Raw genomic sequence first — 115343 nt, forward strand, 5'->3', positions numbered from 1 at the left:
CGCAAATTTGCGACAAAAGTAGAAACTAATTTACAGGTGTGCAAATTATTCTTTTCAATTATTTATTTCGGGTCAAAAGATTGAATTTTCCCAGGCTCAGATACGTAAATTCACTGGCTTTTCGGCTAAAGTTTCTTTAGGATTTATCTCATCGGATGATTACTTGTGCCAATTGTTTGGTCTCTAAATGATAAGCGATGTCGATTGTATGAGGTTAGCAATGCCGTCAGGAAGTGAAGAACCGCAAAGGGATCCCGCGCTTAAGCGTAAAGCCTGGCTGGCGGTCTTTCTTGGCTCTGCCCTGTTCTGGGTGGTGGTTGCTCTTCTTGTCTGGAATTACTGGGGTTGATTATGGTCATGACGGTGCGTACAGAAGCGCGAAAAGAGATGTGTCAGCTTCGTGACAATGTTCACAAAGCCCGTAAGGCGCCAGCAACCAGCGTGCCAGCTTCCTGGAAACTGACGCCACAACAGCAGGCCTTTATTGATGTGTTCGCGGAAGACGAACCCAAAAAACAATAATTTTGATTTTTGCGTAATGATGCAAATAGTCTGAATAAAGACTGTGCACTTTTGTACTCCTTAATAAATACACATCAGCAATATAGAACGAGGGCAGACCTCGCAACCTTTAATAATTAAAGTCTGGTGTCCCTATGATGAATAACATGACAACCGTAAAATACTGGTCATGGCTCGGCGTATTCTCAGCGTCGATCCTCTTCTGGTGTCAGCTCCTCTGGCTGGCCTTGCACTAAATCGTAAAACCTCGCCACGGCGGGGTTTTTTGTTTTATCCCTCGCGTTGGACCATTCCTAAATTTATCAATTTGGGTTGTTATCAAAACGTTACGACATCTTTGTGTTATCTTTAATTACAGCCCTGATGATTGTCAGGACATCCCTGTTTTTAAGGAGGAGCTTATGTCGTTAACCCTACGCGAAGCCAGTAAGGACACATTACAGGCGGAAAATAAAACCTGGCGCTACTACAGCTTACCGCTGGCTGCCAGAACGCTTGGGGACATTTCGCGGTTACCCAAGTCGTTGAAAGTCTTACTGGAAAACCTCTTGCGCTGGCAGGATGGCGACTCGGTTACCGAGGAGGATATCCAGGCTCTGGCAGGGTGGCTGAAAAATGCTCATGCAGACAGAGAAATTGCCTATCGCCCGGCCAGGGTGCTAATGCAGGATTTCACCGGCGTGCCAGCGGTTGTGGATTTGGCTGCCATGCGTGAAGCCGTTAAGCGTCTCGGGGGCGATACTGCTAAGGTTAACCCCCTGTCCCCGGTAGACCTCGTCATCGACCACTCCGTCACCGTCGATCACTTTGGTGACGACGATGCTTTCGGCGAAAACGTCCGTCTGGAGATGGAACGTAACCATGAACGCTACGTATTTCTGAAATGGGGACAGCAAGCGTTCAACCGCTTCAGCGTTGTTCCACCGGGCACTGGCATTTGTCACCAGGTCAACCTGGAATATCTTGGCAAAGCCGTCTGGAGTGAATTGCAGGATAAAGAGTGGGTGGCTTACCCGGATACGCTGGTGGGTACCGATTCACACACCACTATGATTAATGGCCTTGGCGTTCTGGGCTGGGGCGTCGGTGGTATTGAAGCGGAAGCGGCCATGCTCGGCCAGCCGGTATCAATGCTCATTCCCGATGTGGTGGGCTTTAAGCTGACCGGTAAATTGTCCGAAGGCATTACCGCCACGGATCTGGTTCTGACGGTCACCCAGATGCTGCGTAAGCATGGCGTGGTCGGTAAATTCGTTGAATTTTATGGCGATGGTCTGGATTCACTGCCGCTGGCGGACCGGGCCACCATCGCCAACATGGCGCCGGAATATGGCGCGACCTGCGGCTTTTTCCCGATTGATAGCGTTACGCTGGAGTATATGCGCCTCAGTGGTCGCAGCGAGGAGCAGGTGGCTCTCGTTGAGGCCTACACCAAAGCGCAGGGCATGTGGCGTAACCCGGGTGACGAGCCGGTATTTACCAGTACGCTGGAGCTGGATATGGGCACCGTTGAGGCAAGCCTCGCAGGGCCAAAACGTCCGCAGGACCGCGTCGCCCTGAGTAACGTTCCGAATGCCTTTGCCGCCAGCAATGAGCTGGAGGTTAACGCCGCGCAAAAAGATCACCGTCCGGTGGACTATGTTCTGAACGGGCATCAGTATCAGCTCCCTGACGGCGCCGTGGTGATCGCCGCTATCACTTCCTGTACCAACACGTCCAACCCGAGTGTGTTAATGGCTGCCGGGCTGCTGGCAAAAAAAGCGGTAGAGCTGGGGCTCAAGCCACAGCCGTGGGTTAAAGCCTCCCTGGCGCCTGGTTCGAAAGTGGTATCCGATTACCTGGCGCAGGCCAGACTCACGCCTTACCTCGACGAGCTGGGCTTTAACCTGGTGGGCTACGGCTGTACGACCTGCATCGGTAACTCTGGTCCACTGCCTGAGCCCATTGAAATGGCGATCAAGCAGGGTGATTTGACCGTTGGCGCGGTACTTTCCGGTAACCGAAACTTTGAAGGACGTATTCATCCGCTGGTGAAAACCAACTGGCTGGCCTCGCCGCCGCTGGTTGTAGCCTATGCGCTGGCCGGAAACATGAACATTAACCTGGCGACCGATCCGATTGGTCACGACCGCAAAAATGAACCGGTCTATCTGAAAGACATCTGGCCATCATCGCGCGAAATTGCGCGCGCGGTAGAAAAAGTTTCCACCGAGATGTTCCGCAAAGAGTATGCGGAAGTGTTCGAAGGCACAGCGGAATGGAAAGCGATTGACGTGGTGGGTTCCGATACCTATGACTGGCAGGATGATTCCACCTATATTCGCCTGTCGCCATTCTTCGATGAAATGCTGGCGGAGCCTGCACCGCTGAAAGATATTCACGGCGCGCGCATCCTGGCGATGCTGGGCGATTCCGTCACCACCGACCATATCTCCCCGGCGGGGAGCATCAAGGCGGACAGTCCGGCAGGGCGGTATCTGCAAAGTCGTGGCGTGGAACGTCGCGATTTCAACTCCTACGGTTCGCGCCGCGGTAACCACGAAGTGATGATGCGCGGGACCTTTGCCAACATCCGCATTCGCAATGAAATGGTCCCGGGCGTGGAAGGGGGCATGACGCGCCACCTGCCGGGTACAGAGGTCATTTCAATTTATGACGCAGCCATGAAGTATCAGCAGGAGGGGACGCCGCTGGCCGTTATTGCCGGGAAAGAGTACGGCTCCGGTTCCAGTCGCGACTGGGCGGCAAAAGGTCCGCGTCTGCTCGGGGTTCGCGTGGTGATTGCCGAATCCTTTGAACGTATCCACCGCTCAAACCTGATCGGCATGGGGATCCTGCCGCTGGAGTTCCCGCAGGGCGTGACGCGTAAAACGCTGGGTCTGACCGGGGAAGAGCAGATTGATATCAGCGGTCTGCAAAATCTGCAACCGGGTAAAACCGTTCCGGTGAAGTTAACGCGCGCAGATGGAACGACAGAAGTGCTGGATTGCCGGTGTCGTATTGATACGGCAACAGAGCTGACCTATTACCAGAACGACGGCATTTTACATTATGTGATTCGTAAGATGCTGGACTGAAAATTCGCCCGGCACATGTGCCGGGCGTTTTGCGTTTACTCGCTCAGCAGGTGCCCCATTTTGGCGGCTTTAGTATCGAGGTAATGCGCGTTTTTCGGGTTGCGGCCGACAATCAGCGGCACGCGTTCCACGATATTGATGCCCGCTTCAGTGAGGATTTCCACTTTTTTCGGGTTATTGGTCAACAGACGCACTTCGTCCACGCCCAGCAGCTTGAACATATCTGCGCACAGGGTGAAATCGCGCTCGTCAGCAGCAAAGCCGAGCTGATGGTTCGCTTCGACGGTATCGTAGCCCTGATCCTGCAACGCGTAGGCGCGGATTTTATTCAGCAGGCCGATATTGCGACCTTCCTGACGGTGATACAGCAGAACGCCACGTCCTTCCTCTGCGATATGAGAAAGGGCGGCTTCAAGCTGGAAACCGCAGTCGCAGCGCAGGCTGAACAGCGCGTCACCGGTCAGACACTCTGAATGAACGCGGGACAGCACCGGCGTTTGCCCCGAAATGTCGCCGAATACCAGGGCGACGTGATCTTGCCCGGTTGCCAGTTCTTCAAAACCCACCATCAGGAAATCGCCCCATGGGGTTGGCAGTTTGGCTTCTGCCACACGTTTAAGCTGCATGTGATTCTCCAGACCAGGCTGACACGTTTCGTGCCTTTGCCCCATTATGCTTTCTGTATTGGACTATTTTGCCACAAGCCCGGCAACTTCACCTAATCACCACCACGCTTTACAAACGTTAAACGCACAATCCGACATATCCACCTGAATGATGAAATTCAGTTATGATTGTGGTGCTTAGTGAAAAAGGAGAGGACATGCTTTCAATTGCCAGACGAACGGCCGCAGGCGCCGCCGTATTGCTCGTTATCCCCCTGGTCGTTTGGTTCTCCGGCTGGATGTGGCAGCCCGGACAAAACGAGACGTGGCTGAAAGCCTTATACTGGATAACCGAGACGGTCACCCAGCCGTGGGGGATTATTACGCACGTGCTGCTCTGTGGCTGGTTCCTGTGGTGCCTGCGCTTTCGCCTTCGCGCGGCGCTGGTACTGTTTGCCATTCTCGGCGGGGCCATACTTATCGGGCAGGGGGTGAAGTCGTGGGTCAAAGATCGCGTGCAGGAACCCCGTCCTTTCGTCGTCTGGCTGGAAAAAACGCACCATGTTCCGGTGGATGAGTTCTACAATTTAAAGCGTAAAGATCGCGGTGCGCTGGTAAAGGAGCAGCTTGCGGAACAGCAGGATATCCCGACCTTTTTACGCAAACACTGGCAAAAAGAGACCGGCTTTGCGTTTCCTTCCGGGCATACGATGTTTGCTGCCAGCTGGGCGCTACTTGGCGTAGGACTGCTGTGGCCGCGTCGGCGTACCCTCACGATTGCGATTTTGCTGGTCTGGGCGACAGGCGTAATGGGCAGCCGGATGCTACTGGGGATGCACTGGCCGCGTGATTTGGTGGTGGCAACGCTGATCTCGTGGGTACTGGTGACGCTGGCGACCTGGCTTGCACAACGTTTTTGTGGACCCCTGACGCCGCCGCCGGAAGAGAAGGAAGAAATAGCCGAAAGGGAGTCTGGCGGAACCTGAAGGTTGATATTCCGCATTTTGACCATAAATCCATGTAGGGCGCGTTACTTTTTCCATTTCGCGCCCGCCACTAAAATGGTAGCTTATAAGGCTGATTGCAGTGAGTTGAACACGCTTTATACGCTCGAACCACATAACGGGAAGTCATGTGAAATATTTACTCATTTTCTTACTGGTGTTGGCGATTTTTGTCATTTCAGTCACATTGGGCGCGCAAAACGATCAACAGGTAAGTTTCAACTATCTGCTGGCGCAGGGCGAGTACCGGGTGTCGAGCCTGCTGGCTGTGTTATTCGCGGCGGGTTTTGTCATCGGCTGGCTTGTATGCGGCCTGTTCTGGCTTAAGGTTCGTGTTTCTCTTGTTCGCGCTGAACGTAAAATTAAACGACTTGAACATCAACTTACGCCTGCGTCTGACATTCCGGCGAGCTCTGGTGTGCCGGTAGTCAAGGAATAATCGAATATGCTGGAGTTGTTGTTTCTGCTTTTGCCTGTCGCCGCAGCCTATGGCTGGTATATGGGCCGCAGAAGCGCGCAACAAACAAAACAGGATGAAGCAAACCGACTCTCCCGTGACTACGTTGCGGGGGTGAACTTCCTGCTGAGCAATCAGCAGGATAAAGCGGTGGATCTGTTCCTCGACATGCTTAAAGAGGATACCGGCACCGTAGAGGCGCATCTCACCCTGGGAAACCTGTTCCGCTCGCGCGGAGAGGTTGACCGTGCCATTCGTATCCACCAGACCCTGATGGAAAGCGCTTCGTTGACCTATGAGCAACGGTTGCTGGCCGTGCAGCAGCTTGGGCGGGATTACATGGCCGCGGGGCTTTACGATCGCGCCGAGGATATGTTCTCTCAGCTGGTGGATGAGACGGACTTCCGTATCGGTGCGCTTCAGCAGCTTCTGCAAATCTATCAGGCCACCAGCGACTGGCAAAAAGCGATTGATACCGCTGAACGGCTGGTCAAACTCGGCAAAGACAAACAGCGCGTCGAAATTGCCCACTTCTATTGCGAGCTGGCTCTCCAGCAGATGGGTAGCGATGACATGGATAAAGCCATGGCATTGTTAAAGAAAGGCGCCGCGGCCGATCGCAACAGCGCGCGCATTTCGATCATGATGGGGCGGGTCTTTATGGCTAACGGTGATTACGCCAAAGCCGTGGAGAGCCTGCTTCGCGTTATCGATCAGGACAAAGAGCTGGTCAGCGAAACGCTGGAAATGCTGCAAACCTGCTATCAGCAGTTAGGTAAGCAGGACGAGTGGGTTGCGTTTCTGCGTCGCTGCGTTGAAGAAAACACCGGTGCCACAGCCGAGCTGATGCTGTCGGATGTCGTCGAAGAGCACGAAGGGAGTGATACCGCCCAGGTTTACATTACCCGTCAGTTGCAGCGTCATCCTACCATGCGCGTCTTCCATAAGCTGATGGATTACCACCTTAATGACGCAGAAGAAGGGCGCGCTAAAGAGAGCCTGATGGTGCTGCGAGACATGGTAGGTGAACAGGTACGCAGCAAACCGCGCTATCGCTGCCAGAAATGCGGCTTCACCGCCTATTCGCTCTACTGGCATTGCCCTTCCTGCCGGGCGTGGTCCACCATTAAGCCAATCCGAGGTTTGGACGGGCAGTGATTTTTTAAAACGCTGTAATTTAGTTACAACATACTAATGATTGCAGTAATTTCGTCAGCACCGTGCGGTCTGGGGTTCAGCAGGAAAAGCAAAAGCATTCGATTCTGTTCATTTACCCCGAGGGCAGGTAGAATGCACGCCGTTTATCTGTTCCGCGCCGCTGCGCGCCCATAGACGAAAAGGGCTGGTCATGACGTCTGTTACATCCTCCACTTCCCGCGTAGTTACCGATTCTCCCGTAGTTGTTGCTCTGGATTACAATAACCGTGACGCCGCACTGGCCTTTGTTGATGGCATAGATCCCCGTGATTGCCGTCTGAAAGTAGGCAAAGAGATGTTTACGCTGTTCGGCCCGTCAATCGTCCGCGATCTGCACCAGCGTGGCTTCGACGTTTTCCTCGACCTGAAATTCCACGATATTCCAAATACCACTGCGCACGCCGTTGCTGCGGCGGCTGACCTGGGTGTGTGGATGGTTAACGTTCATGCATCGGGCGGGGCACGCATGATGACGGCTGCGCGCGAAGCTCTGGTGCCGTTTGGCAATGACGCTCCGCTTCTGATCGCCGTCACTGTGCTGACCAGTATGGATGAATCCGACCTGCGCGACCTGGGTGTGACGTTGTCACCTGCCGAACACGCGGAGCGTCTGGCGCGCCTCACGCAACAGTGTGGTCTCGATGGCGTGGTCTGTTCGGCTCAGGAGGCGGTTCGCTTCAAATCTGTGCTAGGCCGCGACTTTAAACTGGTAACGCCAGGTATCCGTCCGGCAGGCACCGAGTCTGGGGATCAACGACGCATCATGACGCCAGAGCAGGCGCTGAGCGCGGGTGTAGACTATATGGTGATTGGTCGCCCGGTGACGCAATCCGCTCATCCGGCAGAGACCCTGAAAGCGATTAATGCATCACTGAAAAAGGGGGCATAATGCGTGACGCCAACAGTCGTCTGGTCTATTCAACGGATACCGGGCGCATTGAAGAGCCAAAAGAGAAAGCTGAACGTCCAAAAGGCGATGGTATCGTGCGAATTCAGCGCCAGACCAGCGGCAGAAAAGGGAAAGGCGTTTGCCTTGTCACCGGCATTGACCTGGATGATGCAGACCTGGTAAAGCTCGCCGCTGAGCTTAAAAAGAAGTGCGGCTGCGGTGGGGCAGTAAAAGACGGCATTATTGAGATTCAGGGCGATAAACGCGATTTAATTAAAACGCTGCTGGAAGCCAAAGGAATGAAAGTCAAACTGGCGGGCGGCTAAAATAAATGAGCCACGGACATTGCCGTGGCTCTTTTTTTTTAGTGCGTAAGTCAGACCTGAAAATACTTAATATATTATTATACCGGTGAGAGCCGTTATGGTGATTATTTGCCCACCTGGTGACCGATAATACCACCTACGGCAGCACCACCTAATGTACCCAGCGTACTACCATCCGTTAATACTGCACCACCAAGCGCACCAGCACCGGCACCAATCGCGGTGTTACGGTCACGTTTAGACCAGTTAGAGCAAGCGCTCAGGGACATTGCTACAGTGATTGCCAGAACAGCGGCGGCTAATTTTTTGCTGGTAAAGGTCATAATACTTTCTCCTGAATTATCGATTCACGGAAAGGAATGCACTTTAAGTATAGACAATATCCCTACTTAAATTCTGTTCCCGTGAAAGCTGGTCGCGCAGGCGTTTCATCATCACGCAGGTGATAGTCACTTCCTGTTATATCGCTAATATTAATTTTACGTGTTTAAAACGGTTTCAACAGGTAAAAACTCTTAAAGGCAGGGTCGGAATACTCTCAGAGAAAGGTTTAAGTGCGCCCATTATTCGGGCGCAGCAGGATAATCAGGCCGTTTTTTTCACAATATCGACAGTCAGGCCGTCTTGTTCTAATTGCTGGCGATATTCATCGCGCAAACGCTCATCCGTAATCACACGGCTAAAGCGCGAAGCCGGACCCATCGTATAAGGGTGTACGGCGCCAAACTTAGAGCTGTCGGTCAGCACAATCGCTTCACACTCTTTGGCGAGTACGGCGTTAACCACGTCTGAACGCATCATGTCGCGACCGGTAAAGCCGGTGTCGGGCTGCCAGCCATCAATACCAATGAATGCCTTACTGAAGTGAACCTGCTGAACATATTGGCGCGTTAATGGCCCGACCATGCTTTCACTTTTCTTCTGGTAAATGCCGCCCAGCAGAATCACCTCACAGCGAGTTTCCTTCAACAGATGGGCGATATAGCTGCTTACGGTGATTATGGTAACGTCTTTTTGATCGGCGAGCGTGCGTGCCAGAAGGGCGTTACTGCTGCCATTTTCAATAAAGACGGTCTCACCGTTATTCACTAAGGATGCAGCAAACTCCGCCAGCTCCCGCTTGAGCGCATAATTGTTCATCATGCGGGTTTCGACGTCGTCGCTGTCCAGTGGAACGGCATATCCGTGCGCACGCCGCAGGTAGCTCTGTTTTTCCAGAAGATTCAGATCCTGACGAATGGTGACTTCAGAAACGCCGGTGGCTTTAGCGAGATCGACCACGCTTACGCGTCCCTGATCGATCACCATCTGCAAAATGATTTGTTGTCGGGAATTCATAGCATCCATTTAAAAGGCAAGGGCGAAAACGACGTGGTTACACTTCCCACGGGGCTTTAGGTTGAGTGGATTCTGGAGCGTTATCAGCGCCGTTCTCAGCCAGCAGTTCAGACTTGAGGATCTCAAGATTACGGATAGCAGAGTGATAATCGCCTGCGACAAGAATATCCAGCACAGTATCAATACGCTGTGCCACGGCTGTTGCATCAATGTTAGACATAAGCTCACCCTGAAGCGAAAAGTTAATATTATCAATGATGCAGAAAATTGATTCAAAAGAGAAGGTAAAAAATGCAATAACCAAAGTTCATAAATGAAAGTGATAAATTTGGCCCCCGTATGCTGCGGGTTGTAGGGGTGGATTAGTCTAAAACTGCGCGCAACGCGCTTTTTTATAAGAGGAATTCGACTATGACAGTTATCAACCAGACAACCTGCACATTGTTTACTGATGCTGAACGATTCACTCAACTGGCGGCTTATTATGAAGCCGAACGGCGTACGGTGTGGATGATGTTACGTGCCACGCCACGGCCTTGCTTCAACCATGCGCTGATCGAGGAGATCATGAATCTCTCCTGGCTGGTTCGACAGTCCGGATTTGTCGTTGATTTTTGGGTCACCGGATCGCTGGTCCCGGACATCTACAATACCGGCGGTGATTTACAGTTCTTCGTTGAGTGCATCAAAAACAACCGACGCGAAGCGTTACGCGCCTATGCCCGGGCCTGTGTGGACTGCGTTCATGCCGCCTCAAGAGGGTTTGATACCGGCGCTGTCACGCTGGCTATGGTGGAAGGAAGCGCGTTAGGGGGCGGGTTTGAAGCCGCGCTGGCGCATCATTTCATTCTGGCACAGCGCGATGCCCGATTAGGCTTTCCGGAAATCGCGTTCAATCTGTTCCCGGGTATGGGCGGCTATTCACTGGTGGCGCGTCGTGCCGGCATGAAAATGGCGGAGGCGCTGATCTATAAAGGTGAGTCGCATACGGCGGAATGGTATGAGCAGCATGGTCTTGTGGATCTCTTATTCGAGCCGTTACAGAGCTATGTTTCGGTGCGGACGTTTATCGACACGCTACAGCCGAAGCTCAACGGTGTAAGGGCCATGCTGCGTGCGCGTACGCGCGTTCTGCCACTTCCGCGAAGCGAGCTGATGGACATTACCGAGGATTGGGTTGATGCCGCCTTCTGCCTTGAACCGAAGGATATCGCCTACATGGAGCGGCTGGTCATGCTGCAAAATCGCCATCAGGCGACGGGCTTACGTAAAGCCAGCTAACGGACATTCCTGGCCTGATAGCGCTTTAGCCATCGCTCGAATGCGGCAGCGGGCATGGGCTTAGCAAACAGATAACCCTGCCGTTCGTTGACGCCATTCTTTGTCAGAAAGGCGTCTTCTTTTGCACTCTCCACCCCTTCAGCAATGACCTGCAAATTTAACGCCTGCGCCACGGCGACTATCGCACGCACCAGCGACTGTGAAATGGACTGCTTATGGATATCCCGCACGAAAGACTGGTCAAGCTTAATGGCATCGATAGGGAAGCGCGCCAGCTGCGACAGGGAAGAGTACCCCGTACCAAAGTCATCCAGGTGAATTTGCGCTCCCAGGCGGCTAAATTGCTGGATCACTGACAGGGCCAGCTCTTCATTTTCAATGAGACAGCTTTCGGTCAGTTCCACGTCAATCGGGCAGTATTCAAAATTCAGGTCTTTCAGCGCCTGCTTCAGGTCACTGAAAATGGTCTGGTCCGCCAGTTGACGGGCGGAGACGTTGACCGCGACGCGCAGGTTGATCCCCTTGTCGCGCCATTTTGCTACCTGGCGCACCACATCAAGCATAACCCAGCGGCCCAGGGGCACAATCAGCCCTGACTCCTCGGCGTAGGAGATAAACTCCATCGGCGGGATCAGGCCGCGCTCTGGCGACTGCCAGCGCACCAGCGCTTCCAGACTTCTGACTTCGCCGCGCCAGGTCATTTTTGGCTGGTAGTGAATTAACAGCTGATCGTTATCCAGCGCTTTACGCAGGTTGGTATCCAGCCACAGGTATTCAAATACGCGCTGGTTCATCTCTGGCGAGAAGACGCAGAATTTACCCCGGCCATTTTCTTTGGCGGTGTACATGGCGGTGTCGGCATTGCGAATGACGCTTTCGCGATCGTTACCATGCTGGGGCGCAAGCGCGATGCCCAGCGAGCAGCCGGTGTAAACCTCAATCAGCCCGATGCGGAAAGGCTGACGCAGTCGGGTCAGAATGCGCGACGCCATCGCTTCCAGCGCGCCCTGCGAGGTATCGGTGGCCATCACGATAAACTCATCCCCGCCCAGGCGCGCCAGGGTTTGTCCTTCGTCCAGGCAGCTCAGGATCGCCAGCGCAACGGCCTGTAGCAGCTGGTCGCCAAACATATGCCCATAGGCATCGTTCACTTTTTTAAAGTTATCCAGATCGAGATAAACCACGCCTACCTGCGTGTCACCCCGAGCGGTGATGGCATCGGAGATCAGCTCATGGATGGCGTTTCGGTTAGGCAAACCGGTAATCGTATCCGTATTAGCGAGTACGCGCAGGCGCTCCTGGGCCCGACGCTCTTCGGTTATGTCGGTACCTGAACAGATGAGGAAAATTTCATTTTTCCCGCTGCCGCTGTGAACGAATTTATTTCTGAAGAGAAACAGGCGCTGCCCCTTGCGGGTCTTGATCCAGCGTTCAACCTCGTACGAGCTGCCGTTACGAAAAAAGCCGGTGATGTTTCGTTTGGAGGCCGCGGCTTCGCTGCGGCTCATAAACAGTTTGAACACGTTTTGCCCGATAACTTCCTGTTCCTTCAGGCCCGTATATTCTTCACTTAAACGGTTGAAGCGCTGAATATTCCCGTTCTGGTCGAGGATCACAATCACGGAGTTAGCTTCGGAAACCACCTGTTCGGCGAAGGAGAGCCCCTGCGCCAGGTCCCGCGCCACGGAAGGGGTATCGTTCCAGGCTGATGCCGTTCCTGCCCACTCATTTTTGTTAATTTTACGGCCGACAAGATGAACGGGAACGTCCACACCGTACAAGGGCAGGGTCATGGCAATACTGGAGGTGATCACGGTGAGCTGGCGGATCAGCGCGGCCTGCTCATCATCCAGCGCAACCACCTGAATGATGTCAGCGCTTTCACTGGCAGCAAGATGCAGAGCATTGCTGTCTGCTGTCAGTCGCCACCAGGGGCTATGCGTACCCATGTAACGAAACAGCAAATTCTGCTCCAGATCGTCCATCACGTTTTCTCCCGCGGCTGCTGAGTAGCGCACAAATTATTCATTTGCAGTCGACAATGACGGCTCTCTTTTACTGTAGATAATTCTGGCGAAATGTGGCGATGGGAAACAGAAAAGTGTGAGAAAAAACGATGATTTTGCGGGAGATAATTCAGGTGAGAACTCCCGGCCACCCCTTAACGGAACGGCCGGAAGTTTACGCGGTTATCAGGCGGCAGGGCGCGCGATAATACTGCGGGTTTCCATGCGCACTTCAGCGATGGTGACATCAATCACGTCAGTGACCTTGTAAACCGTTTCGCCTTTAATTTGCACGGTCCCGTTTTCCTGGCTACAAACCAGTTCGTCGCGAACAGCATGCAGGAACGGGGCAGGAATAAAGGCAACGGCGCCATTATCCACCAGACGAACGCGCATGCCGCCGCGGCTGATGTCAATGATTTCAGCCGGGAAACGGGTGTCAGTCCCTGCCTTATCATTCAGGAAGCGCGCATACAACCAGTCGCCGACATCACGCTCCGCCATACGGTTGAGACGGCGACGTTCTGCCATCTGCAATGTCGTATCATCCTGTGGGCGGGCAACTGATTCCCCTTTGATGATCGCTTTCAGCAGACGATGGTTAACCATGTCGCCGTACTTACGGATCGGGGAGGTCCAGGTCGCGTAAGCCTCAAGGCCAAGGCCGAAGTGCGGGCCTGGCTCGGTGCTGATTTCCGCAAAGGACTGGAAGCGGCGAATACGGCTGTCGAGGAACCCTGACGGCTGTGCGTCCAGCTCGCGGCGCAGTTTGCAGAAACCTTGCAGGGTCAGCACTTCCTCAGGATCGACGTGTACGTCATGGGTTTTCAGCAGGGCAGCCAGCGCTTCGGTGTTCGCCGGATCAAACCCGGTGTGCACGTTGTAAATGCCAAAGCCTAATTTGTCGCGCAGCACGCGTGCAGCACAAATGTTGGCGGAAATCATCGCTTCTTCAACGATGCGGTTGGCAATACGGCGCGGCTCAGCGACGATATTCAGCACTTCACCTTTTTCACCCAGCACAAAACGGTAGTCCGGACGATCTTTGAAGACCAGCGCGTGGGTTTGACGCCATTCGCTGCGGCTCAGGCAGACGCGGTGCAGGAGACGAATTTGTGCGGCAATGTTGTCGGACTCGGGTTTCCAGCTGCCCGTGTTCTCCAGCCAGTCGGACACGTCGTCATAGGCCAGCTTGGCTTTGGATTCGATGGTGGCGGCGAAGAATTCAATATCTTCTTCAATGGTACCGTCAGCCGCAATGGTCATCCGACAGGCCAGCACCGGACGTACTTCATGCGCACGCAGCGAGCAAAGATCGTCGGAGAGTTCACGCGGCAGCATCGGAATGTTAAAGCCCGGCAGGTAGTTGGTGAACGAACGCACTTTGGCCATCTCGTCCAGCTTGCTGCCTTCGACAATCCATGCGGTAGGGTCGGCGATGGCGACGGTCAGATGCAGTTTGCCATCGGCTGTCTCTTCGGCATACAGCGCATCGTCCATATCTTCGGTGCTGGCGCTGTCAATGGTGACAAAGTCCAGCGCCGTCAGATCGCGACGTTCCAGACCTTCGTCCTGCATTTCAGTCGCCACGCCATCAGGCGCTTCTTTTTCAAGGTTGTGGCGCGCCAGCGTCACCCACCATGGGACGAAATGGTCGTCGCCGAAGGTAATGTATTGGGTAAGCTCGGCGTAGAAACCGCGATCGCCTTTTAAAGGATGACGGCGCATCTCGGCCACCGCCCAGTCACCCTCAACAAAATCATGCTCAACGCCACGCGCGGCGCGGCACGGAATAGCATCTTTCAGGAGCGGATGATCCGGCACGACAGAAAGACGATCGTCTTTTTTATGCACTTTCCCGACAAAGCGGGTCAGGAAAGGTTCGATCAGTGCTTCCGGCTCGGCAGACTCTCGTTCCTTTTCGGTATGAATAACGGCCGAAATGCGGTCGCCATGCATCACTTTCTTCATCTGAGGAGGCGGAATGAAGTAGCTCTTCTGCCCGTCAACTTCAAGAAAGCCAAAGCCCTTTTCCGTGGCTTTTACGACCCCTTCTGCACGCGGCGTCTGGGAATGCAGTTGCTGTTTAAGCTGCGCTAGCAGCGGGTTGTCCTGAAACATAATGTTCTATTTTCGTAGCCATTGAGCGGCTGACAGTTTTACGCGAATCTCACTGCTACAGCAAGCGCTCTTTAGGTAAAGAGTATGGTTATTCCTCTTTGCCGAGCGCCACGCGCAGACGGTCCAGCCAGCCATAAAATGCATCGCGGGTTAGCAGGTTGATGGCCTTCTCTGGCGAGAGACCTGACCCGGTCAGGGGCGTTAACTGGGCGGCGCTAAAGCGATCCGGAGAGGCGACGAGCAGCGCACGAGCGGCTGAAATCATCGAAGACGCGGGGCCTTCACTTTGTGGATGGTGAAGCAGAATTTCGCCCGTCAGATTAAGCAGCATCGGCTCATGACACAGCACAGGGGTAAGCGCTTCAAGCGCCGGTTCCGCCTGCCAGCGTGAGAGCGCCTCAAGCTGAAGCGCACTGGCATATTTTAGCTCAACCGCGGGTAGCGTGGCGGTCCATCTGCTGAAGCTGACCGGCAGCGTATGGGGCTGAATGTGGTGCCCGGGCAGCCAGCGTACCGGATGGCCAAGCAATGCCTGAAATACCGCGACCACTCGCGCCTGAAAACCGACAAAACCGATGATCTGGTTGATAAGCACAATGTCATACGTTGTGAGTCCAACCTCATCAAGCTGGTTTTGGGCTTTATCATCGATGACATCGGGTGAGCTGGCTAACTGGCGGGCATACTGGGTAATTTCTGCAAGGCGTCGATTGCTTTCCCGGGAGGAGTCCGGCCCCGGAAGAGGGGCGAGCAGAGCAGCGTAGTGGTTACAGAGCCGCTGAACGCCACACGCCTGGGCAACCGTTAATGCCGTGCTCAGCCTGTCGTAGGCGCTGAGCGTATGCAGACGGTTTACGGGAGTATCAAGCGGGAACAAAAGATGACACAGGGTTCGGGCAGGCGTAAGCCAACCAGCACAGCTTGCGAGAATGTCATCGGGCAGGGCTAAATCGAGCAAAAAACGGTCGTCGACGTTAGCGGCTTCGGGCACCAGCGGCAGAACGTCCGTCTGCGAATGATTCGACTGGGTTTCATGATACCAGTGGCCTTTGCCGGAAAAACGGCGTTGTTCCATGGGCGTTCCTTGATCTCAAAATGGCGATCAATATCCTGGCGTAAGGCGGATGAGGGGAAAAATATTGTTAGGTGATAACAAATAGCAGAACGGAATAACGAGGGGCGGGCGGGGGGGAAACTCTCTTCCCTGGCGGGAAGAGAGTGACAAGCTTATTTGATTTCCAGCTCGTTCATTGCAGCGATGTTGAAGCCGCCGTCAACGTGAACCACTTCGCCGGAGATACCTGCGGAAAGGTCAGAGCACAGGAATGCCGCAGAGTTACCCACATCTTCGATGGTAACGGTACGACGAATCGGGGTAACCGCTTCGCAGTGTGCCAGCATTTTACGGAAATCTTTGATACCGGAAGCGGCCAGGGTACGGATTGGACCCGCAGAAATAGCGTTAACACGCACGCCTTCAGGACCCATCGCGTTCGCCATGTAGCGCACGTTGGCTTCCAGAGACGCTTTCGCCAGACCCATAACGTTGTAGTTAGGGATAGCACGTTCTGCGCCGAGGTAGGACAGGGTCAGCAGGGCTGCGCCCGGGTTCAGCATCGCGCGGCAGGATTTTGCCATTGCAACGAAGCTGTAGGAGCTGATGTCGTGGGCGATTTTGAAGCCATCACGGGTAACCGCGTTCACGTAGTCGCCGTCCAGCTGGTCGCCAGGAGCGAAGCCGATGGAGTGAACAAAACCGTCGAATTTCGGCCATGCTTTTGCCAGTTCAGCAAACATGCCATCAATGCTTTCGTCTTGTGCAACGTCACATTCCAGAACAATGCTGGAACCCAGCTGCGCGGCAAATTCTTCAACACGGCCTTTCAGCTTGTCGTTCTGGTAGGTGAACGCCAGCTCAGCGCCTTCGCGATGCATTGCCTGTGCGATGCCGTATGCGATGGACAGTTTGCTGGCAACGCCAGTCACCAGAATGCGCTTACCGGAAAGAAAACCCATAGCTTTAATCCTTATGTTCATTGCTTATTTTGCCTTGTAATTCATAGCGTTACAGGCAGTATTTCAAAATCATTCGAAATTAGCTCGAAATTATAGCCCACTCACAGACCCATGTGTCACGATATTTCTCGCTCCTGCGCCGTGAATGGGCTCACGGAAGAGGTAGAACTGACTCTTCACCAGGCTGTTTCGTGTGTATTTCAGCAGTATATCACCGCACGCGGGGTTCGCCTCATCCAACCAGCGGGCACCGTGACGCCGCCCTCATGCTGATGTGTCCAGCGCCTTTTGCGCAAAATGATCCGTTTAGCCCTTTAAACGCTTTAAAATTGCGCAAGGGTCGATAACGGCTATGCCATTTTGCGTCTTTATCTGTGTGCGGTAAGAAGGAAGATGAAAAATATAACGTTGGCCGAAAAACTGATCATGCTGTCAGGTGCGGTGCTTTTTGCGCTTATGATCGCGGTGAACTCCTTTTGCGTGAATGATAACCCTGGTTTCAGGGTGCCTATGACCACCTATTTGATTGTCATGATTGCGCTGTTCTTTCTGGATACCATTATCTTTATTTTTATCCAGATGCTGTATGCCTCCGACCGATCGCGCTTTTCATTATTCATTCTGAGCCTGGCATTTCTTAGCGGGCTAGTTTATTTCATCGAGACGATCATTGTTATTCAGCTTCCGGAGCACGCTGGTTTTACCCAGGCGGCAAAAACCAACGATACGGCGGTATTCTATTTTTTCCGGCAGCTGAGTTTTATCGTATTACTGGCGCTGGCGGTCCGTGTGGAGAAAATCACGAGACGATCCACGCTCAAATTCCGAAATAAGATCAGTATGACGTTAGCATTAATGATGTCATTGGTTATGTTTCCGATGCTGGCCCATTATCTCAGCAGCTACCATCCGGCCTGGACATTAACGATTGCAGCATACGAAGATGAACATCATTATCCTGTCTGGGATATCAGGTACGTAAATGTTCTGATCCTGCTCTGGTCGGCTTTACTTTGTTATATGATCTCTGTGACACGCCTGGCGTCAGGGATCTGGAACAGTATTATTGTGGTCTGCCTTTCCGCCATTGTTTACAATTTTTTCCTCTTACTGCTTGATACCTACAATCTGTCGCTCTGGTATATCAGCCGGGCAGTAGAGGTCCTCAGTAAATTATTTGTAATTTGTACCTTAATGTTCCATGTCTTTAACCTGTTGAAAATTTTTGGCGATCGGGTTGATCGCGATCCGCTTACTCAGATTTACAACCGTAAATATTTTTATGAGGCACTTCCGCGGGTCCGCTCGCTCAGGACAGAAAAGGGGGCCAGCATTATGATGCTGGACATCGACAACTTTAAGTCGATAAACGATAACTGGGGCCATCTTGTGGGGGATCGCGTGATTCTGGCTGTCGTGGATATTATCAAAGACAGCATTCGCGATAACGACATCTTTGCCCGACTGGGAGGTGAGGAATTTGGTCTACTTCTGCCGGATACCGACAGTAATCAGGCTATTGCCGTCGCGGAGCGTATTCGCCAGAACGTTCAACAGCGCACCGGGCCGGGGTATCATTATGCTCTCCCGGTACAGGTCACATTAAGTATCGGCGTGTGCTCAGCCATTCAGAATAACGTCAACAGCAATGATATTATGCGTGACGCGGACGAGGCGTTGTATGAGGCTAAGCACAACGGTAAAAACAGAATCGTTACCAGACAGGCTGAATGCAGCTGAGGTTACTGGATGGGGATGAACACATCAAAATCGACACGCTCATCGCTGTACGCATTAATTTTCATCAGGTAATTACCGTCGCGCAACGTCAGGCGTTTATTTACCATCGCCTTAACGAAGCCAATCTTGTTAAACGCGCTGTAGCTTTCCCAGCTTCCGCTAAAGGGCATTCTTGCGTATCTCCCCCGCACAATGCAGGATTTTTTATTTGTCACGGTGTCGCTTTGTAAAGCGTACGATATTAATACCTCTACCAGATACGATCGGCTTTTGCCTAACTCGGGGCGGCGGGGCGTCAGAATAATTTTATCGATATCATGGCGATTTTCTGTCAGGAGCTTTTTGATTTTTTTAGTAATATCATGTACCGAGGTATCAAAAAGATGATCGTGCTCGATAATTTCATGCGTATAGACAAACGTTTCATCCAGAAAGCAGACCTCAAGCTCAGGCGTTTCCAGTTCGCTTAATAAAAAAGAGGGCTGTAAGATGTCAAAATTCCACCCTCTGGCACATCTGTACTCAGAGGGTGTCAGCCCCATCATTTTTTTAAAGGCTCTGGAAAATCCCTGGCTGCTCTGGTAATGGAATAAATACGCAATATCCGTCACCGGAATCGACGTCATTCTCAGCATAATGGCGGCACGGCTTAACCTCCTTCGGAGAATATACTCACCTAAAGAGAGCCGATACTTCTCTTTAAACCATGTTTCGATGGTTCTTCTGCTGTATCCAATATCTGCAACCAAATCATCAATGTGTAAAATAGTAAAGTTATTTTCTTCTACCCAGGAGAGAATATAGTTACTGATGCTGTCTTTCATTTGTGCGTCAGTGATAGCTTAACGGTAAATCAGTTTGCTGCCAGATGTTAATTCGCGGGCGTAGGGATCCTGGCGATAACCTTAATTTCGAAATCAAAACCCGCAAGCCAGTTAACGCCTATTGCTGTCCAGTTTGGGTAAGGAGCGTGCGGAAATGCCAGTTTTTTCGCCTCCATGATGACGGGAAACTGGTTTTCAGGATCGGTATGAAACGTCGTGACATCGATCAGATCGTCAAAAGTACATCCTGCGGCTGCCAGAGTCGCCCGTAAATTATCGAACGCCAGCTGCACCTGAGCGGGGAAGTCGGGTTCAGGTGTGCCATCGCTGCGGCTGCCAACCTGACCGGAAACAAATAACAGATCGCCAGAGCGGATTGCAGCTGAATAGCCATGCTCTTCATAAAGGGCATGGCGATTAGCCGGGAAAACGGGGTCACGTGGATGCATGGCTTTTCCTTTTCTGTCAGGGGTATTGTTGTGGTTGCGCAGTAGAAGTAACATACGCGATGTATGTCAAAAATGTAATCCACATACGCCGCGTATGTCAAATTATAATTACCGCTTAATGAAGGAAGTCCCATGGCTACAAAACGTCGCGCTGAAACGGCCCAGGAAAATCGCGAGAAAATGATTCAGGCGGCGCGGAAGGCATTTGCTGAAAAAGGCTATGCCGCAGCGTCAATGGATGAACTCACGGCAAGCGTGGGGTTAACACGCGGCGCGCTATATCATAATTTTAACGACAAGAAGGGATTACTGGCGGCAGTGGTCGCTCAGATAGACAGCGAAATGGCAGCAAACGCAAAAGCGATTGCCGCCGCCGCCGAAGATGACTGGGAGCGACTGCTGGCGGAGGGCATCGCCTATATCAAAATGGCGCTCGTTCCGGAAGTTCAGCGTATCGTCCTCCTTGACGGCCCGGCTGTTCTGGGCGACCCGGCGCAATGGCCGAGTCAGAACAGCTGCCTTGAGTCGACCCGTCAGACCATCGAAAAAATGATGGAGTGCAACGTAATCAAAAAGATGGATGCCAGAGTCGCAGCCCATCTGCTGAATGGCGCCGCGCTGAATGCGGCTCTGCTCATTGCCGCGAGTGATGAACCGCAGAAGACTCTTCCGCATGCCATAGAGGTGTTTACTCTGCTGGCAAGCGGGTTACGCAACGGCTAACGATCTTTACGCCACGCGTCCGCCGTCAATGCTTCACCAAAGTGTCCTGCAATCAGGCGTTTTGTCAGATCGTGGAGCGGGGAGGCCAGCACGTCAGCGGTACTGCCGCGCTCGACAACTTCACCCTGGTGCATCACCAGCACCTGATCGCTGATGTGCTTCATCATGCCCAGGTGCTGAGTCACGTAGATATACGAGATACCCTGTTTTTCCTGTAACTCCAGCATCAAGTTAATGAGCTGCGAACGCATCGACATATCCAGCGATGCCAGCGCTTCGTCGGCGATGATGACCTTCGGGCGCAGGATCAGCGCACGGGCCAGACCGAGACGCTGTTTTTGGCCCGGGGCCAGCATGTGCGGGTAATAGCTGACATGGTCGGGCAGGAGGCCTACCAGACGCAGGGTTTCGACAATCCGTTTGCGACGCGCTTCCGGCTCCAGGTCGGTATTCAACCTCAGCGGGAAATCCAGGATCTGGGAAATACGCTGGCGCGGGTTTAGGGACGTCGACGGATCCTGAAAAATCATCCGGATGCGCTGACTGCGAAAAGAGTAGTCCCCAAATTCCAGAGGATGATCGTCAATCAGTATTTCACCGCCGCTCGGCTCGACCATACCCGCGAGCATTTTTGCCAGGGTCGATTTGCCCGAGCCGTTTTCACCGATAATCGCCAGCGTTTGCTTTTCGCGCAGCGTAAAGCTCAGGGGTTTAACCGCCTCGACGGTCTGACGGTGAAACAGGCCGGTGCGATAGCGAAAGGTCTTACTCAGGTTACGTACTTCCAGTAAGGTTTCGACCATTTCACTCTCTCTCCATGTTCAGCGGGAAATGACAGGCAAACAGATGGTTTTTCGGCCCTGTCAGGCGCGGTGTTTCGATACATTTACGCTGAGCATACGGGCAACGCGGACCCAGACGGCAGCCAATGGGCAGCGATTCCAGCAGCGGTATCGCGCCAGGCAGCGTATTCAGACGGCTTTTGTGCGGCATCGCGCTGCCAAAGTCCGGGATCGCCCGGATCAGCGCCTGCGTGTAGGGATGATGCGGCGTCGTCACCAGGTCTTCGCTTGGCGCGGTTTCTACCGTCTGGCCGCAATACATTACGTCAATTTTATCCGCCCACTTGCTCAGCATTTGCAGGTCATGGCTGATCAGCAAAATGGTGGTGTTGTTATTTTGATTCAGACGCGTGAGCAGGCGGAAAATCTGCGCCTGGGTGGTTGGCTCCATCGCGTTCGTCGGTTCGTCCGCAATCAGCAGACGCGGCTGATTCGCCAGGGCGATGGCAATCATCACTTTCTGGCATTCACCGTCCGTCAGTTCGTAGGGGAAACTGCGCATCGCGTCTTTATGGTCTTTGATCCCGACACGGTGCAACAGCTCAATGGCACGGCGTTTACGCCAGCCAAAACGCTGCCACCAGCGGCCTTTATAGGTCCAGCCGGGAATGTTCTGCATTAGCTGTTTCCCGACGCGCTCGGACGGATCGAGACAGGATTGCGGCTCCTGGAAAATCATCGAGACGTTATGGCCCACCAGTTTACGGCGTTCGCGCGGGGAGAGACGCAACAGATCGATGTCGTCGAAACGCATACGGTCGGCGGTCACCCGCCAGTTGTCCTTCGCCACGCCGCAAATGGCTTTGGCGATCAGACTTTTCCCTGAGCCCGATTCGCCCACCAGCCCGCGGATTTCGCCCTCAGCGAGCGTAATACTGATGCGATCCACGGCCTTGACCCAGCCTTCGCCCGTTTTAATTTCGATCGTGAGGTTGCGGATATCGAGTAACGGCATTATTGCACCCCCGCATTGATTGCGCGGCGGATCCCGTCGCCCAGCAGGTTAACGAGCAGCACGCTCACCATGATGGCCGCGCCCGGCAGCATGACCGTCCACGGCGCAACGTAAATCAGCTCCAGCGCATCGCCGAGCATGGCGCCCCATTCCGGTGAGGGGAGCTGTGCGCCCAGATCCAGGAAGCCCAGCGCTGCGATATCCAGAATCGCCATCGACAGGGCGCGGGTGATCTCCGTCACCAGCCCGGCGGCAATGTTAGGCAGCACGGCAAACCACAAAATATTAAACGTGGTGGCGCCATCCAGACGGGCGGCGACGACATACTCTTTCTCCAGTTCGTCGTGAACCAGGCTGTAAACCGAGCGCACCATGCGCGGCAGAATGGCCAGCCAGACGGCGAACATCGCATGGGTGAGGTGCGGCCCCGCAAAGGCCACGACGATAATCGCCAGCAGCAGCGAAGGAATAGAGAGCAAGGTATCCAGAATATGGTTAAGCACGGCCGACCGTAGTCCGTGGGTTGAGCCGGCAAAAATGCCCAGCGCCAGGCCGCAGATCGCGGCTGCCAGGGTGACCACGAACGCGCCGCCTACCGTCGGTGCGGCGCCGCTCAGCAAACGACTTAGCACGTCGCGTCCGAGATCGTCAGTCCCCAGGAAGAACGAAACCTCCCCGTAACGCGACCACGACGGCGGTAAAAGCTGATAACCCAGGAACTGTTGATCGATGCCATACGGCGCAAACCACGAACCCAAAACGCACAGCAACACGAGGCCAATGCAGCCGTAAAAGCCGATCATCGCCGTGGTGTCGCCGTAAAAATTACGCCACACGGTACGTAGCGCACCGGGCGTGCGCTTTTCGCTGTAGACGTTATCGTAAGGCATACCATTCCTTATGCTTCAATGGGTTGGCCATGGCACCCAAAATATCGGAAACAACGTTAACAATAATGACCAGGGAGCCAATCACCATCACGCCGGCAGAGATCGCCGCGTAATCCTGCTGGCGAATGGCGTTGATCATCCAGCGCCCAAGGCCCGGCCAGCTGAAAACCATCTCGGTGATCATCGCCAGCGTCAGCATGGTTGAGAATTGCAGCCCAAGACGTGGGATTACGGGTGGCAACGCATTATGCAGCACATGGCGACGTAGAATCGTCAGGCGAGACAGTCCGCGTGTGGCGGCGGCTTTCACATAGTTTTGATCGAAGACGTCGATAGTGCTGATGCGCATCAGGCGGATCACTTCGGTCGTCGGCGCGACAGCCAGCGTAAGCACCGGCAGCACCATGTGGCGCAGCGCGCTCACGATCATTTCGTCGCGCCAGACTGAATCAGAAAGCCAGGCGTCAACGATGGCGAAGCCGCTCACCGTTTGCACGTTATACAGCAGGTCAAAACGGCCAGATACCGGCAGCCAGCCTAACGTCAGTGAGAAGAAGAGGGTAAGCAGCAGCGCCAGCCAGAAAACAGGGATGGAAAAGCCAATTAAGGCAAGCGCGCTGATGAATTTATCCTGCCACTTATTACGATAAATGCCCGCCAGCATCCCCACCGGGATCCCCACCATGAGGGCAAAGCCAAAGGCGAGTATACATAGCTCCATGGTGGCCGGGAAAACCACTTTCAGCTGCTCGGAGATGAGCTGTCCGTTAATGCTGGACACGCCAAAATCCCAGTGCAGCAGGCCATTAAACCAGAACAGCCAGGCGTCCCAGAGGGATGAGCCCTGAAGCGGGGCGTGCGGCGTAAAGTAGCTCAGGCTAAAGCCGACAAAGGTCAGGAAGAACAGGGTGACCAGCAGTAACAGCAGCCGACGCAAGGTAAATATAATCATGGTTTCTTCACCTCTTGTTCTTTCTCACGGGTCACGCCCGCGAAGGAGGCGTTACCAAACGGGCTGAGTACCAGCCCTTTTATATCGTAACGGTAGGCCTGGAGGCGCAGGGAAGAGGCAAGCGGCAACACGGGAAGTTCTCTGGCCAGAATATTTTGCGCTTCATCGTAGGCCTCAATGCGTGAGGCAAGCTGTTGAGACGCCAGCGCTTTATGCAGCACGGCATCAAATTCCCGGTTACACCAGTGGGCGTAGTTGGTCTGGGAGTTGATTGCCGCACAGCTCAGCAGCGGACGGAAGAAGCTGTCCGGGTCGTTACTGTCGGTGGACCAGCCAGCCAGCGTTAAGTCGTGATTCATGTCCATCAGACGCGCCTCCTGGAAACGGCCTTCGACAGGCACGATGATCACCTTAACGCCCACCTGCGCCATATCAGCCTGCAACAGCTCCGCCGTTTTCAGCGGACTGGGGTTCCACGCCTGAGAGCTGGTGGGCACCCACAGCTGTAGCGTCAGGTTTTCTGCCCCCAGCACTTTAAGCTGTTCGCGCGCTTTCGCCGGATTATATTCCGTAATTTTCGCCTCGCCGTCATAGGCCCAGGAGGCGCGCGGCAGAATAGAGGCGGCGGTTTCCGCGGTCCCGTAGTAAATCGACTGCATCAGACGCTGGTTGTTGATCGCTAACGCCAGCGCATGGCGCACGGCCGGATTATTGAGCGGCGGCTTATCGGTGTTAAACGCCAGATAAGCGATGTTCATTCCCGGGCGCAGGGTCAGGCGAAGGCGTGGGTCGTCGCGCAAAATGGTCAACTGGCTGGCCGCAGGCCAGGCAAGCACGTCGCACTCGCCGGTCAGCAGTTTGGAGAGTCGGCCTGTGCCACCTGAACCCAGATCAACAATCACCTGCGGCATCAGCGGTTTGCCGCGCCAGAAACGATCGTGACGTTGCAGGCGAATGTATTGTCCGGCGCGGTACTCTGCTAACTGGAACGGACCGGTGCCCACAGGCTCACGATCGAGACGTTCCTGACGATCCTTTTTCGTCAGCTGATCCGCGTATTCGGCTGACATGACCGAGGCGTAGTGCGTCGCCAGATGCCAGAGGAAGGAAGCATCCGGGCGCGTCAGGCGAAACTCAACCGTGCGGTTATCCAGCTTACGAACGCTTTTGACCGTATCAGCAAACTGCAAACTGTCGAAATAGGGGAAGTTGTCGCCGTTGACGTTGTGCCATGGATGGTTGCGGTTAAAGATGCGCTGGAAGGTGAAAACCACGTCATCCGCGTTGAGTTTACGGGTTGGCGTAAACCACGGGGTGTGCTGAAAAGCGACGTCATCGCGCAGACGGAAGCGGTATGTTGCGCCGTTATCCATTACCTCCCAGCTTTCGGCAAGCTCCGGGACCAGCCGATAGGTGTAAGGATCGACGTCGAGCAGGCGATCGTAGAGCTGCGCGGCCAGCGTATCAACAATCAGGCCGCTCCCCGCTTTTTGTGGGTTAAAGGTATCAACTTGCCCGCTGACACAATAGACGAAACCACTCTCTCGGATATCAGGGGGCACAGCGCGATCGGGCGCAGCAAAGGCCAGATTGCTGAACAGACCGAGTGCAAACAGGGACGATAAAACCAGGCGCATAGTTTTTAAGGTTTTTAGATTCGATCTGCAAAGTGTATCGCACTTACGCCTGCTTCGTAAAAATGTCTGGGGGTAAGTGCTGATAATGTCAGCGCATTTGATGTTTTTTGAGCAATGCCCTTAACTGATGGTAGGTCAGACCCAGCAGTTCAGCCGCCCGTTTCTGATTATATTTCGCCTCTTTCAGGCTCTGCTCGAGCAAGTTTTGTTCCTGCTGATGCTGGAACTGGCGTAGATCGAGCGGCAACGCCGGATCCTGCTGGCGCGTCGCCGGAGCCGGGGGCTGTTTATCCTCGCGCCGAAACGGATCGAGAATAATGTTGTCCAGTTCGGTCTCGCTGCTGCCATGCCGGTAAACGGACCGTTCCACCACGTTTTTCAGTTCACGAATATTGCCCGGCCAGTGATAACCGAGCAGGGTCCCGGTGGCCCGTTCGCTGAAGCCCGGAAAGAGAGGCAGACCCAGTTCCCGGCACATCTGAATGGCAAATTGATCGGCCAGCAGCATGATATCGCTGCGCCGCTCCCGCAGCGGCGGCAGCAGTACAACATCGAAAGCCAGCCTGTCCAGCAGGTCGGCGCGGAATTTGTCCTCAGCCACCATCGCGGGCAGGTCGGTGTTGGTGGCGCATACCAGGCGAACGTTGACCTGGAGGGGCTGACTGCCGCCAACGCGTTCCAGTTCACCGTACTCAATGACGCGCAGCAGTTTTTCCTGCACCAGCATCGGCGCGGTCGCCAGCTCGTCGAGAAAGAGCGTTCCGCCATCGGCGCGCTCAAAGCGTCCGGGATGCCGTTTTTGTGCGCCGGTAAAGGCACCGGCTTCATGACCAAACAGCTCGGTGTCGAGCAGATTTTCATTCAACGCGGCGCAGTTAAGGGAAATAAAAGGACCGTCCCAGCGGCCAGACAGAAAGTGCAGGCGGTTAGCGATAAGTTCTTTACCCGTTCCGCGCTCACCGATAATCAGCACCGGTTTATTCAGCGGCGCGAGGCGCGATACCTGTTCAAGCACTTCCAGGAAGCTGTTAGCTTCGCCAAGCAAATTATCTTTATATTCAGCCATGATGAAATTAACCACTCCTTAGTGATATTCACCAGGTGAGAATAGCTGCTGGCTGGATAAATATCAATCACACTCAGTAAAATCAATAAGATAAAAAGTTGGCATGGGATTTGTATTAACTACTCAGCAGGGCATCGCCCGATAACAGAACTATGAGGATTGAATTATGGGTATTTTTTCTCGTTTTGCCGACATCGTGAACGCCAACATCAACTCGCTGCTGGAGAAAGCGGAAGATCCGCAGAAGCTGGTGCGCCTGATGATTCAGGAGATGGAAGACACGCTGGTTGAAGTACGCTCCACCTCCGCCCGCGCGCTGGCAGAGAAAAAGCAGTTAACACGTCGTATCGAGCAGGCGACTGCCCAGCTTAACGAATGGCAGGAAAAAGCGGAACTGGCGCTGCGTAAAGATAAAGAGGATCTGGCCCGCGCTGCGCTGATTGAGAAGCAGAAGCTGACCGACATGGTTGCCACGCTGGAACACGAAGTGACGCTGGTGGATGATACTCTGACGCGTATGAAGAAAGAGATTGGTGAGCTTGAAAACAAACTCAGCGAAACCCGGGCGCGTCAACAGGCGCTGGCGCTGCGCCACCAGGCTGCAAGCTCGTCCCGCGACGTGCGTCGCCAGCTGGACAGCGGCAAGTTGGATGAAGCGATGGCGCGTTTCGAATCGTTTGAACGCCGTATCGACCACATGGAAGCGGAAGCCGAAAGCCACAGCATCGGTAAACAAAAAACCCTCGATCAGCAGTTTGCTGACCTGAAGGCCGATGATGAAATTAGCGAGCAACTGGCTGCGCTGAAAGCCAAAATGAAACAAGACAACCAATAATAATTCCTGCGGCACCTGAGCGTGCCGCATCGTAAGACAAGGAGTACACATGAGCGCGCTTTTTCTGGCAATACCCCTGACCATTTTCGTGCTGTTTGTTCTGCCCATCTGGTTATGGCTGCACTACAGCAACCGCTCTTCACGCGGGGAGCTGTCGCAGAGTGAACAACAGCGGCTGGCGCAGCTCTCTGCCGAGGCAAATAAAATGCGCGAACGTATTCAGGCGCTGGAAGCGATCCTGGACGCGGAACACCCGAACTGGAGGGAACGGTAATGGCTGGATTGAATCTGAATAAAAAACTGTGGCGGATCCCACAGCAGGGCATGGTTCGGGGCGTTTGCGCCGGGCTGGCGCACTATCTGGATGTCCCGGTAAAACTGGTGCGTGTGGTCACGGTATTGTCGATTTTCTTCGGCCTGGCCTTTATTACCCTGGTGGCCTACATCATTCTGTCGTTTGTGCTCGATCCTATGCCGGAAGGTGAGCTGGATGCTGAGAACACGCCAACCAGCAGCGATCTCCTGAACGCGGTGGATGAACAGCTGAGCGCAGGGGAGAAGCGATTGCGCGAGATGGAACGTTATGTCACCTCCGATACCTTTACGCTGAGAAGTCGTTTTCGTCAGCTTTAAGAGAGAACTTACATGAAACAAAACTGGCAACAGGCCGGTCAGAAGGTAAAACCCGGCCTGAAAATCGCAGGTAAACTGGTACTGATGACGGCGTTACGTTATGGCCCGGCCGGTGTAGCGGGTTGGGCGATCAAGTCTGTTGCCCGAAAGCCGATCAGAATGATGCTGGCGGTCGCGCTGGAGCCGCTGCTACAGAAACTGGCAAAACGCGTTTCCCGGCGCTACCTGTCACGCTAGATCCTCCCGCATACGCCCTTTCTCGCCCAGAGAAGGGGCATGACTTTCCCTTCTGCGTTTCTTCTGCTTTTCTGCTTTCTTTGCGGCAGCTCACAATAATGCGTTGCGCTGCGCTGAGATTGCTGCTTTCTGCCCCCGGGTCCGTTGACAGATATTTTTCATGGGAGTAGATTGCCACTCCGTGGGACCGCTACCATGGAAAATAATGTGAACGCAAAAATTAAAAAACTCATCAATCATATCTACGGTGAATCATTTTCAGATGCACACCTTAACGTGTTATTAACTAAGCTTGAAAAAGCGGCGGTTAATATTACTGAAAAGCGTAAGTCAGGCTGGGATGAAAAAGATGTTGTGCTGATTACCTATGCCGATCAGTTCTCCGCGAAAGGGGAGAAAGCGTTGCCGGTATTTACCCGGTTCTATAATGAATGGCTTTCTCGCACGTTTTCCCATGTCCATCTGTTACCGTTTTATCCGTGGTCTTCGGATGATGGATTTTCCGTTATTGATTATCACGAGGTTGCACCTGAAACCGGAACCTGGCGAGATGTCGCGGAATTAAAACAGTCTGCCAGCTTAATGTTTGACTTCGTTTGCAACCATATGTCAGCGAAAAGCGAATGGTTTGCTAATTATCTGGCGCAGAAGCCGGGCTACGAAGATTTCTTTATTTCTGTCGACCCCGAAACCGATTTATCCGCGGTGACGCGTCCACGCGCTTTACCGCTGCTGACGCCGTTCACGCTTCATGATGGCAGCGTTCGTCATCTGTGGACCACATTCAGCGATGACCAGATCGATCTCAATTTCGCCTCGCCGCAGGTGCTGATTGCCATGGTTGACGTTCTGCTCCATTACCTCATGGAAGGGGCGCGTTATATCCGTCTGGATGCGGTCGGGTTTATGTGGAAGATCCCGGGAACCACCTGTATCCATCTGGAACAAACCCATTGCCTTATCCAGCTGTTCCGCGCCATTACGGACGCCGTGGCGCCTGGAACGGTGATCATCACTGAGACAAATGTTCCCCACAAAGACAATATCTCTTACTTCGGTGATGGTGAAAACGAAGCCCAGATGGTCTATCAGTTTTCCTTACCGCCGCTGGTGCTGCACGCTGTTCATCGTCAGGATGTTAAAGCCCTGTGCCAGTGGGCGGGGTCACTGGCGCTGCCTTCAACGCATACCACCTGGTTTAATTTCCTGGCCTCGCATGATGGTATCGGTTTGAACCCGTTACGCGGCATCCTTCCGGAATCAGAGATCCTCTCGCTGGTCGATAAGCTTCAGCAGGAAGGCGCACTGGTCAACTGGAAAAATAATCCTGACGGAACGCGAAGCCCCTATGAAATTAATGTCACCTATCTTGATGCGTTGAGTTTGCGAGACAGCTCAGATGATGAGCGCATTGCGCGGTTCATCCTGGCGCATGCTGTGTTGTTAAGTTTTCCTGGCGTACCGGCTGTATATATTCAAAGCATTCTTGGTTCGCGTAACGATTATGAGGGTGTCGAACGTCTCGGATATAACCGTGCGATAAACAGGAAAAAATACACCGCAGGTCAGGTTGATCTGGAGCTCAATAATAAGAAGAGTATTCGTTATCAAATTTATTCTCGTTTGAGTGAACTTATTGCTATTCGTCGCGGCGAACGTGCGTTCCATCCGGATAGTCAGGCTATTTTTGACGCAATCGGTGAACATATTCTTAAAATTGTTCGTGTTGCTGAAAATGGCGAGCGAATGACAGCATTATTTAATTTTAGCAATAAAATGCAGACCGTTTATGGACAAACGCTCTTTGGTACGGAATTACTCTCAGGACAAGATATTAGCGGTACGGAACTGACCCTCAATCCATGGCAGGTAATGTGGATTAAAGAAAACTAAAAAGGACCCTAAAATGAAAATGCCCAAAATTGTGCTGTTATCAGCACTGGTTTCGTGCGCCCTGTTATCAGGCTGTAAGGACGATAAAGCATCTCAGGTCACCATTGAGTTTATGCACTCGTCGGTAGAACAGGAGCGTCAGGCGGTTATTACGAAACTGATCGAAAAATTCGAGAAAGAGAACCCGACTATTACGGTGAAACAGGTACCCGTTGAGGAAGATGCCTATAACACCAAGGTCATTACGTTGGCCCGTACTGGCGCGCTACCGGAAGTGATTGAAGTCAGCCATGACTACGCCAAAGTCATGGATAAAGAGCAACTGCTGGACCGTGACGCGATTGGCAACGCGATTAAAGCCGTCGGTGAAGATACCTTTTACGACGGCATTTTACGCGTTGTTCGCACTGAAGACGGCAAGGCATGGACGGGGGTGCCGGTTAGCGCCTGGCTGTCCGGCGTCTGGTATCACAAAGACGCGCTCGCGGCAGCGGGAATCGAAGAACCGCACAACTGGGAGCAACTGCTGAAAGCCAGTCAGGCGCTCAACGATCCGGCGAAAAAACATTACGGTATCGCGCTTCCAACCGCAGAAAGCGTCATGACAGAGCAGGCCTTCTCGCAGTTTGCGTTGTCAGGCGGAGCCAACGTCTTTGATGCAAACGGCAACGTAAAAATCGATACCCCTGAAATGTCGAAAGCGCTGGCGTTTTATCGGGCACTGGCTGCGAACACCATGCCGGGCTCGAATGATGTCATGGAGATCAAAGACGCCTTCATGAACGGCTCTGCGCCGATGGCCGTTTACTCCACCTATATCCTGCCCGCGGTCTACAAAGATGGCAATCCGGCCAACCTGGGGTTCGTGGTCCCGACGGAAAAATCATCAGCCGTGTACGGCATGATCACCTCGTTGACGATCACGACCGGCCAGACCGAAGAGGAAACGCAGGCGGCAGAAAAATTTGTGACCTGGATGGAGCAGGCTCAAAACGCATCTGACTGGGTGATGATGTCCCCTGGTGCGGCGCTGCCGGTGAACAAACTCGTGGTGGGCACTGAAAGCTGGAAAAACAACGACGTGATCAAAGCCTTTGGCCAACTGCCTTACGAGCTGATTGCCCAGTTCCCGAACGTCCAGGTATTTGGCGCCGTAGGCGACAAAAACTTTACACGCATGGGAGACGTTACCGGCTCCGGCATTATCAGTTCCATGGTGCATAACGTGACGGTGGGACAAAAAGATCTCAATGCGACGTTAAGCAACAGCCAGAAGAAACTGACTGACCTGATATCACAACGATAGGAGCGCTTTGCGAAGGGAATTATGAAGACGTTGTTTTCTGGTCGTTCAGATATGCCTTTCGCCATGCTGCTGTTGGCCCCCAGCCTGATTTTGCTGGGGGGCCTGGTGGCCTGGCCAATGATTTCCAACATTGAAATCAGTTTTTTACGTTTACCGCTGAACCCGCGTATTGATGCGGTGTTTGTCGGCCTGGATAACTACATTCGCATTCTGGGCGATGCTGCGTTCTGGCACTCCCTGTGGATGACGTTCTGGTATACGGCGCTGGTCGTGCTCGGCAGCACCGGGTTGGGACTGGCCGTAGCAATCTTCTTTAACCGTGAATTCCGCATGCGGAAAACGGCACGTTCACTGGTGATCCTGTCCTACGTGACGCCGTCTATTTCACTGGTATTTGCCTGGAAATACATGTTCAACAACGGCTACGGGATTGTGAACTACCTGGGCGTTGATCTGCTGCATCTCTACGATCAGGCGCCGCTGTGGTTCGATAATCCTGGCAGCAGTTTTGTCCTGGTTGTGCTGTTCGCCATCTGGCGTTACTTCCCGTACGCCTTTATCTCGTTCCTCGCGATTTTGCAGACCATTGATAAATCGCTGTACGAAGCGGCAGAGATGGACGGAGCGAATGCCTGGCAGCGTTTTCGTATCGTGACGTTGCCCGCCATCATGCCGGTGCTGGCCACGGTGGTCACGCTGCGAACCATCTGGATGTTCTACATGTTTGCGGATGTGTATCTGCTCACCACCAAGGTCGACATTCTGGGTGTATATCTCTACAAAACCGCCTTTGCGTTCAATGACCTGGGTAAAGCAGCCGCCATTTCCGTTGTGCTGTTTGTGATCATCTTCGCTGTCATTCTGCTGACCAGAAAAAGGGTAAACCTCAATGGCAACAAATAAACGCGTTCTGGGCCGTATCGGTTTTTATCTGGGACTGGCGCTATTTCTGATTATCACGCTGTTTCCGTTTTTTGTGATGTTGATGACATCGTTCAAAAGCGCGAAAGAGGCGATCTCGCTGCACCCGACCATTCTGCCGCAGGAGTGGACGCTACATCACTACATCGACATCTTTAACCCGCTGATTTTCCCGTTTGTGGATTACTTCCGTAACAGCATGGTGGTGTCGCTGACCTCCTCGGTCATTGCGGTGTTTCTCGGCACGCTGGGCGCGTATGCGTTATCCAAACTGCGCTTTAAAGGGCGCACGACGATCAATGCGAGCTTCTACACCGTCTATATGTTCTCCGGGATCCTGCTGGTGGTGCCGCTGTTCAAAATCATCACCGCGCTCGGCATTTATGACACCGAACTGGCGCTGATCATCACCATGGTGACGCAGACGTTGCCTACCGCGGTCTTTATGCTGCGCAGCTATTTCGACACCATCCCGGACGAAATCGAAGAAGCCGCGATGATGGATGGCCTGAACCGCCTGCAAATCATCTTCCGCATCACCGTGCCGCTGGCGATCTCGGGTCTGGTGTCGGTCTTTGTCTACTGCTTCATGGTGGCGTGGAATGACTATCTGTTCGCCTCCATTTTCCTGTCCAGCGCCAGCAACTTTACGTTGCCGGTGGGGCTGAACACGCTCTTCAGTACGCCAGATTACATCTGGGGTCGCATGATGGCGGCATCGCTGGTCACGGCACTTCCGGTCGTCATTATGTATGCCCTGTCTGAACGTTTCATTAAAAGTGGTTTGACCGCCGGCGGCGTGAAGGGCTGAGGCGGCCGATTTTAACAAGGAGTCAGTCATGAAAAAATTAGTTGCGACAGCGCCTCGTGTAGCGGCGCTGGTGGAATACGAAGATCGTCCTGTTGCAGCACATGAGGTGAAGATTCGTGCCCGTTATGGCGCCCCGAAACACGGCACTGAAGTCGTGGATTTCCGCGCGGCAAGCCCGTTCATTGATGAAGAGTTCAACGCTGAGTGGCAGATGTTTACCCCGCGTGAAGAAGGTGCAGCGCGCGGCATCGAATTTGGTAAATTCCAGCTGGGGAACATGATCGTCGGCGACATCATCGAATGTGGTGCGGACGTGACGGAATACCAGATCGGCGACAGCGTCTGCTGCTACGGCCCGTTGCAGGAAACGGTCATCGTTAACGCGGTGAACAATTATAAGCTGCGCAAAATGCCGCAGGGCGCATCCTGGAAAAACGCCGTTTGTTACGATCCGGCGCAGTTCGCCATGAGCGGCGTGCGTGATGCTAACGTCCGCGTAGGGGATTTCGTCGTGGTTGTGGGGCTGGGCGCGATTGGCCAGATTGCGATTCAGCTGGCGAAAAAAGCCGGCGCGTCAGTGGTTATTGGTGTCGATCCTATTGAGCACCGCTGTGAGATCGCCCGCCGTCACGGTGCAGACCACTGTCTGAACCCAATCGGTACCGATGTCGGTCTGGAAATTAAGAAACTGACCGGCAAGCAGGGCGCAGATGTGATCATCGAAACCAGCGGATTTGCAGATGCACTGCAATCTGCGCTGCGCGGTCTCGCCTACGGCGGCACCATCTCCTACGTGGCTTTCGCCAAGCCGTTCGCGGCGGGCTTCAACCTTGGTCGCGAAGCACACTTTAACAACGCCAAAATTGTCTTCTCTCGCGCATGCAGTGAACCCAACCCGGATTATCCGCGCTGGAGCCGCAAGCGTATTGAAGAGACCTGCTGGGAATTGCTGATGAACGGTTATCTCAATTGTGAAGATCTGATCGACCCGGTCGTCACCTTCACCACCAGCCCGGAAAGCTATATGAAGTATGTCGATCAGCACCCGGAACTCAGTATCAAAATGGGCGTCACTTTTTAAGCTAAGGACAGCAAATCATGAAAATCGCAACACAAAACCAGGCCTTTTTCCCGACCGATATCATGGAAAAATTCGAATACATCAAAGCGATGGGATTTGATGGCTACGAAATCGATGGCCGACTGCTGGTGGAAAACCTCGACGAAGTAAAAGCGGCTATCAAAGCCACCGGCCTGCCGGTCACGACGGCCTGTGGCGGTTACGATGGATGGATCGGGGATTTCATCGAAGAACGCCGCCTGAACGGTCTGCAGCAGATTGAACGCATCCTTGAAGCGCTGGCAGAAGTGGGCGGTAAGGGGATTATCGTTCCGGCTGCCTGGGGAATGTTTACCTTCCGTCTGCCGCCAATGACTTCGCCACGTAGTCTGGACGGCGATCGCAAAGCGGTCAGCGCTTCCCTGCGCTGGCTGGATGAGGTGGCAGCGCGCACCGGTACGACCGTCTACCTGGAGCCGCTGAACCGCTATCAGGATCATATGATCAACACTCTGGCCGACGCGCGTCGTTATATCGAAGAGAATGGCCTGAAGCACGTGCAGATCATCGGTGATTTCTACCACATGAATATTGAAGAAGACTCCCTGACGGAAGCGCTGCATCAGAACCGCGACCTGCTGGGTCATGTGCACATTGCTGATAACCACCGCTATCAGCCGGGCAGCGGCAGCCTCGATTTCGCCAGCCTGTTCGATCAGCTGCGTGCCGATAACTATCAGGGTTATGTCGTGTACGAGTGCCGGGTGCGTGCCGACGATCCGGCTCAGGCCTATAAGGACTCTCTCACTTACTTGCGTGAATGCTAAGGATGACGAGCGTGATGAGTGCTTCTACACCTTTGCCTCTGCGCGTCGCCATCATTGGCGCCGGGCAGGTTGCAGACAAAGTGCATGCCTCGTATTACGCCACGCGCAGTGATGTTCAAATGGTGGCTGTCATGGACAGCCGCCTTGAGCAGGCACAGGCGTTCGCGGAACGTTATGCTATTCCATCGGCATGGCAGGACGCTCACGAGATGTTGCAGGAAGTAAAACCGGATGTGGTGAGCGTCTGTTCGCCTAACCGGTTCCATTTTGAACATGTGATGGCGGCGCTCGAAGCAGGCTGTCATGTGATGTGTGAAAAGCCGCCGGCGATGACGCCGCACCAGGCGGATGAGATGCGTCTCGCGGCGCGCAAGGCCGGAAAAGTCCTCGCGTACGATTTTCACCATCGCTTTGCGCTGGATACCCAGCTCCTGCGCGAGGCGGTAATGAACGGAACGCTCGGTGAAATTTACTTCACCTCCGCGCAGGCGCTGCGTCGCTGCGGTGTGCCGGGGTGGGGCGTTTTCACCAATAAATCGCTCCAGGGCGGCGGGCCGCTGATCGATATCGGCATTCATATGCTGGATGCCGCGATGTATGTGCTGGGCTTCCCGACCGTGAAACGGGTAACCGCGCACAGCTTCCAGAAACTGGGGAACCGGAAACACACCGGCCAGTTTGGCGAATGGGATCCTGCGCAGTCTACCGTGGAAGATGCCCTGTTTGGCACGATTGAGTTCTGCAACGGTGGCATTCTGCGTCTGGACACCTCTTTTGCGCTTAATATCCGCGAGCAGTCGATCATGAACGTCTCTTTCTGTGGTGAGAAGGCGGGTGCAACGCTGTTCCCGGCACACATTTATAACGACGAAGCCGGTGTTTTACAGACGCTGACCCAGCGTGAAGAGGCTGACGATCGGAGACATCAGCGCAGTATGGACGCGTTTGTTCGCCGCGTATTGGGCGAGCCGATCATGATTGCCGATGCGGAGCAGGGGCTGGTGATCCAGCAATTAGTCGCGGCGTTATATGAAGCCGCGGAAACAGGGGAAAGCGTGACGTTATGCTGAACCAGTCTGTATTAACCGATCCGGGCTTTTGCCCGCATAGCCTGAATAAATACGCGTCCATTATGGCCTGCGGCAATGGCTACATGGGCATTCGCGCCACGCATGAAGAAGATTACACCCAGCAGACCAGAGGCATGTATCTCGCGGGGCTGTATCATCGCGCGGGACGCAACGAAACCACAGAGCTGATCAATCTGCCGGATGTCACCGGGATTGAAGTTGAGCTGGACGGCGTCAACTTCACGCTCCTTTCAGGCGAAATTCTTGAGTGGCAACGCGAGCTGGCCTTTGCTAACGGCGAACTGCATCGTAACGTGGTCTGGCGTTCGCCGGACGGAAAACGCTATCGCCTCGAGAGCCGTCGTTTTGTTTCGCTGGAGCAGTTGCCCTTAGTGGCAATGCAGCTCTCGATCGCACCGCTTGATGGCGCCGCTCATGCCGTGCTGAAAACCGGCATAGATGCGACACAAACGAACAGCGGCAGGCAGCATCTGGATGAAATCTCGGTCAGGGTCTTCGACCAGCACTACATGCAGGGTGTGTATGAAACGCAGGACCGGGCGTCTGAAGTTGTTGTTTCGGCGTTTTGTCAGCTTTCCGCTAAGAGCGACAGCTGTTTCACCGCCAAAAATCGTCGCCTCAACGTTCATCATTCTCTGACTATCTCGCAAGGTGACACTGTCACGCTTGAGAAGATCGTCTGGCTGACACATCGCAGCGATAAAGCGCTCTCGCAGGAGTCTTTCGCCCGCAACGCGCTGGCCGATCTCAAAGTCTGCGCGGCAAGAGGCTACGATGCGTTGCTTGAAAGCTCAGCGTATGCCTGGAAAGCGGTATGGCGTGACGCTCGGGTGGAAGTGACTTGTGCAGAACAGCAGGATCAGCTGGCGCTGGATTATGCCGTCTGGCACCTGACGACAATGACGCCAGCCCATAGCGAAAGAAGCAGCATTGCCGCGAAAGGGCTGACGGGGGAAGGGTACAAAGGGCACGTCTTCTGGGATACTGAAATTTTCCTGCTGCCGTTCCATCTGTTTACCCGTCCACAGATTGCCCGCAGCCTGCTGCGCTATCGCTGGCTGAATCTTTCTGGCGCGCGCGAAAAAGCACGCCGTAACGGTTGGCCAGGCGCGTTGTTCCCGTGGGAAAGCGCCGCCAGCGGACAGGAAGAGACGCCAGAATTCGCAGCCATTAACATCCGTACCGGGGTTCGCCAGAAGGTCGCCTCCGCACTCGCTGAACACCACATCGTGGCTGATATTGCCTGGGCCGTTGTCGCTTACTGGCAGGCAACACACGACGATGCCTTTATGCGCAATGAGGGCCTGACGCTACTGATGGAAACCGCTTCGTTCTGGATGGGACGCGCGACGGAAATTAATGGTCGTCTTGAGATCCATGACGTGATCGGACCGGATGAATACACCGAGCATGTCAACAACAACGCCTACACCAACTATCTGGTCTGGCACAACGTTGCCTGCGCGCGTCAGTTTATGGCGATGTTTGGGCGTGAAGATGCGCGTTTTACGGAGAATGCCGGGAAGTTCCTGGCGCGCCTGTGGCTGCCAGAGGCCGACGCAGACGGTGTGATCCCGCAGGATGATACCTTCATGGCTAAACCTGCCATCGATCTGAGCCGCTATAAAGCCAAAGCGGGTAAGCAAACCATTCTGCTTGATTACTCTCGTGCGGAAGTGAACGAGATGCAGATCCTGAAGCAGGCTGACGTGGTAATGCTTAACTACCTGCTGCCGGAACGGTTTACGCCGCAGCAATGTGCCGCCAATCTGGCGTTCTACGAGCCACGCACGATCCATGATTCATCCCTGAGTAAAGCCATTCACGGCATTGTGCTCGCACGCTGCGGTGACACCGAGGGGGCGTATGCCTTCTGGCGCGATGGGATTGCCATCGACCTGGGGGATGACCCGCACAGCAGTGATGACGGTATTCATGCCGCCGCCACCGGTGCGATCTGGCTGGGCGCCATTCAGGGTTTTGCTGGCCTGCACATTAGCGAAGGGGAGCTGCATCTTGCGCCGAAGCTGCCTGCTCACTGGCAAAAACTCGCCTTCCCGCTGCGGTGGCGGGACGCAACGATGCACATTACCTGTGAAGATGACCAGTTAACCATTGAAACCACCGCACCTGTCACGTTGACGCTGTGGGGTAAAACGTTGCATGTATCAGGGCGAAAGGTCTGTGAGCGTAAGGACTTTCTTGCATCTGTTAATGGGACCGCTACCACGGAGGGGCGTCATGACGCTTAACGCTGTTGTATTCGATCTGGACGGGGTGATAACCGATACCGCGCATCTTCACTTTCTGGCCTGGCGCGCCGTGGCGGAGGAGATTGGTATCACCTTCGACGAAGTATTTAACGAACAGCTGAAGGGAATAAGCCGTATGGACTCCCTCCAGCGCATTCTGAAACATGGCGGGAAAGAGGGGATGTTCAGTGACGAGCAGCGCCTGGCGCTGGCGACGAAAAAAAACGCGCTTTACGTCCAGTCGCTGGCATCACTGACGCAGGACTCGCTGCTCCCGGGTATTCGCGACGTGCTGGCGGATATTCGCGCCGCGAAGGTCAAAATTGGCCTGGCATCCGTATCGCTTAATGCCCCTGGGATTTTGCACGCGTTGGGTATTCATCAGGCTTTCGATTTTTGCGCCGATGCGTCGCGCATTTGCCGCTCAAAGCCGGACCCGGAAATCTTCCTTGCGGCCTGTAAAGGACTGAACGTGCGTCCTGAAGAGGCCATTGGTATCGAAGATGCCGCCGCAGGGGTAGATGCGATCAACGCCGCAGGCATGCTGTCGGTCGGGATTGGGCCTGGCCTGAACCATGCGGGATTACAACTTCATTCAACGCAGGAACTGACCTGGGAACGCCTGACGGCGTTCTGGGCATCCCGGGCGTATTGATAAGGAATTAATAATGGCTCAACTGTCTCTGAAACACATTCAGAAAATCTATGATAACCAGGTCCACGTGGTTAAGGATTTCAACCTCGAAATCGAAGACAAAGAATTTATTGTCTTCGTCGGTCCATCGGGCTGTGGGAAATCCACGACGCTGCGAATGATTGCCGGCCTCGAGGAGATCAGCGCGGGTGAACTGATTATTGACGGGGTTTGCATGAATGATGTTCCCGCCAAGTCCCGTGATATCGCGATGGTCTTCCAGAACTATGCGCTCTATCCGCATATGACGGTCTACGACAACATGGCGTTTGGCCTGAAAATGCAAAAAATTGCGCCCTCCGTTATTGAAGAACGCGTTAGCTGGGCGGCACAGATCCTGGGCTTGCGCGACTATCTCCAGCGTAAACCTGGCGCGTTGTCCGGCGGTCAGCGCCAGCGCGTGGCGTTAGGCAGGGCGATAGTGCGCGAAGCGGGGGTCTTCCTGATGGATGAGCCTTTATCCAACCTCGATGCCAAGCTTCGTGTGCAGATGCGCGCTGAAATCAGCAAGCTGCACCAGAAGCTTAACACCACCATGATTTACGTGACGCACGATCAGACGGAAGCCATGACGATGGCGACCCGCATCGTGATTTTAAAGGACGGCATCATTCAGCAGGTGGGTGCGCCGAAGCAGGTCTACAACGAGCCGGCGAATATGTTCGTTGCAGGGTTTATTGGTTCGCCTGCGATGAACTTCATTCGTGGCGCGATCGACGACCGCTACTTTGTGACGGAAACGCTGCGCCTGGAGATCCCGGAGGACAAGCTGGCCGTACTGAATGCGCAAGGTTACCAGCGTAAAGCGGTTGTCTTTGGGATCCGTCCGGAAGACATTCTCACCGCACAGCGAAGCGGTGAAAACATCACGGCGAAGATCAGCGTTGCTGAGCTGACCGGGGCTGAATTTATGCTTTATGCCACCGTGGGTGGGCATGAACTGGTCGTCCGTGCGGGAGCGGCGGATGATTACGTCGCCGGAGATAATATCGGCATCCAGTTCGATATGAATAAGTGCCATTTCTTCGATGCTGATACTGAAACAGCTATTAGATAAGAAAGGTGTTCGCCGGAAATGAAAGTTTCCGGTTTTTTGTGTGTTAATTATAAAGGAATATTTTAATGAGTACTCTACTAAGAAGTGCTGCGCTCGTCCTGTGCGCAGGGATGAGCTGCGCGCAAGCAACAGAATCAGCCAAGCAGTGGGAATTTAATATTGGCGCCATGTATGAAATTGAAAACGTCGAAGGTCAGGCCGACGATAAAGATGGATTATATGAACCCTCCGTGTGGTTTAATGCCACATGGGATGCCTGGACCATTTCGATGGCTATGTATCAGGAAGGGCCGGTCGATTACAGTAGCATGACGCGCGGCACCTATTTTGATCGTCCAGAAGTAGAATTACGCTATCGTATTATTGGTACCGATGATTTCACGCTGGGACTGACGGGAGGTTTCCGTAATTACAGCTATCATTTCAAAGACGAGGATGGCGCGAAAGCGGGCAGCGCGAATATGCAGCGCTATAAAATTCAACCTGACTGGGATGTAAAATTAACCGATGACTGGCGTTTTGGCGGATGGTTTGCTATGTACCAGTTTGCGAATGACCTGGCAAAAACCGGTTATTCTGACAGCCGTGTTGAAACGGAAACCGGTTTTACCTGGACAATTAACGAAACCGTCTCTGCAAAAGTTAATTACTATTTAGAGCGGGGTTTCAATATGGACAGTTCACGTAATAACGGTGAATTCTCCACTCAGGAAATCCGTGCGTATCTGCCTGTTTCATTAGGACAGACAACCCTGACGCCGTATACCCGTCTTGGGCTTGACCGCTGGACAAACTGGGACTGGCAGGACGATCCGACACGTGAAGGGCATGATTTCAATCGTCTGGGGCTGCTCTACGCTTACGACTTTGCGAATGGCCTTTCCATGACGCTGGAATATGCCTACGAATGGGAAAACCATGACGAAGGCGAAAACGATCGCTTCCACTATGCGGGGATCGGCGTGAATTACGCGTTCTGACAGGACGTTACCAGGGGCGTTTGCCCCTGGTTTTTAGCGTAATGAAGCCGCATCTGAAAAATGCGTTTCAACCAATACCTTATGCGGGGCAGGTTTACCCGCAATGCACCTGAACAACAAATCGCAGCTCTCTTCGCCCAGCTTTCTCGTGGGGATATCAAAACCGCCTGGTGCAGGGGTTAAAATGAGAGATAGCATCGGGTCGCTGTATCCTGCCATTGCGACCTGTTCCGGGATCGTCAGATTTAACTCATCCGCGGCACGATAAAGACTCAGCAGTTTCATGCTGTCCGTCGCAAAAACCGCATCGGGCGGGTTGTCTGAAGAGAGTAGCTGACAGGCCGCCTGAAGCGCGCTTTCATGGGTATACCCGCCATCAATAACCCAGTCCGGGTTAATCGCTATACCCTGCTTCTCAAGGCTCGATTTATAGCCCGCCAGGCGATCGATAGAAACGTGATAATCGAGCGGGGCATGCAGGCAGGCAATTTTAGTGCGACCATGTTTGATAAATGAGTCGGTTAATATGGCGCTGTCGCGGAAATTATCCGTGTCGACAGAATAGATATTCTGGTAATTACCTTCTACTTTACCGATAACGACCACGGGCACACCGTATTCGTCCAGCGTCGCGAAAAAAGACTCGTTCGCTGGCGAGCTTAGCATGATGATCCCTTTGATCATCTTCTGCTTAATTTTACCCACGCATTTTTGCAGATCATCTTCGCTGCTTTTGGACGTTTGTAAAATAACATCAAAACCTTCTTCTTCTGCTTTTGCCGTTATGGCATGCAATACATCAGAGAAAAACGGATTTCCTGCGGTGGTTTTGGTTGAACGGGTCGAAATAACCATAATGGCGTCGAAGCCAGAAGAGGTGAGTGCGCGGGCAAGTTTATTCGGTTGATAATTTAATTCTTCTATCGCCTTCAACACCTTTTCGCGCGCTTCAGGAGAAATATTCGTTTGTTTATTCAGAACGCGCGACACGGTTGATTTCGAAACGCCAGCAACGCGGGCAATATCATAGATGGTGGGTGACATACACCTTACTCACTCCAGACGGACAGCAATTGCGCCCATCTTACTGGAGAGAAAACGGCAATAGCAATAATTAAGAATTGATAATCAACGCTCTGCCCCAATTTACTGTATTCTGAAGTGACTTTTTTCAGGGTTCCAGGCAATGAAGGACGGCGATGAAGCGACTTAAAAACGAATTCAATTCTCTGGTGAACCGTGGCGTTGATCGCCATCTGCGTCTTGCCGTGACGGGGCTGAGCCGCAGCGGTAAGACAGCATTCATTACGGCGATGGTCAATCAGCTGTTGAACCTGCATGCAGGGGCGCGCCTGCCACTGCTTAGCGCGGTTCGCGAGGAGCGGTTGCTGGGGGTAAAACGCGTACCGCAACGTGATTTTGGCATCCCCCGTTTCACCTATGATGAAGGTCTGGCGCAGTTATACGGGGAGCCTCCCGCCTGGCCCACCCCGACGCGTGGCGTGAGCGAAATCCGGCTTGCGCTTCGTTTCCGCTCGAATGAATCCCTGATGCGTCACTTCAAAGAAACGTCCACGCTCTATCTCGAAATTGTGGATTATCCGGGAGAATGGCTGCTCGATTTACCGATGCTGGCGCAGGATTACCTGAGCTGGTCCCGACAGATGACCGGTCTGTTGCAGGGGCAGCGGGCAGAGTGGTCGACCAAATGGCGCCAGCTTTGCGAAGGGCTGGATCCGCTGGCACCGGCGGATGAAAACCGTCTGGCCGTCATAGCTGAAGCCTGGACGGATTACCTGCATCAGTGCAAGCAGGAGGGGTTGCATTTTATTCAGCCGGGCCGTTTTGTTCTGCCGGGAGATTTAGCCGGTGCTCCCGCGCTACAGTTTTTCCCGTGGCCGGACGTCGACAGCATCGGTGAATCGAAACTGGCGCAGGCGGACAAGACCACCAACGCCGGTATGCTCCGCGAGCGATACAATTATTACTGTGAGAAGGTGGTTAAGGGCTTTTATAAAAATCACTTTTTACGCTTTGACCGCCAGATCGTGCTGGTGGACTGCCTGCAACCGCTCAACAGCGGGCCGCAGGCGTTCAATGATATGCGGCTGGCGCTGACGCAGCTGATGCAAAGCTTTCATTATGGCCAGCGTACGCTGTTTCGCCGTTTGTTCTCGCCGGTCATCGACAAGCTGCTGTTTGCCGCCACAAAAGCTGACCATGTGACGGTCGATCAGCACGCCAACATGGTATCCCTGCTGCAACAGCTGGTGCAGGATGCCTGGCAGAATGCGGCCTTCGAAGGGATCAGCATGGACTGTCTGGGGCTGGCGTCCGTACAGGCAACGCAGAGTGGGTTGATTGACCTGAATGGCGAGAAAATTCCGGCCCTGCGGGGCAACCGTCTCAGCGACGGCGAACCGCTCACGGTCTATCCGGGGGAAGTTCCGGCGCGTCTGCCGGGCCAGGCTTTCTGGCAAAGCCAGGGTTTTCAGTTCGAAGCCTTCCGTCCGCAGAGCATGAACGTTGACCAGCCATTGCCGCATATCCGTCTGGATGCCGCGCTGGAGTTTTTAATTGGAGATAAATTGCGATGACGGAACCGTTAAAACCACGCATTGATTTTACCGGCCAGCTTGAGCAGTCCCCGCATGAGGCGTTTAAAACGGCGCAAACCTTCAGCGGCCCGCAGGCCGACAACTTTGCTCCCGTGCTGGCAGACGAGCCGATGGCTGAAGAGGGGCAGGCGGAAGCGGCGGTTGATGCGGCACTGCGCCCGAAACGCAGCCTGTGGCGCAAGATGGTGACCGCCGGGTTAGCCCTTTTTGGTGTAAGCGTAATCGGCCAGGGCGTGCAGTGGGGCGTCAATGCCTGGCAAACGCAGGACTGGGTGGCGCTGGGGGGATGCGCCGCCGGGGCGTTGATTGTTGGTGCGGGCGTTGGCTCAGTCGTCACCGAGTGGCGTCGCCTCTGGCGTTTGCGTCAGCGTGCGCACGAACGCGATGAAGCGCGGGATCTGCTGCACAGTCACGGCACAGGAAAAGGGCGTGCTTTTTGTGAAAAGCTTGCGGCTCAGGCCGGGATAGATCACTCTCACCCGGCGCTTCAGCGCTGGTATGCGGCGATCCACGAAACCCAGAATGACCAGGAAGTGGTCACGCTCTATGCGCACATTGTTCAGCCGGTACTGGATGCGCAGGCTCGTCGTGAGATCAGCCGCTCGGCGGCGGAATCCACCCTGATGATCGCCGTCAGTCCGCTGGCAATGGTGGACATGGCCTTTATTGCCTGGCGCAACCTGCGCCTGATCAACCGCATCGCCAGACTTTATGGCATTGAGCTTGGCTATTACAGCCGACTGCGCCTGTTCAAACTGGTATTGCTGAATATCGCCTTCGCCGGGGCAAGCGAACTGGTGCGGGAGGTCGGGATGGACTGGATGTCGCAGGATCTTGCGGCGCGTCTCTCTGCCCGGGCGGCGCAGGGGATTGGTGCCGGTCTGCTGACGGCACGCCTGGGCATCAAAGCGATGGAGGTGTGTCGTCCACTCCCCTGGATCGATGGCGATAAGCCGCGGCTGGGAGATTTCCGTCGCGAATTAATTGGCCAGCTTAAAGAGACGCTCAATAAAAAACCTGCTCAGTGAGGTTTTGTTTACTAATCGTGCGGGCTGTCAATATTTGTTGACAGCCACCTTCCCGAACACCGTGATCTGACATATCATTTTACTGTTATTGGCTTAAACGGTGAATTTCCCATGCGTCTGGAAGTCTTTTGTGAGGACCGTCTCGGTCTGACCCGCGAGTTACTCGATCTTCTTGTTTTACGTAGCATTGATTTACGTGGCATAGAGATCGACCCTGTCGGGCGAATTTACCTCAATTTTGCCGAAATTGAATTTAATACCTTCAGTAGCCTGATGGCGGAAATCCGCCGTATTGCTGGCGTTACGGACGTACGCACCATCCCCTGGATGCCGTCCGAGCGGGAACACCTTGCACTGAGCGCGCTGCTGGAAGCAATGCCGGAGCCGTTTCTCTCTCTCGATCTGAAAAATAAAGTCGAGCGCGTTAACCAGGCCAGCTGCCAGCTGTTTGCGCAGACGCAGGAAAAACTTATCGGGCACCACGCCACGCAACTGATCACCGGGTTTAATTTCCAGCGCTGGCTGGACAGCAACCCGCAAAATACCCATAGCGAGCACGTCGTCATCAACGGACAGAATTTCCTGATGGAGATCACGCCGGTCTACCTGAAAGGGGAAAATGCCGCGCGGGTGCTCACCGGCGCGGTGATCATGCTGCGCTCCACGGTGCGCATGGGACGCCAGTTACAGAATATTTCCAGCCAGGACGTCGGCGCATTCAGCCAGATTATTGCGGTGAGCCCGAAAATGCGTCATGTGATCGACCAGGCGCGCAAGCTGGCAAATCTTACGGCGCCGCTGCTGATTACCGGGGATACCGGTACGGGGAAAGATCTGCTGGCGCATGCTGTGCACATGGCCAGCCCGCGTGCGGCAAAACCGTATCTGGCGCTGAACTGCGCCTCTATTCCTGAAGATGCCGTTGAAAGTGAGCTGTTCGGGCATGCGCCGGAAGGCAAAAAAGGCTTCTTTGAACAGGCGAATGGCGGCTCGGTGTTGCTGGACGAGATTGGCGAAATGTCGCCACGCATGCAGGCGAAACTGCTGCGTTTTCTCAATGACGGCACGTTCCGCCGCGTGGGGGAAGATCATGAAGTTCACGTGGACGTGCGCGTCATCTGCGCCACCCAGAAAAACCTGGTGGAGCTGGTGCAGAAAGGAGTATTCCGCGAAGATCTCTACTATCGTCTCAACGTTCTGACGCTCAATATTCCGCCGCTGCGCGATTGCCCGCAGGACATCATGCCGTTGACAGAACTGTTCGTGGCCCGTTTTGCCGATGAGCAGGGCGTGCCGCGTCCGAAGCTCTCTGCCGACCTGGGCACCGTACTGACGCGTTACGGCTGGCCGGGCAATATTCGTCAGCTTAAAAATGCGGTCTATCGCGCATTAACTCAGCTTGAAGGGTATGAACTGCGTCCTCAGGATATTCTGTTGCCGGATTACGATGCCGGGACGGTCTCGGTAGGCGAAGAGGCAATGGAAGGCTCGCTGGATGACATCACCAGCCGTTTCGAGCGTTCAGTGTTAACGCAGCTTTATCGCAGCTATCCGAGCACGCGCAAGCTGGCTAAACGTCTTGGAGTGTCTCATACCGCAATTGCGAATAAGCTGCGCGAGTATGGGTTAAATCAGAAGAAGGGTGACGAATAAATAAAAAAGCCTCTTTGCAGAGGCTTTTTTACGTTTAGGCTTTAAGCGCCTCAAGTGCAGCGGTGTAATCCGGTTCGGTAGTGATTTCGTTGACCAGCTCACTGAAAACAACGTTGTCGTTTTCATCGATCACCAGCACCGCACGAGCAGCCAGACCTTTCAGCGCGCCTTCGGAAATGGCAACACCGTATTTTTCCAGGAAATCCGGGCTGCGCAGAGTGGAAAGGGTGATAACGTTGCTCAGGCCTTCAGCGCCGCAGAAGCGGGACTGGGCAAACGGCAGGTCAGCAGAAATGCACAGCACCACGGTGTTATCCATTTCGGTCGCCAGCTGGTTGAATTTACGCACTGATGCAGCGCAAACGCCAGTATCGATGCTTGGGAAAATGTTCAGGACTTTACGCTTGCCAGCAAACTGGCTCAGCGTGACGTCAGACAGATCTTTAGCCACCAGAGTAAAAGGCTGTGCTTTGCTGCCAGACTGTGGGATGGAACCTGCAACAGCAACCGGGTTGCCCTGGAAATGAACGAGTTGTGACATAGATATCTTCCTGTTTACAAATAGTTAACGTCGTGGCTAGTGTATGTCATCCGCAGTTAGCACGGCAAACCAATTTTCTGCCTTTCCGGCCTGCAAGGAGTCAGTGATGAGAAGCGTTAAGGTCTATGAAGAAGCCTGGCCATTGCACACCCCGTTTGTGATCTCGCGCGGCAGCCGTAATGAGGCCTGCGTGGTCGTGGTTGAATGTGAAGAGGACGGCGTAAAAGGCGTCGGAGAATGTACCCCTTATCCTCGCTACGGAGAAAGCCTGGCGTCAGTCATGGCGCAAATTATGACGGTGGTGCCCGAGTTGCAGGCGGGCCTGACGCGCGAGTCTCTTCAGCTTCGGTTGCCGGCCGGCGCGGCACGCAACGCGATTGACTGCGCACTCTGGAGTCTGGAAGCGGCGAAACAACAAAAACCGCTGCCTGCGCTGCTGGACGTTACGCTGCCGCAATCGATCGTCACCGCGCAAACGGTGGTCATCGGTGAACCAGAGCAAATGGCCGCCAGCGCTCAGGCGTTGTATGCCACCGGTGCAACCTTATTAAAGGTGAAGCTCGACGATCGCCTGATTAGCGAACGCATGGTCGCCATTCGTGCGGCGGTGCCTGATGCCACTCTTATCGTCGATGCGAACGAATCATGGCACAGCGAAGGGCTGGCAGCCCGTTGTCAGCTGCTTGCCGATCTGGGCGTTGCCATGCTGGAGCAACCCCTCCCGGCAGAAGACGATGCCGCGCTGGCGAATTTTATTCATCCGCTTCCCGTCTGTGCAGACGAAAGCTGTCATACCCGTGAGAGCCTGTCAGCCCTCAAGGGACGTTACGAAATGGTGAACATTAAGCTGGATAAAACAGGTGGGTTGACCGAGGCCCTTGCTCTGGCACAAGCTGCGCAGGCGCAAGGCTTTGCTCTGATGCTGGGCTGTATGTTGTGTACGTCCAGAGCGATCGGCGCTGCACTCCCGCTGGTGAACAGCGTGCGCTTTGCCGATCTGGACGGCCCAACCTGGCTGGCGGTTGACGTCTCACCCGCGCTGAATTTTACCTCCGGCGTACTTCATCTTTGAGGCTGCCAGCGCAGGAGATCTGTCATCGCCCGCAGGTATTTCTCGCTCGCTTCATCCGAGGAGATGGGCGGAAACTCTGCGGTTATACAGTGAAGGCTGAGGTCCGCGCACCAGCTGCCAAACGACCCGGGTGTTTCATAGCCAACGCTGCTCACCAGAGGTAGAGCAAACGCATCCGCCAGCCACTGCCCGAGCGCCGTATGACGAGGATCTTCAATACAGGCGAGGGGATCGTGGAAAGAGACAACCCAGGCCGGGTGGATCTTATGAATAAGCTGGCACAGCGCCTGAGTCTCCGGTTCGGAACCGGGTTTGTCTCCCGTGAGCAGGACCACATCTCGCTCCTGCGCCGAACTGTTCCAGCGATACACCGTTTCACCGGCGCGCCAGTTTGCCGCCGGGAAGTTCCTGTTCAGGTCAACGCCGCGTGCATTCGCCCGTAATCCAAGCTGACAACCGTCCGGGTTGACGGACAAAATCACATGATGACGTCGTAAATCGGGGGCCAGCGTACGTAGCGCGCACGAGAGCGTCACGACAGACGAGTTTTCATCACCATGCGTGCCTGCAATGATTAAGCCGCTATTGCGATCGGCCTTGGGGGCCGGAAACCAGATTAGCGGCGCACCTAAAAATGAGCGTCCATAATGTTCAGTTCCGGGCGGGAAGGCGCCGCGTTCCGTTCTTGGTCGGGTAGTTGCCATAGTAAACCCTGATGATAAAGTCACTTCTGGCAGTGTTGTGCAAAAGCCGCGCTTAATCAAATAGTTTCCGTGTGTATGGAAAATTGCCTGACATCAACTTTCCGGAGGAAGCATTTGCATTTCTCCGTTTCGAAACAAATAATTACGCATCTGCCTGTTACCTGACATCATTAAGGGGATCGTATGAAGCATCCTGTTTCGCTTCTTTGTACTGCGCTGTGGCTGTGCGGGCTTTCTTCACTTTCATATGCCGCGGAGGTTCCCGAAGGAACGGTTCTGGCGCAAAAGCAGGAGCTGGTTCGACATATCAAAGATGAGCCCGCTTCGCTCGATCCGGCAAAAGCGGTGGGGTTGCCCGAGATACAGGTGATCCGCGACCTCTATGAAGGGCTGGTGAATCAGAACGAAAAAGGGGAGTTAGTTCCCGGCGTGGCGACGCGCTGGCAGAGCAATGACAACCGCGTCTGGACGTTCACGTTGCGGGATAACGCTAAGTGGTCTGACGGTACCCCGGTGACGGCACACGATTTTGTCTATAGCTGGCGTCGTCTGGTTGATCCTAAAACAACGTCACCTTTCGCCTGGTTCGCGGCGCTGGCGGGCATTAACAATGCCCAGGCCATTATCGACGGCAAAGCTGCTCCGGATACGCTCGGCGTGACGGCGGTGGATGCTAAAACGCTGCGCGTGCAGCTGGACAAACCGCTGCCCTGGTTCAGCAATCTGACGGCTAACTTCGCGTTTTATCCTGTTCAAAAGGCCAATGTGGAAAGCGGTAAGGAATGGACGCGGCCTGGCGCGCTCATTGGCAACGGTGCGTATGTGCTGAAAGATCGCGTGGTGAATGAAAAACTGGTGGTTGAGCCGAATTCACATTACTGGGATAACGCCAGGACGGTGCTTAAAAAAGTCACCTTTGTGCCGATCAACCAGGAGTCCTCGGCGACCAAACGCTATCTGGCGGGCGATATCGATATTACAGAATCGTTTCCGAAAAACATGTACCAGAAGCTGCTTAAAGATATTCCGGGACAAGTATATACACCGCCACAGCTTGGGACCTATTACTACGCGTTTAACACGCAAAAAGGCCCAACCGCGGATGCCCGCGTACGTCTCGCGCTCAGCATGACTATAGACAGACGTATTATGGCGGAAAAAGTCCTGGGGACCGGTGAGAAACCGGCCTGGCATTTTACTCCCGATGTCACTGCGGGCTTTACGCCGGAAACCTCGCCATTTGAGCAGATGTCGCAGCAAGAGCTGAATGCGCAGGCGAAAACGTTGTTGCAGGCGGCAGGCTATGGCCCTCAGCGTCCGCTAAAATTAACGCTGCTGTATAACACGTCTGAAAACCACCAGAAAATCGCGATTGCCGTTGCATCCATGTGGAAGAAAAATCTGGGTGTTGACGTTAAGTTGCAGAATCAGGAGTGGAAAACCTACATCGACAGCCGCAATACCGGGAATTTTGACGTCATCCGTGCATCGTGGGTAGGGGACTACAACGAGCCGTCGACATTCCTGTCGCTGCTGACCTCATCCCATAGCGGGAATATCTCACGATTCAACGATCCTGCTTACGATAAGATTATTCATCAGGCGACGCTCGAAACGACTGAAAAAGCGCGTAATGCCGACTACAACATGGCCGAGAAGATCCTCACCGAGAAAGCACCGATTGCCCCTATTTATCAGTACACCAATGGACGTCTCATCAAGCCATGGGTTAAAGGTTATCCGATAAATAACCCAGAGGATGTTGCGTACAGCCGTACAATGTATATTGAAAAGCATTAAAAAGAGGTCAGGGCGCTACGTGATTATGGTAAACATCCATTAACCGCATAAGCGCCCGCTTTCAGGGGGCATGATTTTACAGCCTGGTTAATACCGTATATCCCCTTCATATCAGCCCATCACTCATTGTCATGATGAATATCTTCAGAGAGATTCTTTCTCCCGTTTATCGAAAAACGCGTAGTCATTTATTCGCCATTCCTGTAGCAGTATAGTCATTACTGTTTTTAAGATTAAATTTGTCCGATACAGGATTTTTTCATATTCAGGCCATTTATTGAATTAAAACCTTATTTCTCTGCGCTGTTACGGGGCGTGTTAATAAATGCATTGATGTAAATCAATTATTCAACCTCATGGAACAATAAGTTCAATATTTCCAAACAAAGCAGTCATTCCTGCCAGATTAATGTGAATAAATGGTTAATTTTTACTGTATGTCATGTATCTATGGCATTTATGAGTACAATAATTTAGTGGAATATTCTTAAGAAAAGTCCAATGGTAGATCTTTGATCTGATAAGTTGATTTTAAATGGGCTTTTGCTCTAATATGGTTTTGTAAAGAAACGTCACTCACTTAACATTTATTTCTTTTAAATAAAGGGACTGCTATGGCCGATTCATTCCAGAATGAGGTGCCCAAGGCACGCATAAACTTAAAGCTGGCTCTGCATACAGGTGGCGCGCAGAAGAAAATCGAACTGCCGCTTAAACTCCTCACCGTCGGTGATTTCAGTAATGGAAAAGAGAATCGCCCATTATCGGAAAGGGAGAAAATTAACGTCAATAAAAATAACTTCAACAGCGTACTTTCGGAATTTAACCCGGAAGTGAATCTGACGGTTCCTAACACAATGGCCGGGGATGGTTCGGAAGAAAGCATAAAACTGAATTTCTCCGATATTAAGGATTTCGAACCTGAACAGGTTGCCCGCCAGATCCCCCAGCTCCGCGCCATGCTGGCCATGCGTAATTTATTACGCGACCTCAAATCCAATCTCCTTGATAACGCCACTTTCAGAAAAGAACTCGAGAAAATTCTTAAAGACCCGGCGCTGTCTCAGGAATTACGCGACGAAATGAGTGCACTGGCCCCGAAATAAGCGGCATGTGTAATTTAATGGATTAACCGGGAATATGCTGATGTCTGTGAATACTGAAACCGCCTCCGCGCAGGGGCAGACCACCGTACTGGAAAAAGAGGGCGTTTACGCCTCCCTGTTTGAAAAAATCAACCTGACCCCGGCCTCCAGCCTGGGGGATATCAATGCGTTTCTGGATGACGCCGCGCTTTCTGACGCTCCGGCGGGTGAACGCCTGACGGCGGCGATGCAGGTGTTTATGGACTGCATCCGCAAATCCGGTCAGCCGGTGGAGAAGCTCGATAAAACGCTGATTGACCACCATATCGCTGAGCTGGATTTCCAGATCAGCCGTCAGCTGGATGCCGTAATGCATCACCAGGAGTTCCAGAAGGTGGAATCCCTGTGGCGCGGCCTGAAGCAGCTGGTGGACAGCACCGATTACCGCCAGAATGTGAAAACCGAAATTCTGGATGTGTCGAAAGAAGATCTGCGTCAGGACTTTGAAGACGCGCCGGAACTTATCCAGAGCGGCCTCTACTGGCACACCTATACCGCCGAATACGACACCCCGGGCGGCGAGCCGATTGGTTCCGTGATTTCATCCTATGAATTTGACGCCAGCCCGCAGGATGTGGCGCTGCTGCGCAACATCTCTAAAGTGTCAGCTGCCGCACATATGCCGTTTATTGGCTCTGTCGGTCCGAAATTCTTCCTGAAAGACTCCATGGAAGAGGTGGCTGCAATTAAGGATATCGGCAACTACTTCGACCGCGCGGAATACATCAAGTGGAAATCCTTCCGCGACACCGACGACGCCCGCTACATCGGCCTCGTGATGCCGCGCGTGCTGGGGCGTCTGCCGTATGGCCCGGACACCGTACCTGTACGCAGCTTTAACTACGTTGAGCAGGTGAAAGGCCCGGATCACGAGAAATACCTGTGGACCAGCGCGTCGTTCTCCTTCGCGTCAAACATGGTGAAGAGCTTCATCAATAACGGCTGGTGCGTGCAGATCCGTGGCCCGCAGGCGGGCGGGGCGGTGAAAGACCTGCCTATTCATCTGTACGTTCTGGGCACCGGCAACCAGGTGAAAATCCCGTCTGAGGTGATGATCCCGGAGACCCGGGAGTTTGAGTTTGCCAACCTCGGCTTTATTCCGCTCTCGTATTACAAAAACCGCGACTATGCCTGCTTCTTCTCGGCGAACTCCGCGCAGAAACCGGCGCTGTACGACACCGCAGATGCCACGGCCAACAGCCGCATCAACGCCCGTCTGCCGTACATCTTCCTGCTGTCGCGTATTGCGCACTACCTGAAGCTCATCCAGCGCGAAAACATCGGCACCACCAAGGACCGCCGTCTGCTGGAGCTGGAGCTGAATACCTGGGTGCGTAGTCTGGTGACGGAAATGACCGATCCGGGCGATGAGTTGCAGGCTTCTCATCCGCTGCGTGACGCGAAGGTGGTGGTGGAAGATATCGAAGACAACCCGGGTTTCTTCCGCGTGAAGCTGTTTGCGGTGCCGCACTTCCAGGTGGAAGGCATGGATGTGAACCTGTCTCTGGTGAGCCAGATGCCTAAAGCGAAAGCGTAAGGCGGTAGCAGGGATGAAAATTTATCGTCCGTTATGGGAAGACGGGGCCTTCCTGGCCCCGCAGCAGTTCCAGCAGCAGGCCCGCTGGGATGCACATATGGCCGATACCGTGGCCCGGATGGCGCTGGCGCACCCGTGGGGTGTGCTGTGCGCGGAGTTCGACGAAGGCGCGCTGGCCCTTTCACGGCTGAATGCCACCCGGCTTTGCGTGCGCTTTGCGGATGGTACGCTGGTGGACACAGATCTGGCGGATAACCTGCCGCCGGTATGTGATTTATCAGCGGTGGGGAGTGATGCAGTTGAAGTGCTGCTGTGTCTGCCACTCCTCAGCGCCAATGGCGGTAATCTGGATGACGGGCAGGACAGTGCCCGTCCACGCCGCTGGCAATCTGAACGGGTGACGGTGCAGGAACTGGCCGGGCATGAGCGCAGTGAACTGACGGTACTTCGTCATGCCCTGACGCTGCGGCTTTCGACTCAGGAAAACAGCGCCTGGCTTACCTGCCCGGTGGCAAGACTGTTGCGAAACGCGCAAGGGCAGTGGGTACTGGAGCGGAGCTTTATTCCGCCGCTGCTCTCTTTGTCTGCCAGCCCGTTACTGCTCAGCGAACTGAGTGATTTGCTGCACCGCCTTGCGGCCCGGCGTAAGCGCCTGATGGCAATGCGCCGTGAAAGCAACGAACGGATGGCGGATTTCGCGGTGGCCGATGTATCGCTGTTCTGGTTGCTGAACGCCCTCAACAGCGTTGAGCCGGTACTGACGGAGCTGCACCAGGCGCCGTCTCGCCATCCGGAACTGCTGTACCGCGAGCTGGCCCGCCTTGCCGGCAGCCTGCTGACCTTTTCGCTTGAACATGATGTGGACGCCATTCCCCCCTATCGGCATGACGCGCCGGAAACGGTGTTCCCGCCGCTGTTTACCCTGCTTGATAGTCTTCTTGAAGCCAGCCTGCCGTCGCGCGTGATTGCTATTGAACTGAAACAGGGCGAAGACCGGGAAATCTGGCGCGGGAAGCTGCACGACGCGCGGTTGCGTGAAGGGGCCGATTTCTATCTCTCCGTGCGCTCCGCCATGCCAAACCACGAACTCCAGACGCGCTTCCCGCAACTGTGCAAGGCGGGCAGCCACGATGATGTCTCTGAGGTGGTGAATATCGCCCTGAGCGGGATGGTGATTAAACCGCTGAGTCACGTTCCGGCGGCCATCCCGCTGCGCCTGGAAAATCAGTATTTCGCGCTGGATCTGTCCACCGATGCTGCTCGAGCCATGCTGGAAGCCGGGAACTGTACCTTCTATACGCCGGGCTCCCTCGGTGAGGTGAAACTTGAACTGTTTGCGGTGCTGCGCTCATGAACGATGCCGACATTGACCTGATAAACAAAACGTTTTATCCGGGCTGGCTGATGGTCAGCCAGTTGCGCAGCGGCCAGGAGGTAAAGGACGGCGAAGCGCTGTACCGACGGGCCTGCCGGTGGGTGAACACCGCGCGTGAATCACTGACCGAAGCCGGGTTCAGCACCACATCCTGCGACCATATGCTGTATGCGTACTGCGCCCTGATGGATGAGAGCGTGCTGAACCGGGATAAACAGGATGACGGTTACCGCCAGTGGCGCAAGGACCCACTTCAGGCGCGGTTTTTCCGTACCCTGAATGCAGGGGAAGAGCTATGGGAGCGTATCCGTACGGCCCTGCGCGAACCTGCGCCGGATGTGGCAGTGCTGACCTGCCTGTACCGCACTCTGCAACTGGGCTTCACCGGCCAGTACCGCACGCAGGATGATGAGCGGCGTGAGGATGTGGTGCGCGCGCTCAGTGAGCGCGTACCGCCGTTTGCGCTGACCCAGGAAACGCCTGTGGTGGTCAGGGCATCCCGCCTGCGCAGCGGACGCCGGATGTACTGGCTGGGCTGGACGGCGGGCGTGGTGGTGCTGGCGGCGCTGTGGTTCACCTTCTCCTCTGTGCTGTCGCAGATGGTGGCGCAGATTGCGGGGCAGGGATAACGGATGCGTCAACTCACCCGAACGCTACTCACACTGTTTGCTGCTGTCCTTGCCCTGTGGCTGGTCGTGGGTTTCTGGCCGCTTTCCACCGTCAGCCGTTCTGTGCTCAGCGTCTGTATTCTGCTGGTCTGCGGCGCGGCGCTATGGCATCGGTGGCGGCGTCGCCAGTTCGTCATACCGGTAACGGAGCATGTCCTGCCCCCGGAAGATTTTCAGGGTGCGGTGGTGCTGGTCTGCGGCGATACGACCAGCCTGTTCCCTCCCGATACCGTTTATCGTGAAACCCGTCAGGGCTGGTACATACACGCGCAAAACGCAGAACAGCTGCCGCTGCTGGCGCAGCATCTGGCGGCCGTCCGTCCGGCGCTGGTGTCGCAGGTCTCGGTATTGCTGGCGCTGATACCGGAACAGCAGACGTCGGAAGAGGCACTGGCGCAGACGCTCCGTGGCTGGCGACGCAGTATTACGCAGTGCCGGAACTGGCTGAACGGTGTTCCGCCGGTATGGAGCGTGGCCTGGGTGTCGCCACCTGACCTTCACTCTAAAGAAGAGGCGCAGTGGTTTACCGTCACACCGGAGTTACCGGGCGTGCGGGTGCGGCAGAACGGACATGTCGCCCTGCCGGTGACGGACTGGCAGTGGGAGAGCGGCAGCCGCGCCTCACGCCTTTATGACACGCTGTGGCTGGACAGCATACTGGCGCTGATGGCGCACCACCTCACCCGGCCACTCAGCGCCAGACAGGGTGAGCTTCCGCAGCTGAATCTCTGCGCGGCAGGTATCTGTCTGACACCGATCGCCGCAACAGAGGATAACCTCTGGCAGCAGCAGATAGCCGGTATCACCACGCTTTGCCCGAAACCTGTCTTTGCAGCGGATTTACTGCCGCTGCCGGAGGTATTGCTGCCGTACCTGCCACGTCGTCACGGCATCAGCCGCCGGATGCAGAATATGCGGCTGGCCGGGGGGATCAGCTTTGTCTTCCTTGCGCTGGCGATGCTGGCTTCCTTTATCAACAACCAGCGGCTGGTGCGCAGCGTGGGCGACCACCTTGCCGTATACCACCGTCTCAGCGGCACGCCACCTGAGCCGAAGCAGCAGGCGCAGCAGCGTTTGCGGGCAGACAGCCGCCTGCTGGACGACTGGCTGCGGCGTGGCGAGCCACTGCGTTATGGGCTCGGCCTGTATCAGGGCATGCGTCTGATCCCGCCGGTAGAAGCCGCCATTAATAGCTGGACGCCACCGCCGCCACCTCGTCCGGTGATTAAGAAAATTGTACAGGGGCCGCAGACTGTCCGCCTCGACAGCATGTCGCTGTTCGATTCCGGCAAATTTGAGCTCAAAGCGGGCTCCACCCGAATGCTGGTGAATTCACTGGTCGGCATTAAAGCGAAGCCCGGCTGGCTGATTGTGGTGGCGGGCCATACCGACAGCACCGGGGATGACCAGTCCAACCAGGTGCTGTCGCTTAAGCGCGCGGAGTCGGTGCGCGACTGGATGCGGGATACCGGCGACGTGCCGGAAAGCTGTTTTGCGGTGCAGGGCTATGGCGAAAGCCGTCCTGTCGCCACCAACGACACCCCGGAAGGGCGTGCGCTCAACCGCCGTGTCGAAATCAGTCTGGTACCGCAGGCGAATGCCTGTCAGGCGCCGGGCAAGACCCATGCGTCATCGCAGGATGATGGCGCTGATAACAATGTAACGGAGTAATTAACATGGCAATTCCAGTCTATCTGTGGCTGAAGGACGACGGCGGCGCGGACATCAAAGGGTCCGTGGACGTGAAAGACCGTGAAGGCAGTATCGAAGTGGTGGCCCAGGAGCACAACCTGTACATCCCGACCGATAACAATACCGGCAAGCTGACCGGCACCCGTATCCACACCCCGTTCCTGTTCACCAAGGAAATCGACTCCTCCAGCCCGTACCTGTACAAGGCGGTGACGACCGGCCAGACCCTGAAATCGGCTGAGTTCAAATGGTACAGAATCAATGACGCAGGCCAGGAAGTGGAGTACTTCAACACGAAGCTTGAGAACGTGAAGCTGGTGAAAGTGAATCCGAAGATGCATGACATCAAGGATCCTGCTTTCGAGAAGCACAACCACCTCGAGCAGATTGAACTGCGCTACGAAAAAATCACCTGGACCTACAAGGACGGCAACATCATTCATTCCGATTCCTGGAACGAACGCGCCACTGCGTAAGAGCCCTGAGCAGACGGTCAGCCGTCTGCTTTTTTTGCTGAGCGCCTGCACTGACGGGTGGTCAGCAAAGAAAAACACAATCTGCCTGCCCGACCTGATGCGCTTTGGGTTCCTGAATAACAGGGAACAGCGACGGGCGGTAGCGTGTCCGGAACTGATAAAGAGAGAGTCTCATGGAAAATCCAGCCATTCTGTTACGCCGTCTTAACCCTTACTGTGCCCGCGCGATGGAAGGGGCCGCTTCCCTGTGCCAGACCCGCGCTCATGCGGAAATCCTGCCTGAGCACTGGCTGCTGAAACTGCTGGAGCAGGGTGAGGGCGACCTGACGGTGCTGGCGCGGCGCTACGAATGGGATATGGATACGATATGGCAGGATATGCTGGGTTTTCTGGACAGCCTGCCACGGTCGGTGCGCAGCCGTCCGCAGCTTTCGGAGGGCGTGCAGTCCCTTATGCAGGACGCCTGGCTGCACGCCTCGCTGGCGGGGGAAGAGCATATCCGCAGCATTCACCTTCTGATGGCTCTGGTGGAAAAACCGAAACTGCTGCGCTGTGACGGCCTGTGGCCGCTGCTGACGCTGGCGCAGAGCCAGCTTGAGCGCCTGCGTGGACTTCTGGATGCGCAGTCGGATGAACGCCCGGAGGTGCAGCAGGAAGCGGAGCTTACGCAGGGGGATGAGGTGGAGTTTGTCGGCCGTCCGGTGAACGCGGATATAAAAGGAGAGCTGAACCCGGCGTTGCAGAATGCGCTGGACAGGTTCACCCTCGACGTCACCGCCCGCGCCCGTGAGGGCAGAATCGACCCGGTCTATGGCCGCGACAATGAAATCCGCCAGATGGTGGACATTCTTTCCCGGCGCCGCAAGAACAACCCGATTCTGGTCGGCGAACCGGGAGTCGGCAAGACCGCGCTCGTGGAGGGACTGGCGCTGCGCATTCATGAGGGCAATGTGCCGGACGCGCTGAAGCCGGTCTCGGTACGCACCCTTGACCTCGGCCTGTTACAGGCCGGGGCGGGTGTGAAGGGGGAATTCGAGCAGCGCCTGAAAAACATCATCGACGCGGTGCAGCAGTCACCCCAGCCGGTTCTGCTCTTTATAGACGAGGCGCACACCATTATCGGCGCGGGCAACCAGGCGGGCGGCGCCGATGCGGCCAACCTGCTGAAACCGGCGCTCGCCCGCGGTGAGCTCAGAACCATCGCCGCCACCACCTGGAGTGAGTACAAACAGTACTTTGAGCGCGACGCCGCGCTGGAGCGTCGTTTCCAGATGGTTAAAGTTGATGAGCCGGACGACGACACCGCCTGCCTGATGCTGCGCGGACTCAAGTCACGCTACGCGGAGCACCATGGCGTACACATTACGGATGAGGCGGTTAAAGCTGCCGTCACGTTGTCCAGACGCTATCTGACCGGACGCCAGCTTCCTGACAAGGCGGTGGATTTGCTGGATACCGCCTCTGCCCGTGTCCGTATGAGCCTGGACACTATTCCGGAGCCGCTGACCCGCATGAAGGCGCAGCTCACGGCCCTGGCTATGGAGAAACAGGCGCTGCTGGAGGATATCGCGGTGGGTAATACCGCCCACGGCGAACGTCTGGTGGCCATTGAACAGGACGAAATCCGCATCATCCTGCAACTCGACGAACGGGAAAACCAGTACGGCCAGGAGCTGAAACTCACGGAAGAACTGCTGGCCTGCCGGGCTGATATCTCCCGTCAGGGGGAGATTGCGGACCTGCAACAGCAACTGAGCGATATACAAAAGCATACCCCGCTGCTGGAGCTGGATGTGGACGCGCGTACCGTCGCCACCGTTATCGCCGACTGGACGGGCGTACCGCTCTCTTCCCTGATGAAGGACGAGCAGACGGAACTGCTGAGCCTTGAGCACAGTCTGGCGAAACGCGTTGTCGGTCAGGACAGTGCACTGAATGCCATTGCGCAGCGCCTGCGCGCCAGCAAAACCGGTCTGGCGCCGGAGAACGGCCCGCAGGGCGTGTTCCTGCTTGTGGGGCCGAGCGGCACCGGCAAGACGGAAACCGCCCTGGCGCTGGCCGATGAACTGTTCGGCGGCGAGAAGTCCCTTATCACCATCAACCTCTCGGAATACCAGGAGCCACACACCGTCTCGCAGCTCAAGGGCTCACCTCCGGGCTACGTGGGTTACGGTCAGGGCGGCATTCTGACCGAAGCCGTCCGTAAACGCCCGTACAGCGTGGTGCTGCTGGATGAAGTGGAAAAGGCGCACCGGGACGTGATGAACCTGTTCTACCAGGTCTTTGACCGGGGCGTCATGCGCGACGGCGAGGGGCGGGAAATTGACTTCCGCAACACGGTGATTCTGATGACCTCCAATCTCGGCAGCGACCTCATCATGCAGATGCTGGAGGAACAGCCGGAGGCGACAGAGCCGGACCTGCATGAACTGCTGCGTCCTGTCCTGCGGGACCACTTCCAGCCCGCGCTGCTGGCGCGCTTCCAGACGGTGATTTACCGTCCGCTGGCGCAGGCAGCGATGCGCACCATCGTGGAAATGAAGCTGGCGCAGGTCAGTAAACGCCTCAACCGTCACTACGGTATGAAGACCGATATCCACGAAAGCCTGTACGACGCGCTGACCGATGCCTGCCTGCTGCCGGACACCGGGGCTCGCAATGTTGACAGCCTGCTGAACCAGCAGATTCTGCCGGTACTGAGTCAGCAACTGCTGAGCCATATGGCGGCGGGGCAGAAGCCGCAGGATCTTACGCTTGGCTGGGATGAGGAAGAGGGTGTAGGGATCGTGTTTAATGAGGCGCACGGAGGCTGAAATGCAGATTTGCATGATGGATTACGGTAACCTGTCGGCGGATGGCAAAACGGCGTACCTGAAATGTTACGGCATCGGGACGTTTGAAGTGCTGTCGGGCATTGATCGCTATATCAATAACCCTGACTGCGCCGACCATGAGAAGGCGGCTATTCCACCCGGTACATACTGGGTGACCGACAGGCCTGCCGGCAGCCTGTATAACCGTGTCAGGGCAGAGGCGATTGATGCCTGGCATGGTTACCGAAATCATCATTCTGAATGGTTTGCCCTGTTCAGCGATAAAACCAAAAAAGACAGTCTGAATGTGAATGGTCTCAACCGCACAGGCTTTCGTCTTCACCCCCTGAACAGCGATGGCACTGGCGTCTCCTGGGGCTGTATCACCCTGAGACGTTACAGCGATTTTCAGCATCTGCGCCGCCTGTTGTTGAAGCGGGGGGCCTTTCCGGTGCCTGGCGGGAATGGCCTGATGGCCTGGGCTCGTATCGATGTACGCGGTACGCCCGATTTCAGCCAGTGCGAGAAAGAGATCAGGGAAAAGGAAGACGCTGATAAGCGTCGGGCACAACAGTCCATGAAGAAACGCACGGAGAGCGCAGAATGAAAATCCTGCTCGTACTGGTCCTGGCGTTGCTTGGGTCGTTCTTCCTTCCCGATGGCAACCTTACCTATTTTGTGAACAACCACCTTCCGGTGCCTGGAGACGGTGAGGAGGGGATGGATAACCTTGCGATGACGGTCATCCTGATAAAAGCCCTGCTGAGCGGTGCCGGGGCATACCTCCTGCTGACGCTGATTCACTGGCTGCGCAACCGTCCGAATAAATAGTCCGTTTTTTTTCTTCTCTGACCGATGCTGGCCCGCGCCAGCCCTGACGGAATAACCGAATACACAATGGAGTCAACGCCATGAGCCTGACGGATACCCTGAACACGATGGTGACCACCGTCACCGGAAAAGCCCTGAACCGCTACCGTCTCGATATTCCTTCCTGTACGGCCGATATCGACGTGGAGGACTTCAGTGGCTCAGAAGCGATGAGCGAGCTTTACTGCTATACCATCAACTTCACCAGTCCCGACAAGAACATTGATGCCCGGCAGATGCTGAGCAAGCCCGCGACCCTGACAATGGGTGCGGGCAACCTGCTTTCCCTGACGGATCGCAAGGTGGTTCACGGGGTGGTGACCCGTTTCGAGCGTACCGGTGGCTCCGCTGATGAAGCGCACTACTGCATCGTGCTGGAGCCTTTTCTGGCATTGCTGGGGAATCAGTTCCGCACCCATCGCTTTTTCGTCAATAAGTCGGTGCCGGAAGTGGTTGCAGAGGTGCTGCAGGAACATGGTCTGAAAGGCTGGGAATATGAGTTTACCCTCAAAGCCGACTATCCAAAGCGTGAGCAGATTAACCAGTATCAGGAAAACGACCTCGCGTTCATTGAACGCCTGCTGGCGGAGGTGGGTATTTTTTACTTCTTCACCCTGCAGCCTGACACTCAGACCGAAGTGGTACATTTCGCAGACAAGCAGAGTGCCTGGACGTTTGGTAAGAAACTGCGGCTGAACAGCCCGTCAGGGATGAATGACAATGCGGCCGACTCGGTGTGGGGCGTACACGTCTGGCATAACGTGGTGGAGCGTTCGGTCACCGCCTGTGACTACAACCACCGCGAAGCTCAGAATGTCCTGATGTCCGTACCGGCGGACATGACACGCGGCGACGGGGAGGGGAACACCTACGGCGATGTGTATCATTATCGCCCGCGTCACCTTGAACGTGGCGACAAAATTACACCGTCGGCAGAAACAGGTAACTTCTGGGCACGTCTGGAGCATGAGCGCTTCCTGTCCACCCAGACCACAGTAACTGGCAGCAGTACCGACCATACCCTGGGCCCGGCTCAGGTGCTGACTATCACCGAAACGGCTATTCCGCCGACGCTGCCGCGTGAAACCGAAAACGGTCTCGTCATCATTAGTGCCGGCTACTCCGCCAGTCGCCAGAGCGCGCTGAAGGTGGAATGGGCTGCCATGCCGTACTACGATAACCGATGCTGGCGTCCGGCTTCTAAAAAACGCCCGGTGGTCAGCGGTACCCTGATGGCGCGCGTGACCAGCGCCAAAGATAACGATATCTACGCCTGGCAGGATGCATCGGGTATGTACCGGGTGAAGTTTGATGCTGACCGTGATGATAAGCGTCAGGGCCAGGAAAGTATGCCGGTGCGTTTTGCCAAACCTTACGGTGGCGACAAGTACGGCTTCCATTTCCCGCTGATACAGGGTACTGAAGTCGCCATTGCGTTCCATGAGGGTGATCCGGATCGTCCGTATATTGCCCATGCCCTTCACGACTCCCGCCACGTTGACCATGTCACTGTGGCCAACAGTACGCGCAACGTGATTCGAACAGCTGGCCTGAACAAGCTGCGGATGGAAGATAAGCGGGGGGAAGAGCACGTTAAGCTCAGTACGGAGTATGGCGGAAAGACCCAACTCAATTTAGGGCACAACGTAGACGCTTCAAGGAAGCTTCGCGGCGAAGGTGCAGAGCTGCGTACTGACCGACATGTTTCCATTCGGGGTGGTGCCGGGGTGTTTATCACTGCAGATAAACAACCATTTGCCGGGGACAAGATGCTTTCCATGCAGGAGGCGATAGCCCAGCTTGAGAATGCACTGAGTATTGCCAGAAGTTTGTCTGATGCTGCTGAAACGGCACAAGCACTTCCTGCTGATATACAGAGCCAGGTGAAGTTGACTGATGCTCTTAAAGACCTTGCCCAGCCAGGAATGGTGCTAAATGCGCCTGAAGGAGTAAGCATCACCAGCCCGCAGGCGATTCGTATGGCGTCGGGTAGTGCCAGCGTTGGGATCATGTCGCAACAGAATACAGACATTAGCGCACTTAAACGATTTACCGTAGCAGCAGGTGAAGCCGTGAGTATGCTGGCCCGTAAGGCCGGAATGAAACTCTTTGCGGCTAAGGGAAAAGTAGAAATTCAGGCTCAGGATGATGCGCTTGATGCGATAGCCAAAAAAGATGTGACCGTAACCAGTACAGAAGGACGAATTGAGATCACGGCGGCGAAAGATGTTGTGCTGAAAAATCTGGATGGGTCGTTCATCCAGTTGCAGGGTAAGAATATTATTCTGGGCTGTGAAGGTAATATCCTGTGGAAATGTGCCAATGCGCAGAAAATGGGTAGTGTAAGCATGAGTAGTGTTATGCCCCAGTTTCCATCTGGATATAGTGGGAAATTTACTGCATCGTCTGATGCAGGAGTTCCAGTTGCCGCTGCGGCATACATGTTGACATCGAGTAATGGGCAGAAGTTATTTGGAAGAACAGATGAGAACGGTGAAACAGTTCCAGTTTATTCATCAAGCCCGAATGAGAGTTTTGAACTTGAAATGATTCAAAGTGATTATTGGTACGATAGTGAAAATATTGTGGACAGAGTACATTGTACATCATTTTCAGATATGTCATTCCAGGACGATGGTTGCCAATGCAGAGTTTGTGAGGAAAATAAAAGTGCGTAATATTACTTTTAAGTTTAAATTTTTGTTATGCATGTTTCTTACTCCATTTTTTTCATTTGCAAGTAACGCATGGAATGCAAAATCAGCACAAATGCAATGTGGCTCAGCTTTGGTAAAGGTAAGTGCTGAATGCCAGATGAATCAAAAAAGCCCAACGGAGGATATATGCAAAAATTACCATTTGGAAATAAAGAACGGTACAAATAAAAAAGAGTTTTCTTTGCCATACATCCCGAACAGCCAAAAAGCTCTCCTGGAAAAACAGGGTTACTCCTTCAATAATGTAGTTAAGCCTGGTGATTGGGCTCCCTCCACAATGAAATGTTATGACAATGAAAATATTGTGATCGGATATCATCTTGGGCTGGATGAAGAGGAGAGCGTAAAGGGTTCATTATTGTCCTATATTGATGCCCCATTTATTGATCTTTCAGGGAACTTTATTACAGGCAACAAACTTTCTGAGCTTAGATCTCGAGAAATGAAAAACCCCTACGACAATACAAACATAGACTTTATTAGCAACCGCTGAGGTATGATATGTCTGATTTATATGAGTATTTAAATTCTAAAAAGGGAAAGGCATATTTTGATGACCAGATTAAACCATTTTCTTTAATCTCACTCTATCCGGATATAGATACATCCCGAAAGCTAAGAGGTAACAGTCGTACAATAGGAGATGCTGATAAAGATGTCCAGGATGCAATTATAGATATGATAATTACCATAGCTGTCCGCTATGGATTAAGTTATAAAGAGATATCATATATATTATTAACCACTAAGGTTGAGTCGGGATTTAACCCCGATGCGGCAGCGGCGACTACTAGTGCAGCTGGTTTAGCACAAGGAACGGTTGGTTTTATCGAAGATGCATTGACACAGTCTGAAGACATTCTTGGTTTTCAGCTAGATCTTCGTAATGAAGAAGTTTTTGACGCTGAAAAAGGATGCTATGCGGTTATTTATTCCTTTTTACTTAACAAATCAAAGGTGATGGAGAGTTACACATCAGATCAAAGTGAATACTGGGACTGGCTTTATTTGTTACATCATGATGGTGCCTATAGTTTAGGAAAATATCTCAATGGTACACGTGAGAAAAGTGCTGACGGCAAGAAGTGGGCGCTTTATATAAATAAGCATTTATCAGTTGTGGAAGGGTTGCTAAAAAACACTGAAGTTAATACTAAATTTAAACTATCTACGGGAAATGATACAGCATACAAAAACAAAAATTATATTGCTGCGATCTCTCCATTTCCAAGTTTAACATGCCCAAACTTAGTGTCAGACTATGAGAAAGCTCTAGTTTTTATCAAAGGCGTGACTGATGCAAACGGGATGACTGAATCAGTCAATGCTATCGCAGGTTCAGAAATTGTGTTTACTATTCTTGCTGATAATTACAAAGAATTAGCTAAAGCACCTGTTGAAAAAAATAATAATGGAACACATAAGACTCTAACTTATACCGTTAAGAAAGGTGACACCTTATCAGCAATAGCGAAGAAATATAGTGTGTCAGTAGAGAAATTGGCAAGAATTAATAAGATCCATAACGTAAACATGTTGCGTATTGGTGCGAAATTAAAAAGGGTATACGGATTTAATGGTTGATGGGGCACCTTCACCCCATCAATCTGATACCACCCTCAGATGGTTGATAGATCGACTCCGTAGTTGAGTTCCTCTGCGAAGTCCGGCAGTCCGTAACCGATGGTTTTCTTGTAGAAAGGAGAGACCTTCGCAGTCGGTGCCTTCTTCTTGTGCTTCGTGGTGTAGAGCATTCGTGCCCGCATCACCTCGAAGGAGTAACCGCGCCCTTCACGGTTCTTGTCCTTGGCCAGTCGGTTGATGGACTCCGTGTAAGCGTTGGTGACGGGCATGTCCGTCTCGAAGTAGGTCATGGTCTCTTCGCGCCAGTTTCCCACTGCCCTGACCAGATCGCTCCAGACTTCCTTTTGGCCCTTCGGGATGGTGGCTATCCACTCGTCCAGGGCGGCTTCTGCCTGGAGCCGTGTGGTGGCGTCCCAGATGCCGTAGAAGCGCTCCTTGTGCTCGTAGGCGGCCAGCAGTTGCGGGAACGCGCCTGTCCAGGTCTCCATGATGAGGCGCTCCCGGTCTGAGACTTCGTGAGCGCGTTTCAGCAGGATTTTCCGGTCTCCCTTGAGAGTCCGGCTCTGGGACGGTTTCAGCTCCTTTCTGAGGCCCTTGCGCACTCTCTCTAGGGCATCGTTGGCCATGCGCACCACATGGAACTTATCGACCACGATACGGGCCTGGGGCAGCACAGCCTTGACCGCTGCCCGGTAGGGGTTCCACATGTCCATGCTGACGATCTCGACCTTCTGCCGGTCTTTCAGCTTCATCAGGTAGTTGGTCACCACGTCCTGGCGGCGGGTGGCCAGCAGGTCGAGCAGGGTTCGCTCCTCAATGTTGGTCAGAATGCAGCGGTAGCGCTTGTTCAGGTATAGCTCGTCAATGCCCAGGATGCGGGGCGTCTCGAAGCGGTGCCAGCGCCCCAGGAACTCGGCGCGGGCGTTGAAGATGTCGCGCACCGTCTTCTCGTCCAGGCCGGTCTGTGCCGCCACAAAGGTGTAGGGGTGGTTGAAGGATTCCTTCTCCACGTACTCATGCAGCCGCAGTGTCATACGGAATCCGTCCACCATCTCCGGTAGCTGGGGCCTGAATGTTGTCTTGCAGGCCCGGCAGGTGTATCGGCGGCGGACCACCCAGAGAGTGACCCGCTTGCCGTGGATGGGCAGATCACGATAGGGAACGTCACGCTTGCCGAACCGTACGAACTCACCCTGCACGCCGCATTCCTCGCAGGCGATGGGATCGGGCACGTCCACCTGGAAGTGCATTTCGTCGTCGGTTGATTTGCAGCCCAGTACTTGGTATTGCGGCAGGTGAAGGATGTTGTCGGGAAGTTCGGTCATGGTGTTGTATAGGCGTAGGTGTCAGTCAGATCCATCCGGCTCGGCATTGGTGTTTGCTTTTTTACCCAACAAGCTGCTGGAAACGAAAAGTAAGGCACCGAGGACAATTGCAATATCAGCCAGGTTGAAGGCCGGCCAATGCCAGTCTCGCCAATAGAAATCAAAGGAATCCACAACATAGCCGCGAAAGACCCGGTCAATCAGGTTGCCCATGGCGCCACCGAGGATAAGACTGTAAGCGATGGCTTCTCCTTTATGACGATTTTCAAGGATCAGCTTGATCAGAAAAATCGAGACCACTACCGCGATTCCGATAAAAAAGTAGCGCTGCCAGCCTCCACCATTCGCAAAAAGACTGAATGCGGCACCGGTGTTCCATAGGTGCACCCAGTTAAAGAACGGGGTCACCGAAACATACTCGCCATAGGCCATTGATTGCTGCACCAGCCACTTTACAGCCTGATCAGACGCTGCCAGCAGGCCCGATATGGACAATAGGGCATACGGCGAGAGCTTTTTGCCAATAATGAGCATTATTTAACCCTTCAACGCCAAAATGCGTCTGGCACCGTTAAGTACAATGCCCCCCGCGATGGTGCCGATAATCAGATCCGGATAATTGGAACCGGTCCACGCGACCAGGGCGCCGGCGGTGATGACCCCCAGGTTGATCACCACGTCGTTGGCCGAGAATATCCAGCTTGCCTTCATGTGCGCCCCGCCTTCCCGATGTTTGGATATGAGCAGCAGACAACTGGTATTGGCAATCAATGCGACGAATGCGATAGCCATCATCACCAGCGATTCAGGCTCACTACCGAATACAAAGCGTCTCACCACCTCTACGAGCACGCCCACAGCCAAGATCAGTTGCAGTACACCAGCAAGATGCGCGGCACGTACCTGCATTTTCACGCTATGTCCAACCGCATAAAGGGCAAGCCCGTACACCGCCGCATCGGCAAAATTGTCCAGGGATTCTCCAATCAGGCCGGTGGACTGGGCGATCAGACCGGCAGTCATTTCCACCACGAACAGAAGTGCATTGATGCCGAGCAACCAGCGCAGGGTCCCGGATTCTTGCTTAGCAGAAGCTGCCGAAAACTCGGCGGCCTTGATGGTCTCCGGATTTGCAGCGACGGTTTCCTGAAGCGAGGCGCCTAGCCCCAAGGTCTTCAGTTTCGAGGTGACGGGCTCGACCTCGCCGTCATGCACGACCTTCAGCCGGCGGTTCGACAAGTCGAAGGACAGCGCCCGAATCTCCTCAAAGCCGTTCAGGGCTAGGCGAATCATTCGTTCTTCTGATGGACAGTCCATCTTCGGCACGGCATAAACACTGACCCATCTCCCTGGCGCCTCGGAGGAGGCCTGTATATCGGTATCCGCTGCGGACGTTGCATCACCGCCACAGGCGCCACCACAGGATTTGCTCATGATACGACTCCACTTGAACAATGTTGTGGTACCATTTAAAACTATAAAGCTACTATAAGGTCAATAGAGTAAAGAATCCGTTGGGGAGGAGGCTGATGCGCATTGGTCAGTTGGCGCAGTTGGTAGGGGTCGAAACACAGACGATCCGCTTCTATGAACAGCAGGGCTTGTTGCCGCCGCCTGATCGGCAGGACAACGGTTACCGTGTCTATACCGAGAAGCATGGTGAGGGGCTGGCCTTCATCCGTCGCTGCAGAATCCTGGGCCTGTCACTGGCTGAGATTCACGAACTACAGAGCTATCAGGACGACCCTCATCAGCCTTGTACCGCCGTCAACGCCTTGCTCGATGATCACATCTCTCATGTGCGGTCGCAGATAACCGCTCTGCAAGCGCTTGAGAAACAACTCGTTTCACTGAGAGCGAGTTGCAACGATGACCGGGAAGTTGAGGCGTGTGGGGTTCTTGCTGGAATTAGCGAAGGAAACATGCACCAGCAGTAGGTGAAGCATCAACCAGATAATCCGATGAGATGCCGGTCTGTCTCACTCTCATGCAAAGGTAAGATCAACCATTTAATCCGCTTACCCATTAAAAATACCTGATAGTAATCAAAATCATGGATATGTCAGCCGCTATGTTTCAGAGCAGACCAAGAAAGAGATTCTCAAAAGCGTTGGGGTTGAAAATGCTAATACTAAAGCAGCCATAGAGTATTCAAGAGGTCATATTGTGTTGCCTAAAGGAAGTAAATCTGCGGACTCAGAAAAGAAAAACAATGTAATACATATTAAAACTACGACGACGGATAATTCTGTTGCTAGTAGAAGCAAAAATGAACCAGAGAAGCATCAAACTACTTCCGAGGGGAAAACTAAAAATGTTTCTGTTGACAAAAATTTTGAGCCGGTGGTGGATTTTTCTAAAGATATCCCTCTCAGCCTGAGGAATCTGGTAACCAATTATTCTCTTGAGATTATAAAAGGAATAATGAAATCGTCAGGGGTGCATAAAATTACGATAACTAGTACGTTACGTTCTGTTGAAAAACAAGTGAATGCTATGTACGTTAATATGCAAAGCAAGGGGATAGATTCACAGTTAGCATATTATGCAAAAGCTGGCAGAGAAGTCATTAAAGCGGCCATAGATGCCGGTGGGAATGATCGTAGCAAAACAGCTGCAGTTAAAGCAGCCATGACAGAAAAAGTAATTCAACTTCAAAGTGAGGGGCGATTAGTATCACGTCACTGTGTTTCAGAGCTAATGTATGCAGAGAGAAATGTGTTTGATATTAGTAAAAACCTATCAAGTAAACGAAGTGTGTTATTAGCCTTTGATAAAGCTCTTACGGAATATGCTGCTAATAATGATGGCTTTAAATACATTAGCCCTTTTTTGCATAGCGGTGAGCCAGCATTCCATGTGGAGATTGTACAATGAAAATATTTTTAGTAACTTTTCTGTTTCTTTTTCCTTTTTTTTCAAATGCAAGTGTTTTTTCTTTAGAACCTGGATTATACCATCTCGAATGGGCATATGGACCTAATGACAATTATAAAATTATTGCTGGCGTTGTTGGAGGGGTTGATGAGGTTAACGGGGTTTATTATTTAAAAAATAAAAATGATGACCAGTCTAACGATGAGGTATATATTGTAATCAATAAGGGTTCTGGTGCTTTTTTCTTCAAACATGAGGAAATTGAAGGTGGGCCAACTATTGGGTGGGCAAACTTCCAATTGAATGATAAAGCAATATTAATTGATACTCCAACAACAAAGAATTTTTATGATAATACAGATGGTGATAGTGACCGTTACATAAAATATAGGGTAGGTGTTAAATTCCCTGGAAATAAGAAGGCTAAAAATACATCTGAAATTGCTCCTATAGAAATTTTAAAAAATGATGTTTTCAAGATCGACTGTTCTGAATATTTTAAATTAAACGAAAAATACGTAAGTAAAGCGAAAAGAAATAATCCAATGGAAGACTATAGTAGTCGTGTTTTATTGAGTAATGATGGCTTGTGTAACTCCATTTTAAATAAGAATAATAAAGTTGAGGTGTTAAAAGGTTGGATGCTTTTCAAGAGAATTAGCTAAGTTATCTATCTGGAAGTATGCACGGCTCATGCTATATTTAGATAGGGTTATGTTTAAGTTAATGCCCTTCATTGCTTTGTTATTACCTACCATTGCATTCGGCAATGGCATCAAAACAAAAGATGATTTGTTTTATGGCTATTGGGTTTATAAAGATAAGGGAGTGTTAAAAGAATATGGGGTATTGGCTAACAATCCAAGAAAAGATGCTGGTGAATACATTTTAAGCCCCGCCTCTGAACTTGCCGCCACTGATGAGATTTACATTCAAATAAAAGATAATGTACCTACTATATTCTTTTATCATGAAAGTAGTGATGCCGATTTAAATGTTGTTGGTTGGGCGGGTGCTAAGTTTTCAGGGGGCGAAATGATTGTTTCAGCAAACACTATTCGTTTTTTAAAAGAAGATTCGAAAGAACGAATTTCTGTTGGTGATAAATTTAATGGTAAAGTTGTTCGCCTTGATATTGGAGAAGGCACCGATAGAAGAAGTCAATGATAAAGTGTTTAGTATTTATTGTAATCAATATTTAAAAGCTAATAATTACGCAGAAACGGGGCTTCCAGATGTTGAGGAGCCAGACCCATCAGGCAGGAAAGGTATATTGGTTGCATATCCTGCTACAGTTTTCGCTGTCGGTGAGCTCGGTATTTGTTCTGCATTCCTCAATGATGATGTTGTTCCACAAATCAAAAAAGGATGGATTCAGTTCCGTCGGCTCAATTAAAACATACAAACTAATTTGTTAGGTGTGATATGTCCAAAGGATTTGTATTGCTCGGAGATAAAACTACTCACGGCGGTGAGGTTATATCTGCATCTTCGACCTTGATTGTGAACGGAAATAAAGTGGCTCTTGTTGGCGATGAAATTACTTGCCCTATCGTGGGGCATGGTGTCAATGCCATTATCGAAGGATCACCGGAATGGATCTCTGATGGGAAGCCTGTTGTTGTGGATGGCTGCAAATGTGAATGTGGCTGCCATGTTATCTCCAGTGCGCCGGATTGTTCAGTAGGATAAGTTATGAGCTGGGAGCGTCAGAAAGCGACAATTGCTGCAGAACCTGATGAGCCTTCACTGGTCATCTGGCTGATTGCAGGCCTTGTTGCTGTTATTGCTGGAGTGTTGCTCTTTGTACTCCACGCCAATCAGTTTCTTGGTGGATTGCAAAAATTTAACCTCTGGATTGTTGCCGGAAGTCCTCTTTTCATCTGGTTCGTGACGATTTGTATTCGCGGCTGGATGTATAACCACGCAATGGAGCGTCACCAGTTTGAATCTGCTGAAGCAGATTATGCACAGCAGCAATGGGTTTCCTGGGCCGGGCGTTATCTGGCGGTTCTGTATAGCCGGGTTATTCTGCCTGATAAATTGACACCATCAACATTTCTGCAGGCCCCCAGAGATCTCGAGCAGAGTAGCTCTCTTTCTCGGAGAATAACGTTACCCGCTGGCGAAGATACTTTTTCAGTATTGATTGGGGGACTGGACATAACAGAATTACAGCGCTTATCAGACCTCCCTTTTCACGCAACCTTACTGACTGATTCACACGATCCTGATGAGACATTGCAGAGAGAATTTACAGCATACTGGCTCCAGTTAGTTGGAATGGCCTATCCCGTACCGTTACTGACGATTCTTAAAGGCCGGGCCTTCGATTGGGTGGGCGAACGCCTTAAAGCACCGATTGTGGATGTAGAGCTTTTGTTGGTTCACCAGACTCAGGGAGGAAATGAGTACAGTGATTCGCTCTCGGCTTTAATGTTGACCTCTGATGATGTAGCAACGAAGTACCAGCTAAAGCATCACGCTCGCCTGCTTCGGCCTATGTCGATTGAATCAACCCAAATGCTGAGTAAAGAGCTCGATATCTTTTTCTCGACCCAGTCACAGGCTATTGCTGCGCGTGCAATTGTGGGTGACAGCATTGAGTGGGGCGATGATTTTTCCGCTCTTCTGACCAGTGCAAAACAATATGAAGGCAGCTGGAAACCTCAGCAGTGCCACTGGCTGGAAAAATATGCCGGACTCAGGGGGCCCTTCTCACCATGGATTATGGCCGCCGTCGTCAGTGATATAGCTCTGCTCACAAAAGAAGATTGCCTGATGCTTTCGGGTGACAAAGAGCAGCGATTTGTAAATACCGTAACTACAGGGAATCTGATGAATGGCGAAGGATAGTTCAGTGTGGCGTGGTAACTGGGGACGCCTCAGCATTACCACACTAATTGCTGTTGCGATAGGATTGGTCATCTGGAAAAAGGGTGATGCGTTCGGACTGACAAGCAATGGACTAAAGCTGCTGGGATCTGTGGCAGCTTTAATCCTTCTTTTGCTTGTCCGCCATGGCAAAATCATTAGTCTCGCGCTTAAACAACAGTGGTCGCGTTTGCAGGGGAAGCGTAAAAATGTCCTGCCTGCCGATGAAGGCCGGGTCAAGCAGACCGCACCTCGCAATGTCACCGTCGACACCATCCGTGACGCCATGCGTAACCTCTACGGTCGTCGCTGGGGCCGTAAAACACGCATCCTGCTGGTCACTGGCACCGTCTCTGAGGTAGAACTTCTGACCCCTGGTCTTACAGCCCAGCTCTGGCAGGAAGACCGCGGTACATTGTTACTGTGGGGCGGTGATCTCAATACGCCAGCGGACAGTGCCTGGCTCACCGCGCTGCGCAAACTGCGCCGTCGCCCGGTAGATGGACTGGTGTGGGTCACTTCAGCGTTTGACCAGCTCTCAGCACCAGGGCTGGAACAACCGTTGCCGGTACCGTCTGAAAGCACCATGGATTCCCTGTCTCACGCCATCAGCGCCCGTATGGAAACGCTTGGCTGGAAGCTCCCGCTCTATGTCTGGTCCCTGCATCCGCGCGCCGGTAAGCCGGAAGGGCGTATTTCGCAGGCGACCGGCTGTCTGCTGCCTGCCGGTTGCCGTACCGAAGGGCTGGCAGAGCAACTCTCCGCCCTGACGCCGGATTTAACTTCACAGGGTCTGCAGCAGATCTGCGGTGAGGTGAAACATAACTTCCTGCTGACGCTAGCCGACCAGCTCATTCGTGAACCTGAGAGCCTGACTGTGCCGCTGTCTGTGATACTCAATCCGTACCGGCCGTTGCTGCTGGCTGGCGTGGTGTTCAGTCAGCCTTCTGCCGGAGCTGAACGTGCCGTGCCTCACCACTGGGGCATGGATAAGCGCTGGGATGTCCTGCCTGATTCTCTCCGGACACTCCCTGCCGGGCTACGTCCGCTCAAGCCCGGTATTCCCTGGCGCAGGATCGTGGCGTTTGCCGCCGGCCTGACGATGGCAGGCTGGGCTGCGTGGATGAGCATCGCGTATGTCACCAACCGCAGCCAGATTGACGGTGCAAAGGCCCAGGCTTTGCTTGCCTCCCGACAGAATCAGCCACTGGAGCAGCGCCTGCACGCGCTGTCTGGGCTTCAGAAAACACTGGCCTGTCTGCAGTACCGTTCTGAGCATGGCGTGCCCTGGTATGAACAGGGGGGGCTGAGTCAGAATGACGCGCTGCTGGCCGCACTCTGGCCTCGATACCGGGACAGCGCACTGCCGCTGTTGCGGGATGCAGCCGCAGACCACCTGCAGAAGCAGATCAGTGCCTTCAATGCGCTGCCGCCGGAGAGCCCGCTGCGTGAGCAGAAGGCAAAAACCACCTGGGAGCAGCTCAAACTCTACCTGATGCTGGCGCGTCCGGAACATATGGATGCGACCTGGTTCAGCTCTGCATTGCTGAACGACTGGCAGACGCGTGACGGTGTAAAAGACGGCATCTGGCAGGGGATGGCTCCTTCTCTGCTGTCGTTTTATGGCGCGCAGCTGGTTGCGCACCCTGAATGGAAACTGCGTGCTGATGAAAGCATGGTCAGCCAGGCGCGTTCCCTGCTGGTTCGTCTGATGGGCGTACGCAACAGCGAATCGACCCTCTACCAGAAAATGCTCACCCAGGTGTCGCATCTCTATGTCGATATGCGACTGGAAGATATGACCGGCGATACCGATGCATCCCGTCTGTTCAGTACCTCGGAAGTCGTGCCGGGTATGTTCACCCGCCAGGCCTGGGAGCAGGCCGTGCAGCCCGCTATCGAGAAAGTGGTGAAAGCGCGCCGGGACGAACTCGACTGGGTGCTGACTGACAGCAAACGTCAGGTGAATAAGCAAGATGAGACTTCACCGGAAGCCCTGAAAACTCGCCTGACGGAACGTTACTTTGCCGACTTTGGCGGTGTCTGGCTGGAGTTTCTGAACAGCCTGCGCTGGAATCAGGCGGCCACGCTGTCGGATTCAATTGAACAGTTGACCCTAATGGCCGATGTGCGTCAGTCACCTTTGGTGGCGCTGATGAACACCCTGAATGTTCAGGGCCGCACCGGGCAGACAAGCGAAGCCATTTCGGATTCGCTGGTGAAATCTGCGAAGAATCTGCTCGGCGGTGATAACCAGGATGCCATTGATCAGAGCGCCGGTGTTCACGGCCCGCTGGATGCGACCTTTGGTCCGGTACTGGCGCTGATGGATAAAAACCGGACAGGTGCACAGGAGTTGAGCCTGCAGTCGTACCTGACCCGGGTGACGCAGGTGCGTCTGCGCCTGCAGCAGGTGATCAATGCTGCCGACCCGCAGGCGATGACCCAGACCATTGCCCAGACCGTATTCCAGGGCAAAGCCGTGGACCTGACCGAAACCCGCGACTACGGCAGCCTGATTGCCGCCGGTCTGGGCCAGGAGTGGAGTGGCTTTGGGCGGACAGTGTTTGTGAGTCCAATGGAGCAGGCCTGGCAGCAGGTACTGCAACCCGCCGCTGAAAGCCTGAATGCACAGTGGCAGACCGCCGTGGTGGATGACTGGAACAGCGCCTTTGGCGGGCGGTATCCGTTTAAAGATGTCAGCAGCGAGGTCTCCCTGCCGTTGCTGGCCAGATACCTCAACGCTGACTCCGGACGTATCACCCGTTTTCTCCAGACCCGTCTTAACGGCGTGCTGCACAGGGAGGGGAGTCACTGGGTGCCGGACAGCATCAACGCCCAGGGGTTAACCTTCAATCCGGCTTTCCTGAGGGCGGTTGATACCCTGAGCCATATTTCCGATGTGGTGTTCACCCGCGGGGAGGCGGGGTTGTCCTTTGAACTGCGCCCGGGAACGGCGGATGGCATCATGGAGACGCGGCTGGTTATCGACAGCCAGAAGCTGACTTATATGAACCAGATGCCCGCCTGGAAGCGTTTTACCTGGCCTGCGGACACCGAAGCGCCGGGTGCGGCATTAAGCTGGATAAGCACCCAGGCCGGCACCCGGCAGTATGCGGATATGTCCGGGGCGTGGGGCTGGATACGGCTGCTGGACAAGGCGTCAGTCAGCGCGTATCCCGGCACGGGCAGCAGTTACAGTCTCACGTGGCAGGCGCAGGATGGCAGACCGCTAAACTATACCCTGCGTACCGAGGCGGGAGAGGGCCCGCTGGCCCTGCTGAAGCTGCGAAACTTCAGCCTGCCGTTGCAGATATTCACCGTCAGCGAGCCTGCCGCTGACCCCCTGGCTGATGACACCGACCCCACAGAGGAAACGTACTGATGGCATCCGTTCACACACTGATTACAGCCTGCCAGGCCGCGCCGGCAGCGCTCGCGAAACAGGCGCAGCAGCGCCTTTCCCTGTGGGACAACTGGCTGCGGCCAGTACAGGCGGACAACCCCACCGGCGCTGACCCCGGCTACGATGATGATTTTCAGCAAATGCGTGAGGAGGTGAATAAGCTCTCCGGCGCGGATACCGACCTGATTTGTACCCTTGCGGAAAAACTGCTGACCACCACTTCAAAAGATATTCGTGTCGCCACGTATTACGCCTGGGCGCGACTGCACCGGGATGGTGAAGCGGGACTGGCGGACGGACTGGATCTGCTGGCGGGTTTAATGCAGCGCTTTAACACACAGTTGCACCCACAACGCGAACGCAGCCGACAGGGGGCGCTGGAGTGGCTCGCCAGCACCAGAATGCTCGACAGCCTGTCTCTGTATCCGGAGGCCAATAATACTGACACCCTGCGCATTGCCGGTGCCCTGTGGCTTACGGAGCAGGTGGCGGAAGGCACCATCCCCGGCGCGCTGTATCAGGCGCTGGAAACCCGGTTACAGAAATCCGGTGGCCCGGATGCGGTGGTGCCGCAGAATGTCAGCGACACGGGCCACGAAGCCACATCACACGTCAGCGTACCGTCGTTAACAGGCATCGCCTCAGGCCAGGAGTTACTCTCACAGGCGCGGATCCTGGCGGACTACCTGAGAAATCAGCCGGACGGCTGGTTATCCGCCCACCGGCTGATAAAGAACCTGCGTCACGACACCCTGCGCCAGCTACCGCCGCTTCTGGCCGACGGCAAAACCCGCATCGAGCCGCCAAAACCGGACCAGCGCGCACTGCTGAAACGGCTCTACCTGCAACAGAGCTGGCGTGAGCTGATGGAAGAGGCGGACAGCCTGCTGTCGCGCGGCGCAAACCACCTGTGGCTGGATGTGCAGTGGTATCTGCATCAGGCGCTGCTGAAATCCGGGCGGGAGCACGAAGCGGCGATTATCCAGGCCGACCTGAAAGGCCTGCTCTCGCGCCTGACGGGGCTGGAGACGCTGGCCTTTAACGACGGTACGCCGTTCGCCGATGAAGTGACCCTGAACTGGATTCAGCAGCAGGTGATGGACAGCGGCGGGGGCTGGCAGGAGGACTCAGCCGTGACAGCGGCGACCGTTTCCGGCGATAACGATATCCTGCAACTGGAGAGCGAAGCGCTCACACTTGCCGACAGCAACGGCCCCGATGTGGCGCTGTCCTGGCTGCAAAATCGTCCGGGTATCACCACGGCACGCAGCCGCTGGCTGCTGCGTCTGTTAATGGCGAGAGTGGCCGAACAGACCGGTAAAAACGAGCTGGCGCTGCACCTGCTGGGCGAGCTGGATGGCTGTGCTGCTGCCATCACGCTCACGCAGTGGGAGCCGGACCTGCTGTTCGAGGTAAAAGCCCGGCGCCTGAAGCTGCTGCGGATGAAGGCCGGACGTAATGATACGGATAAAACACGCCTGAATCCGGAGATGGAACATCTGCTGGCGGGGCTGATTGCCATCGACCCGGCAAGAGCCGCCGTACTGTGCGCCTGACCCTTTTTGCTCCCTGAACGCTGAGAAATTAAATGGAAGATTTAACCCTGCGTTATTTTGACGCTGAAATGCGCTACCTGCGCGAGGCGGCGAAAGAGTTCGCGCAGACCCACCCCGACCGGGCGGCAATGCTCGATCTCGACAAAGCCGGCACACCTGACCCGTATGTTGAACGGCTGTTTGAGGGCTTCGCCTTCTCCATGGGACGTCTGCGCGAAAAGATAGATGATGATCTGCCAGAGTTGACGGAAAGTCTGGTGAGCATGCTGTGGCCGCACTACCTGCGTACCATCCCGTCCCTGTCGGTGGTGGTGCTGTCGCCGGATGTGCCGGCGATGAAAATGGCGGAAACGTTGTCCGCCGGGCTGGAAATCAGCTCCCGCCCGGTCGGTCCTAAAAACACTGTCTGCCGCTACCGCACCACCCGGGATCTGACGCTGAATCCGCTCGCGGTGGAAAAGGTCATTATGACCACGGAGCCTGACGGGCGTTCGCTCCTGCGGGTGCGTTTTGCCTGTAGTACGCAGGCGGACTGGCCGCAGACTGACCTCCGGCATCTGCCGCTGTACCTGGGTGAAGATAGGGTGACGGGCAGCAGCCTGCACCTCTGGCTGACAAAACGCCAGGCGGCGCTGTACATTCGCCTGCCCGGGCAGACGGAGCGGATCGTACTGGACGGTTATTTCTCCCCGGGCGGTTTTGCTGAAGAAGATCGGCTGTGGCCAAAGGGCGACAGCGCCTTCAGCGGTTATCAGTTGTTGCTGGAGTATTTCACCTTCCGCGAAAAGTTTATGTTCGTCCATCTTAACGGGCTGGAAAATATCACGCTCCCGGCGGGTACGGCGTACTTCGATATCGAGGTGGTGTTCAGCCAGGTATGGCAGAGCGATTTACCGGTAACAGACAGCAGCCTGCGCCTGCACTGCTTGCCGGTGATAAACCTGTTCACCCTTGAAGCTGACCCGCTGACCATCAGCGGGCTGGAGAGTGAATACCTGCTGCGCCCGAAACGTCTTCAGGACGGGCATACCGAGATTTACTCGGTGGACAGCGTCAACGGCTCCGGGCGTACCGGCGAAGCGCACTATGTGCCGTTCACAAGTTTTCGCCATCAGGGCGGCATGATGCGTCGTCACGCGCCGGAACGGTATTACCACACCCGCGTGAAGCGGGGCGTCACCGGGATGCACGATACCTGGCTGATACTGGGCGGCCAGCAGTGGGAAGCTGACCGGATGCTGGAGCGGGAGACAGTCTCGCTGCGCATCACTGGCACCAACGGCCAGTTACCGCGCCGGGCGTTGCAGAGCACGCTGCTGGACCGCTGTGAACAGGTCTATGACACGCCCCTCACCGTGCGTAATCTCTGCAAGCCGACGTTGCCCGCATACCCGCCTGCGGAGGATCGTTTCCACTGGCGGGTGATGAGCCATCTGGGCTCCCGGTTTCTCAATATGATGAGCAGCGCTGAGGTGCTGCGCGGCACGCTCTCGCTCTATAACTGGCGGGACGACGAGCTGAACAACCGTCGCCTCGATGCCATTCTGGATGTCAGGCACCACCGCATTCAGCGCTTTGAGGACGGTTTTTTGCTGCGCGGGCTGGACGTGGAGGTGACGCTCGACAGCAATGGATTTACCGGAGAAGGCGATATCCACCTGTTTGGCGAACTGCTTAACCGTTTTTTCGCCCTGTATGCCGACATGAATCAGTTTAACCAGCTCACGCTGATTGTTCAGCCAGAAGGGAAATGTATCCGGTGGAAAGAGAATCACAGTCCGCGCCTGCCCGGCTGATGGCGCAGGTACGGCACCAGCTGCCGTATATGAATTTTTACCGCTTCTGCCAGCTGCTGGAACAGAGCCTGCCGGAGATGCCGGTGCCCGGCAGCGACTGGCGGGTGCGGCAGGAGCCGGTGCGTTTTCGCCCGCATCCGGGGATGGGGTTTCCGGCCGGTGAAATCCGCAGTACAGAAGACCCGGAACATCCGCACCTGCCGCCGTCGGTGCGCGTCACCTTTATGGGGCTGTACGGCGTGGAGTCGCCGCTGCCGACCCACTACACCGACGATATCGCTCAGCGACGGGAAGGGCACGACGCGACGCAGGATTTTCTGGATATTTTCAGTCACCGGCTGATTACCCAGTATTACCGCATCTGGCGTAAGTATTCCTACCCGGCCACCTTTCAGGCCGGCGGCGCTGACAACACGTCACAATACCTGCTGGGGCTGGCGGGGCTGGGGATACCCGGCTGCGCGAAGACCGCTGGTACGCCGCTGTCGCGATTTCTGGCGCTGCTGCCGGTGATGATGCTGCCGGGACGGACGGCGGAGGGAATGGGGGCGCTGGTGCGGCTGCTGGCACCGGATACCCGCGCAACGGTGTATCACCATGACCGTTGCCGTATCCCGCTGAAGCAGCCGGTTGCGATGAGTACATGCCAGCCGGTCAGCCTGAAGCACCGTCCGGTGATGGGCACGCATGCCACGGATGTGAACGGCCAGGTGCTGTTGCGCCTGAGCACGGACAACCCGGAAGAGGTCCGGGGCTGGCTGCCGGGCGGTGACCTGCACGCTGACCTGATGGCGCTGCTGCACGTGTGGCTGGGCGCGCACCTGGATGTACGGATGCAGTTATGCGTTGCCCGGCATTTACTGCCGGATGCGCGGCTGTCCTGTAATGCGGAACAGACCGCGCAGGTCGGGCGTACGGCGGTGCTGCGTCCCCTTAATGCGCAACAGAACAGAAACGACATTATCACCATTCACCTTGGACGCTTTCAGCGCGTCCGGGAAAACATTCAGCGAAGGAAGAACGATGAAGATGGCGATTACCGCTGGTAAAGCACTGGCACTCACTCTGGCGACCCTGTTAACCGGCTGCGGTCTGACGCAGAAAGTGACGGATGGCACCGTCGCCGTCACGAAGTCCATTTTTTACAAAGAGGTGAAAACCCTTCACCTGGATATTCAGGCGCGCGAAGGAGTGAACAACAACGCGAAGGGGGCATCGCTGGCAACGGTGGTGCGAATTTACCAGCTTAAAGAGCGTAAGGCGTTTGACAGTACTGACTATCCGTCGCTGTTCGCCAGTGACAGTCAGGCCATTAAAGCCGATCTTGTGGCGGAAAAGGATATCCGCCTGCGCCCTGGTGAATCGGTGACGCTGGATATGCCGATGGAAGAGAGCGCGCAGGTTGTGGCGGTGGCGGGGATGTTTATGGCACCGGACCAGGTAAACGATACCTGGCGTATTACCCTGACCCGTGACGACCTTGACCCGGATAAGGCGCGGGTAATCGAAGTCAGTAATAATCGTCTGACGCTGAAACCGCTGGAGGGGGAATGATGCCGCGTCCGTCTCTGTATGACATGCTGTATGGTAACTTCGCCGGCGGGCTTGACCTGCACAGCGTCAGTGAGGAGAACCAGCTGATTTTATCAGTACTCGATAACATGCAGCGCATCCTCAACTGCCGCGCCGGTACGCTGGCTCACTTGCCGGACTACGGCCTGCCGGATATGACAAAAATCCTCCAGGGAATGCCCGGGACCGCCCACCAGCTGATCACCACACTGTCGGCCGTGTTGCTGAAATATGAGCCGCGCCTGAGCCGGATTAACGTGGTGATGCAGGAACAGATTCAGCCCGGTGAACTCCGCTACGCCATTGATGCGGAGCTGAAGGGGGTGGGGCTGGTGCGCTACGGCACGGAATTTATGCCCGAGGGCAGGGTATTAATCCGTCATCTGAAACAACAGCAATACCTCGATGCACGAGCCGCCATCTAGTTATTACTCAGGTTAAAACAGTTATGACAATAAATTCTGAACGCCAACTTAAAACCGGCGGGGATCCGCGCACGCTTGCGGATTACGCTGCCTTGCGCGAAGAAATGAACAAGCTCACCCATCCGGCACGCCCGGATGTTAACTGGCAACACGCGGAAACGCTCTGTCTGTCACTGTTCGAGCATAACGGTGTGGAGCTACAAACGGCTGCCTGGTATACGCTCGCCCGCACGCATCTCGCCGGACTCTACGGCATGAATGAAGGGCTGGCGCTACTGGCTGCACTGGTCGTCCGCCAGTGGGGTAGCCTCTGGCCACAGCCTGTCCATGCGCGAGTTGAAATCCTCAGCGCACTGAGCAAACGCCTGCAACAGGTGGTGAGAACGCTGACGTTGACGTATGCCGATTTAGGACAACTTTATCAGGCTGAGGAGAATCTGAACGCTCTGAGTGACATGTTGCAGCGCCTCGAACTTAAGCATGCTGCTCAGCTTGATGCCCTGCGCACGATGATGCAGAACGCAGCATTGCGTCTGGAAAACAGCGAAAATACGGGCGTAAGTCTGCCGGGTAACACGGTGGGGGCCGCGGAACTTCATCCCACAGAACCGACAGAGCGTAGTAAATGGGTTTATGTGGTTCAGCCCGAGCCGTTGCCGAATAAAGAGCCTCCTGTACCCGCGAAGCAGTGGAAGCCATTTTCTGCGGGTATGTTGTTCATGCTGGTGGCAGCCAGCATTGTCGTAGTTGGATGGAAGACGATACATGCGCCAGATTCAGTACAAACTCAGCTGGCCGCGTCCCTGACTCCTTTACCTGATGGACTCTCTACAGCACAGTTGCAGGCGCTGCAACAAACGTCACCGCCACCTGAACCGGGGATCAGCAAGACACAGCAGCTGTTAGCGCAGCTTTTACACCTGAAACCAGACTGGGCAGTAAGCTACGGCGACCGTCTGGTGCAGCAGGCGCTGACGCTGTGGCCTGAAGAGGCCAAACCCCTGGCGCAGCGGTGGCACAAGCAGATTAGCGTTGCCGGACTTGCAGAGTCAGAGCTGAATGGCTGGCATCAGGGCATGACGCAGTTACAGCAGTTGACGAACAGGCTAAACGCGCTGGATGAACAGAAGGGGAAGTACATGACGGTCAGCGAACTGAAATCAGCCGTGTTTGCCATGTCGCAGTCCTTCAGCCATACCGTTCCGCTTGAGGAGCAGCTTCGTCTGCTTTCCATTTTACCTGCCGGGCAACCCCTGTCAGCAGCGCAGCTAAACCAGACCGAACAGCATCTTCAGCAGTTGATTGCCAGCTATGCCCTGCTGAAGCACCAAAAAGAATAATGAGACTGACGAAAAACACGGAGTTGTCATGTCAGCAAGAGAGCGTTTTTTTAAGAAAGTGCAGCAGAGCATCGGGGACAAACCGATCTATGTTAATACGGCTGAGGCCGAAGTCAGGGCGTTTTGTGAGCGGATGGAGGATCTTGCGCAGCAAATCATTACATGGTTTGAAGGTTCTGGTATTGAAATATTTTTATCTAAAAAACATATCACCGATTTAAGTACGGTTGGCTACAGCCTCAGTAGCGGTATATGTCGTTATGCCATTACGACGATCATTTTGCAAAATGGGGATCGCAGCGTCACCATTATGCCAGAACAGGTGATCAGGGGGCCGGAGAAGGGGTGTGTGACGATGAGTATTAATGTCCCCGATAGTCTGTCGGGGGCGAGGATATTCCATTTAAGCATGGCGCCTGAAACAGGCTGGTATATTCGTCGCGGGCATCAAAGTGCAAAAGAGAATATTCTCATGACTGAGGACTGTTTTTTCCAGGCTATCGACTGTCTGGCCTGAACGTAAGTCACCCTAACGGAAGGAGCGCGCATTAACGTAGTTAATATATATTAACTACGTTAACTTATTAAGCACCACTACACACCGGAGGCCTACAGTACCCCTCCTTAAATATATAATTACCATTTTTGAAGGGGTATCAGTAACCCAACGACAAGCCAGATATTTAGCGTAAAACATGCTTTTTATCCGCCTTAAGTAAAACTGCGCAAATCAAACTGCAAAACAACAAACCAGCGACGATCGTGAGGACAAATTCGTATGGCAATGCTATAACCCTTAATGCCAACCAAAATATAATGTCCCAGGAAAACGTATGCTAAGAAATATTAGTGTCAGAACGTTCATTGTCTATTTCCTTTTATGTGTATTTTTGGTAAGTGATGGAGTTATAGCGGTATTTTCACGAAATTCTTCGCTTTTTATTGCAGTCATAATTGTACAATTCATCGCCTTATTTTTGCTTTGGGCGTACATGACAAAATATCTTGTGACGCCGATCAATACGGTGAAAAAAAGTATTGAAGAAGTGACGTCAGGCAAACTTGGCGTGTCGATACCTGAATTTGGCAACAATTGTGCGGGACGCCTGATCCCGGGGATTAATAGTCTCTCCAGCAACATTGCAACGCTGGTCCGTGAGATCCGCGCCTCCTCGCAAACCGCGATGACCCTGTCAGATCAACTCTCTTCACGCAGCGCGCAGCTTTCCGTCAAAACAGAACAGCAGTCAGCTTCGCTGGTGCAAACGGCAGCCAGCATGGAAGAAATGGCTGCAAGTACAAAAAATAATGCCGACAATACCCGTTTAGCCAGCGAACAGGCGAATCTCGCGACGTTGCAGGCGCGTAAAGGCGGAGAGTTAATGGGGCAGGTCGCGAACAATATGCAGTCGATTACCGACTGCGCCCAGCAAATGACAGAGATTATCTCGCTGATTGACGGTATCGCTTTTCAGACCAATATTCTGGCGCTTAACGCCGCCGTTGAAGCGGCAAGAGCGGGAGACCATGGTAAAGGGTTTTCTGTGGTCGCGGGTGAAGTGAGAAGCCTGGCGCATCGTAGCGCCGAAGCGGCAAAAAATATTAAGTCATTGATTGAAGTCACCAGCCATAACGTGACGCAGGGCGTTAACGTGGTCTCTGAAGCCGAAAAAAACATGCATGACATTGTTACCGGTTCGGGCAATGTGAGCAGACTGATGGATGAAATCTCCGCCTCAACATCAGAACAGGAAAAAGGTATTTCACAAATTACACAGGCATTGTCAGAGCTTGAACGCGTAACGCAGAGCAACGTGTCAATGGTTGAAGAACTCAATGGATCGTCAGATGTGCTGCGCAATCAGGTGATTGAGCTCCAGACACGAACACGTAATTTCCGTCTGGAAAATGAGTTCCAGACTGACAATGCGTTAAGAAGCCGCGAATGGGCGGTGAATTCCTGAGCGTATTCAGGACGATGCCTCACATAATTATTGCTTAACCCTCGGCGAAAGCTAGACTGACACCGAAAGAGATAAAACGGTGGAGGCGCTGTGGAGAGCATTAAAGGGTCTGAGGTTAACGTACCCGACGCAGTTTTTGCATGGGTGTTTGATGGACGTGGCGGCGCAAGGCCGCTTGAAGATCAGGATCACATCGACAGCGAACATCCATGCTGGCTGCACCTCAACTACACGCACCCGGACAGCGCCGAGTGGCTCGCGTCCACGCCGCTATTGCCCAACAACGTTCGGGATGCGCTGGCGGGAGAAAGTCTCAGACCCCGCGTCAGCCGGATGGGTGAGGGGACGTTAATTACGCTGCGTTGTATAAACGGCAGTACGGATGAGCGTCCGGATCAGCTGGTGGCCATGCGTGTTTATATGGATGAACGGCTGATTGTTTCCACCCGCCAGCGAAAAGTGCTGGCGCTGGATGACGTCATTAACGATCTGAAAGAGGGCACGGGGCCTACGGATTGCGGCAGCTGGCTGGTGGATGTGTGTGATGCGCTGACCGATCATGCCAGCGAGTTTATAGAAGAACTTCACGATAAAATCATCGATCTGGAAGATAACCTGCTCGATCAGCAAATCCCCCCACGTGGTTTTCTGGCGTTGCTGCGTAAGCAGCTCATCGTGATGCGCCGCTATATGACCCCGCAGCGCGACGTTTATGCGCGACTGGCCAGCGAACGCATGAGCTGGATGAACGACGATCAGCGCCGCAGAATGCAGGATATCGCTGACCGGCTCGGACGTGGTCTGGATGAGATTGACTCATGTATTGCCAGAACGGCAGTCATGGCGGATGAGATAGCCCAGGTGATGCAGGAGTCGTTAGCCAGAAGAACATACACCATGTCGCTGATGGCGATGGTCTTTTTACCGAGTACCTTCCTGACGGGGTTGTTTGGCGTAAACCTCGGAGGGATCCCCGGCGGTGAATATCACTATGGCTTCACCACGTTTTGCGTCATGTTAGTGGTTTTGATTGGGGGTGTTGCATGGTGGTTGCATCGTAGTAAATGGCTGTAAATTTACGCTTTTCTGAGGCAGAGTCGGCTTCAAAACGACATTTTAATTGAGCGAAGTCAATAAACTCCGACCATGTTAGGTGCAATATTACTCCCGCAGGTGAATGCAACGTCAAGCGATGGGCGTTGCGCTCCATATTGTCTTACTTCCTTTTTTTGAATTACTGCATAGCACAATTGATTCGTACGACGCCGACTTCATAGTCGGCTTTTTTTGCCTCCTGATTATCTGCGTCTACCCTTTAGGGGTCAGCACCCTAATCTGGAGGAAAAGATGAGTATTCTACTTGCCCTGCAACGCCTGAACACCTGGCAGTCCGATCCGGTGCCCACCGATCCGACGCCGATACCCGATCCTGTCCCACGTCCGCAGCCGATGCCGGATCCGCCGCCCGATGAAGAACCGATTAAATTGTCGCATCGTTAGCGCAGATCTGCGAGGATACGCGCCATCTGACTGCAATCATTACCACGAGAGTATATTGTGACCGCTTTTTCCACGCTGAACGTTCTGCCTGAAGCCCAACTGACTAACCTGAATGAGTTGGGCTACCTCACTATGACCCCTGTCCAGGCCGCCGCGCTGCCGGCTATCCTTGAAGGCCGTGACGTGCGCGTGCAGGCAAAAACCGGCAGTGGTAAAACGGCTGCATTTGGGCTAGGCCTGTTACAACACATTGATGCAACCTTGTTTCAGACCCAGTCCCTGATACTCTGCCCGACGCGCGAGCTGGCCGATCAGGTCGCGGGTGAGCTGCGTCGTCTGGCGCGTTTTTTGCCTAACACTAAAATTTTAACGCTCTGCGGCGGGCAACCGTTCGGTGCGCAGCGCGATTCCCTTCAGCACGCGCCGCATATCATTGTGGCAACGCCGGGCCGTCTGCTCGATCACCTGCAAAAAGGCACCGTTTCACTCGATGCACTGCAAACGCTGGTGATGGATGAAGCTGACCGCATGCTGGATATGGGCTTCAGCGATGCGATTGACGAAGTGATCCGCTTTGCGCCAGCCACACGCCAGACGCTGCTCTTTTCTGCCACCTGGCCTGAGGCGATTGCGGCGATCAGCGGACGCGTGCAGAAGAACCCGCTGACCATTGAAATCGATGCTGTCGATGCGTTACCGGCGATTGAGCAGCAGTTCTTCGAGTCATCGCAGCAGGGCAAAATTCCACTGCTACAAAAATTGCTGAGCCAACACCAGCCAGCGTCCTGCGTGGTGTTCTGTAATACCAAAAAAGACTGTCAGGCGGTGTGCGATGCCCTGAATGATGCCGGACAGAGCGCATTATCGCTGCATGGCGATCTGGAACAGCGCGATCGCGATCAGACGCTGGTGCGTTTCGCTAACGGCAGCGCTCGCGTGCTGGTTGCAACGGATGTGGCGGCCCGTGGCCTGGATATTAAATCGCTTGAGCTGGTGGTAAATTTCGAACTGGCCTGGGATCCGGAAGTGCATGTCCACCGCATCGGGCGCACCGCGCGTGCGGGTAACAGTGGTCTCGCCATCAGCTTCTGCGCACCTGAAGAGGCGCAGCGCGCCAATATTCTTGCGGAAATGCTGCAACTGAAACTCAACTGGGTGAATGCCCCAGGTAATATGAGCATCGCTCCGCTGGCGGCGGAAATGGCCACCCTGTGCATCGACGGCGGTAAAAAGGCCAAAATGCGTCCCGGTGACGTTCTGGGGGCGTTAACAGGGGATATCGGTCTTGACGGGGCAGATATTGGCAAGATCACAGTCCATCCTGCGCATGTCTACGTAGCGGTTCGCCAGTCGGTTGCGCATAAGGCCTGGAAACAGTTGCAGGGCGGGAAGATTAAAGGGAAGACCTGCCGCGTTCGACTGCTGAAATAAGCTTAAAACGCGTCTCAGAAACGATATCTGAGACGCTGCCAGGTTACTTGACTTCTACCACGTTCAGGCGCAGTTCATCGAACTGCACATCCTCTTCCTCTGGCTGCCAGCCAGCAGGCTGCATCGGGATCTCTTCGCGGTCAAACGCCAGATCCCCGCCATTCACCACCTCTGAACCGTGGTTAATCCCTTTGAAATCGAACAGTTCAACGTCGGCGAGGTGCGAAGGCACCACGTTCTGCATGGCGCTGAACATGGTTTCGATGCGGCCCGGATAGCGTTTATCCCAGTCACGCAGCATGTCGCCAATGACCTGACGTTGCAGGTTCGGCTGTGAGCCGCACAGATTGCACGGAATGATAGGGAAGGCTTTAGCCTGAGAGAAACGCTCAATGTCTTTCTCGCGGCAGTAGGCGAGTGGGCGGATCACGATGTGTTTGCCGTCGTCGCTCATCAGCTTCGGTGGCATTCCCTTCATTTTGCCGCCGTAGAACATATTCAGAAACAGCGTTTGCAGAATGTCGTCCCGGTGATGACCAAGCGCAATCTTGGTGGCCCCCAGTTCGGTTGCGGTGCGGTACAGAATGCCGCGACGCAAACGTGAGCAGAGCGAACAGGTCGTTTTGCCCTCAGGGATCTTCTCTTTAACAATGCCGTAGGTATTCTCTTCTACGATTTTGTACTCAACGCCCAGGTTCTCAAGGTACTCCGGCAGGATATGCTCCGGGAAGCCCGGCTGTTTCTGATCGAGGTTAACAGCGACCAGGGAAAAGTTCACCGGTGCGCTTTGCTGTAGATTGCGCAGGATCTCCAGCATGGTGTAGCTGTCTTTACCGCCCGACAGGCAGACCATGATGCGATCGCCTTCTTCAATCATGTTGAAGTCTGCAATGGCTTCGCCCACGTTACGGCGCAGTCGCTTTTGCAGTTTATTCAGGTTGTACTGTTCTTTCTTGTTAATCTCTTGATTTTGTTGCATCTATTCGTTACTCAGATCTCAAATGGGGCACAGGGTGAGGAAAACGATTTCAAAGCGTCAGCTTCGTGTTCATCTCTTCTATCCATGTAGCATAGATTTCATACACCATCTGCGCATTTACGTGCCCCATCTGGTTAGCGATAAAAGACGGGTTTGCGGCTACCGGTAAAAACCAGCATGCGAAAGTGTGTCGTGTATGGTACGGATTGCAGCGCCGAATGCCAGCACGATTTACAAATGAGCCCCACAGGAGAAGTTTGGTTAAGACTGAAGGGTTGTCTACACTTACAGCTTACGCAGTAAAAACGGAGGTGAAAATGACTGACCGTCCCGTTCATGGTGACCATCCTGATTATAATCCCAGCCCGGATAACCCGGAAAAGGATGGAAGAAAAGCGAAAGATGATCCTGGCTCAGCGCCTGAATCAGGCGATAAAGATCCAGAGTGATGACCAGCCGCCTTTACGAAGGCGGTTTTAACATCCATTACGGCCTCTCTACGCGCACCGCTGTCCACGTTATCCTCATCAACGTTGTCTGATAACCGCTCAGAATCCCTCCTGTTTTGCCGGACGAACAGCTGAGATAAAGCACGGATCTCATTCCCGCGTACCAGCGCGTTTTACAGTTCTCCTGCTACGCTTTTGAGGGGGACAAGGGAGCGCTTCTATGAAAAATAAAGACGAACAGACAGGATTAGTTGGGCTGGCGATTGGTGCCGCCGTTATTGGGCTGGTTTCATCCCAGAAGATCATCAACCGTGAAAGTATTGTCGATGAGCTGGTAAGGCTCGGCAGGCAGAAGGGGGATGGTGTTGAAGATGAGGTCTTTTTAAAAGCGGCTGAGTTAGTGAGAAAAGGGGTATAAGCGATGGCTGACATTCGTCATGCACAGTGTCATTGTGGGGCGGTGAAATTTACGGTTGAGCTGACGGACGGCCTGAATACCGCGCGTCGATGTAGCTGCTCGTTTTGCAGGATGCGTGGGGCGGTCGTGGTTTCCGCACCTTTGACGGGCATTAAGGTGACGCAGGGCGCGGACACGCTCACAGAGTACCGTTTCAACACCGGCACGGCGCGCCATTTCTTCTGTTCTATTTGCGGTATTTACACGTTCCACCAACGACGTTCCAATCCCAATGAATATGGTGTGAATGTCGCTTGTCTGGAAAATGTCACGCCATTCGACTTCCCGGAAGTGGTGGTAATGGATGGGCTTTGTTGAATAAATCAGATTTCGGGTAAGTCTCCCCCGTAGCGGGTTGTGTTTTCAGGCAATACGCACGCTTTCAGGCATACCTGCTTTCGTCATTTTGTTCAGCGCTCGTACCAGGGCCATAGCCTCTGCAACCTGACCATCGTAGTCACGCAGTGTCAGTGAACCTCCGAACAGCTGTTTTACCCGGTACATCGCCGTTTCCGCTATCGAGCGACGGTTATAATCTGTTGTCCATTTCCACCGCGCATTACTCCCGGTCAGCCGCTGATTCGCAACAGCACGGTTACGGTCTGCATATTCACCGGGCCAGTAACCCGCGCCTTTTCGGGGCGGGATAAGCGCGCTGATTTTCTTACGCCGCAGTTCATCGTGACAGAGCCGGGTGTCGTAAGCGCCGTCTGCCGATGCTGCCCTGATTTTTCTGTGAGTCTGCCGGATAAGACCCGGGAAGGCTTCTGAGTCCGTCACATTGTTCAGCGACAGGTCTGCACAGATGATTTCATGTGTGTTGCTGTCAACTGCCAGATGCAACTTTCGCCAGATACGGCGGCGTTCCTGGCCATGTTTTTTGACTTTCCATTCGCCTTCACCAAAGACCTTCAGCCCGGTGGAATCAATCACCAGATGCGCGATTTCACCCCGGGTGGGCGTTTTGAAACTGACATTAACCGACTTTGCGCGCTTGCTGACACTGGTGTAATCCGGGCAGCGCAACGGAACATTCATCAGTGTAAAAATGGAATCAATAAAACCCTGTGCAGCCCGCAGGGTCAACCTGAACACGCGTTTAATGACCAGAACGGTGGTGATGGCGAGATCAGAATAGCGCTGAGGTCTTCCCCGTGATGAAGGCGTTGCCGACTCATACCAGGCCTGAATAGCTTCATCATCCAGCCAGAAAGTTATGGAGCCACGGTTGATGAGGGCTTTATTGTAGGTGGGCCAGTTGGTGATTTTGAACTTTTGCTTTGCCACGGAACGGTCTGCGTTGTCGGGAAGATGCGTGATCTGATCCTTCAACTCAGCAAAAGTTCGATTTATTCAACAAAGCCTAATGGATGGAGTAAATCATCCTATGGATGGCGACAGCGGGGTATTTGGTTATCTCTCTTTCCGTAAAGAACAGGCGAAACAGCGGTAAAAATTAGCCCGCAGATCGTTGCGGGCTAACGGGATTAGAACTGGTAAACCAGACCTAACGCTACGATGTCATCCGTACCGATGCCATTGTTTTTGTAGAATGAATCATCTTCATCCAGCAGGTTGATTTTATAATCAACATAGGTGGACATATTTTTGTTGAAATAATAGGTAGCACCGACGTCAGCATATTTCACCAGGTCTTTATCGTCCTGGCCATTGCCCAGGTCTTTACCTTTAGACTGCAAATAGGAAATAGCTGGACGCAGACCGAAATCGAACTGATATTGTGCGGTCACTTCGAAGTTTTGGGTTTTGTTTGCCACGGTGTTTTCGTCATGAGCATCACCGTATGGCGTCATATTACGTGTTTCGGAATACATCGCCGCCAGATAGATGTTGTTTGCATCGTATTTCAGGCCAGCAGTCCATGCATCCGCTTTATCACCACCCGCAGTGGTATGCATTTCCTGATCGTTGGTACGGTCAGATGACGCATATGCCGCGCCCGCGCTGAAGCCCATGCCGAAATCATAAGTCGCGGAGAGACCATAACCGTCGCCATTCTCATGACGTACATCGCGGCCGTTGTTAGTGCCTTCCTGATTGTTGCTGGCATCTTCATTATTACCCTGATACTGCACCGCGAAGTTCAGACCCTGCACCAGACCAAAGAAGTCGGTGTTACGGTAGGTCGCCACGCCGTTTGCACGACCAGTCATAAAGTTATCGGCATAAGTATAAGAGTCGCCACCAATTTCTGGCAGCATATCGGTCCAGCCTTCAACGTCGTACAGGACGCCATAGTTACGGCCATAATCGAAGGAGCCGTAGTCGCCCACCTTCACACCCGCGAAGGCCAGACGCGTCCAGGACTGATTGTCAGACCCTTCGGTGTTGTTTGCCTGAATGTTGTATTCCCACTGCGCGTAACCGGTCATCATGTCGTTGATTTGGGTTTCACCTTTAAAACCCAGACGCATATAGGTTTGATCGCCATCTTTAGAGGCGTCGTCAGAGAAATAATGCAGACCATCTACTTTGCCATACAGATCCAGTTTATTGCCGTCTTTATTATAAATTTCAGCTGCGTGAGCGGCGCCAGCCATTAACAAAGCGGGGATCATCAGTGCCAGTACTTTTCTTTGCATTTTGATTATTCCTTTGCAGTTATTTTTTTATTACTTCGTGAACTTTCCGGGCTGGAAAGGTGTCCCATGCTAAATCACTCTGGCGGCGGATGAATAAAATATAATTGTTACGGGTTAAGTAAAATCTAAACTAAATGATGCGGTTGAAATAACGATAGATGTCATGAATGAATCATTGTAATTAATACAAAATAAAAATTATTAATTACAGGGAAAACAAGGTAATCTCCACGCCGTTATATGCCTTTAAGATTTTTTCATCCATAATTCACGTGAATATTGTTCAGAACATTGAGACAATTTTCACCGATCTTCTGGATTCGCCCGGTGCACGTGCATCGGGCTTTTTTATGGCAAAAAAATGCCCGGACAAGCCGGGCATATAGGTTATTCACTGGTCGACTTTTCGGCTTTCCCTGCCAGTTGCGCCAGGAAGTCATAACGCTTCTGAAGATCCGCTGCCGCATCCTTCCATAGCTGCTCTGCTACTTCAGGCTGTTGGGCGTTCAGCCTGCGGAAACGCTGCTCCTGAAGTAAGGTTTCGGCAAGGGCGTCTGACGGCGGACGCGAATCCAGCGCCAGCGGCAATTTCCCTTCATCGGCACGGCGCGGGTCAAAGCGGTACAGTGGCCAGAAGCCGGTTGCGGTGAGCTGACGCATCTGGTCGTGGCTGAGCGCCAGATCGTAGCCATGCTCCTCACACGGACTGTAGGCGATGATCAACGACGGCCCTGGATACGCTTCCGCTTCCTGGATGGCTTTCACCGTCTGGTTGAGCTGTGCGCCCAGCGAAATCTGCGCGACGTAGACGTGTCCATACATCATCATGCTGACGCCCAAATCTTTACGCGCCTTGCGCTTACCATGTTCACCAAATTTGGTGACCGCCCCCAATGGCGTTGCTTTCGAGGCCTGTCCACCGGTGTTGGAATAGCACTGAGTATCGAGCACCAGAATATTGACGTTTTCGGTCAGGCTCAGGACATGATCAAGACCACCGAAACCAATATCGTAGGCCCAGCCGTCGCCGCCGATCAGCCAGACAGATTTTTCAACCAGCGCGTCAGCATCAGTCAGGAGTTGTTCAGCCCCTTCAACACCCTGAAGCGCGTTGCGCAGTTCAGCAACCTGCGCGCGACGAACGTCAGGTGTGGCCTCCGCATGCAGGGCATCATTCAGTTCTGCCGGGATCTTATCGGCAAACTGTGCCAGGAGACGCATTACGCGGGCGCGGTGCTGATCGACCGTCAGACGGAATCCCAGACCAAATTCTGCGTTGTCCTCGAAAAGTGAGTTTGCCCACGCCGGGCCGCGACCGTTCGCGTCGGTGGTGTACGGCGTGGACGGCAGGTTACCCCCGTAGATCGACGAGCAGCCCGTCGCGTTGGCAATCAGCATCCGGTCGCCGTAAAGCTGGGTAAGCAGTTTGATATACGGCGTTTCGCCGCAGCCGGAGCACGCCCCGGAGTACTCGAAGAGCGGGGTGATGAGCTGCGAGGTACGAATGTCAATGCGTTCCAGCTTGTTGCGATCGATTTCGGGCAGGTCGAGGAAGAAATCATAATTCACTTTCTCTTCTTCAACATGTTCAAGACGCGACATCATATTGATGGCTTTGATTGACGGCTCCTGACGATCTTTCGCCGGGCACACCTCGACGCACAGGTTACAGCCGGTGCAGTCTTCCGGCGCCACCTGTAGGACATATTTCTGACCACGCATATCGCGGGATTTTACATCCAGCGAGTGCAAACTTTCCGGTGCGCCATCTAACGCTTCTGGCGACACCACTTTGGCGCGAATGGCCGAGTGCGGGCAGGCCGCCACGCAGTGGTTGCACTGGGTGCACAGCTCTTCTTTCCAGATAGGGATCGCTTCGGCAATGTTGCGTTTTTCCCAGCGGGTCGTGCCCATCGGCCAAGTTCCGTCAGGCGGAAGCGCAGAGACGGGAAGGGTGTCGCCCAGTCCGGCAAGCATCGCCGCCGTGACGGTTTTGACGAAATCCGGGGCGGCGTCAGACACCACGGGCGGCCGGTTCGGACTGCTGGCATTGACCGGCTGTAACGGCACCGCGAAAAGCGATTCGCGGGCCAGCGCCAGCGCCTGCCAGTTGCGCTCAACCAGCTCCTGACCTTTGCTGCTGTAGCTTTTGGCGATCGCACCCTGAAGCTCCATCAGCGCGCTGTCGCCCGGCAGAATATTAGTCAGATGGAAGAACGCCATCTGCATAACCGTATTGATGCGCGCGGCCAGGCCGCATTCGCGGGCGATCTTCGCGGCGTTAATGACATACAGGCGCGCCTGTTTCTGGTTAAGCACCGCCTGGACTTCCTGGGGCAGGCGTGCCCAGACCTCGTCGGCGCTGTAAGGGGTGTTGATCAGGAAAATACCGCCGGGCTTCAGGCGCTCGGCCATCTGATATTTATCAATGAACTGGAGCTGGTGACAGCCAACAAAATCGGCCTGAGAAATCAGGTATGCCGAGCGGATAGGGTGTTCGCTGACGCGCAGGTGGGAGACGGTCAGTCCGCCCGCTTTTTTGGAATCGTAGACGAAATACCCTTGCGCATACCACGGCGTGGAGTTGCCGATAATTTTGATGTTGTTCTTGGTCGCCGAGACGCTGCCGTCACTGCCCAGACCGTAGAACAGCGCTTCCAGTTTCGCATTGGAGGGCAGGGTGTTTTCCGGCAAGGGCAGAGAAAGGTTAGTCACGTCATCATAAATGCCGACCGTAAAGCGCGGCTTCGGTTTTGCCTCGCGCAGTTCAGCAAATACCGCCAGGACGCACTCCGGCCCGAACTCTTTGGAAGACAACCCATAACGCCCGCCAATGACGCGCGGCAGCGTTTCGCGCTCACCGCGGTTAAACGCCTCAGCCAGAGCGGTCATCACATCCAGATAAAGTGGTTCAGCCTGTGCGCCAGGCTCTTTGGTGCGGTCCAGTACCGCCACGGCACGCGCGCTATCCGGCAGGGCTGCGAGCAGGTGTTCTGCTGAGAAGGGACGGTAGAGGCGAACTTTGAGCACGCCAACTTTCTCTCCACGCGTCAATAGCTCATCAACCACCTCTTCACAGGTGCCGATGGCGGAGCCCATCAGGACGATCACGCGCTCGGCCTGCGGATGACCGTAATATTCAAACGGCTTATATTCGCGGCCCGTCACAGCGGCAAAATCGTCCATCGCCTGTTCAACGTGCGCATAGACCGCGTTGTACCACGGGTTTGTCGCCTCGCGGGACTGGAAATAGGTATCCGGGTTCGCAGAGGTACCCCGGATCACCGGATGTTCCGGATTGAGGGCGCGAGCGCGATGCGCATCGATGTCCGCCTGCGGCAGCAGATTCAGAATGGTGTCGTCCGGCAGTGGAACGATTTTATTGATCTCGTGGGAGGTACGGAAACCATCGAAGAAATGAATAAATGGCACACGGCTTTTCAGCGTGGCGATATGCGAAATCAGCGCGAAGTCCTGCGCTTCCTGCACGCTGCTGGCGCAGAGCATAGCGCAGCCGGTCTGACGCACGGCCATCACGTCTGAGTGGTCGCCAAAAATAGAGAGAGCGTGAGTGGCTACGGTGCGTGCGGCAACGTGCAACACAAACGGCGTTAATTGCCCAGCCAGCTTGTAAAGCGTGGGGATCATCAACAGCAGCCCCTGAGACGACGTGAACGAGGTCGACAGGGCGCCGGTCTGCAACGCACCATGCACGGTGGCAATGGCACCGGCTTCGGACTGCATCTCTACAACCCGCGGGACATCGCCCCAGACGTTTTTTATCCCATTACCCGCCCAGGCGTCAGCCTGTTCAGCCATCGTGGAGCTGGGCGTGATGGGGTAGATGGCGATCACTTCGCTGGTACGAAACGCAACAGACGCGACTGCACCATTGCCGTCAATAGTTTGCATAGGACAACACCCTTACATTGCGCAAAAAGAGGGGCCTGTAAAACGACGACAGACCCTGAATATTATCTGTGTATTTTAGCAAAGCTCAGGTTTTACGATTTTCGCTTTTGTGTCCTTGGTATGCGCTGTATCAATGACTCGATGGCTATTCGCGTTAAAAAATTGCGAGAAATTGTTACCAGGGCGCATAAATACGCACATCCGCTCTCGACGATGCGGCGCGTGATGCCTATTATGCATAGGTTTCGCGTTAATTATGGGGAGGAAGGTATGCGTTCAGCATTTTGGGTCGGATGTGCCGCGTTACTGTTGTCGGCATGCAGCAATGAACCTGTACAGCAGGCGACAGCGGCACACGTTACGCCGGGTATGCGAGCGGCGATGTCCAGTTCAGGTCAGGCCAACTGCGCAATGATCGGCGGTTCACTCTCCGTTGCCCGTCAGCTTGACGGCTCCGCCATCGGCATGTGCGCATTGCCAAATGGCAAACGCTGTAGTGAGCAGTCGCTTGCCGTAGGTTCGTGCGGAAGTTACTGAGTTATTCAACTCGCTTAAACATCAATGTTTTATTGGCTGTCGCCAGCGTTAACTGGTCTTCGGTCAGGTCTACCTGTGCGCCTGTGCGTAGCATATCGGCGATGGTCTGATCCAGTTCATTTAGCTGCGGCTCGGTGCAGAGTTTCCGCGTCATTGCCAGCGTTTTGACCGTCAACTCGCCTTCGGACAGTTTCCCCTGGCCGTTGAAGCCGTTGCACATTGTGCCGGAGACGACAATGTTGTTAATCAGGCTGATATTGGGTTGCGCACTGAAGCGAATTTCAGGCTGCGTTTTCCCGCCTTTAACTGCTTTGCCATCCACATTTTCCAGAACGAAACGGTGATTCTCTAACTGATCGGTCTGAACGGAGGCTTTACCAGGATTAACGCATCCAGCCAGTGCGAGGCTGATTAAACATACTGCCGCGAGCTTTTTCATTTTTCTTCTCAAACTATCAATGCTGTAAATATTTTTTCAGTGTAACCATACCCTCCTGGGTGTTAATGGGGTTTATCTGAAAGTGCGGGAAGGGACCGGGCGGCGGCGCACCCGGTCAGTGAGTTAGTGCGATTTAAATCCGGCTGCGGCCATCAGCATTTTAAAGAGCATACTTACGCAGGCCAGCGCCAGGACGCTTCCGCCCCAGATGATGGCAAGCCACATCAAACGTTTCCATACAGGTTGTTGCATCAGTGATAACCCTCCCCATGCTGTACTTTTCCGCGAAAAACGTAATAACTCCAGAAGGTGTAGACCAGAATCACGGGAATGATCAACAGTGCACCCACTAACATAAAGCCCTGGCTTTGGGCTGGCGCAGCGGCCTGCCACAGGGTAATGTCCGGCGGGATGATATGCGGCCAGATGCTGATCCCAAGCCCGCTAAACCCAAGAAAAACCAGCCCTAACGTCATGATAAACGGCAGAGTATGGCTCGCAGGATCGTTCAGGCAGCGCCACTGGCACAGACTCAGGATCGCAACCAGCGCAGGGACAGGCAGCAGATAAAACAGATTCGGCAGCGTAAACCAGCGCGCAGCAATGGCTGGCTGGGCGAGAGGGGTCCAGATACTGATTACCGCAATGAATACCAGAAGCAGGGGCAGAAGCACTTTCGACACCTGCCGCATCCGTTGTTGCAGGGCATTTTCGCTTTTCATTACCAGCCACGTTGATCCTAACAGCGCGTAAGCCACCACAAGACCCGCGCCGCAGAAAAAATTGAACGCGGTAAACCAGTCAAACGGACCACCGCTGTAAGCGCGACCGGTGACGCTGAACCCCTGAATGACCGCGCCGACGGTGATGCCCTGGCTGAAGGTAGCCACAATCGACCCGCCAATAAAGGCCTTATCCCAGAACGGGCGGTGAGCCGGAGTGGCCTTGAAGCGAAATTCGAAGGCGACGCCACGAAATATAAGCCCGATCAGCATTATTGTCAGTGGAATGGTTAGCGCGTCGATGATAACCGCATAAGCGAGAGGAAAGGCGCCAAACAGGGCCGCACCGCCGAGCACCAGCCAGGTTTCGTTGCCGTCCCAGACGGGAGCCACGCTGTTGACCATCACGTCGCGATCGTCCGCATTCGGCATTGCGGGAAACAGGATACCTATCCCCAGATCAAAACCGTCCATCACGATATACATCAATGTGGCGAAAACGATAATCACGAACCAGATAATGGAAAGATCGATACCCATTACGGTTACTCCTTAAATTCAGTGGTGACGGCAGAAAGCGGACGAGCAGGGCGGCCATCAGATTCAGTCGCGAAGGATCCATGGTGCTGCGGCCCTTTTTTAATCAGACGCACCATATAGCTGTAACCCACGCCGAACACCGCGGTATAAACCACGAAGAAGGCCAGCAAACTGACGCTCATGTGCAGATCGCCATGCGCGGAGACCGCATCCTTCGTACGCTGTAGACCATAGACGACCCACGGCTGGCGGCCGACCTCCGTTGTTACCCATCCAGCGAGGATCGCGATCAGCCCGGACGGCCCCATCAGCAGGGCAAACCACAGGAAGGAACGTGAGGTATAAAGGCGCTGTTTGTAACGCAGCCAGACCGCCGTCACGCCCAGGAGCAGCATCAACATCCCCAGGCCAGCCATGATGCGAAAAGACCAGAAGACAATGGTGGCGTTCGGGCGATCTTCTTTCGGGAACTCCTTCAATGCCGGAACCTGTTTATCGAGACTGTGGGTCAGGATCAGGCTGCCGAGCGCGGGAATTTCCAGGCCAAAACGGGTCCGTTCCTGCTCCATATCCGGCCAGCCAAACAGCAGCAGTGGAGTAGGCTCACCCGGCGGATTCTCCCAGTGGCCTTCAATGGCGGCTATTTTCGCTGGCTGGTGTTTTAAGGTATTAAGCCCGTGCATATCACCCACCAGCGCCTGGACGGGTGCCACGATCAACGTCATCCACAACGCCATGGAGAACATGGTGCGAATCGCGGGCGTATTGTTTCCGCGCAGCAAATGCCAGGCCGCGGAGGCACCGACAAACAGTGCGCTGCTGAGAAATGCCGCTATCGACATGTGCAGCAGGCGGTAAGGGAAGGAGGGGTTAAACACCACGGCAAACCAGTCCACCGGAACGACCTGACCGTTGATGATTTCATACCCTTGCGGTGTCTGCATCCAGCTGTTTGACGAGAGGATCCAGAACGTAGACATGAGGGTCCCCAGTGCGACCATGCAGGTCGAAAAGAAGTGCAGCCCCGGCCCGACCTTATTCCAGCCAAACAACATTACTCCGAGAAACCCCGCCTCAAGGAAGAACGCGGTAAGCACTTCATAGGTCAGCAGGGGGCCGGTAATACTGCCCGCGAACTGCGAAAACCCGCTCCAGTTGGTGCCAAACTGATAAGCCATCACCAGGCCGGAGACTACGCCCATCCCAAAGTTGACGGCGAAGATCTTCGACCAGAAATGGTACAGCGAGCGCCAGACGGGATTTTTTGTTTTCAGCCACAGCCCTTCCAGCACGGCGAGATAGCTCGCCAGGCCAATGGTTATCGCCGGAAAAATAATATGAAAGGATACGGTAAAGGCGAACTGTATTCGCGCAAGATGAAACGCATCTAAACCAAACATGCACTGCCTCAATGTTAAACGGTGTACTGTTATGATAGAGAGGCGGCAAATGAGATATCAGAAGCAGAATTTGATAAATTATCTATAACAGTTGTGGGAAAAGCTGAACTTTATCTGGCTGATATAGTTAACAAGGAAGAATAAAAAATTTCTTTTTATGATTTTTACGCATTAAACAGCTTGCTTTGTCGCCAGCAACATGCGTTAATGGATTTCTGGTTTTGAATCCAAATAAATATCTGACGTAGTTTTATAAAGCAGTTCTCATCACGTTGTGCCTCTCCGCAGCCTCTCTTGGGTCTTTATCTACATTCCGATTCGTTTTGTATCGAACCATTTTTTGCCTGATCGGCTCATGAGTAATTTACGTTTTTACGTTTACAGGAGAATCCTATGACTTCTTATATCCATTTCCGCTGCCCATGCTGTCATGGCTCGCAGTACCGCACCTCAGCTTTTGATGTGTCTGAAAAAAATCCGTTCGGCGCGAAATGCATTTTCTGCAAATCGTCGATGATTACGCTCGACCACCTGGCCGCAGCGCGTTCGGCTCAAAATCACATTACTGAGTACCGCAAGTAATCTGCCGCGTTTCCTATAACAGTTAGCAAAATCTTCTCTTTTTCTCCTGCTGATATACACTGTCAGCAATAAGGAGAATCTGATGAAAAAATACCAGCGTCTGGCGCAACAAATTATCTCGCAGATTGAGCTTGGCGTATGGTTGCCGGGCGATAAGCTGCCTTCTCTGCGAGAGCAGGTGGCAAGCAGCGGCATGAGTTTTATGACCGTGGGCCACGCGTATCAGATGCTGGAAAGTCAGGGGCGCATTGTTGCCAGACCGCAGTCAGGCTATTACGTTGCCGCCCGCCCGACCACACACCAGCCTGCACCGCCCGCGCAGGTGATGCGCGATGAAGTGGTCGACATCAACACCTATATCTTCGACGTGCTACAGGCCAGCCGCGACCCCTCCGTTGTCCCTTTTGCCTCGGCGTTTCCCGATCCGCGCCTTTTCCCGCTTCAGCAACTCAACCGATCGCTGGCTAACGTCAGCAAAACCGCTACCGCCATGAGCGTGATCGAAAACCTGCCGCCGGGTAACGTCGACTTACGTCATGCCATTGCCCGTCGCTACGCTCAGCAGGGAATGAATATCTCCCCGGATGAAATTGTGATCACCGCGGGCGCGCTTGAGGCGCTCAACCTCAGTTTGCAGGCTGTGACTGAACCAGGGGACTGGGTTATCGTTGAAAACCCCTGTTTTTATGGCGCACTCCAGGCGCTTGAACGTCTGAAACTGAAAGCGCTGTCGGTTGCCACTGACGTGCGTGAGGGCATCGATCTCAGTGCCCTTGAGCAGGCGTTAAATGATTATCCGGTGAAAGCCTGCTGGCTGATGACCAACAGTCAGAACCCGCTCGGCTTCACGCTGAGTGCAGAGAAGAAAGCTCAGCTGGTGGCCTTACTCACCCGGCATAACGTCACGCTGATTGAAGACGATGTTTACAGCGAACTCTACTTTGGCCGCGAAAAGCCGCTTCCGGCAAAGGCCTGGGATAAGCAGGATATGACGTTGCACTGCTCTTCATTTTCCAAATGTCTGGTGGCTGGTTTCCGTATTGGCTGGGTGGCGGCGGGAAAACATGCGCGCCGTATTCAGCAGTTGCAGCTGATGAGTACGTTATCCACCAGCTCTCCCATGCAGCTGGCGCTGGTGGATTACCTGGCGACCAAACGTTACGACGCCCACCTTCGTCGCCTGCGACGCACGCTTGCTGAACGCAAACAGCAGGCCTGGCAATCGCTTTTGCGTCATATGCCTGCCGGCGTCAAAATCCATCATAACGACAGCGGCTACTTTTTATGGCTTGAACTGCCTGAACAGCTGGATGCGGGGCGGTTGAGCGAGAAGGCGTTAACCCATCAAATCAGCATTGCGCCCGGCAAGATGTTTTCCACCTCCAATATCTGGACACCGTTTTTCCGTTTCAATACCTCATGGGGCTGGGGCGAGCGGGAGGAGCAGGCGGTCGTCCAGCTGGCGGGGTTAATCCGCGAAATGATGCTGCACCCAGTCACACCTTGATGAAAATTCCTGAAGCGACATGACGCGCGGTCTACCTTTAGTAAGGGAGTGCGGATTGGTAACGTGACGTTGTCACGTTTATGGCCGCCAGAACGTGCGCTGACAGCGAAAACAATGTCGATTTCAACAGGACGATGCTATGCAAAATCAATTGCTGATTAATGGTGAACTGGTGACCGGCGAAGGTGAGAAGCAGGCGGTTTATAATCCTGCCACGGGTGAAGTGCTGCTGGAGATGGCTGAAGCGTCGGCAGCACAGGTGGACGCTGCCGTCCAGGCTGCCGATCGCGCGTTCACAGAGTGGGGACAAACGACGCCGAAAACGCGCGCCGAATGTCTGTTGAAACTGGCTGATGTGATAGAAGCCAACGCTGACGCGTTCGCAAAACTGGAGTCCCTTAACTGCGGGAAACCGCTGCACTGTGTCCAGGGGGACGAGATCCCGGCCGTGGTCGATGTGTTTCGCTTCTTTGCCGGGGCTGCCCGTTGCCTGAACGGGCTGGCTGCCGGAGAATACCTCGAAGGACATACCTCGATGATCCGCCGCGACCCGGTTGGCGTTGTCGCCTCTATTGCCCCCTGGAACTACCCTCTGATGATGGCGGCGTGGAAGCTGGCGCCCGCGCTGGCGGCGGGAAACTGTGTCGTCATCAAGCCATCTGAAATCACCCCGTTGACGGCGCTGAAGCTGGCGGAACTGGCGAAAGATATCTTCCCGCCAGGCGTGCTGAACGTGCTGTTTGGTCGCGGCAAAACCGTAGGAGATCCGCTGACCGGCCACGAAAAAGTCCGTATGGTTTCTCTCACTGGCTCTATTGCCACCGGAGAACATATTATCGGGCATACCGCATCTTCAGTGAAACGTACCCATATGGAATTGGGCGGAAAAGCCCCGGTTATTGTCTTTGACGATGCAGATTTGGATGCCGTGGTTGAAGGCGTGCGTACGTTTGGTTTCTACAATGCTGGTCAGGATTGTACCGCAGCCTGTCGTATCTATGCCCAGAAGGGGATTTACCCCGCGCTGGTCGAAAAGCTGGGCGCAGCCGTTGCCAGCCTGAAAATGGGCGCGCCGGACGATGCGTCAACCGAGCTGGGCCCGCTCAGCTCCGCAGCGCATCTTTCCCGCGTTTGTGCTGCCGTGGACGAAGCCAAAACCCTTGGACATATCCGCGTCGTCACCGGTGGCAGTAAAAGTGAGGGGGCAGGATATTACTTTCAGCCAACGCTGCTGGCCGGGGCGAAGCAGGAAGATGCGATCGTCCAGCGAGAAGTGTTTGGCCCGGTGGTTAGCGTGACAGAATTTGAGGATGAAGCGCAGGTACTGAACTGGGCTAACGATTCGCAATACGGCCTGGCCTCGTCCGTCTGGACAAAAGACGTCGGACGCGCCCATCGACTTAGCGCGCGGTTGCAGTATGGCTGCACCTGGGTCAATACCCATTTTATGCTGGTGAGCGAAATGCCGCACGGCGGGATGAAGTTATCCGGTTATGGCAAAGATATGTCGGTCTACGGACTTGAGGATTATACGGTAGTCCGGCATGTGATGATCAAACACTAAACCCTCATGCCCGGCGCAGTGCCGGGCGATTCAGCTTACCAGCCACAGACCTCGTGTTCATTTTCCGTATCGTAGGCGCGAACGGTGTTCACCAGATCCTTCACGACATCTGCCGCGACGTCCGGGATCAACAGCTCCATTGGCGCTTCTGTCTCATAATCCACCGACACGCCGTTGCTGTTGTTGGTGACGGTCACGGTATAGGTAGTCTTACCCATTATTTACTCCTTATGCGTGTTGACCACTTTACCGATGCCCGCACCGCTGAGCGTGACGGCAGGATCCGCGAAAAAGTCGATATTAAAATAGGTGTCGTCGGTCAGTAGCTCAATGCGGTGCCATTTTTGCGGTGGGGAGATGCCAAAAGAACCGGCCTCAATAACCACTTCCAGATCGGGCTCGGTGGCGTCGCCATCGGCAAAGCCAAAGTAACGCACCGCACCCTGCATGACGGACAACCGACCGTACACGCCGGCTTTGGTGTTGTGATGGGTAAAAAGCGCTTTTGGGGCGGTCTCTTTATTCCAGAACGGCGTCGAGCGGGTATGAACAAAGTTTTCAGGAATACGTAACATCATAGTTTCCTTCATGTTGGCGGGTGCTTAAAGGGATTTAAGCACCTCAGGTTCAACAAAGAATTCAATATTGAACAGGGTGTCGTCGGTCATCACCTCAATGTGGTGCCATCTCTCTGGCGGGAAAACGCCGAAACGACCCGCTTCAATGACGAGCTCGCTGTCAGGCTCAGGTGTGAATTCATCAGCATAGCCCAGATAACGCACTGCGCCACGCATCACCGACAGGCGAGGGTAAACGCCCGGACGCGTGCCCGTATCCAGGTGACGTTTAAAAATGCCGGCGGGGGCCGTTTCTTTGTTCCAGAAAGGCGTGGAACGGGTGTGAATGCAACTCTGCGGAATGCGTAGCATGTTTCCTCCCTTAAAAGCCTGCTGTTATTAAACTGCTTTCTGCGGGGATGGATTTATCAAAAAGTGCATTTAATATGCACCTTATCAATAATAACCGTTTTGCTTTACCCGGCGTTGTTACACAAGATACTCAGTTGTTATTATCCTTAGTATTTAAGTGGTTATGATGTAACGAAAAAACTTGATCTGTGTCAACATATGACGCATATTGCGTGCGGTTATTTTTCGGCTCAGGTAAACAGAATGACGTTGTATCAAAAGATGTTGGTGTTCTACGCAATCATGGCCTCCATCTGCGCATTAATCACCTGGTTCCTGTCTAAAGATCGTAAACGTATTCGCCTGTTGAGCGCATTCCTGGTGGGTTCCACCTGGCCGATGAGCTTTCCTGTTGCCCTGTTGATCTCTCTTTTCTGAAGCACGCTTCCAGAATCGGCATCCAGACATAGCATTCCATACATTCAGGCTGTATAAATATACAGTCTGTCCTACATGGAGTGCTTATGAACAGTTTCTATTCGCAGCATGCAGGCTGCACTGTGCGCTGGCAGGATCTTCCCGGTGTCGGTGACCCGGTTGTGTTTATCCACGGGTTGGGCTGTGCATCGTCGTATGAATATCCTCGTATTGTCTGTGATACCCGTTTCGGGGGGCGCAGAGCCATTCTGATCGATCTTCCCGGTAGCGGTTACAGTGACAAACCTGACAACTACCGTTATCGCACGAGCGAACAGGCGCAGGTGGTGGTTGAACTGTTAAACCATCTCGGCCTGGATAGTCTCTGGCTGTATGGTCATAGCATGGGGGGGAGTATCGCGATCGAAACGGCAGCACTGTTAACGTCGCGCGTTAAGGGCCTGATAGTATCTGAACCCAATTTTCATGCGGGTGGCGGGATGTTCAGCCGAGCAATTGCGGCCCAAACGGAACAACATTTTCTGGCTCAGGGCTATGATGACATGCTGCGGGCAGAAACGTCGCCATGGGCTGGAAGCCTTCAAAGCAATGCTCCCTGGGCCGTCTGGCGCGGCGCAACAAGCCTGGTCGAGGGCGTTAAACCTGACTGGGAACACCTGTTCTTGTCATTGCGCTGCCCGGTAATGTTAGTTTTTGGTGAGCGATCCCTGCCTGATGACGATTTTAATCGCCTGCAACAAAACGGCGTTGCTGTAAAAATTATCCCTGATGCGGGCCATTCAATGTCCTGGGAAAACCCGTCAGCGTTGGCTCAGGCTTTGTCTGGCTTCATAAACGGCTCATGAAGGGGCAGCCCGCATTGCTGCGGGCTGCAATGATTAAGACAGCAGGGCAGACAAGGCTTTCCGCGCAGCAGGCTGAACGTCATACGGGCACTGATAATCCACGTTCTTAATCGCGCGGGTGTAGAGCGCAACCAGCCAGTCATAAACATAGGCTGTCGCCGCATGGACAGGCTGCTCGCCAAGTCGGGTAAGACGGGGTGAAGCGCTGCTCACAACGGGCGTCACAAAAATTGGCTGACCTTTGCGGATCCGGCTTGCAGGCCGTTCAGAAACGGGCGTCATTTCATAGCCAAGCCAGCTAATGAAATTGCCTGTCGCGGCATGCAGCTGCGCGGCGCTGTTTTTATCTTTTTCTGCAATGCGTTGCAGTTGCAGCGGCAGATCCAGCCGGTAGCTGGTAACGATCAGCACATCCGCAATCTGCTGTAGTACCTCTGCGTCCAGGCCCAGACGGGCAGCCGCCGCGTCGTTGCGACTCCACTGACGAAGATGGTTAACCCACACGTTATGGGCCAGCCGCGCCTTGTCTTGGGTCTGCAACGCGCCTGGATTTTCCTGCGTCTCTTCGGCAAACAGATCGATAACATCGTTAAACAGGCCGTTGACCTGTTCCTCGCGAGGCTGGTGAACGGTCAGCAGCGTCTCAAACGCGTTTAGCGGCGGCAGAAGTCCCTCAAGCAGTTCACCATGACGAGCGGCGTTGCCTTGCAGCGTTCGGACCATTTTTTCGGCCTGTGCCCGCCCTGCGCCTGGCTCCTGAGTGAGAGGCGCGACATATGGGCGCATCAGCGTCGACAGAGACTCTTGTAACAGCCTTTTCAGCGCGCGGAGACGCTTCTGGCGCTGTGCTGGCAGGGTAGCCTGCGACAGCCACTCAATCACCCGCTGCATGCTGTGGGTATCGAGCGCCTGAAGCGTGCCCCAGCGCAGACCCGGCTGGCCCAGCAATTGCTGCACCGCTTCGTCCAGATTCTGCTTTGTGGTAAACCGCGCATCATGAGGGGTAATGGCCCAGACCAGCCCCGGCAACGCGGATTCTTCAACCGGCTGCGTCTCTTTGACCCAGTTTTGCAGGAGCCTGGCCGTTTTTGCGGTCTGCTGGTGGTGCGCCGTCGCATTACAGATAACCAGGACATCCGGCTGAATGTGCTGACGATAATGCTCCAGCAACCACAGGCATTTTGCCTGCATCATCAGCGGCGTGTTTTCCTCAGAAATAGCAGGAATATCAATGACGTCAATGTTATCCAGCACGCAGTTCTCAACGGGTAGCACCACTTCGCGGGTCAGAGATGCCAGTACATCGACCGGCAGGCTAATGGCGTTAAGCAGCTCGCCGTTTTTTACCGGATGAAGCAGTGTTTCCTGTGCTTCCGGCACGGTAAACGCCCCGTGAGTAAGGAAGCCTTCGCAGGGCAGACCAAAGCTGTCAACCAGCAGACTCAACGGCGCCGCAAGCGCGCTGGCATGGCTGGTTTGATGCAGCACCTGGGCGAATTTAAGCCACTGCTGGGTTAACTCCTGCTGCTCCCCCCACAGCAGAGACCAGACGCTGGCGCGGGTGCTGAGATCAAGCGACGGAACCAGCAGGGCAAACTGGTGCCACAGGGCATCATCAATATGCTGCTTAGCGCCGGGTACTACGCTTTGCCAGAACCGGGCAATGGTCGCGACTTCCCGCGCCGTCATTCCCGGCACGCTCTGCGGTTGACGCAGCGCCCGCCACTTTTCAAGCCGGGCTTCAATCACCGATTTATCCACCGCGCGGATCTGCGGATCCAGCGTGGTGCGCGCGATAAACAGCTGCACCAGCTCGGCCTCCGTTACCAGGCGCAGGCGTAAGGGAAACGCGTCGTCTGCGACCTCGCGGGACGCTCTGCTGAAACGCACGGCCATGTTGGTCGGTGCATGCCCGGGGTTAATATGCGAGAAGTAATCAAACGTGCGTTGACCCGGCGTAACGTTCAGCCGTTCGTTGCCGCTGCCGCACAGGGCGGCCAGCAGGTGCGCTTTTGCGGCCTGCGAGTGGCCGTATAAGCCGATGCTGCCCTGGCTGACAAGGGCAGCATCGAGCGCTTCTTCACGCGCGCTTACTGCGTTAAGGCGGGCAAGCAGGGCGTCGGCTTCGTTATCCAGCATCGGGGCGTGCTGTCGCGTCTCGTTGATCCACCCGATTAAGGCCTGAGTGGTGGCAGTCGTCGCAGTCATTTGAGGTATACGCTCCCGCTGTCGATCCAGTAGTGGCTGCCGCTGTGTCGGCGATCGGCCAGAGTATTCAGTTTAAAGGTCAGGGCATCCGGCGGCACGGGCGTGCCGTCCTGTAGCCAGGCATCACTCAGCTCGAAAGATTCCGGGCCTTCCTGCTTAGTGCCGCCACGCAGCTTCAGGCGCACGTTCAGTACGCCGTCGCCCGCAATGGCTTTCGCCAGCTCGGCTGAGTTGATGCTCAGGGTATAGAGCGGCGTCGCGGGCCAGCGGGCATTGGCCAACTGCCGGAAGCCGAGCGTAACGTTGCCGCGCAGCGGGAAGTGCAGACGGGCGTCCAGTTTCGCGCCGGGTTTATCGAGGTCGATATCGTGATACCAGACGTTCTCGTCCCGCAGGGTATTGATCGTGTTATCCAGCACGCCCAGATAGCGCACCGTAGAGTACGCGCCGATATCCGCTGCTTTAAAGTTAAAGCGCGGCAGACGAAGATCCAGCGCCAGGCTACAGAGCATCGCTCCCACCGCAGCGGTGGATTTCGGGTTGCCGATCCGTCCCTGCTGGCTGAACGGATACCATTCATGAACCTGGTATTTATCCAGCCAGACGATGCGGTTGACGGGCACCGGTTGCAGGTGGCGAATCAAGGCCTGAACGCCCGGCAGACAGCCCGGCCGTCCCGTGATCAGCAGGATATCGCAGCTGTAATGGGAGATCGCCTCACATACCGCATGAAGCGGGGCGGCAAGCGTGAACTGACCCGCCAGCATGGCGTCCTGCATCTCCCGGAAGCTGACGTGCAGCGGTACGCTGAACAGATCAAAGTGTTCTGAACCGGCAGGCAACGCATGGTCGATCGCCTGCTGGAGATAATTCATCACGTTGCGCGTCGGTTTTTGCGCAAGCAGATCGCCAAAGGTGGCGTGCAGCCCGGCCAGCGGATCGTCAACATCGCTCGATTCCCACGCCGCCAGGATCGCGTGACCGATCGGCATAAAGAGCTGAAGCGCCGTCTGCTGGCGCAGGACCGCCTGGGTATCGATCCGCCCGGAGTCGCCGAACAGGGATGCCATCAGTTGGGAAGCATCGGCTATGCCGGATTTCTGAAGCTGGGTTTGCAGCGCAGGCAGAACGTAGCGCTGGATCACGTCCAGCAGCGTGTCGTCGCCAGCGACCTTAAACCCTTCGCGGAACAGCAGCTGTGGGGTGATTTTGACGTTATTCCCGGAACCATCATCTAACTGATAGTGCGTGATAGCCATATCCGTAGTGCCGCCGCCGATATCAATCGAGGCCACGCGCAGCGCACGCCCCGGCTGGACGCCAGGCTCAGGCGCGCGATCCGGACGGGCGAGGGAGGCGAAAAAGGCCTCGGTCTGACCGCCGAAATGGGAAATGGCTTCGTTATACAGCCACACCAGCTGGCCGCAGCTGGCCTCGTCCCACTCCATCTGAATCTCAGGGACCGGCACTACGCTTTTTTCCTGCTGCTTGCGGCTGGCAAAATCTTCATCCTGCGGGTGCCAGCCCATCGCTTTCCAGACGATGGCGATAGCTTCAAACATGCGGCGACGGAAAATCTCGCGCTCCTGTTTCGGCATCGCCGAAGGCAGGGTGAGGATCAGCGTCCGCAGCTGGCGGGGAGAGGCTGGGAAGCCGAGCCGCAGGCGGGTGGCCACGCTGTTAATCTGGCCAAGCGCCTGAGCCAGCAGCTCGCAGAGCATGTGCGTCATCAGGGTGCTGCGGCTGTACTGCGGAGAGAATACCGGCAGGCGTTCATCCTGCGGCAGCGTAAAGAGCGGTTCCCCGTCGTCGTTCATCAGGTTCATCAGCGGAAACGCGGTTGCCAGCGGTTCGCGCTGAGTTTTGCTGTTCATCTGGCTAAAGCGCCAGTCCTGCACCACCGGCGTCTCGTCCCACAGATAGCGACGCGGGCTGGAGATGCCGCTGTTGCCTTCCGTGCCCAGACGCTGCATCGCCAGCTTACGCGCTTCATCACCCACGCGGACAATTGACGGCCAGACGAATGCATCCTCCCGGCCGCTTTCCACCGAGAAGTGCTGCTTGCCAAAACGCGCTTCGGAAAATTCAAGACGGCTGGTAAACAGCGGTTCATTCAGGAACTGCGGCTCACTCAGCGATCGTACCTGAAGTTCAGCCGTCTGGCGCAGGCCGTCGTTGGCATCACCATGATCTTCAATAATCACGCCGCAGGTATGGGTGTTGCCTACGTCAAGGATCAGATCGACAGGAATGGCAGGGGTGCTCAGGGTATGGGTGACAAACTTTACTTCCGGCACGGTGAGTTGTTCACCGAGCATGGAGAGCAGGTTGAGCCAGTGCGCCTGATATTCAAAGCTGCGCATGGCCTGATGCAGCTCGCGCTCGGAGCGTTTTTCAACCCCGTCAGCAAACTGCGTGAAGGCTTCGCGCAGCCAGCCGTCAATCCAGGTCTGGTCGAGGAAACTTTCAACCTCACTGTCGCGCCAGGCGAGCGCGAAACGCGTGCCGTTCAGGATATCGTTTTCAACCGGCGACAGGGCAGACGTCGCATGCTCTGCAATCTGGCTGTCGAGCGCGACGGTGACCCGGTGCGTATTGCCAGCCGCGTCGGGGGTGGAAAGCTTTCGTACCTGGACGCGCGCCCAGTTATCCGGGCCTTCAACAAACGTCCGCGGCGGGTTAAAGCGCAGGAAAGGGAGCGGCAGCCAGACGCCGTCCAGCACAGTCAGGGAGTCATGCAGTGGAATGGTGCTTTCAGGCTTGACCACTTCCGGCTGCCCGCCATCGGTGGCAGGCAGCGTGTACCGGCCGTTAACCAGGTCAAAATCCAGGCGCAGCAGCGGGCCATTTGCCGTTTTACGCACGAAACGCCCGTTGCTGGCGGTGTCCTGCGGAGTCAGGCCAAAATCGAGAAACTGCACGCCGCTGTTAGCAATCAGCGTCACGCTCTGTTTATAGTCGCAAAGATTAACCAGCATAGGATCAGACACCTGCTTTCTTGAACGTCAGAGGAACGACGGTGTTGGCATCGTAACGTGCGGTGCATTCCGCCACGTCGCTGGCACCCGCCTTACAGGTCACTTCCGGCATCGGATAGCGTGAACCGTCGGTGCAACGCGCGTTTCCGCGCGTTTTGATCAACAGCTCGCCGTTGCTGTGTAATCCGGAAAAGACGTCTACCCGGCAGACAATGTTGTCGCCATGCACGACCCGGGCGAAACCTTTATTGTTCTGGATCTGGTAGCGCAGCGACGGCGGTTTGCCGGTGAGCGGATCCTGCACATCGAGAAAAGCGCGCCAGGTGCCGTTCAGGAAGCGCGTTAACCCCGCTTTGACCTGGTTTGCCTCCATCACCATCGCATCTTTCGGTATCGCGGTAATGACCACCGGTTCGGCTGCCGGGGCAGGCGTTTTCACCTTCGGCTCTACCACTTCGGCCTGGTGCAGCGGGAGTTTCAGTTCAAGCGGCTCAACCGTCTTTATGGGGGCCGGAGCAATGGCGACGGGTACTGGCGCTGGTGTGGCAACAGGCGCTGCGGTCGGGGCCTGTTTTGGCCAGAGCAGCGGGGTGGCGATGGCCGCGATAATGACGGCGGCAACCGGCAGCAACCACAGGGGGGAGCGACGTTTTTTCTGTAAGGCCGCCGGTGCGGGCTCTGGCGGCGCGGCGTTTATGCGCACCGGCTCTGGCGTATACAGTTCATCGTCGGTGATACGGACGGTAGTCACAGGCGTGATAAGCGGCGCGTCGGCCTGCGCAAAAGTCACCACCGGGGCCGGTTCTGACTCCGGTTCAGGTTCAGGCTCGTTAATCACCACTGGCTCAGGTTCAGGGACCAACGATTCGCGCAGGCAGTCCAGCACGTCGTCGCGCGCGTTTTCGTTAAGGTTGACGAAACCCCAGAAGCATATCACCGGTTTGCCATCCACCAGGAAAACAAAGTTTTCACCGGGAAACTGAAAGGCTTTTGAGAGCAGAGAGCCAAACAGTTGCTGCGCCGTTTTCGGTGACTGAAGGCATTTTTTACTAAGCGACTCCACGCTGGCGAGCGTGTTTTCCAGATAGCGCAGGGCGCGATAACGATCATCTTCATCCGCCGCCTTCCAGCTGGAGACGGTTCCCTCAACCGGGGAGTACCAGTCAACGCGATCGCCGCCGTCGTTGACCTGGGGGATGGCCAGGCAATCAACAATAGCCTGCTGTTTGCGCAACCGAAGCGCTTCGCGGATTTGCAGCGCTGATTCAAAAACGGCCTGTCCGCCGCCGCCAACGGCCTGAAAATCATCCAGATTACCGCTGCGTAAAAGTGTTTTTGCCACGATTTGGTCCTGTAGACTTCTTCACGCCATTACTGTAACGAAACAGGTAAGCAAACAAACGGCGGAGGAGACGACAAAAGGGACGATTTCTTGCGGCATTGATCGTGACGGTTGTGCTTGACGAATAATGAACCTTAAGGCAAATCGGTTTCTGCGGGCTGATGCTAAAACCAGCGAAATGTACGGCTTTAGAATAACCTGATAGTGATTCGTTATTTGTCAGGCCAAAACGTCTGTGCTGTTATTACTGTTCACTATAATAAAACCGAAAGGGTAATAACCATGTCTACAGGGAAAACCGTGCTCGCCCTCGCGCTGAGCGCGCTGCTACCGGCAAGCGCCGCATGGGCGGCAAACAAAGACACCATTATCTACTGCTCCGAGGCATCGCCGGAGTCGTTTAACCCGCAGATCGCCAGCTCTGGCCCCTCGTTTGTCGCCAGCTCGCAAACGCTGTATAACCGTCTGATTAACTTCGACCCGGTAAAAAACACGCCGGTGCCTTCTCTGGCCGAGTCGTGGACCATTTCGCCAGACGGCAAAACATACACGTTTACCCTGCGTAAAGGGGTGAAATTCAACAGCAATAAATACTTCAAACCGACCCGCGATTTTAACGCTGATGATGTTATTTTCTCCGTTATGCGTCAGAAAGACCCTAAGCATCCGTATCACAATGTTTCCCAGGGCAATTACGAATACTTTAATGACGTGGGCCTCGACAAGCTCATTCAGGATGTGAAAAAAATCGACGATTATCACGTCCAGTTCACGCTGAGCGAACCCAACGCGGCGTTCCTGGCCGACTGGGGAATGGACTTCGCCTCGATCCTCTCTGCCGAGTACGCGGACGCGATGCTGAAAAAGGGTACGCCTGAAAATGTGGACACCTGGCCAATCGGCACCGGCCCCTATGTGCTTCAACAGTACAAGGTGGATTCGCTGATCCGCTACGTCGCCAACCCGAACTACTGGGACGGTGAGGTGCCGACCAAACACCTGATCTTCTCCATCACGCCAAACGTTGAGACGCGTCTGGCGAAGCTGCAAACGAACGAGTGTCAGATCATTCCTGCGCCGTCGCCAGTGCAGTTTGAAGCGATCAAGAAAAACAAAGACCTGACCCTGCACTCGGTGGATGCGCTGAACGTGGGGTACCTGGCGTTTAACACGGAGAAAAAACCGTTTGATAACGTGCTGGTGCGCCAGGCGCTGAATTACGCGACGGACAAAAAGGCCATTGTGAACGCGGTCTTTATGGGGTCTGGTACGGTCGCTAAATCGCCGATCCCGCCGAACATGCTCGGCTTTAATAAGGACCTTAAGGATTACGGCTACGATCCGGAAAAAGCGAAAGCGCTGCTGAAGCAGGCGGGTCTGGAGAAGGGCGCGGAAGTGACCCTCTGGTCCATGCCGGTTCAGCGTCCGTACAACCCGAACTCGCGACGCATTGCGGAGATGATCCAGGCTGACTGGGCGAAAGTGGGCGTGAAGGCGAAAATCGTCTCTTACGAGTGGGGGGAATATCTCTCCGGCATGCGTAAAGGCGAGCATGATTCCGCGCTGTTCGGCTGGATGTCTGATAACGGCGATCCGGACAACTTCGCCGATGTGCTGCTGGGTTGTAACAGCATCAAAACCGGATCTAACGCCGCGCGCTGGTGTGATAAGGGGTATGATGAACTGGTGCAAAAGGCCAAACTGACCAGCAACCCGGACGAACGTGCGAAGCTGTATGGCCAGGCACAGGAGATTTTCTACCAGCAGGCACCGTGGATTGCGTTAGCTAACGGCAAAACGTTCTACGCGACCCGCAGCAATGTGACCGGGTACAGCGTAAGTCTGATGGGCAGTGACTTCTCGAAAGCGAAGCTGAACTGATCGTATTCTTGCCGGGTGGCGGCTACGCCTTACCCGGCCTACAGTTAGCACCCGTAGGCCCCGTAAGCGTAGCGCCACCGGGCAGGTGAAAAGGAGTGACAATGTCACATTTAAACGATGTTATCGCCCGCGTCGATGCCGCCATCGAAGAGAGCGTAATTACCCACATGAACGAACTGCTGATCGAATTAAGCGATGATGCAGACCTCAGCCGTGAAGATCGCTATACCCAGCAGCAGCGCCTGCGTACCGCGATTGCGCATCATGGTAAGCAGCATAAAGAAGAGGCGGAGGCGCGCCATGCCCACCTCACGCAGGGTGGGACTATCCTGTAAGGGTTAAAACTGGCGCCGTGCCACCAGCCAGGCGCCGACCACCAGCATCACTGCGCCGCAGACCGGGCCAACCAGCGCCCTCAGGGGGACGCCGTTGCTCTTGAGGATGTCCATCAGCAGGCCGCCAATCAGCTGGCTTGCCACCAGCACGGCAATGGTCGTTGCCGCGCCCACATTTTGATACCCGCTAATACTGGCAAAGACAAAAAATGACCCCAGCAGGCCGGGGACTAATGTCCACCAGCGCACCGTTGATGCCAGTTCGCTAAAACCCGCCAGGCCATTTTTCACCAGCAAAATGCTGACAAACAGCACAATCCCCACCAGCGAGTTCAGCAGCATGGCGATAAGAATGGTGGAAGAGGATTGCGTAATGCGCACCATCAGGGTGTTTTGTACCACCAGCCCAATCCCGGCGGCCACCAGAAACGCTAACGTCAACGATTGATTCATGGCAGAGCATCCGGATCGCTGCGCTCATCGAGCTGGAGTTGCATAAAGGTTAAATCCAGCCAGCGACCGAATTTGGTTCCCACCTGCGGCATATTTCCGGTGGTAATAAAGCCCAGGGTTTCATGCAGATGAATCGACGCCCGATTCTGCGCCTCAATACCGGCAACCATCACATGTTTACCAATCTGGCGGGCTTCCTTGATTAATTCCGTCATTAGCAGTCGACCAATGCCTTTGCCCTGGTGATCGGGATGAACGTAAACCGAGTGCTCCACCGTATGGCGAAAACCGTCGAACGCTCGCCAGTCGCCAAATGAGGCGTATCCCGTCACAACACCTTCTTCTTCACTGACCAGCACCGGATAACCCAACAGCGTACGCGCCTCAAACC

112 protein-coding genes and 1 pseudogene (1 of these 113 only partly in view) are annotated in these 115343 nt (G+C 54.3%); 74 read left to right on the top strand and 39 right to left on the bottom strand.

What is annotated here, in order from left to right; genetic code table 11:
* The first annotated feature begins 208 nt into the window (after window positions 1–208).
* From RHN82_RS20370 to acnA, 4 genes are all read left to right on the top strand, one after another.
* Window positions 209–349: a YmiA family putative membrane protein gene (locus RHN82_RS20370; RefSeq protein WP_213083754.1), complete on the top strand. Its 141-nt coding sequence runs from the start codon at window positions 209–211 to the stop codon at window positions 347–349.
* 2 nt (window positions 350–351) lie between these two features.
* Entirely contained in the window at window positions 352–522 is a 171-nt protein-coding gene (locus tag RHN82_RS20375; protein ID WP_032634178.1) for a hypothetical protein, read from the top strand.
* A gap of 137 nt (window positions 523–659) precedes the next feature.
* Window positions 660–758 (top strand): small membrane protein YmiC, encoded by a 99-nt coding sequence (gene ymiC / locus RHN82_RS20380; RefSeq protein WP_032103392.1) that lies wholly within the window; start codon window positions 660–662, stop codon window positions 756–758.
* Window positions 759–923: 165 nt separating this feature from the next.
* The gene (acnA, locus tag RHN82_RS20385) at window positions 924–3599 is read left to right on the top strand and encodes an aconitate hydratase AcnA (RefSeq protein WP_047051539.1); all 2676 of its coding nucleotides are present in this window, start codon (window positions 924–926) and stop codon (window positions 3597–3599) included.
* 35 nt (window positions 3600–3634) lie between these two features.
* On the opposite strand, the gene ribA is transcribed toward acnA, so the two are convergent.
* Entirely contained in the window at window positions 3635–4225 is a 591-nt protein-coding gene (ribA, locus tag RHN82_RS20390; protein WP_003856813.1) for a GTP cyclohydrolase II, read from the bottom strand.
* 197 nt (window positions 4226–4422) lie between these two features.
* Between ribA and pgpB the strand changes: the two genes are divergently transcribed.
* The 5 genes from pgpB (at window position 4423) to yciH (ending at window position 8077) form a co-directional block, all read left to right on the top strand.
* Complete coding sequence (gene pgpB / locus RHN82_RS20395; RefSeq protein WP_003856815.1) at window positions 4423–5190, top strand: phosphatidylglycerophosphatase B; 768 nt, start codon at window positions 4423–4425, stop codon at window positions 5188–5190.
* A gap of 148 nt (window positions 5191–5338) precedes the next feature.
* Window positions 5339–5647: a LapA family protein gene (locus tag RHN82_RS20400; protein ID WP_003856817.1), complete on the top strand. Its 309-nt coding sequence runs from the start codon at window positions 5339–5341 to the stop codon at window positions 5645–5647.
* 6 nt (window positions 5648–5653) lie between these two features.
* A complete protein-coding gene (gene lapB / locus RHN82_RS20405) occupies window positions 5654–6823 on the top strand; it encodes a lipopolysaccharide assembly protein LapB (RefSeq protein WP_003856819.1) in 1170 nt (389 codons plus the stop codon).
* Between the two features lie 190 nt (window positions 6824–7013).
* Window positions 7014–7751, top strand: coding sequence for an orotidine-5'-phosphate decarboxylase (gene pyrF / locus RHN82_RS20410; RefSeq protein WP_047051535.1), 738 nt, complete (start codon window positions 7014–7016; stop codon window positions 7749–7751).
* A complete protein-coding gene (gene yciH, locus RHN82_RS20415; RefSeq protein ID WP_003856822.1) occupies window positions 7751–8077 on the top strand; it encodes a stress response translation initiation inhibitor YciH in 327 nt (108 codons plus the stop codon). The genes pyrF and yciH overlap by 1 nt, the downstream gene beginning before the upstream one ends.
* Before the next feature lie 104 nt (window positions 8078–8181).
* Here yciH and osmB read toward each other — a convergent pair whose 3' ends face one another.
* The 3 genes from osmB to RHN82_RS20430 form a co-directional block, all read right to left on the bottom strand.
* Window positions 8182–8400, bottom strand: coding sequence for an osmotically-inducible lipoprotein OsmB (osmB, locus tag RHN82_RS20420; RefSeq protein WP_003856823.1), 219 nt, complete (start codon window positions 8398–8400; stop codon window positions 8182–8184).
* A gap of 262 nt (window positions 8401–8662) precedes the next feature.
* The gene (locus RHN82_RS20425; RefSeq protein ID WP_003856824.1) at window positions 8663–9415 is read right to left on the bottom strand and encodes a DNA-binding transcriptional regulator YciT; all 753 of its coding nucleotides are present in this window, start codon (window positions 9413–9415) and stop codon (window positions 8663–8665) included.
* A gap of 37 nt (window positions 9416–9452) precedes the next feature.
* On the bottom strand, window positions 9453–9635 hold the full coding sequence (locus tag RHN82_RS20430; protein WP_003856825.1) for a hypothetical protein: 183 nt from the start codon (window positions 9633–9635) through the stop codon (window positions 9453–9455).
* 191 nt (window positions 9636–9826) lie between these two features.
* Between RHN82_RS20430 and RHN82_RS20435 the strand changes: the two genes are divergently transcribed.
* Window positions 9827–10696: a crotonase/enoyl-CoA hydratase family protein gene (locus RHN82_RS20435; RefSeq protein WP_047051533.1), complete on the top strand. Its 870-nt coding sequence runs from the start codon at window positions 9827–9829 to the stop codon at window positions 10694–10696.
* Here RHN82_RS20435 and pdeR read toward each other — a convergent pair.
* The 4 genes from pdeR to fabI form a co-directional block, all read right to left on the bottom strand.
* A complete protein-coding gene (gene pdeR, locus RHN82_RS20440) occupies window positions 10693–12684 on the bottom strand; it encodes a cyclic di-GMP phosphodiesterase (protein WP_047051596.1) in 1992 nt (663 codons plus the stop codon). The two genes, RHN82_RS20435 and pdeR, sit on opposite strands and share 4 nt — an antisense overlap.
* A gap of 204 nt (window positions 12685–12888) precedes the next feature.
* Window positions 12889–14823, bottom strand: a complete 1935-nt coding sequence (locus RHN82_RS20445; protein WP_039270613.1) for an exoribonuclease II — start codon at window positions 14821–14823, stop codon at window positions 12889–12891.
* A gap of 88 nt (window positions 14824–14911) precedes the next feature.
* Complete coding sequence (locus RHN82_RS20450) at window positions 14912–15898, bottom strand: oxidoreductase (RefSeq protein WP_047051531.1); 987 nt, start codon at window positions 15896–15898, stop codon at window positions 14912–14914.
* Between the two features lie 152 nt (window positions 15899–16050).
* The gene (fabI, locus tag RHN82_RS20455; protein WP_003856831.1) at window positions 16051–16839 is read right to left on the bottom strand and encodes an enoyl-ACP reductase FabI; all 789 of its coding nucleotides are present in this window, start codon (window positions 16837–16839) and stop codon (window positions 16051–16053) included.
* Window positions 16840–17232: 393 nt separating this feature from the next.
* Here fabI and RHN82_RS20460 point away from each other — a divergent pair, with 393 nt between their 5' ends.
* Window positions 17233–18579 (top strand): GGDEF domain-containing protein, encoded by a 1347-nt coding sequence (locus tag RHN82_RS20460; RefSeq protein ID WP_047050989.1) that lies wholly within the window; start codon window positions 17233–17235, stop codon window positions 18577–18579.
* Window positions 18580–18581: 2 nt separating this feature from the next.
* Here the strand turns inward: RHN82_RS20460 and RHN82_RS20465 are convergent, their stop codons facing one another.
* Window positions 18582–19403: a helix-turn-helix transcriptional regulator gene (locus RHN82_RS20465; protein ID WP_047050991.1), complete on the bottom strand. Its 822-nt coding sequence runs from the start codon at window positions 19401–19403 to the stop codon at window positions 18582–18584.
* Window positions 19404–19450: 47 nt separating this feature from the next.
* A complete protein-coding gene (locus tag RHN82_RS20470) occupies window positions 19451–19852 on the bottom strand; it encodes a RidA family protein (protein ID WP_045339884.1) in 402 nt (133 codons plus the stop codon).
* 132 nt (window positions 19853–19984) lie between these two features.
* Here RHN82_RS20470 and RHN82_RS20475 point away from each other — a divergent pair, with 132 nt between their 5' ends.
* Window positions 19985–20575 (top strand): TetR/AcrR family transcriptional regulator, encoded by a 591-nt coding sequence (locus RHN82_RS20475; protein WP_045339882.1) that lies wholly within the window; start codon window positions 19985–19987, stop codon window positions 20573–20575.
* Here the strand turns inward: RHN82_RS20475 and sapF are convergent.
* The 6 genes from sapF to pspF form a co-directional block, all read right to left on the bottom strand.
* Window positions 20572–21378 carry a putrescine export ABC transporter ATP-binding protein SapF gene (sapF, locus tag RHN82_RS20480; RefSeq protein ID WP_003856838.1) on the bottom strand — a complete coding sequence of 269 codons (807 nt, stop codon included), beginning with the start codon at window positions 21376–21378 and terminating at the stop codon, window positions 20572–20574. The genes RHN82_RS20475 and sapF overlap by 4 nt on opposite strands.
* A gap of 1 nt (window position 21379) precedes the next feature.
* Window positions 21380–22372, bottom strand: coding sequence for a putrescine export ABC transporter ATP-binding protein SapD (gene sapD, locus RHN82_RS20485; protein ID WP_003856840.1), 993 nt, complete (start codon window positions 22370–22372; stop codon window positions 21380–21382).
* A complete protein-coding gene (sapC, locus tag RHN82_RS20490) occupies window positions 22372–23262 on the bottom strand; it encodes a putrescine export ABC transporter permease SapC (RefSeq protein WP_003856843.1) in 891 nt (296 codons plus the stop codon). Before sapC ends, sapD begins: the two co-directional genes overlap by 1 nt.
* A complete protein-coding gene (gene sapB / locus RHN82_RS20495) occupies window positions 23249–24214 on the bottom strand; it encodes a putrescine export ABC transporter permease SapB (protein ID WP_032648486.1) in 966 nt (321 codons plus the stop codon). Before sapB ends, sapC begins: the two co-directional genes overlap by 14 nt.
* Complete coding sequence (gene sapA / locus RHN82_RS20500) at window positions 24211–25851, bottom strand: ABC transporter substrate-binding protein SapA (protein WP_310398447.1); 1641 nt, start codon at window positions 25849–25851, stop codon at window positions 24211–24213. The genes sapB and sapA overlap by 4 nt, the downstream gene beginning before the upstream one ends.
* A gap of 88 nt (window positions 25852–25939) precedes the next feature.
* Entirely contained in the window at window positions 25940–26932 is a 993-nt protein-coding gene (gene pspF / locus RHN82_RS20505) for a phage shock protein operon transcriptional activator (protein ID WP_161956916.1), read from the bottom strand.
* 151 nt (window positions 26933–27083) lie between these two features.
* On the opposite strand from pspF, the gene pspA reads away from it, so the two are divergent.
* The 15 genes from pspA to RHN82_RS20580 all read left to right on the top strand — a co-directional run bounded on the left by pspA (window position 27084) and on the right by RHN82_RS20580 (window position 41514).
* Window positions 27084–27752: a phage shock protein PspA gene (gene pspA, locus RHN82_RS20510; RefSeq protein ID WP_022651342.1), complete on the top strand. Its 669-nt coding sequence runs from the start codon at window positions 27084–27086 to the stop codon at window positions 27750–27752.
* Between the two features lie 49 nt (window positions 27753–27801).
* Window positions 27802–28026, top strand: coding sequence for an envelope stress response membrane protein PspB (gene pspB / locus RHN82_RS20515; RefSeq protein ID WP_003856853.1), 225 nt, complete (start codon window positions 27802–27804; stop codon window positions 28024–28026).
* Entirely contained in the window at window positions 28026–28385 is a 360-nt protein-coding gene (gene pspC / locus RHN82_RS20520; RefSeq protein WP_006810819.1) for an envelope stress response membrane protein PspC, read from the top strand. The genes pspB and pspC overlap by 1 nt, the downstream gene beginning before the upstream one ends.
* Window positions 28386–28397: 12 nt before the next feature.
* The gene (pspD, locus tag RHN82_RS20525; protein WP_047050998.1) at window positions 28398–28622 is read left to right on the top strand and encodes a phage shock protein PspD; all 225 of its coding nucleotides are present in this window, start codon (window positions 28398–28400) and stop codon (window positions 28620–28622) included.
* Between the two features lie 195 nt (window positions 28623–28817).
* On the top strand, window positions 28818–30515 hold the full coding sequence (locus RHN82_RS20530; protein WP_047051000.1) for a sugar phosphorylase: 1698 nt from the start codon (window positions 28818–28820) through the stop codon (window positions 30513–30515).
* A 13-nt stretch (window positions 30516–30528) separates the two neighbouring features.
* Window positions 30529–31821, top strand: a complete 1293-nt coding sequence (locus RHN82_RS20535; protein WP_017693335.1) for an ABC transporter substrate-binding protein — start codon at window positions 30529–30531, stop codon at window positions 31819–31821.
* A 21-nt stretch (window positions 31822–31842) separates the two neighbouring features.
* Window positions 31843–32724: a carbohydrate ABC transporter permease gene (locus tag RHN82_RS20540; RefSeq protein ID WP_003856862.1), complete on the top strand. Its 882-nt coding sequence runs from the start codon at window positions 31843–31845 to the stop codon at window positions 32722–32724.
* Complete coding sequence (locus RHN82_RS20545) at window positions 32711–33553, top strand: carbohydrate ABC transporter permease (protein WP_047051001.1); 843 nt, start codon at window positions 32711–32713, stop codon at window positions 33551–33553. The genes RHN82_RS20540 and RHN82_RS20545 overlap by 14 nt, the downstream gene beginning before the upstream one ends.
* A gap of 28 nt (window positions 33554–33581) precedes the next feature.
* Window positions 33582–34634 carry a zinc-binding alcohol dehydrogenase gene (locus RHN82_RS20550; RefSeq protein WP_015570403.1) on the top strand — a complete coding sequence of 351 codons (1053 nt, stop codon included), beginning with the start codon at window positions 33582–33584 and terminating at the stop codon, window positions 34632–34634.
* 17 nt (window positions 34635–34651) lie between these two features.
* Complete coding sequence (locus RHN82_RS20555) at window positions 34652–35440, top strand: sugar phosphate isomerase/epimerase (protein WP_047051003.1); 789 nt, start codon at window positions 34652–34654, stop codon at window positions 35438–35440.
* Window positions 35441–35451: 11 nt separating this feature from the next.
* Entirely contained in the window at window positions 35452–36510 is a 1059-nt protein-coding gene (locus RHN82_RS20560; protein WP_104999960.1) for a Gfo/Idh/MocA family protein, read from the top strand.
* Window positions 36504–38783, top strand: a complete 2280-nt coding sequence (locus RHN82_RS20565; RefSeq protein WP_047051004.1) for a glycoside hydrolase family 65 protein — start codon at window positions 36504–36506, stop codon at window positions 38781–38783. The genes RHN82_RS20560 and RHN82_RS20565 overlap by 7 nt, the downstream gene beginning before the upstream one ends.
* Window positions 38773–39438: a beta-phosphoglucomutase gene (gene pgmB / locus RHN82_RS20570; protein ID WP_022648295.1), complete on the top strand. Its 666-nt coding sequence runs from the start codon at window positions 38773–38775 to the stop codon at window positions 39436–39438. Before RHN82_RS20565 ends, pgmB begins: the two co-directional genes overlap by 11 nt.
* A gap of 13 nt (window positions 39439–39451) precedes the next feature.
* Entirely contained in the window at window positions 39452–40534 is a 1083-nt protein-coding gene (locus RHN82_RS20575; RefSeq protein WP_045142577.1) for an ABC transporter ATP-binding protein, read from the top strand.
* 65 nt (window positions 40535–40599) lie between these two features.
* Window positions 40600–41514 (top strand): OmpG family monomeric porin, encoded by a 915-nt coding sequence (locus RHN82_RS20580; RefSeq protein ID WP_047051005.1) that lies wholly within the window; start codon window positions 40600–40602, stop codon window positions 41512–41514.
* Between the two features lie 33 nt (window positions 41515–41547).
* On the opposite strand, the gene RHN82_RS20585 is transcribed toward RHN82_RS20580, so the two are convergent.
* Window positions 41548–42558 carry a LacI family DNA-binding transcriptional regulator gene (locus RHN82_RS20585; protein ID WP_047051006.1) on the bottom strand — a complete coding sequence of 337 codons (1011 nt, stop codon included), beginning with the start codon at window positions 42556–42558 and terminating at the stop codon, window positions 41548–41550.
* A gap of 155 nt (window positions 42559–42713) precedes the next feature.
* On the opposite strand from RHN82_RS20585, the gene RHN82_RS20590 reads away from it, so the two are divergent.
* From RHN82_RS20590 to tyrR, 3 genes are all read left to right on the top strand, one after another.
* Window positions 42714–44111: a YcjX family protein gene (locus RHN82_RS20590; protein ID WP_017382231.1), complete on the top strand. Its 1398-nt coding sequence runs from the start codon at window positions 42714–42716 to the stop codon at window positions 44109–44111.
* A complete protein-coding gene (locus RHN82_RS20595; protein ID WP_047051008.1) occupies window positions 44108–45160 on the top strand; it encodes a YcjF family protein in 1053 nt (350 codons plus the stop codon). The genes RHN82_RS20590 and RHN82_RS20595 overlap by 4 nt, the downstream gene beginning before the upstream one ends.
* 111 nt (window positions 45161–45271) lie before the next feature.
* On the top strand, window positions 45272–46813 hold the full coding sequence (gene tyrR, locus RHN82_RS20600) for a transcriptional regulator TyrR (RefSeq protein ID WP_047051009.1): 1542 nt from the start codon (window positions 45272–45274) through the stop codon (window positions 46811–46813).
* A gap of 34 nt (window positions 46814–46847) precedes the next feature.
* On the opposite strand, the gene tpx is transcribed toward tyrR, so the two are convergent.
* Window positions 46848–47354: a thiol peroxidase gene (tpx, locus tag RHN82_RS20605; protein ID WP_003856889.1), complete on the bottom strand. Its 507-nt coding sequence runs from the start codon at window positions 47352–47354 to the stop codon at window positions 46848–46850.
* A 106-nt stretch (window positions 47355–47460) separates the two neighbouring features.
* Here tpx and ycjG point away from each other — a divergent pair, with 106 nt between their 5' ends.
* On the top strand, window positions 47461–48426 hold the full coding sequence (ycjG, locus tag RHN82_RS20610; RefSeq protein ID WP_047051010.1) for an L-Ala-D/L-Glu epimerase: 966 nt from the start codon (window positions 47461–47463) through the stop codon (window positions 48424–48426).
* Here the strand turns inward: ycjG and mpaA are convergent.
* Window positions 48417–49130: a murein tripeptide amidase MpaA gene (gene mpaA, locus RHN82_RS20615; protein WP_022651338.1), complete on the bottom strand. Its 714-nt coding sequence runs from the start codon at window positions 49128–49130 to the stop codon at window positions 48417–48419. The two genes, ycjG and mpaA, sit on opposite strands and share 10 nt — an antisense overlap.
* A gap of 183 nt (window positions 49131–49313) precedes the next feature.
* On the opposite strand from mpaA, the gene RHN82_RS20620 reads away from it, so the two are divergent.
* From RHN82_RS20620 to RHN82_RS20680, 13 genes are all read left to right on the top strand, one after another.
* A complete protein-coding gene (locus tag RHN82_RS20620) occupies window positions 49314–50930 on the top strand; it encodes an ABC transporter substrate-binding protein (RefSeq protein ID WP_047051011.1) in 1617 nt (538 codons plus the stop codon).
* A gap of 614 nt (window positions 50931–51544) precedes the next feature.
* Window positions 51545–52036: a type VI secretion system contractile sheath small subunit gene (tssB, locus tag RHN82_RS20625; RefSeq protein ID WP_003856899.1), complete on the top strand. Its 492-nt coding sequence runs from the start codon at window positions 51545–51547 to the stop codon at window positions 52034–52036.
* Between the two features lie 40 nt (window positions 52037–52076).
* The gene (gene tssC, locus RHN82_RS20630) at window positions 52077–53612 is read left to right on the top strand and encodes a type VI secretion system contractile sheath large subunit (protein ID WP_047051097.1); all 1536 of its coding nucleotides are present in this window, start codon (window positions 52077–52079) and stop codon (window positions 53610–53612) included.
* A 13-nt stretch (window positions 53613–53625) separates the two neighbouring features.
* Complete coding sequence (tssK, locus tag RHN82_RS20635) at window positions 53626–54966, top strand: type VI secretion system baseplate subunit TssK (protein ID WP_047051012.1); 1341 nt, start codon at window positions 53626–53628, stop codon at window positions 54964–54966.
* Window positions 54963–55616, top strand: coding sequence for a type VI secretion system protein TssL, short form (tssL, locus tag RHN82_RS20640; protein ID WP_047051013.1), 654 nt, complete (start codon window positions 54963–54965; stop codon window positions 55614–55616). Before tssK ends, tssL begins: the two co-directional genes overlap by 4 nt.
* 3 nt (window positions 55617–55619) lie before the next feature.
* The gene (locus RHN82_RS20645; RefSeq protein ID WP_047051015.1) at window positions 55620–57326 is read left to right on the top strand and encodes an OmpA family protein; all 1707 of its coding nucleotides are present in this window, start codon (window positions 55620–55622) and stop codon (window positions 57324–57326) included.
* A gap of 5 nt (window positions 57327–57331) precedes the next feature.
* Entirely contained in the window at window positions 57332–57823 is a 492-nt protein-coding gene (gene hcp, locus RHN82_RS20650; RefSeq protein ID WP_022651331.1) for a type VI secretion system effector Hcp, read from the top strand.
* A gap of 173 nt (window positions 57824–57996) precedes the next feature.
* Complete coding sequence (gene tssH, locus RHN82_RS20655) at window positions 57997–60636, top strand: type VI secretion system ATPase TssH (RefSeq protein ID WP_047051016.1); 2640 nt, start codon at window positions 57997–57999, stop codon at window positions 60634–60636.
* Between the two features lies 1 nt (window position 60637).
* Entirely contained in the window at window positions 60638–61243 is a 606-nt protein-coding gene (locus RHN82_RS20660) for a DUF2778 domain-containing protein (protein WP_047051017.1), read from the top strand.
* On the top strand, window positions 61240–61467 hold the full coding sequence (locus RHN82_RS20665; RefSeq protein ID WP_047051018.1) for a hypothetical protein: 228 nt from the start codon (window positions 61240–61242) through the stop codon (window positions 61465–61467). The genes RHN82_RS20660 and RHN82_RS20665 overlap by 4 nt, the downstream gene beginning before the upstream one ends.
* A gap of 80 nt (window positions 61468–61547) precedes the next feature.
* Window positions 61548–64184, top strand: a complete 2637-nt coding sequence (locus RHN82_RS20670; RefSeq protein WP_047051019.1) for a type VI secretion system Vgr family protein — start codon at window positions 61548–61550, stop codon at window positions 64182–64184.
* Window positions 64177–64716: a hypothetical protein gene (locus RHN82_RS20675; protein ID WP_047051021.1), complete on the top strand. Its 540-nt coding sequence runs from the start codon at window positions 64177–64179 to the stop codon at window positions 64714–64716. The genes RHN82_RS20670 and RHN82_RS20675 overlap by 8 nt, the downstream gene beginning before the upstream one ends.
* Window positions 64717–64724: 8 nt before the next feature.
* The gene (locus tag RHN82_RS20680) at window positions 64725–65807 is read left to right on the top strand and encodes a LysM domain-containing protein (RefSeq protein ID WP_047051022.1); all 1083 of its coding nucleotides are present in this window, start codon (window positions 64725–64727) and stop codon (window positions 65805–65807) included.
* Window positions 65808–65842: 35 nt separating this feature from the next.
* On the opposite strand, the gene RHN82_RS20685 is transcribed toward RHN82_RS20680, so the two are convergent.
* The 3 genes from RHN82_RS20685 to RHN82_RS20695 are packed head-to-tail and all read right to left on the bottom strand — an operon-like array spanning window position 65843 to window position 68566.
* A complete protein-coding gene (locus RHN82_RS20685) occupies window positions 65843–67132 on the bottom strand; it encodes an ISL3-like element ISPpu12 family transposase (RefSeq protein ID WP_004574636.1) in 1290 nt (429 codons plus the stop codon).
* Between the two features lie 21 nt (window positions 67133–67153).
* Window positions 67154–67666, bottom strand: coding sequence for a signal peptidase II (lspA, locus tag RHN82_RS20690; protein WP_004863699.1), 513 nt, complete (start codon window positions 67664–67666; stop codon window positions 67154–67156).
* A gap of 3 nt (window positions 67667–67669) precedes the next feature.
* Window positions 67670–68566, bottom strand: a complete 897-nt coding sequence (locus tag RHN82_RS20695) for a cation transporter (protein ID WP_004574643.1) — start codon at window positions 68564–68566, stop codon at window positions 67670–67672.
* 95 nt (window positions 68567–68661) lie between these two features.
* Here RHN82_RS20695 and cadR point away from each other — a divergent pair, with 95 nt between their 5' ends.
* The 19 genes from cadR (at window position 68662) to dbpA (ending at window position 87873) form a co-directional block, all read left to right on the top strand.
* On the top strand, window positions 68662–69069 hold the full coding sequence (gene cadR, locus RHN82_RS20700; RefSeq protein WP_004364961.1) for a Cd(II)/Pb(II)-responsive transcriptional regulator: 408 nt from the start codon (window positions 68662–68664) through the stop codon (window positions 69067–69069).
* A gap of 229 nt (window positions 69070–69298) precedes the next feature.
* Complete coding sequence (locus RHN82_RS20705) at window positions 69299–70009, top strand: hypothetical protein (RefSeq protein WP_154815874.1); 711 nt, start codon at window positions 69299–69301, stop codon at window positions 70007–70009.
* Entirely contained in the window at window positions 70006–70674 is a 669-nt protein-coding gene (locus tag RHN82_RS20710) for a hypothetical protein (RefSeq protein ID WP_047051030.1), read from the top strand. Before RHN82_RS20705 ends, RHN82_RS20710 begins: the two co-directional genes overlap by 4 nt.
* A gap of 49 nt (window positions 70675–70723) precedes the next feature.
* Window positions 70724–71176, top strand: a complete 453-nt coding sequence (locus RHN82_RS20715) for a hypothetical protein (RefSeq protein WP_224213907.1) — start codon at window positions 70724–70726, stop codon at window positions 71174–71176.
* Between the two features lie 4 nt (window positions 71177–71180).
* Window positions 71181–71405 carry a hypothetical protein gene (locus RHN82_RS20720; protein ID WP_146751299.1) on the top strand — a complete coding sequence of 75 codons (225 nt, stop codon included), beginning with the start codon at window positions 71181–71183 and terminating at the stop codon, window positions 71403–71405.
* Window positions 71406–71434: 29 nt separating this feature from the next.
* Window positions 71435–71701 carry a PAAR domain-containing protein gene (locus tag RHN82_RS20725; protein ID WP_071886797.1) on the top strand — a complete coding sequence of 89 codons (267 nt, stop codon included), beginning with the start codon at window positions 71435–71437 and terminating at the stop codon, window positions 71699–71701.
* Window positions 71702–71704: 3 nt separating this feature from the next.
* Window positions 71705–72865, top strand: a complete 1161-nt coding sequence (locus RHN82_RS20730; RefSeq protein ID WP_047051031.1) for a hypothetical protein — start codon at window positions 71705–71707, stop codon at window positions 72863–72865.
* Window positions 72852–76268 (top strand): ImcF-related family protein, encoded by a 3417-nt coding sequence (locus RHN82_RS20735; RefSeq protein ID WP_047051032.1) that lies wholly within the window; start codon window positions 72852–72854, stop codon window positions 76266–76268. Before RHN82_RS20730 ends, RHN82_RS20735 begins: the two co-directional genes overlap by 14 nt.
* On the top strand, window positions 76268–77845 hold the full coding sequence (gene tssA / locus RHN82_RS20740) for a type VI secretion system protein TssA (RefSeq protein ID WP_047051033.1): 1578 nt from the start codon (window positions 76268–76270) through the stop codon (window positions 77843–77845). Before RHN82_RS20735 ends, tssA begins: the two co-directional genes overlap by 1 nt.
* A 32-nt stretch (window positions 77846–77877) precedes the next feature.
* On the top strand, window positions 77878–79641 hold the full coding sequence (tssF, locus tag RHN82_RS20745) for a type VI secretion system baseplate subunit TssF (RefSeq protein WP_047051034.1): 1764 nt from the start codon (window positions 77878–77880) through the stop codon (window positions 79639–79641).
* Window positions 79596–80690, top strand: coding sequence for a type VI secretion system baseplate subunit TssG (tssG, locus tag RHN82_RS20750; RefSeq protein ID WP_072203498.1), 1095 nt, complete (start codon window positions 79596–79598; stop codon window positions 80688–80690). The genes tssF and tssG overlap by 46 nt, the downstream gene beginning before the upstream one ends.
* A complete protein-coding gene (tssJ, locus tag RHN82_RS20755; protein ID WP_173647326.1) occupies window positions 80671–81195 on the top strand; it encodes a type VI secretion system lipoprotein TssJ in 525 nt (174 codons plus the stop codon). The genes tssG and tssJ overlap by 20 nt, the downstream gene beginning before the upstream one ends.
* Window positions 81195–81638, top strand: coding sequence for a type VI secretion system baseplate subunit TssE (tssE, locus tag RHN82_RS20760; RefSeq protein WP_032103561.1), 444 nt, complete (start codon window positions 81195–81197; stop codon window positions 81636–81638). The genes tssJ and tssE overlap by 1 nt, the downstream gene beginning before the upstream one ends.
* A gap of 23 nt (window positions 81639–81661) precedes the next feature.
* A complete protein-coding gene (locus tag RHN82_RS20765) occupies window positions 81662–82978 on the top strand; it encodes a VasL domain-containing protein (protein WP_047051037.1) in 1317 nt (438 codons plus the stop codon).
* Between the two features lie 28 nt (window positions 82979–83006).
* On the top strand, window positions 83007–83495 hold the full coding sequence (locus RHN82_RS20770) for a hypothetical protein (protein ID WP_032648431.1): 489 nt from the start codon (window positions 83007–83009) through the stop codon (window positions 83493–83495).
* A 316-nt stretch (window positions 83496–83811) separates the two neighbouring features.
* Window positions 83812–84942, top strand: coding sequence for a methyl-accepting chemotaxis protein (locus tag RHN82_RS20775; RefSeq protein ID WP_080344064.1), 1131 nt, complete (start codon window positions 83812–83814; stop codon window positions 84940–84942).
* A 90-nt stretch (window positions 84943–85032) separates the two neighbouring features.
* On the top strand, window positions 85033–86016 hold the full coding sequence (gene zntB / locus RHN82_RS20780; protein ID WP_006810774.1) for a zinc transporter ZntB: 984 nt from the start codon (window positions 85033–85035) through the stop codon (window positions 86014–86016).
* A gap of 273 nt (window positions 86017–86289) precedes the next feature.
* Window positions 86290–86442, top strand: a complete 153-nt coding sequence (locus tag RHN82_RS20785) for a hypothetical protein (protein ID WP_163270243.1) — start codon at window positions 86290–86292, stop codon at window positions 86440–86442.
* 57 nt (window positions 86443–86499) lie between these two features.
* Window positions 86500–87873 (top strand): ATP-dependent RNA helicase DbpA, encoded by a 1374-nt coding sequence (gene dbpA, locus RHN82_RS20790; protein ID WP_047051039.1) that lies wholly within the window; start codon window positions 86500–86502, stop codon window positions 87871–87873.
* Window positions 87874–87916: 43 nt separating this feature from the next.
* Here dbpA and ttcA read toward each other — a convergent pair whose 3' ends face one another.
* Both ttcA and RHN82_RS20800 read right to left on the bottom strand, forming a co-directional pair.
* Window positions 87917–88852 (bottom strand): tRNA 2-thiocytidine(32) synthetase TtcA, encoded by a 936-nt coding sequence (ttcA, locus tag RHN82_RS20795; RefSeq protein WP_047051040.1) that lies wholly within the window; start codon window positions 88850–88852, stop codon window positions 87917–87919.
* Window positions 88853–88901: 49 nt separating this feature from the next.
* Window positions 88902–89099 (bottom strand): annotated as a pseudogene (locus RHN82_RS20800) (tyrosine-type recombinase/integrase); the annotation flags it as partial.
* Between the two features lie 10 nt (window positions 89100–89109).
* Between RHN82_RS20800 and RHN82_RS20805 the strand changes: the two are divergent.
* From RHN82_RS20805 to RHN82_RS20815, 3 genes are all read left to right on the top strand, one after another.
* Window positions 89110–89301, top strand: a complete 192-nt coding sequence (locus RHN82_RS20805) for a hypothetical protein (RefSeq protein ID WP_127353342.1) — start codon at window positions 89110–89112, stop codon at window positions 89299–89301.
* 220 nt (window positions 89302–89521) lie between these two features.
* Window positions 89522–89719: a hypothetical protein gene (locus RHN82_RS20810; protein WP_003856931.1), complete on the top strand. Its 198-nt coding sequence runs from the start codon at window positions 89522–89524 to the stop codon at window positions 89717–89719.
* Window positions 89720–89722: 3 nt separating this feature from the next.
* The gene (locus tag RHN82_RS20815; RefSeq protein ID WP_310398466.1) at window positions 89723–90076 is read left to right on the top strand and encodes a GFA family protein; all 354 of its coding nucleotides are present in this window, start codon (window positions 89723–89725) and stop codon (window positions 90074–90076) included.
* A gap of 45 nt (window positions 90077–90121) precedes the next feature.
* Here RHN82_RS20815 and RHN82_RS20820 read toward each other — a convergent pair whose 3' ends face one another.
* The 3 genes from RHN82_RS20820 to nifJ form a co-directional block, all read right to left on the bottom strand.
* Window positions 90122–91090 carry an IS5-like element IS903B family transposase gene (locus RHN82_RS20820; protein WP_022649395.1) on the bottom strand — a complete coding sequence of 323 codons (969 nt, stop codon included), beginning with the start codon at window positions 91088–91090 and terminating at the stop codon, window positions 90122–90124.
* A 155-nt stretch (window positions 91091–91245) separates the two neighbouring features.
* The gene (gene ompC, locus RHN82_RS20825) at window positions 91246–92361 is read right to left on the bottom strand and encodes a porin OmpC (RefSeq protein ID WP_047051041.1); all 1116 of its coding nucleotides are present in this window, start codon (window positions 92359–92361) and stop codon (window positions 91246–91248) included.
* A 387-nt stretch (window positions 92362–92748) separates the two neighbouring features.
* The gene (nifJ, locus tag RHN82_RS20830; RefSeq protein ID WP_047051042.1) at window positions 92749–96273 is read right to left on the bottom strand and encodes a pyruvate:ferredoxin (flavodoxin) oxidoreductase; all 3525 of its coding nucleotides are present in this window, start codon (window positions 96271–96273) and stop codon (window positions 92749–92751) included.
* A 270-nt stretch (window positions 96274–96543) separates the two neighbouring features.
* On the opposite strand from nifJ, the gene RHN82_RS20835 reads away from it, so the two are divergent.
* Window positions 96544–96810, top strand: coding sequence for a DUF333 domain-containing protein (locus RHN82_RS20835; protein WP_003856935.1), 267 nt, complete (start codon window positions 96544–96546; stop codon window positions 96808–96810).
* A gap of 1 nt (window position 96811) precedes the next feature.
* Here RHN82_RS20835 and hslJ read toward each other — a convergent pair whose 3' ends face one another.
* The 4 genes from hslJ to RHN82_RS20855 form a co-directional block, all read right to left on the bottom strand.
* Window positions 96812–97249: a heat shock protein HslJ gene (gene hslJ / locus RHN82_RS20840; protein ID WP_047051043.1), complete on the bottom strand. Its 438-nt coding sequence runs from the start codon at window positions 97247–97249 to the stop codon at window positions 96812–96814.
* Between the two features lie 123 nt (window positions 97250–97372).
* Window positions 97373–97501, bottom strand: coding sequence for a DUF2474 domain-containing protein (locus tag RHN82_RS20845; protein ID WP_017693358.1), 129 nt, complete (start codon window positions 97499–97501; stop codon window positions 97373–97375).
* Window positions 97501–98511 carry a cytochrome d ubiquinol oxidase subunit II gene (gene cydB / locus RHN82_RS20850; protein ID WP_047051044.1) on the bottom strand — a complete coding sequence of 337 codons (1011 nt, stop codon included), beginning with the start codon at window positions 98509–98511 and terminating at the stop codon, window positions 97501–97503. Before cydB ends, RHN82_RS20845 begins: the two co-directional genes overlap by 1 nt.
* Window positions 98512–98516: 5 nt before the next feature.
* The gene (locus RHN82_RS20855; protein WP_047051045.1) at window positions 98517–99911 is read right to left on the bottom strand and encodes a cytochrome ubiquinol oxidase subunit I; all 1395 of its coding nucleotides are present in this window, start codon (window positions 99909–99911) and stop codon (window positions 98517–98519) included.
* A gap of 393 nt (window positions 99912–100304) precedes the next feature.
* Here RHN82_RS20855 and RHN82_RS20860 point away from each other — a divergent pair, with 393 nt between their 5' ends.
* From RHN82_RS20860 to patD, 3 genes are all read left to right on the top strand, one after another.
* Window positions 100305–100493, top strand: coding sequence for a hypothetical protein (locus tag RHN82_RS20860; protein ID WP_047051046.1), 189 nt, complete (start codon window positions 100305–100307; stop codon window positions 100491–100493).
* Window positions 100494–100575: 82 nt separating this feature from the next.
* Complete coding sequence (locus tag RHN82_RS20865) at window positions 100576–102000, top strand: PLP-dependent aminotransferase family protein (protein ID WP_017693361.1); 1425 nt, start codon at window positions 100576–100578, stop codon at window positions 101998–102000.
* A 139-nt stretch (window positions 102001–102139) separates the two neighbouring features.
* Window positions 102140–103564, top strand: a complete 1425-nt coding sequence (gene patD / locus RHN82_RS20870; RefSeq protein WP_017382269.1) for an aminobutyraldehyde dehydrogenase — start codon at window positions 102140–102142, stop codon at window positions 103562–103564.
* Between the two features lie 35 nt (window positions 103565–103599).
* Here the strand turns inward: patD and RHN82_RS20875 are convergent, their stop codons facing one another.
* Genes RHN82_RS20875 through RHN82_RS20885 form a run of 3 tightly spaced genes read right to left on the bottom strand, consistent with a single transcriptional unit; the run spans window position 103600 to window position 104493 of the window.
* Window positions 103600–103782, bottom strand: a complete 183-nt coding sequence (locus RHN82_RS20875; protein ID WP_047051047.1) for a DUF1869 domain-containing protein — start codon at window positions 103780–103782, stop codon at window positions 103600–103602.
* 3 nt (window positions 103783–103785) lie between these two features.
* Window positions 103786–104139 (bottom strand): DUF1971 domain-containing protein, encoded by a 354-nt coding sequence (locus RHN82_RS20880; RefSeq protein ID WP_003856958.1) that lies wholly within the window; start codon window positions 104137–104139, stop codon window positions 103786–103788.
* 27 nt (window positions 104140–104166) lie between these two features.
* A complete protein-coding gene (locus RHN82_RS20885) occupies window positions 104167–104493 on the bottom strand; it encodes a DUF1971 domain-containing protein (RefSeq protein ID WP_015570441.1) in 327 nt (108 codons plus the stop codon).
* A 243-nt stretch (window positions 104494–104736) separates the two neighbouring features.
* On the opposite strand from RHN82_RS20885, the gene RHN82_RS20890 reads away from it, so the two are divergent.
* Window positions 104737–104910, top strand: a complete 174-nt coding sequence (locus tag RHN82_RS20890; protein WP_003856960.1) for a GhoT/OrtT family toxin — start codon at window positions 104737–104739, stop codon at window positions 104908–104910.
* 86 nt (window positions 104911–104996) lie between these two features.
* Window positions 104997–105755, top strand: a complete 759-nt coding sequence (locus tag RHN82_RS20895; protein ID WP_047051048.1) for an alpha/beta fold hydrolase — start codon at window positions 104997–104999, stop codon at window positions 105753–105755.
* Between the two features lie 33 nt (window positions 105756–105788).
* Here RHN82_RS20895 and RHN82_RS20900 read toward each other — a convergent pair whose 3' ends face one another.
* The 3 genes from RHN82_RS20900 to RHN82_RS20910 are packed head-to-tail and all read right to left on the bottom strand — an operon-like array spanning window position 105789 to window position 112283.
* Window positions 105789–107963 carry a virulence factor SrfC family protein gene (locus tag RHN82_RS20900; protein WP_047051049.1) on the bottom strand — a complete coding sequence of 725 codons (2175 nt, stop codon included), beginning with the start codon at window positions 107961–107963 and terminating at the stop codon, window positions 105789–105791.
* A complete protein-coding gene (locus tag RHN82_RS20905) occupies window positions 107960–110941 on the bottom strand; it encodes a virulence factor SrfB (protein ID WP_047051050.1) in 2982 nt (993 codons plus the stop codon). The genes RHN82_RS20900 and RHN82_RS20905 overlap by 4 nt, the downstream gene beginning before the upstream one ends.
* A 4-nt stretch (window positions 110942–110945) precedes the next feature.
* Entirely contained in the window at window positions 110946–112283 is a 1338-nt protein-coding gene (locus tag RHN82_RS20910; RefSeq protein WP_047051051.1) for an SrfA family protein, read from the bottom strand.
* A 282-nt stretch (window positions 112284–112565) separates the two neighbouring features.
* Here RHN82_RS20910 and RHN82_RS20915 point away from each other — a divergent pair, with 282 nt between their 5' ends.
* Both RHN82_RS20915 and RHN82_RS20920 read left to right on the top strand, forming a co-directional pair.
* Complete coding sequence (locus RHN82_RS20915) at window positions 112566–114164, top strand: ABC transporter substrate-binding protein (protein ID WP_003856968.1); 1599 nt, start codon at window positions 112566–112568, stop codon at window positions 114162–114164.
* A 101-nt stretch (window positions 114165–114265) separates the two neighbouring features.
* The gene (locus RHN82_RS20920; RefSeq protein WP_047051052.1) at window positions 114266–114499 is read left to right on the top strand and encodes a YdcY family protein; all 234 of its coding nucleotides are present in this window, start codon (window positions 114266–114268) and stop codon (window positions 114497–114499) included.
* Between the two features lie 3 nt (window positions 114500–114502).
* On the opposite strand, the gene RHN82_RS20925 is transcribed toward RHN82_RS20920, so the two are convergent.
* Together RHN82_RS20925 and RHN82_RS20930 are read right to left on the bottom strand one after the other, a co-directional pair.
* Complete coding sequence (locus tag RHN82_RS20925) at window positions 114503–114952, bottom strand: DMT family transporter (protein ID WP_047051053.1); 450 nt, start codon at window positions 114950–114952, stop codon at window positions 114503–114505.
* Window positions 114949–115343, bottom strand: partial view of a GNAT family N-acetyltransferase gene (locus RHN82_RS20930; protein ID WP_047051054.1) — the 3' portion only. Its footprint extends 124 nt past the window's final position; only the last 395 of its 519 coding nucleotides appear in the window; the start codon falls outside the window, past its right edge; the stop codon is at window positions 114949–114951. Before RHN82_RS20930 ends, RHN82_RS20925 begins: the two co-directional genes overlap by 4 nt.

This window comes from Enterobacter cloacae complex sp. EB5 (genome assembly GCF_031432835.1).
Lineage (GTDB): Bacteria > Pseudomonadota > Gammaproteobacteria > Enterobacterales > Enterobacteriaceae > Enterobacter > Enterobacter hormaechei_C.

What these genes read in the sequence shown, in the direction of transcription:
- RHN82_RS20815 (WP_310398466.1), top strand. Translation starts at nt 89,723, where the DNA reads ATGGCTGACATTCGTCATGCACAGTGTCATTGTGGGGCGGTGAAATTT.
- RHN82_RS20905 (WP_047051050.1), bottom strand. Translation starts at nt 110,941, where the DNA reads ATGCTGGTTAATCTTTGCGACTATAAACAGAGCGTGACGCTGATTGCT.
- RHN82_RS20550 (WP_015570403.1), top strand. Translation starts at nt 33,582, where the DNA reads ATGAAAAAATTAGTTGCGACAGCGCCTCGTGTAGCGGCGCTGGTGGAA.
- tssA (WP_047051033.1), top strand. Translation starts at nt 76,268, where the DNA reads ATGGCATCCGTTCACACACTGATTACAGCCTGCCAGGCCGCGCCGGCA.
- RHN82_RS20900 (WP_047051049.1), bottom strand. Translation starts at nt 107,963, where the DNA reads ATGACTGCGACGACTGCCACCACTCAGGCCTTAATCGGGTGGATCAAC.
- tssH (WP_047051016.1), top strand. Translation starts at nt 57,997, where the DNA reads ATGGAAAATCCAGCCATTCTGTTACGCCGTCTTAACCCTTACTGTGCC.
- RHN82_RS20545 (WP_047051001.1), top strand. Translation starts at nt 32,711, where the DNA reads ATGGCAACAAATAAACGCGTTCTGGGCCGTATCGGTTTTTATCTGGGA.
- RHN82_RS20710 (WP_047051030.1), top strand. Translation starts at nt 70,006, where the DNA reads ATGAAAATATTTTTAGTAACTTTTCTGTTTCTTTTTCCTTTTTTTTCA.
- RHN82_RS20470 (WP_045339884.1), bottom strand. Translation starts at nt 19,852, where the DNA reads ATGCATCCACGTGACCCCGTTTTCCCGGCTAATCGCCATGCCCTTTAT.
- sapF (WP_003856838.1), bottom strand. Translation starts at nt 21,378, where the DNA reads ATGGTCGAAACCTTACTGGAAGTACGTAACCTGAGTAAGACCTTTCGC.
- RHN82_RS20785 (WP_163270243.1), top strand. Translation starts at nt 86,290, where the DNA reads ATGAGTATTCTACTTGCCCTGCAACGCCTGAACACCTGGCAGTCCGAT.
- tssB (WP_003856899.1), top strand. Translation starts at nt 51,545, where the DNA reads ATGGCCGATTCATTCCAGAATGAGGTGCCCAAGGCACGCATAAACTTA.
- RHN82_RS20855 (WP_047051045.1), bottom strand. Translation starts at nt 99,911, where the DNA reads ATGTTTGGTTTAGATGCGTTTCATCTTGCGCGAATACAGTTCGCCTTT.
- ycjG (WP_047051010.1), top strand. Translation starts at nt 47,461, where the DNA reads ATGAGAAGCGTTAAGGTCTATGAAGAAGCCTGGCCATTGCACACCCCG.
- RHN82_RS20375 (WP_032634178.1), top strand. Translation starts at nt 352, where the DNA reads ATGGTCATGACGGTGCGTACAGAAGCGCGAAAAGAGATGTGTCAGCTT.
- RHN82_RS20665 (WP_047051018.1), top strand. Translation starts at nt 61,240, where the DNA reads ATGAAAATCCTGCTCGTACTGGTCCTGGCGTTGCTTGGGTCGTTCTTC.
- pgpB (WP_003856815.1), top strand. Translation starts at nt 4,423, where the DNA reads ATGCTTTCAATTGCCAGACGAACGGCCGCAGGCGCCGCCGTATTGCTC.
- cydB (WP_047051044.1), bottom strand. Translation starts at nt 98,511, where the DNA reads ATGGGTATCGATCTTTCCATTATCTGGTTCGTGATTATCGTTTTCGCC.
- RHN82_RS20555 (WP_047051003.1), top strand. Translation starts at nt 34,652, where the DNA reads ATGAAAATCGCAACACAAAACCAGGCCTTTTTCCCGACCGATATCATG.
- RHN82_RS20475 (WP_045339882.1), top strand. Translation starts at nt 19,985, where the DNA reads ATGGCTACAAAACGTCGCGCTGAAACGGCCCAGGAAAATCGCGAGAAA.
- RHN82_RS20660 (WP_047051017.1), top strand. Translation starts at nt 60,638, where the DNA reads ATGCAGATTTGCATGATGGATTACGGTAACCTGTCGGCGGATGGCAAA.
- RHN82_RS20435 (WP_047051533.1), top strand. Translation starts at nt 9,827, where the DNA reads ATGACAGTTATCAACCAGACAACCTGCACATTGTTTACTGATGCTGAA.
- RHN82_RS20445 (WP_039270613.1), bottom strand. Translation starts at nt 14,823, where the DNA reads ATGTTTCAGGACAACCCGCTGCTAGCGCAGCTTAAACAGCAACTGCAT.
- sapB (WP_032648486.1), bottom strand. Translation starts at nt 24,214, where the DNA reads ATGATTATATTTACCTTGCGTCGGCTGCTGTTACTGCTGGTCACCCTG.
- pyrF (WP_047051535.1), top strand. Translation starts at nt 7,014, where the DNA reads ATGACGTCTGTTACATCCTCCACTTCCCGCGTAGTTACCGATTCTCCC.
- RHN82_RS20835 (WP_003856935.1), top strand. Translation starts at nt 96,544, where the DNA reads ATGCGTTCAGCATTTTGGGTCGGATGTGCCGCGTTACTGTTGTCGGCA.
- nifJ (WP_047051042.1), bottom strand. Translation starts at nt 96,273, where the DNA reads ATGCAAACTATTGACGGCAATGGTGCAGTCGCGTCTGTTGCGTTTCGT.
- RHN82_RS20580 (WP_047051005.1), top strand. Translation starts at nt 40,600, where the DNA reads ATGAGTACTCTACTAAGAAGTGCTGCGCTCGTCCTGTGCGCAGGGATG.
- RHN82_RS20425 (WP_003856824.1), bottom strand. Translation starts at nt 9,415, where the DNA reads ATGAATTCCCGACAACAAATCATTTTGCAGATGGTGATCGATCAGGGA.
- hslJ (WP_047051043.1), bottom strand. Translation starts at nt 97,249, where the DNA reads ATGAAAAAGCTCGCGGCAGTATGTTTAATCAGCCTCGCACTGGCTGGA.
- tyrR (WP_047051009.1), top strand. Translation starts at nt 45,272, where the DNA reads ATGCGTCTGGAAGTCTTTTGTGAGGACCGTCTCGGTCTGACCCGCGAG.
- RHN82_RS20915 (WP_003856968.1), top strand. Translation starts at nt 112,566, where the DNA reads ATGTCTACAGGGAAAACCGTGCTCGCCCTCGCGCTGAGCGCGCTGCTA.
- lspA (WP_004863699.1), bottom strand. Translation starts at nt 67,666, where the DNA reads ATGCTCATTATTGGCAAAAAGCTCTCGCCGTATGCCCTATTGTCCATA.
- RHN82_RS20875 (WP_047051047.1), bottom strand. Translation starts at nt 103,782, where the DNA reads ATGGGTAAGACTACCTATACCGTGACCGTCACCAACAACAGCAACGGC.
- ymiC (WP_032103392.1), top strand. Translation starts at nt 660, where the DNA reads ATGAATAACATGACAACCGTAAAATACTGGTCATGGCTCGGCGTATTC.
- RHN82_RS20920 (WP_047051052.1), top strand. Translation starts at nt 114,266, where the DNA reads ATGTCACATTTAAACGATGTTATCGCCCGCGTCGATGCCGCCATCGAA.
- RHN82_RS20885 (WP_015570441.1), bottom strand. Translation starts at nt 104,493, where the DNA reads ATGCTACGCATTCCGCAGAGTTGCATTCACACCCGTTCCACGCCTTTC.
- mpaA (WP_022651338.1), bottom strand. Translation starts at nt 49,130, where the DNA reads ATGGCAACTACCCGACCAAGAACGGAACGCGGCGCCTTCCCGCCCGGA.
- RHN82_RS20895 (WP_047051048.1), top strand. Translation starts at nt 104,997, where the DNA reads ATGAACAGTTTCTATTCGCAGCATGCAGGCTGCACTGTGCGCTGGCAG.
- pspD (WP_047050998.1), top strand. Translation starts at nt 28,398, where the DNA reads ATGAAACAAAACTGGCAACAGGCCGGTCAGAAGGTAAAACCCGGCCTG.
- tpx (WP_003856889.1), bottom strand. Translation starts at nt 47,354, where the DNA reads ATGTCACAACTCGTTCATTTCCAGGGCAACCCGGTTGCTGTTGCAGGT.
- fabI (WP_003856831.1), bottom strand. Translation starts at nt 16,839, where the DNA reads ATGGGTTTTCTTTCCGGTAAGCGCATTCTGGTGACTGGCGTTGCCAGC.
- sapA (WP_310398447.1), bottom strand. Translation starts at nt 25,851, where the DNA reads ATGCGCCTGGTTTTATCGTCCCTGTTTGCACTCGGTCTGTTCAGCAAT.
- RHN82_RS20865 (WP_017693361.1), top strand. Translation starts at nt 100,576, where the DNA reads ATGAAAAAATACCAGCGTCTGGCGCAACAAATTATCTCGCAGATTGAG.
- RHN82_RS20715 (WP_224213907.1), top strand. Translation starts at nt 70,724, where the DNA reads ATGTTTAAGTTAATGCCCTTCATTGCTTTGTTATTACCTACCATTGCA.
- tssL (WP_047051013.1), top strand. Translation starts at nt 54,963, where the DNA reads ATGAACGATGCCGACATTGACCTGATAAACAAAACGTTTTATCCGGGC.
- RHN82_RS20370 (WP_213083754.1), top strand. Translation starts at nt 209, where the DNA reads ATGAGGTTAGCAATGCCGTCAGGAAGTGAAGAACCGCAAAGGGATCCC.
- RHN82_RS20880 (WP_003856958.1), bottom strand. Translation starts at nt 104,139, where the DNA reads ATGTTACGTATTCCTGAAAACTTTGTTCATACCCGCTCGACGCCGTTC.
- RHN82_RS20430 (WP_003856825.1), bottom strand. Translation starts at nt 9,635, where the DNA reads ATGTCTAACATTGATGCAACAGCCGTGGCACAGCGTATTGATACTGTG.
- yciH (WP_003856822.1), top strand. Translation starts at nt 7,751, where the DNA reads ATGCGTGACGCCAACAGTCGTCTGGTCTATTCAACGGATACCGGGCGC.
- RHN82_RS20860 (WP_047051046.1), top strand. Translation starts at nt 100,305, where the DNA reads ATGACTTCTTATATCCATTTCCGCTGCCCATGCTGTCATGGCTCGCAG.
- tssK (WP_047051012.1), top strand. Translation starts at nt 53,626, where the DNA reads ATGAAAATTTATCGTCCGTTATGGGAAGACGGGGCCTTCCTGGCCCCG.
- osmB (WP_003856823.1), bottom strand. Translation starts at nt 8,400, where the DNA reads ATGACCTTTACCAGCAAAAAATTAGCCGCCGCTGTTCTGGCAATCACT.
- tssC (WP_047051097.1), top strand. Translation starts at nt 52,077, where the DNA reads ATGTCTGTGAATACTGAAACCGCCTCCGCGCAGGGGCAGACCACCGTA.
- patD (WP_017382269.1), top strand. Translation starts at nt 102,140, where the DNA reads ATGCAAAATCAATTGCTGATTAATGGTGAACTGGTGACCGGCGAAGGT.
- RHN82_RS20670 (WP_047051019.1), top strand. Translation starts at nt 61,548, where the DNA reads ATGAGCCTGACGGATACCCTGAACACGATGGTGACCACCGTCACCGGA.
- RHN82_RS20730 (WP_047051031.1), top strand. Translation starts at nt 71,705, where the DNA reads ATGAGCTGGGAGCGTCAGAAAGCGACAATTGCTGCAGAACCTGATGAG.
- sapD (WP_003856840.1), bottom strand. Translation starts at nt 22,372, where the DNA reads ATGCCGTTACTCGATATCCGCAACCTCACGATCGAAATTAAAACGGGC.
- RHN82_RS20925 (WP_047051053.1), bottom strand. Translation starts at nt 114,952, where the DNA reads ATGAATCAATCGTTGACGTTAGCGTTTCTGGTGGCCGCCGGGATTGGG.
- RHN82_RS20685 (WP_004574636.1), bottom strand. Translation starts at nt 67,132, where the DNA reads ATGACCGAACTTCCCGACAACATCCTTCACCTGCCGCAATACCAAGTA.
- RHN82_RS20575 (WP_045142577.1), top strand. Translation starts at nt 39,452, where the DNA reads ATGGCTCAACTGTCTCTGAAACACATTCAGAAAATCTATGATAACCAG.
- tssF (WP_047051034.1), top strand. Translation starts at nt 77,878, where the DNA reads ATGGAAGATTTAACCCTGCGTTATTTTGACGCTGAAATGCGCTACCTG.
- RHN82_RS20735 (WP_047051032.1), top strand. Translation starts at nt 72,852, where the DNA reads ATGGCGAAGGATAGTTCAGTGTGGCGTGGTAACTGGGGACGCCTCAGC.
- pgmB (WP_022648295.1), top strand. Translation starts at nt 38,773, where the DNA reads ATGACGCTTAACGCTGTTGTATTCGATCTGGACGGGGTGATAACCGAT.
- RHN82_RS20645 (WP_047051015.1), top strand. Translation starts at nt 55,620, where the DNA reads ATGCGTCAACTCACCCGAACGCTACTCACACTGTTTGCTGCTGTCCTT.
- RHN82_RS20890 (WP_003856960.1), top strand. Translation starts at nt 104,737, where the DNA reads ATGACGTTGTATCAAAAGATGTTGGTGTTCTACGCAATCATGGCCTCC.
- RHN82_RS20595 (WP_047051008.1), top strand. Translation starts at nt 44,108, where the DNA reads ATGACGGAACCGTTAAAACCACGCATTGATTTTACCGGCCAGCTTGAG.
- pspB (WP_003856853.1), top strand. Translation starts at nt 27,802, where the DNA reads ATGAGCGCGCTTTTTCTGGCAATACCCCTGACCATTTTCGTGCTGTTT.
- ribA (WP_003856813.1), bottom strand. Translation starts at nt 4,225, where the DNA reads ATGCAGCTTAAACGTGTGGCAGAAGCCAAACTGCCAACCCCATGGGGC.
- RHN82_RS20810 (WP_003856931.1), top strand. Translation starts at nt 89,522, where the DNA reads ATGAAAAATAAAGACGAACAGACAGGATTAGTTGGGCTGGCGATTGGT.
- ttcA (WP_047051040.1), bottom strand. Translation starts at nt 88,852, where the DNA reads ATGCAACAAAATCAAGAGATTAACAAGAAAGAACAGTACAACCTGAAT.
- RHN82_RS20770 (WP_032648431.1), top strand. Translation starts at nt 83,007, where the DNA reads ATGTCAGCAAGAGAGCGTTTTTTTAAGAAAGTGCAGCAGAGCATCGGG.
- lapB (WP_003856819.1), top strand. Translation starts at nt 5,654, where the DNA reads ATGCTGGAGTTGTTGTTTCTGCTTTTGCCTGTCGCCGCAGCCTATGGC.
- RHN82_RS20465 (WP_047050991.1), bottom strand. Translation starts at nt 19,403, where the DNA reads ATGAAAGACAGCATCAGTAACTATATTCTCTCCTGGGTAGAAGAAAAT.
- tssE (WP_032103561.1), top strand. Translation starts at nt 81,195, where the DNA reads ATGCCGCGTCCGTCTCTGTATGACATGCTGTATGGTAACTTCGCCGGC.
- tssJ (WP_173647326.1), top strand. Translation starts at nt 80,671, where the DNA reads ATGGCGATTACCGCTGGTAAAGCACTGGCACTCACTCTGGCGACCCTG.
- RHN82_RS20540 (WP_003856862.1), top strand. Translation starts at nt 31,843, where the DNA reads ATGAAGACGTTGTTTTCTGGTCGTTCAGATATGCCTTTCGCCATGCTG.
- RHN82_RS20695 (WP_004574643.1), bottom strand. Translation starts at nt 68,566, where the DNA reads ATGAGCAAATCCTGTGGTGGCGCCTGTGGCGGTGATGCAACGTCCGCA.
- RHN82_RS20535 (WP_017693335.1), top strand. Translation starts at nt 30,529, where the DNA reads ATGAAAATGCCCAAAATTGTGCTGTTATCAGCACTGGTTTCGTGCGCC.
- RHN82_RS20460 (WP_047050989.1), top strand. Translation starts at nt 17,233, where the DNA reads ATGAAAAATATAACGTTGGCCGAAAAACTGATCATGCTGTCAGGTGCG.
- RHN82_RS20530 (WP_047051000.1), top strand. Translation starts at nt 28,818, where the DNA reads ATGGAAAATAATGTGAACGCAAAAATTAAAAAACTCATCAATCATATC.
- RHN82_RS20765 (WP_047051037.1), top strand. Translation starts at nt 81,662, where the DNA reads ATGACAATAAATTCTGAACGCCAACTTAAAACCGGCGGGGATCCGCGC.
- pspC (WP_006810819.1), top strand. Translation starts at nt 28,026, where the DNA reads ATGGCTGGATTGAATCTGAATAAAAAACTGTGGCGGATCCCACAGCAG.
- RHN82_RS20725 (WP_071886797.1), top strand. Translation starts at nt 71,435, where the DNA reads ATGTCCAAAGGATTTGTATTGCTCGGAGATAAAACTACTCACGGCGGT.
- hcp (WP_022651331.1), top strand. Translation starts at nt 57,332, where the DNA reads ATGGCAATTCCAGTCTATCTGTGGCTGAAGGACGACGGCGGCGCGGAC.
- RHN82_RS20680 (WP_047051022.1), top strand. Translation starts at nt 64,725, where the DNA reads ATGTCTGATTTATATGAGTATTTAAATTCTAAAAAGGGAAAGGCATAT.
- sapC (WP_003856843.1), bottom strand. Translation starts at nt 23,262, where the DNA reads ATGCCTTACGATAACGTCTACAGCGAAAAGCGCACGCCCGGTGCGCTA.
- RHN82_RS20845 (WP_017693358.1), bottom strand. Translation starts at nt 97,501, where the DNA reads ATGCAACAACCTGTATGGAAACGTTTGATGTGGCTTGCCATCATCTGG.
- RHN82_RS20565 (WP_047051004.1), top strand. Translation starts at nt 36,504, where the DNA reads ATGCTGAACCAGTCTGTATTAACCGATCCGGGCTTTTGCCCGCATAGC.
- RHN82_RS20450 (WP_047051531.1), bottom strand. Translation starts at nt 15,898, where the DNA reads ATGGAACAACGCCGTTTTTCCGGCAAAGGCCACTGGTATCATGAAACC.
- acnA (WP_047051539.1), top strand. Translation starts at nt 924, where the DNA reads ATGTCGTTAACCCTACGCGAAGCCAGTAAGGACACATTACAGGCGGAA.
- ompC (WP_047051041.1), bottom strand. Translation starts at nt 92,361, where the DNA reads ATGCAAAGAAAAGTACTGGCACTGATGATCCCCGCTTTGTTAATGGCT.
- RHN82_RS20620 (WP_047051011.1), top strand. Translation starts at nt 49,314, where the DNA reads ATGAAGCATCCTGTTTCGCTTCTTTGTACTGCGCTGTGGCTGTGCGGG.
- cadR (WP_004364961.1), top strand. Translation starts at nt 68,662, where the DNA reads ATGCGCATTGGTCAGTTGGCGCAGTTGGTAGGGGTCGAAACACAGACG.
- tssG (WP_072203498.1), top strand. Translation starts at nt 79,596, where the DNA reads ATGTATCCGGTGGAAAGAGAATCACAGTCCGCGCCTGCCCGGCTGATG.
- pspA (WP_022651342.1), top strand. Translation starts at nt 27,084, where the DNA reads ATGGGTATTTTTTCTCGTTTTGCCGACATCGTGAACGCCAACATCAAC.
- RHN82_RS20590 (WP_017382231.1), top strand. Translation starts at nt 42,714, where the DNA reads ATGAAGCGACTTAAAAACGAATTCAATTCTCTGGTGAACCGTGGCGTT.
- RHN82_RS20775 (WP_080344064.1), top strand. Translation starts at nt 83,812, where the DNA reads ATGCTAAGAAATATTAGTGTCAGAACGTTCATTGTCTATTTCCTTTTA.
- RHN82_RS20585 (WP_047051006.1), bottom strand. Translation starts at nt 42,558, where the DNA reads ATGTCACCCACCATCTATGATATTGCCCGCGTTGCTGGCGTTTCGAAA.